The 84434-nt window shown below is 61.2% G+C and carries 49 protein-coding genes, 1 tRNA gene and 1 pseudogene; 18 read left to right on the plus strand and 33 right to left on the minus strand.

Features of this window, described 5'->3' with window-relative positions:
* A partial coding sequence (locus EHS19_RS00935; RefSeq protein WP_338325016.1) for a sugar-binding domain-containing protein occupies positions 1-1303 on the minus strand: 1303 nt, incomplete at its 3' end.
* Between the two features lie 541 nt (positions 1304-1844).
* Between EHS19_RS00935 and EHS19_RS00940 the strand changes: the two are divergent.
* Positions 1845-2708 (plus strand): annotated as a pseudogene (locus EHS19_RS00940) (DMT family transporter); the annotation flags it as partial.
* A 112-nt stretch (positions 2709-2820) separates the two neighbouring features.
* Here EHS19_RS00940 and EHS19_RS11235 read toward each other — a convergent pair.
* Both EHS19_RS11235 and EHS19_RS00950 read right to left on the minus strand, forming a co-directional pair.
* Entirely contained in the window at positions 2821-4125 is a 1305-nt protein-coding gene (locus EHS19_RS11235; RefSeq protein ID WP_241676994.1) for an alpha/beta hydrolase, read from the minus strand.
* 249 nt (positions 4126-4374) lie between these two features.
* Positions 4375-8601, minus strand: a complete 4227-nt coding sequence (locus tag EHS19_RS00950; protein WP_151915917.1) for a DUF5011 domain-containing protein — start codon at positions 8599-8601, stop codon at positions 4375-4377.
* Between the two features lie 1423 nt (positions 8602-10024).
* On the opposite strand from EHS19_RS00950, the gene EHS19_RS00955 reads away from it, so the two are divergent.
* Together EHS19_RS00955 and EHS19_RS00960 are read left to right on the plus strand one after the other, a co-directional pair.
* Positions 10025-11155: a LacI family DNA-binding transcriptional regulator gene (locus EHS19_RS00955; RefSeq protein ID WP_151915918.1), complete on the plus strand. Its 1131-nt coding sequence runs from the start codon at positions 10025-10027 to the stop codon at positions 11153-11155.
* A 99-nt stretch (positions 11156-11254) separates the two neighbouring features.
* Entirely contained in the window at positions 11255-12397 is a 1143-nt protein-coding gene (locus tag EHS19_RS00960) for a LacI family DNA-binding transcriptional regulator (protein WP_241677002.1), read from the plus strand.
* A 212-nt stretch (positions 12398-12609) separates the two neighbouring features.
* Here EHS19_RS00960 and EHS19_RS00965 read toward each other — a convergent pair whose 3' ends face one another.
* From EHS19_RS00965 to dnaA, 10 genes are all read right to left on the minus strand, one after another.
* The gene (locus EHS19_RS00965) at positions 12610-13908 is read right to left on the minus strand and encodes an ATP-binding protein (protein WP_151915920.1); all 1299 of its coding nucleotides are present in this window, start codon (positions 13906-13908) and stop codon (positions 12610-12612) included.
* A gap of 311 nt (positions 13909-14219) precedes the next feature.
* Positions 14220-17231 (minus strand): bacterial Ig-like domain-containing protein, encoded by a 3012-nt coding sequence (locus tag EHS19_RS00970; RefSeq protein WP_151915921.1) that lies wholly within the window; start codon positions 17229-17231, stop codon positions 14220-14222.
* A complete protein-coding gene (locus EHS19_RS00975) occupies positions 17228-21673 on the minus strand; it encodes a bacterial Ig-like domain-containing protein (protein WP_206666297.1) in 4446 nt (1481 codons plus the stop codon). The genes EHS19_RS00970 and EHS19_RS00975 overlap by 4 nt, the downstream gene beginning before the upstream one ends.
* A 1474-nt stretch (positions 21674-23147) precedes the next feature.
* Positions 23148-23663 (minus strand): DUF3566 domain-containing protein, encoded by a 516-nt coding sequence (locus tag EHS19_RS00980; RefSeq protein ID WP_151915922.1) that lies wholly within the window; start codon positions 23661-23663, stop codon positions 23148-23150.
* Positions 23664-23777: 114 nt separating this feature from the next.
* Positions 23778-26495: a DNA gyrase subunit A gene (gene gyrA / locus EHS19_RS00985; protein WP_151915923.1), complete on the minus strand. Its 2718-nt coding sequence runs from the start codon at positions 26493-26495 to the stop codon at positions 23778-23780.
* 230 nt (positions 26496-26725) lie between these two features.
* The gene (gene gyrB / locus EHS19_RS00990) at positions 26726-28915 is read right to left on the minus strand and encodes a DNA topoisomerase (ATP-hydrolyzing) subunit B (RefSeq protein ID WP_151915924.1); all 2190 of its coding nucleotides are present in this window, start codon (positions 28913-28915) and stop codon (positions 26726-26728) included.
* Between the two features lie 373 nt (positions 28916-29288).
* Entirely contained in the window at positions 29289-29780 is a 492-nt protein-coding gene (locus EHS19_RS00995) for a DciA family protein (protein ID WP_151915925.1), read from the minus strand.
* On the minus strand, positions 29777-31009 hold the full coding sequence (gene recF, locus EHS19_RS01000; protein WP_151915926.1) for a DNA replication/repair protein RecF: 1233 nt from the start codon (positions 31007-31009) through the stop codon (positions 29777-29779). Before recF ends, EHS19_RS00995 begins: the two co-directional genes overlap by 4 nt.
* 108 nt (positions 31010-31117) lie before the next feature.
* Complete coding sequence (gene dnaN, locus EHS19_RS01005) at positions 31118-32242, minus strand: DNA polymerase III subunit beta (protein ID WP_151915927.1); 1125 nt, start codon at positions 32240-32242, stop codon at positions 31118-31120.
* A 710-nt stretch (positions 32243-32952) separates the two neighbouring features.
* On the minus strand, positions 32953-34602 hold the full coding sequence (gene dnaA, locus EHS19_RS01010; RefSeq protein ID WP_421745032.1) for a chromosomal replication initiator protein DnaA: 1650 nt from the start codon (positions 34600-34602) through the stop codon (positions 32953-32955).
* A gap of 324 nt (positions 34603-34926) precedes the next feature.
* On the opposite strand from dnaA, the gene rpmH reads away from it, so the two are divergent.
* The 8 genes from rpmH (at position 34927) to EHS19_RS01050 (ending at position 41407) form a co-directional block, all read left to right on the plus strand.
* A complete protein-coding gene (gene rpmH / locus EHS19_RS01015) occupies positions 34927-35061 on the plus strand; it encodes a 50S ribosomal protein L34 (RefSeq protein WP_151915929.1) in 135 nt (44 codons plus the stop codon).
* A gap of 17 nt (positions 35062-35078) precedes the next feature.
* Positions 35079-35480 (plus strand): ribonuclease P protein component, encoded by a 402-nt coding sequence (gene rnpA / locus EHS19_RS01020; RefSeq protein WP_151915930.1) that lies wholly within the window; start codon positions 35079-35081, stop codon positions 35478-35480.
* Positions 35481-35493: 13 nt separating this feature from the next.
* A complete protein-coding gene (yidD, locus tag EHS19_RS01025) occupies positions 35494-35811 on the plus strand; it encodes a membrane protein insertion efficiency factor YidD (RefSeq protein ID WP_151915963.1) in 318 nt (105 codons plus the stop codon).
* Entirely contained in the window at positions 35804-36823 is a 1020-nt protein-coding gene (yidC, locus tag EHS19_RS01030) for a membrane protein insertase YidC (RefSeq protein ID WP_151915931.1), read from the plus strand. The genes yidD and yidC overlap by 8 nt, the downstream gene beginning before the upstream one ends.
* An 88-nt stretch (positions 36824-36911) precedes the next feature.
* On the plus strand, positions 36912-37472 hold the full coding sequence (locus EHS19_RS01035; RefSeq protein WP_151915932.1) for a Jag family protein: 561 nt from the start codon (positions 36912-36914) through the stop codon (positions 37470-37472).
* The gene (rsmG, locus tag EHS19_RS01040; RefSeq protein ID WP_151915933.1) at positions 37469-38164 is read left to right on the plus strand and encodes a 16S rRNA (guanine(527)-N(7))-methyltransferase RsmG; all 696 of its coding nucleotides are present in this window, start codon (positions 37469-37471) and stop codon (positions 38162-38164) included. The genes EHS19_RS01035 and rsmG overlap by 4 nt, the downstream gene beginning before the upstream one ends.
* A gap of 758 nt (positions 38165-38922) precedes the next feature.
* Complete coding sequence (locus EHS19_RS01045) at positions 38923-39909, plus strand: ParA family protein (RefSeq protein WP_241676995.1); 987 nt, start codon at positions 38923-38925, stop codon at positions 39907-39909.
* A 1-nt stretch (position 39910) separates the two neighbouring features.
* Positions 39911-41407, plus strand: a complete 1497-nt coding sequence (locus tag EHS19_RS01050) for a ParB/RepB/Spo0J family partition protein (protein ID WP_151915934.1) — start codon at positions 39911-39913, stop codon at positions 41405-41407.
* A 187-nt stretch (positions 41408-41594) separates the two neighbouring features.
* Here the strand turns inward: EHS19_RS01050 and EHS19_RS10625 are convergent, their stop codons facing one another.
* From EHS19_RS10625 to EHS19_RS01085, 8 genes are all read right to left on the minus strand, one after another.
* Positions 41595-41768, minus strand: coding sequence for an AbrB/MazE/SpoVT family DNA-binding domain-containing protein (locus EHS19_RS10625; RefSeq protein ID WP_175578224.1), 174 nt, complete (start codon positions 41766-41768; stop codon positions 41595-41597).
* A gap of 244 nt (positions 41769-42012) precedes the next feature.
* Positions 42013-43443 carry an MvaI/BcnI family restriction endonuclease gene (locus EHS19_RS01055; protein WP_151915935.1) on the minus strand — a complete coding sequence of 477 codons (1431 nt, stop codon included), beginning with the start codon at positions 43441-43443 and terminating at the stop codon, positions 42013-42015.
* Between the two features lie 60 nt (positions 43444-43503).
* Positions 43504-44802, minus strand: coding sequence for a DNA (cytosine-5-)-methyltransferase (dcm, locus tag EHS19_RS01060; protein ID WP_241676996.1), 1299 nt, complete (start codon positions 44800-44802; stop codon positions 43504-43506).
* A 327-nt stretch (positions 44803-45129) separates the two neighbouring features.
* Positions 45130-46221 (minus strand): thioredoxin-disulfide reductase, encoded by a 1092-nt coding sequence (gene trxB / locus EHS19_RS01065; RefSeq protein WP_151915937.1) that lies wholly within the window; start codon positions 46219-46221, stop codon positions 45130-45132.
* 76 nt (positions 46222-46297) lie between these two features.
* The gene (locus EHS19_RS01070; RefSeq protein ID WP_151915938.1) at positions 46298-47338 is read right to left on the minus strand and encodes a nucleoside hydrolase; all 1041 of its coding nucleotides are present in this window, start codon (positions 47336-47338) and stop codon (positions 46298-46300) included.
* 27 nt (positions 47339-47365) lie between these two features.
* Positions 47366-52180, minus strand: coding sequence for a murein biosynthesis integral membrane protein MurJ (locus EHS19_RS10975; protein ID WP_241676997.1), 4815 nt, complete (start codon positions 52178-52180; stop codon positions 47366-47368).
* Positions 52177-54846: a DUF6049 family protein gene (locus tag EHS19_RS01080; protein ID WP_151915939.1), complete on the minus strand. Its 2670-nt coding sequence runs from the start codon at positions 54844-54846 to the stop codon at positions 52177-52179. Before EHS19_RS01080 ends, EHS19_RS10975 begins: the two co-directional genes overlap by 4 nt.
* 1 nt (position 54847) lies before the next feature.
* Positions 54848-55528 carry an NUDIX hydrolase gene (locus EHS19_RS01085; RefSeq protein WP_175578225.1) on the minus strand — a complete coding sequence of 227 codons (681 nt, stop codon included), beginning with the start codon at positions 55526-55528 and terminating at the stop codon, positions 54848-54850.
* An 87-nt stretch (positions 55529-55615) separates the two neighbouring features.
* Between EHS19_RS01085 and EHS19_RS01090 the strand changes: the two genes are divergently transcribed.
* Positions 55616-57037: a CCA tRNA nucleotidyltransferase gene (locus tag EHS19_RS01090; RefSeq protein WP_151915940.1), complete on the plus strand. Its 1422-nt coding sequence runs from the start codon at positions 55616-55618 to the stop codon at positions 57035-57037.
* A gap of 165 nt (positions 57038-57202) precedes the next feature.
* Here EHS19_RS01090 and EHS19_RS01095 read toward each other — a convergent pair whose 3' ends face one another.
* From EHS19_RS01095 to EHS19_RS01130, 8 genes are all read right to left on the minus strand, one after another.
* The gene (locus EHS19_RS01095) at positions 57203-58141 is read right to left on the minus strand and encodes a hypothetical protein (protein ID WP_206666298.1); all 939 of its coding nucleotides are present in this window, start codon (positions 58139-58141) and stop codon (positions 57203-57205) included.
* A gap of 842 nt (positions 58142-58983) precedes the next feature.
* The gene (locus EHS19_RS01100) at positions 58984-59637 is read right to left on the minus strand and encodes a LytR C-terminal domain-containing protein (protein ID WP_151915942.1); all 654 of its coding nucleotides are present in this window, start codon (positions 59635-59637) and stop codon (positions 58984-58986) included.
* Positions 59638-59803: 166 nt separating this feature from the next.
* Positions 59804-60790: a 4-(cytidine 5'-diphospho)-2-C-methyl-D-erythritol kinase gene (locus tag EHS19_RS01105; protein ID WP_151915966.1), complete on the minus strand. Its 987-nt coding sequence runs from the start codon at positions 60788-60790 to the stop codon at positions 59804-59806.
* A 32-nt stretch (positions 60791-60822) separates the two neighbouring features.
* Positions 60823-61845: a 16S rRNA (adenine(1518)-N(6)/adenine(1519)-N(6))-dimethyltransferase RsmA gene (rsmA, locus tag EHS19_RS01110; RefSeq protein ID WP_151915943.1), complete on the minus strand. Its 1023-nt coding sequence runs from the start codon at positions 61843-61845 to the stop codon at positions 60823-60825.
* Between the two features lie 87 nt (positions 61846-61932).
* Positions 61933-63573 (minus strand): aggregation-promoting factor C-terminal-like domain-containing protein, encoded by a 1641-nt coding sequence (locus tag EHS19_RS01115; protein ID WP_151915944.1) that lies wholly within the window; start codon positions 63571-63573, stop codon positions 61933-61935.
* Positions 63574-64020: 447 nt separating this feature from the next.
* A tRNA-Thr gene (locus EHS19_RS01120) sits at positions 64021-64094 on the minus strand.
* 204 nt (positions 64095-64298) lie between these two features.
* Complete coding sequence (locus tag EHS19_RS01125; protein ID WP_151915945.1) at positions 64299-65273, minus strand: DsbA family protein; 975 nt, start codon at positions 65271-65273, stop codon at positions 64299-64301.
* Positions 65274-65388: 115 nt separating this feature from the next.
* Positions 65389-67662: a serine/threonine-protein kinase gene (locus tag EHS19_RS01130; protein ID WP_151915946.1), complete on the minus strand. Its 2274-nt coding sequence runs from the start codon at positions 67660-67662 to the stop codon at positions 65389-65391.
* 390 nt (positions 67663-68052) lie between these two features.
* Between EHS19_RS01130 and EHS19_RS01135 the strand changes: the two genes are divergently transcribed.
* Positions 68053-69180 (plus strand): ABC transporter ATP-binding protein, encoded by a 1128-nt coding sequence (locus EHS19_RS01135; RefSeq protein WP_151915947.1) that lies wholly within the window; start codon positions 68053-68055, stop codon positions 69178-69180.
* A 511-nt stretch (positions 69181-69691) separates the two neighbouring features.
* Entirely contained in the window at positions 69692-71149 is a 1458-nt protein-coding gene (locus EHS19_RS01140) for a DUF4032 domain-containing protein (protein ID WP_151915948.1), read from the plus strand.
* A gap of 813 nt (positions 71150-71962) precedes the next feature.
* On the opposite strand, the gene rlmB is transcribed toward EHS19_RS01140, so the two are convergent.
* Positions 71963-72958: a 23S rRNA (guanosine(2251)-2'-O)-methyltransferase RlmB gene (rlmB, locus tag EHS19_RS01145; RefSeq protein ID WP_151915949.1), complete on the minus strand. Its 996-nt coding sequence runs from the start codon at positions 72956-72958 to the stop codon at positions 71963-71965.
* A gap of 198 nt (positions 72959-73156) precedes the next feature.
* Between rlmB and EHS19_RS01150 the strand changes: the two genes are divergently transcribed.
* A complete protein-coding gene (locus EHS19_RS01150; RefSeq protein ID WP_151915950.1) occupies positions 73157-74371 on the plus strand; it encodes an acyltransferase domain-containing protein in 1215 nt (404 codons plus the stop codon).
* A 305-nt stretch (positions 74372-74676) separates the two neighbouring features.
* Entirely contained in the window at positions 74677-77670 is a 2994-nt protein-coding gene (locus EHS19_RS01155) for a cation-translocating P-type ATPase (protein ID WP_151915951.1), read from the plus strand.
* Between the two features lie 154 nt (positions 77671-77824).
* Here EHS19_RS01155 and EHS19_RS01160 read toward each other — a convergent pair whose 3' ends face one another.
* Entirely contained in the window at positions 77825-79216 is a 1392-nt protein-coding gene (locus EHS19_RS01160; protein ID WP_151915952.1) for a DUF4854 domain-containing protein, read from the minus strand.
* Between the two features lie 237 nt (positions 79217-79453).
* Positions 79454-80035 (minus strand): dCTP deaminase, encoded by a 582-nt coding sequence (gene dcd / locus EHS19_RS01165; RefSeq protein ID WP_151915953.1) that lies wholly within the window; start codon positions 80033-80035, stop codon positions 79454-79456.
* A 515-nt stretch (positions 80036-80550) separates the two neighbouring features.
* On the opposite strand from dcd, the gene EHS19_RS01170 reads away from it, so the two are divergent.
* Entirely contained in the window at positions 80551-81483 is a 933-nt protein-coding gene (locus EHS19_RS01170) for an alpha/beta hydrolase (RefSeq protein WP_151915954.1), read from the plus strand.
* A gap of 19 nt (positions 81484-81502) precedes the next feature.
* Here the strand turns inward: EHS19_RS01170 and EHS19_RS01175 are convergent, their stop codons facing one another.
* Positions 81503-83605 (minus strand): cation:proton antiporter, encoded by a 2103-nt coding sequence (locus EHS19_RS01175; protein ID WP_151915955.1) that lies wholly within the window; start codon positions 83603-83605, stop codon positions 81503-81505.
* A 228-nt stretch (positions 83606-83833) separates the two neighbouring features.
* Between EHS19_RS01175 and EHS19_RS01180 the strand changes: the two genes are divergently transcribed.
* Positions 83834-84346 carry a nucleoside deaminase gene (locus tag EHS19_RS01180; protein WP_151915956.1) on the plus strand — a complete coding sequence of 171 codons (513 nt, stop codon included), beginning with the start codon at positions 83834-83836 and terminating at the stop codon, positions 84344-84346.
* Positions 84347-84434: the final 88 nt, after the last annotated feature.

Here is an 84434-nt window from a genome sequence, read left to right on the forward strand (position 1 = left end):
CGGCATCAGTGGTGGCAGTCGCGACGGCGGTCGGGGCGGTTGTAGCGGCTGATTCGGCATCTGCGGCGGCGGACGCTGCCTGATCAAGCAGATCAGCGGCATCCTTGCGCGCACTCCACACCGTTCTGCCGTCGGCATCGGTGAGCGACGCCTCGATCAGCACCGACGAAGCAGCCGCAGCGGAATCGGTGGAATCCGCGAAATCGGAAGAATCGTCGGATTCCGTACCGCGTGCCGCAGCCGCAGCGGTGCCAGCAGTCGCGACCGCAGCCGCAGCCAGCGCGGCAACGTCACCAATGCCACGGATGGAAGCGGTCACATCAAGCAGGCCGGTTCCCTTGCTGGCGTCGAAATCAGGAGTGATGCGCAGATTCTCGACGTGCGCGACCGGCTGCGCGGCGAGTTCGACGGAACGGAAGATGCCGTGCAGACGCCAGAAATCCTGATCTTCCAGCCAACTAGCCGTCGTGTACTGCCAGCAGGCGACCGACAGCACATTGCGGCCGGGGCGCAGCGCGTCGGTCACGTCGAATTCGCTGGGCGTGAAGCTGTCCTCCGCATAGCCGACGAACCGGCCGTTGAGCCACACCGCGATGGCGGTAGCGGCACCATGGAAGGTCAGCGTGACGCGCGGACGGATTTGCGCTGCCGTGTCGGCGGTGGACGCGGCGTCCGACGTGGTGGCGGCAACCGCGCAGATCGCGGCGGCGACCTTGGCCGAGGGAGCGAACACGCGGCGGTACAGCGCCACATGATTGTGATCGTGCGGAATCTGAGGCGGGTTGAGCGTCTCGTGGCCGGACCACGGATACTGCTGGTTCACGTACTGATGAGGCAGCACGCCTTCGTTCTGCAGATTCGACGGGACTGGGATGCGGCGGAACGACACGGCTGCAAGCGCGGCGGATGCAGGCGTGGGCGACGCGGATGCGGGCGATGCGGATGCGGCATCAGCGGCACCAGCGACGGCAGCAGGAGAAGCGCAAGAAGCCGCACCGGCCGAAGCGAAGGCGCCGAGCGCTTCGCGGGCCGACTCGCCGTCAGCCAGATCGATCAGACCGACGTTCCATTCGCCGTCGAGGCTCTGGATGAGATCGGACGTTTCGCCCGACAGCGGTTCGTGATCAAAGAACCTGTGCTCGCTGTGGGCGGGCAGACGGTTGACCGCGAAGGTGCGCGGGTTCTCGGTCCACGCGATGATCTCGTTGATGCTCGGGTCGGCCGCCTGCGCCGAAGCTGGGGCGACCGGGGCGTGCGGCTCTTGGGCCGGTGCGGTGAATGCTTGTTCTGTCGTATGAGTCATTATTACTCGTCGTCCTTTCCTAGGTCGCGCCTCCGCGCGCAACCGCACGTTACTGGGGTAACGGCCCGCTTTCGGCCATTTGGCTGCTGCACCCTTGCGCCCGGTCCTGCTTCTCGCCTGCCTCGCCAAGGCCGCCTTAGTGCGTGTGACCGATTACAAGTCTGCCTATTTGCAAGTATATCAATATGCATGTCGCACGTCGCGCAACACGCGGACGAAACTCTAGGACCACACGCGGCGCACCCCGGGACCAGGGGCCGCTCGACATGCAGGGCTAATCCCATGATGCAGGGAATATCCCATCATGTAGGGAATACCCCATGATGCAGGGAACAGAAAACGGCTAAAATCCGCCATTTTCACACAAAACACACATACGCGATCCCTGCACCATGCGAAAATCCCTACACCATGGGCATTCGCCGCGCACGCCAGCCACCGCACACCAGCCAAGGCATACACTGGCTTCGTGAGCCAAACATCGACATCCCAACGAAGCGATCGCCATACCCGCCGCGTATCGCCGACAATCGGCCGCATCATGCTGCTCACGGTCGCGCTCGGATGGGGCTGCGGCTACACGTTCTCGGGATTCGTGCTCGACACGATGCCGCTGCAATGGATGATGGCGTTTCGTCTGTTTCCCGGCGCGATCTGCGTTGGCGCGATCGCGTTCCGCCGCATCCGCAGCATGCCGATCGGGCATGTGCTTGCGCCCGGCGTGCTGCTGGGGGTGTCGTATTGGATGGCGTATCTTGTGCAGATGACCGGCCTGCGCATGACCGCGCCCGGCCGCAACGCGTTCCTGACGGCCACGTATTGCGTGACGGTTCCGTTCATCGCATGGGCGCTGACGCGGCGGCGGCCGGGTACGCGCAACGTGGTCGCCGCGGCGGTGTGCCTGGTGGGCATTGGCTTCATTTCGCTGTCCGGCGGAGGTGTCGGCTCGGGCGCAGGCGCAGGCGTAGGCGGCGGCACGGCCAGCACGGTAGGCGCGGCGGGTTTGGTGAACGTCGGCGATCTGGTGTCGGTTGCGGGCGGCGTGCTGTTTGGGCTGAATATCGCGCTGACCGGCCTGCTGGCGCGAGATCATGACGCGATGGCGCTGACGTTCTACGAGTTTGTGAGCGCGGGCATCCTGTTTGTGATCGGCGCGATTCTTGTTGACGGGCCGATTCAGCCGGGCTGGTTCGCGCCGCGCACGGTTTGGTCGCTGCTGTATGTGATCGCGGTCTCCACGGTGATCGCGCAGGTGTTTCAGAACGTCGCGTTCGGTTCGGTGCCGACTTCGCAGGGGTCGCTGATCATGTGCTTGGAGAGCGTGTTCGGCGTGATCTGTTCGACCCTGATCACCGGCGAAGAGGTGACGCTGATGACAATGATCGGATTCGTGCTCGTGTTCGCTTCGCTGGTGCTCAGCGAGGTACGACTGCGGTCACGCGGCGCGGGTTTGGTCACAGGGAGCGGGGCGCGCCCTGTGACCACACCCGCTCCCTGTGACCGAACCGCGCCCAACATCACGCCGCGCCGGCCCCGGCCGCGACCGCGTCGAGCGCAGCGGCCATATGCCGCACCGGGATCGTGCGCCGCCACGCCATCAGCGACGCCCACGCGGTCACAATCCGGAAATACCGCCGTCGCGCCTCGGAGCGGGACAAGCTCAGATCGTGCAGACCACCGCGTATCGTCGCCAGCGTGACCACGTCGCCCACGTTGAGCGCGGCCTGCCGAATCGCCGTGACATCAAGCGCGGTATCGGCCTCGCGCATGGCTTCGTCCCAAGTGCCCTGCAGCATGGTCCGGTCCGACGTGCACACCAGCACCGGAATCTGGATGTCGAGCCGCTTCGACACCTCGTACTGCGCGTCGTAGATCGCCTGCATCCAGCCGGCTCGCGGCAGAAACAGGCTTGAATCAACCAGCGGATGCTCCAGATAATCCCAATCGCCGCCGGTCACGCGACGGATGCATCGCGAATAGAAGCCGGGATCGCGCATCGGCATCACGGTTTTGCCGCCGCCCAGCCGGAACACCTGCACCACCGGCGTTGAGAGGATGCGGAACATGCGGTTGCCTTGCAATTCCAGCCAAGGCGAGTTCAGCGCGGCCGCTTCCACATGATGCGGCATTTCGGAATTTATCCACAATACGGAACTGAGTCCACCTTGCGAATGGGCAATGAGCAGTATGCGCACATGCTCGCCGAGTTCGCGGACGATCTGATCGCGCAGCGCGTCGAGCTCGACCGCGTACTCGTGCAGATTCTCGATGTAGCCCGGCGTCTGCCCGTCGCGCAGCGAGCGGCCGAATTTGCGCAGATCGACCGCATAGAACGCGATACCCAGCGATTCCCAGTATTCCGAGGCATGTCGGCGGTAGAAGTAGTCGTTCCACCCGTGCACGTACATGATGGCGAGCGGATGGCCGCGCATCGCGTACCGCCAGCGGCGGAATCGCTCGGAAGCGGTGAGTTTTCGCGGATTCTTGCGCACGAACGTGGCGACCAGCTCACCTTCGTCGTCGTGGCCGATGTGGGCGGTGGCCTGCTGATAGCCGTCCATGACGCGGTCGTCGGTCCATTCGTCGACGGTTGGGCGTGCGGCATAGTGCGTGTGGAGGGAGTCGTTGGCGACGCGTGGGCGGGATTGCGGCTGCGGATTCGGCTGGGATTGCGGCTGCGGCGCTTGCTGGGAACGCGACTGCGGCGCAGACTGCTGCATGGTTTGCAACGCGGGCGACAGCGATGATTGCTGCACGGACTGCGGCGCCGACTGCGGCGTTTGCTGTGCATCTTGCTGCGGCGACTGGGCTGATCTGGCCATGACGACCTCCTTACTGCATCTAATGTACCCGCGCGCGCATGGATTGCGGCAGTGATTCTCCTGAGACGAAGCGGACGACGTGGTTTATGCGGCAGTTTTGGCGATGTTGCCGCAATACAGTGGCCGCACGCCCCGCTGACAACACGAAAACGCGGGTATGAACCCGTTGAGGGATTCATACCCGCGTCTGCAATCGATCACAGTTGCGATCGCGGCGAATCATCGCAAATCAGCGTGATTCAGCGTGATTCAGCGGCCGTTGGAGCGACGGCGAGCGACAGCCATCAGTCCGGCACCGCACACGACGGCCAGCGCCAGCACCCAAGCCAGCACGGAGACTTCGGAACCGGTGTTGGACAGCGTCGGCTTCTTGCTCGGCGTCACCGGGGTGGTCGGCGTCTTGCTCGGCGTCGTCGGGGTGGTCGGCGTCGGGGTCGGCGTCGTGGTGCCCTTCTTCTCGACGGTCACCTTGCGGGTGGCGGTCGCCGTGTTGCCGGCCGCATCCACAGCCGTGTAGGTCAGCGTGTACACGCCGGCCTTGTTGGTGTCGAGCTTGCCGGAAACCTTGATGGAAGCGGTCACATCGCCATCCACGGCATCCTTCGCGGACACGCCTGTCAGCGGGTCGAACGTGCCACCGAACGCAACCGTCGCATCGTCCAGACCAGAGAACACCGGAGCGGTCGTATCAGGATTGACGGTCACGTTGAACGTGGCGGTCTTGGTCGCATCGGACTTGAGCGCAACGGTGACGGTAACCTTGCCTACCGCAGCTGCGGCGAACGGCTTGGTCAGATCAACGTCGGCCTTCAGATCGTACTCACCGGAAGCAACCGGATCGGACTTGCTGCCGTCGGAGAACGTCTTGACGACCTCCAGACCAGCGGCATTGAACGTCTCGCCAACCGTGTACTCGACCTTGGTGGGCTGCTTGGCAACCACAGCGCCGGTCAGCACCACGGGCTCCGGCTTGACGGTCACCGTGCGAGTCGCGGTCGCCTTGTTGCCGGCAGCATCCGTGACCGTGTAGGTGAGCGTGTACTCGCCGGCCTTCTTGGTGTCGACAGTGCCCTCGACCTTAATGGAAGCGGTCACATCGCCATCCACAGCATCCTCGGCCTTCACGCCGGCCAGCGGATCGAACTTAGCACCGAACTCCACCGTCGCATCAACCACGCCGGAGAACACCGGAGCGGTCGTATCACGCTGAGCCGTGACGGTGAGCGTGAAGTCAACGCTGGACTTGGCGCCGTTCTTGTCGGTGAGTGTGACGGTCACCTTGTGGTCACCGGCCGGAATGCCCTCGGCGAACTCAAGGCGGTTCTCGTCGTTGTTCCACGTGATCTTGCCGTTGGCAGTGTCGCCGGTGAGCGCGATCTGGACCGGGTCAACGCCGGTGATCTCGAACACGTCGGAGTGCGCGGCGGTGTACTGCTCAATGCTCTGGGCGGTCGGGCCGGTGAGCTTGGTCGGGGAGACCGTGGTCACCTCAAGCGCGGGGGCCATGTCGGCGGTCGCGTTGTTGAGCTTGTTGGTCGTGGCACCTTCAGTGGAGACGAAGCGCACCTCGTAGCTGCCGGTGATGTTGAGCGCCAGAATCAGCTTGGTCTGCTTGGCGGCCTGGGCGGCGCGCACGAAGTCGCTCACATCCACGCGCACCTTGCGCCCATCGATCGCGTTGCCCTTGACCTGATCCTCGGAGCCTTCGGCGACGGTCACGTTGCCGACGGTGAAGTTCGCGGACTGGACGCTGTCGGCAGCTTCAGTGGAGACCTTCGGATGATTGTTCCACGTCATCTCGCTGATGGAGCAGCTGGTTGCCGCGCCGTTGTTGCCAGTGCAGCCTTCCAGAGTCTTGGTCGCCTTGAGGGCGATCTCGTCGGTGGCGGTGGCGGTACGACGGTGGCCCATGTAGGTGAGCACCAGGTTCGCGTCGTCATACTCGCCAAGCGTCTTCACCTTGCTCAGGTCGAGCTCGACGAACGCTTGCTTGGAGTCGCCGCTGGCGTTGCTCAGGCGGATGGTGCGCTGAGTGCTCGCGTTGACCTTCGCGTCACCGCTCCAGGATCCGTTGAATGTGTCGCCGGAGACCGCGCCCTCGACAGGAGCCGCGGACGAGCTGGAGGACTGGACGGTGATGGTCACTGTCTTGGCGACCGGATCGTAGTCGCCCTCCTGAGCGCCCTTGTCGGCGGCGGTGAACTTGACCTCGTAGGCCTTGTTCGCCTGCGCCTCGGTCGGCTTCCAGCTGAACGTTTGGGTCTTGTCGTCGTACTTGGCACCTTCCGGCAGCGTGGTCTTGTCGACCGCGACGACGACGGTGTCACCCTCATCTGCATCGGTGGCGGCAACCTTGAAGCTGGTCACGTTGTTGCTCTTGGCGATCAGGTTGTCCGCCTCGGGCGAGGTGAACGTGGGCAGCGTGTTCTCCTTGACCGGCTGGGTCTTGCCGTCGGCGTCGGTGTACGTGTAGGTCAGGTTCGTCACGTTGTTGACGGTGAGCTTGTTCTGGTTGGAGTACCGTACCTGCTTGCCGCCGATGTAGATGTCGTTCAGCGTGGCGTTCTCGATGTTGGTGATGTTCGAGCCTGCGTTCGCGTTGGAGAACCAGACGTTATCGACGGTCACGTTCTTGATGAGCGGATCCTTGCCGTTGATCGAGAAGTTCGTGCCGACGCGGGAGGTGTCGAACGAGGAGTTCCTGATGGTGAAGTCCTCGTACTGCGGGTACGTGCCGGTGTTGTTCTGCACGGTGATGCCTTTGCCGCCGCCCTGGAAGCTGATCGGGTTGAAGTTGTTGAACGTGTAGTTCTTCAGCTTGTGACCGAAAGTGCTGTGGCCGAGGCGGATGCCGTTGCCGCCCGCGTACGACCAGTTGACGGTGTTGTTGACGGTAACGTTTTCCGTGTCGTCGGTATCCCAGGCGAGGTTGTTGAGGTTGTGCATTTCGGAGTAGTGTTCGTAAGCCGCAGCCGCGTCAATCCATTCCTGGGTGCGTGGGCTGTCGCCATTCATACCGAAGCCCTTGATGTTGTCGGCATGGGTCGGCTCGAACTGGTTACCCGGGTTGTAGTGGCCGGAGGCGAACGCGTCGTCGTTGCCGAGCGTCATCACACCATTGATGGTGAGGTTCTTGCCGGACGCGAGGTCGGTGCCGTCAACCCACGGCTGACCATACGGGGTCAGGCCCTTGATGTTGTTGAACGTGACGTTCTCGGCGGTGTGCGTCTCGTAGTTCCACTGCTTGGAGTCGCGCATGTACGTGTCGTTGAACGTGATGTTCTGCGACTTGACGACCATCACGCCGCCCTGATGCTGGGAGCGGTAGGCGTCGTGGTTGTCCTGACGGTAGTTCTGCACGCCGTTGTTGTCGAACATGCCGCGGCCGGAGATCGTGATGTCCTTGGAGGACCAGATGCCGATGGCCGGCTCCATGGCCTCGCGGTTGGGCTGCACGTGGTTCTTGAGCAGCGCGCCCTCGTCCACATACACGTTGAGGTGCTTCGTGGTCCATCTGGCTATGTCGAGACCGCCGTAGATGTACGTGCCGTTCGGGAAGTACAGCGTGTTCAGCTTGTCGTTGCTCTTGATCTCGTCAAGTGCGGCCTGCAGCACATAGGTGTAGTCGTCGGCCGCGAGCGCACGCTCGTTCGGATACGTGACTTCTTTGGTACTCGCGGGTACGATCTTGCCGGCGTCGATCTTGGCATCCGCGGGGATCTGCGTCTTGCCTACGGTCTTGCCGGCCCACGGGCTGACGGTGGCCTTGACGAGGTTGGCCTGCTGGATTTCGGCGTTGGAATGGCTCTTGAACCAGTTCTTCGCGTATTCGGCGATGTTCAGCACGCCGGTCTTCTCGTTGATGCCGGAGCCGTCTGCTGCGGACGTCTTGTCGGGCACAGTGCCCTCACGCTCTTCGGGATCGTTGATGACCGCGAGGTACGGCTTGCCAGTCTTGTTGGTCGCATCGCCATTGACCATGACGATGGCCTCGTACAGGCTCTTCTCCATCTTGAAGGTGAGCGTGTTCGTTTCCTTGTCGACCGAGTAGGCGGTCGCCGGGTAGTAGCGCTGCGGGTAGATGTTGACGAAGCTGATCTCCTCGTTCGGCACGGTCACGGTGATGACTGGCGTGCGCGAATCTGACTTGAAGCGGGCGATATCAAAGTTGTGACCGTTCGCCGTGTACTGAACGGCTTCGACCTTCGTGCCGTTCGCGGTGACGTTGTACTTGGTGGAGGCGACATCGGGCGACGTCGTCGTGCCATTGCCGACACCAGTCGGCGCATAAGTGGTGACTGTACCGCTGTCAGTGAACGCGTTGTCAGCGGCAGATGCCGTCTGAACGCCCAGCGGCAGCATGGTCAGCGCCATCGCCGCGCTAGCGGCGGCCGCGACCACGGTGACCGCGAATTTGCCGAAGCGCTCACGCAGCGTTGCGACATTCGCGGTATTCGCATGTTGTGCGTACCCCATTGTTCTCCTTACCTTGGTTCCCAATACCCTTCGGCTCCTCGGCGACTGCCGTGCTCAGTCGTGCCGGCTGCGTTGAGTTGTCGCCGCAGCGGCATCCCTGAGGATGACGCGATGGGCCGTGGCCGGCGACCCTTGGCATCTCTGTCGCGGGCCGCGCGGCGGGTTGCGCGCCGATCGTCAAGGCCTCTGAGCGATGACGTTCTGCACACAACGTGTTGTGTAAGCGGTTACAGCTCACTATAGCGCATACTGTAAGCGGTTACAAATCAATTTTCGACGACGCGCCACAGCTCCCTTTCACGAAAAACTTGCGCTGACAAGCCGTTAGCGCAAGGAATTCTCGAGCTCAAGGGAAATCCCGAGAAAAACTTGCGCGGAGCAACCCGCAAGCGCAAGATCCTCTCGAAACAACCCCAAATCTCGAGAAAACCTTGCGCTGACAAGCCCGTTAGCGCAAGGAATTCTCAAGCTCAAGGGAAATCCCGAGAAAAACTTGCGCGGAGCAACCCGCAAGCGCAAGAGAAACTCAAAGCAAGCCCGTCGCTCCCGAAATCGGCCCAGCGAAGACACCCCAGCCCAACCACACACCACACAAACTGGCGAAGACTCCCGAAATCCACTTCACTGAGACGCCACATCACTGAGCACCTCCAAGACACGCCTCCAAGCGATCAAAAATCGGGAAAAGAACGGCGGCTTCCCGAATTTCGTTCACTGAATTTCGTTCACTGAGACCGGCTCAGCGATCGTTTTTCGGAATCCGGCCCATTGCTCCCGAATTTCGTTCACTGAGCAACTGTCAGCGATCGAAATTCGGGAGATCAACCACCGATTCCCGAATTTCGATCGCCAGCGAGGGTCGATATGCATCGGCACGCATCAACGACTCCCGCTCTCGCCCACATCGTGCGCATCGAACGTATGCCATACGCCCATCGTGTGCATCTAACGTATGCCATCAAAGGCATCGTGTACATGGAACGGATACGTAGAAACACAAAACGCGCGCTCCACGTACACCCTATGCACACGATCACGCAGACATACGCCCCATGCACACGATCAGCAACGCCTCACATACGTGCCATGCACACGATCAGCAACCCGACACGACCGAAAGAACCCATCGCATATCTAATACGTACGCTCTATGCACACAATGGTTTCGATGGGATAGGGCCCGGCATCCTCCGTCAACAGTCCAGTCACGGGTCCTTGCAGTCATGTTTCTAGTCTCCCATCAATGAGGTGAAACGCGGCACAAAAACCAGGCCACATCAACCCACCACAACTCAATGCGATCACATCCGCAGAAACAGCTGCGCGATATCATGGTTAACCGATATATCCGATCGATCATGCCCACTGCGTAGTGGAAGCAGATCAGCTGACCGACAACGCCGGCCGACGATAGAGGACCGATATGCCATCCACTTCACCGAGCACACCACCCGAGACCTCACACGACACACCGTCCTCCGGCACCGACAGCACCCAGCAGCCCGCCGAAGCAACCGCCCCTATCGTGACCATCTACGATGTCGCCAAGATCGCCGGCGTCTCCTACGCAACCGTGTCCCGCTATCTCAACGGTCACCCGAACGTCTCCAAGGCGAGCGCCGCGAAAATCGACGCCGCAGTCGCGAAAACCGGATTCGCCCCGAATTCGAGCGCGCGTTCGCTGGCCAAGCGCCGCACGCACATCGTCGCGCTCATCATCCATTACAACTCGAAGGACGTGTACAACGACCCGAACATCCTGAGTTTTCTGGACAGCGCGAACACGCGCGTCGCAGAGGAGGGCTGGCAGCTGGTCACACTGCTCGCGTCGAACGACGATGCGACCAGCAATATCGAGCAGCTCGTAGCGTCCGGATTCGCCGACGGCTACATCCTGTTCACGTTCGATTTCAACGACGCCCTGCTGCCGATCTTCGCCAAACGGCATCTTGCCGCGGCGATATCCGGCACCGGATACGACCGCAAGTCGATCTGCCCGTGCGTGGACGTCGACAACATCGGCGCGATGGCCGAGATGATTCGCTATGTGCTACGCGACGACAATCCGCCCGCCGACCGCAGGCGCACACGACCGGCGTACATCTCCGGTCCGCTTGACATGCCGGGCGCACCGGAACGATTCACCGCGTTCAACCGCGTCATCGCGGAACGGTTCGGCACTGAGTTTGAAGCGCCGGTCGCGTACAGTCCCAAATGGAGTCGCGATGGCGGCGCGCAGGCGATTCGGCAGTGGGCGAGCGACGGGACGATCAATCGCATCGACTGCATCATCGCAGCCAGCGACACCATTGCGGCGGGCGCGATCGACGAGCTGCATCGGCTTGGGCGCCGCGTCCCGGACGATATCGCCGTATCCGGATTCGACAACAGCGCTGCGGCGACCGCGTGTACACCGCAGATCACCACCGTCGATCAGCATATCGAGCGGCGCGGCGCGGTCATGGCCGATATCGTCATCCGGCAGATCAACGGAGAGCATGTGCCAGACCTGACGATGATGCCGACCGAGCTGATCGTGCGGCAGTCGGCATAGCGCGGCGTGCCGACGGCGCCACCGCCGCTTCGCAACGCCCCCTCTGCAAGACATGCGTGTAACCGGTTCAACACGCCCAATTACACCGTATGGCCTACGATAGATAGTATGTCAACGATGATGAGGAAAAAGCCCACGATTCGCGATGTCGCCCAGCTGGCTGGCGTGTCGTACGGCACGGTGTCGCGCTATCTCAACGGCGGCGAGCATGTTTCGCCCGACGCCGCCGAGCGTATCGCGCAGGCGATCAGCAAGGCGCAGTACACGCCGAACAACGCCGCGCGCACACTGGCACGGCAGCGCACGCATGCGGTGGCACTCATCATTCAGGTCGAATCAAACGAGACGATCGTACAGGCCAGTGTTTCCGCGGCAATGACGGGCGCGAATCAGGTGCTCGGCGACGCCGGATATCAGATGGTCACACTCATCGCCAATACGGAAAGCTCGACGGAGCGCATCCTGCGGCTGGTCGGCAGCGATTTCGCCGACGGATATCTGCTGTTCTCAATGAGCAATGACGACCAGTTTGCGGAATCATTCCGCAATGTGGGAGCGCCGGTGGTGCGGTCGGAGATCGGCGGCGATCTGCCGTATCCGGCTGTGGATTTCACCAACGAGCAGGGGCAGTACGACATCACGCGCTATCTGCTCGACAAGGGGCGTCGCCGGTTGCTGTACATCTGCGGCCCCGGCTACTCGCCGACCGCGCTCAACCGCTATGAGGGATTCAAGCGCGCGATGGGCGATCAATTCCGCGAAGGCGACGTGTATTTCGCGGACAGCTGGGAGATCGACAACGGCGAGATGGCTGTGGCTGAATTCGAGTCGCGATTCGTGCGGCCGGGGGCTGCTGCGGCTAGGGTTGCGGCTGGGGCCGACTCCGCTGATGCGGTTGCGGCTGATTCCGGCGCTGCCGGGGCTGGCGTGGATGCTGCCGTGGCTGGCGTTGCAGATGGGATTGATGGCGTGGTCTGCGCGAACGACGACATTGCGATGGGCGCGATTCGTCGACTGACGCATATGGGATACCGTGTGCCGGAGGACGTTTCCGTGACCGGTTTCGATGATTCGCCGATCGCGCTGCTGTCCGATCCGAAGCTGACGACGGTGCGTCAGGATTCGCAACTGCACGGCGAGACGATGGCGCGCCTGTTGCTTGACATCATGGATGGCAAGCCGTTGGGGGAGCGGCATACGGTGCTGCTGCCCACCACGATCATGCATCGCCGCAGCGCGTGACGCCGGCCACGTTCCAACTGGCCGACTGAGCCTGGTCAAAGGCCACCGAAGACAGCACTCACGACGTGGCCTTATCCGAACGCGCCTTCAATATGCCAGCAACCAGCAGCCAGCGCCGGCGACCAACACCGGCAGCACGCAGCCACCGGCACCACCCAGAACCCCGGCAACGACCGCATAAAGGAATCGGGCAAGGCCTCGCAAGAGGCCATTCACAGGAACATGGCCATGTATATGGGCATGACTTCGACTTTGTCACCAACCGTACCGAAATTGCCCGGAGCCAGTTTGATGCCGTGGACTACGCCATGCTTCTCGATCAGCGACTGCATGGACTTCGCCTTGCGGTTCTGCGAGGCCTTCACCTCCACGGCGGTCGCCTGACCCTCGTAACGGATGAAAAAGTCCATTTCCAGCGAATTGTTCCTCTCGTAGTAGTACAGAGGCTTGCCGTTTTTCGCGAACATGTCGCCGACGATGTTCTCATATACGGCACCCTTGTAGATGCCGAGATTCCCATTCAGGATGTCTTTCTGGGAACCCTCCTCCAGCATCGCGACCAACAGTCCCGTATCCCGCATATACACCTTGAACTTCGTATTGTCTGCGTTGCCTTCAAACGGCAATTCCGGTGCAGTGAGCTTATAGCAGAAATTGATGATGCCGGCGTCATACAGCCATTGCAGACTCCCACCATATTTGCGCGCACTCGATTTTGGCTCCACCACAGCGTAAGAGAATTTCTTGGAATCCCGTGCCAACTGCTTGGGAATAGACAGGAAGCACGCCCTTGCCCTTGCCTTCTCGCTGCCCACGGCGTATTTGGCGATGTCGTTGCCGTATTCGGCGAGAATGTCGCGCTGCACCTGAAGCACCTTTGAAAAGTCATTGGTGTCGACGAACCGCTGCACGGCCTCCGGCATGCCTCCGACGACGACATATTGCCTGAAAAGCCGCATCATACGTTCCTGCACGGCATCGGGAACCTGCTCGCGACGGTCGAAGAATCCTTTCAGGTATGCGACAACATCATCGCCCAGCCCCATACCCCATAGGAACTCCTTGAAATCCATCGAATGCATCGACATATGATCCACATATCCAACCGGAAACGATGAAACCTCCCGATATGCGATACCCAGCAATGAACCGCTGGCAATGACATCGGCCCGGCCGTCCATGGTCAGAAACTTCAACGAGGTGATGGCATCCGGGCAACTCTGTATCTCATCGAGAAACAGCAAAACTCGCCGCTCTGTGAAATCGACTCCCGGAAAGAACAGGGACAACTGAGCGAATATGGACGCGGCATCGCGCCCCCCGGAGAATATCGCCTTGTACTCAGGATGCTCTTCGAAATTCAGCGTGACGACCCGCTCATAGTGGGCTTCTCCGAAATGCTCGATGGCATACGTCTTACCCACCTGACGGGCACCTTGCACGATCAAACTCTTATGATGAGGATCCGCATTCCAGCGCGCAAGTTCGTCGTTAATCTTCCTCCTCAGCATTGCCGCCTCTTTCCGCGCTCACGTTCACGACGACCATCATCATAACAATATGCATATTTTTCCTATGAAAAAAATACATATCATGCACATTTTTCCCATGAATAAAATGCATACACGTAGCTTGACACGTAGTGTGACACGTAGCTTGACAATGGACGAGCAACAGAAAACAACGCCCACATAACGGAATCGGGGCGAGGCCCCCACAAGAGGAACCTCGCCCCGATCTCAATCAACCGGACTCAGCCAACCGGACTCAGCCGGAGCAGCAACCAGCCCCGGCCAGCCCGGCCGACTCGACCCGGCCGGCATCAGCCACGACGACGGCGGACCAGCGTCACAGCGGCACCGGCGGCCAACAGCAGCGCGGCCACACCGGCGACACCGGCAACCGAAGCACCCGTATCCGACAGGCCAGACTGCTTATTCGGCTTCTTGGCAGGCGTCGTCGGCGCCGGCTTCGGCGCAGGCGCAGGCTTCTTGCCTTCGTCGGCCTTCTTCGCCACGCTCACCGAGAACGTCGCCGGCTTGACCGCATCGGCAGCGGAACCGTTGAGCGTCACGGTGAAGGTGACCTTGCCCTCGGCCGCGAACGGCTTGGACAGGTCGACCACACCGCCGAACGCGTCCACCGCGGTCAACGTGTAGCCGGCAGCGTCGAGAGCCACCTCGGTGCCGTCATCCAGCACCTTGACGACCTTCAGACCAGCCGCGGCAAACGTCTCGCCGACCGTGTACTTGGTCTTCGTGGGCGCAGCCGCCACCTTGAGCGCGACGACCTTGTGTTCAGGCGCGGGCTTGCCACCGTCGGACTTCGCCTTGACGGTCAGCTCGAACGTGGCGGTCTTGGACGCGTCGGACTTGAGCGCCACGGTCACTGTGATCTTGCCAACCGCAGCATCGGCGAACGGCTTGGTCAGATCGACCACGGAACCATCGGCGGCAACCGCAGACAGCGAGTAGTCAGCGTCATCCACATCAGCCGAAGAGCCATCGGACAGCGTCTTGACGACCTTCAGACCAGCCGCGGCAAACGTCTCGCCAACCGTGTACTCGACCTTCGCCGGCGCAGCCGCAACCTTGATGCCGGTCGTCACGATCGGCTTCGCCTTGACGGTCAGCTCGAACGTGGCGATCTTGTCATCCACGTTCACGGTCACCGTAACGGTACCGATGGCGGCCTCAGCGAACGGCTTGGTCAGATCGATGACCTCGCCGGACTTGGCGACGGCGGTCAGTGTGTACTCGCTACCTGCGGCCGGCACCTTCGTGCCATCCGACATCACCTTCTCTACGGACAGGCCGTCAGCAGCGAACTTCTCGCCGACCTGGTACTCGGTCTTGCTGGGCTTGCCGGCGATTTCGATCGAGGCGAGCGTCACAGGCGCCTTCTCCACGGTCAGCTCGAACGTGGCGATCTTGGACGCATCGGACTTGAGCGCAACCGTCACCGTGACCTTGCCAACCGCAGCATCAGCAAACGGCTTGGCCAGATCAACCACGGAACCATCAGCGGCAACCGCAGACAGCGAGTAGTCGTCAGCGGTCAGCGGCACATCGATGCCGTTCGACTGCGTCTTGACGACCGACAGACCGTCGGCGGCGAACGTCTGGCCGACCGTGTACTTGACGGTGATCGGCTCGGCGGTCACCTTGATGCCGGTCGTCACGATCGGCTTGGCCTTGACGGTCACGTCGAACGTGGCGGTCTTGGACGCATCCGACTTGAGCGCCACCGTAACCGTAACGGAACCAACCGCAGCATCAGCAAACGGCTTGCTCAGATCCACCACGGAACCATCGGCGGCAACCGCAGACAGCGAGTAGTCAGCGGCATCCACATCAGCCGAAGTGCCATCGGACAGCGTCTTGACAACCTTCAGACCAGCCGCGGCAAACGTGTCGCCAACCGTGTACTCGGACTTCGCCGGCGCAGCCGCAACCTTGATGCCGGTCACAGTCGGCGCGGGCTTCGGGGCGATCGTCGTGTTGCCGAAGATCGCCGTGTAGTCGCCGCGGCCGTTGTTCGACACGGCGAACACGCCGACATCGAGCTTGTCGGCGGCGTCCTCGCCGAGCGTCGCCTTGCCGATCGACTTCCATTCGGCTTCGGTTCCGTTCACACCGGTTCCCGGCACCTGATAGAAGCCTTCGAGTTCGGTCTTGCTGTTGCGCACGAGCCTGATCGTCAGCGGAGTGTCCGTCGAGGTCGCCGCTTCGGCCACCTTGGCGGATTCCTTGTCGATGAAGCCGTTGTTGTCGGAATCGGTCTGGAAGAACGATCCGTTCAGTCCGGCGACGAGCAGCGCGTAGCCGTGAGCCTTGCCCTTGCCGTCCGCGCTCAGATCGTTGCGCACGATGATGCCGGCGCGCGGATCCTCGTTGTTGCCGGGCTGCGACGAGACGATGGTGGTCTGGATGGAACCGCCGACCTCGAGCTTGGCGGGCTGGTAGATCGTGGACAGGTTGTCCTTGTCGGTCCATGCGCCCGTGTTCGACTTGTCGGTGATGCGCAGCAGGTTCGTGCCATCGGCACCCTGTGCGAACGCGCTGGCGTTGCCCCAGCTCGTGGTCTTCCACGGGTCGGAGACAGCCGTGGAGCCTTCGGTGGTGCTGGAGAACGTCACGCGGTAGACGCGCGTCTTGGACTTGTCGGCCTTGCTGGTGACGGTGATGATCGCACGCTCGGTGTTCACATCGGTGGTCACGGTCACATCGTTCGCGTTGACGGCCTTCGCCTCGACAGTCGGGACCTTGCCCCACACGCCGGTGTCGACGGTGTAGCTCAGCGTGGTGCCGGCGAATCCGTCGATCGCCGTGCCGTTGACGGTGATCGATGCGAGGTTGAGCGGGTTGTCGACCGTCTCATCCCAGTAGTTCGCATCCCATCCGTCGCCGTAGGCGGTCGGATCCTGGGTCGCCGGGTTCTGCATCGTCAGTCGGCCGGTGGTCTTGTCGATCACGAGCGGCAGCCACACGTAGGTGGAGTCGGCCGCGCCCGCATGCCAACGGTCACCGATGTAGATGAACTTGCCGGGCTTGTACTCGAACACCGATGCGGACTGCGAGCCGAACGTGGAGCCGCGGGCGTCGCCCACGGACAGCAGGCCGTCGGCGCCTTCCGGCAGGTTCTGGAAGTTCGTGTTCTCGTACTTGTCGTCCGCTTCGATGCCGCGGATCCACGTGCCGAGGATCGAATCAGCCGTGTAGTACGTCTGCTTGTTCGGAGCCCAGCCGGTCGCGCCGGAAGCGATGATGTAGTACTTGCTTCCGGACTTGAACATGGCGGGCGCCTCAAGCATGCCGCGGTCCTTGACGATCACGAAGTCCTCGCCGGAGACCGGCGCGCCCGCCTTGCCATCGGCAGCGTGTACGGGTACTCGCCGGACTCGGAGTACTGCAGGTCAAGATCCTTGATGTTGGCCGCATCCTTCGTGGTCTTGACCACGTTGGTGTACTCGTCGTTCAGCTTGGCGATGTACAGCGTACGGTTCTCCTCGGAGGAGTAGATCACGTACGCGGTGCCGTCGGCATCCTGGAACACGGTCATGTCGCGAGAGCCACCGGGCACGGCAGCGCTGTGGCCTGTCTTGTAGTCCTCACGGTTGGGCAGACGGTACGCGCCGACCAGCTTGAACGGGCCGGTGGGGGAGTCGGAGACGGCCACGCCAGCCAGGGAGCGCGCGTAGTTGGACGTGGAGCTGATGGTCGGAGACCCGTCCGCATGCCACCACATCACGTACTTCTTGGTCTTGGCGTTGTACAGCACCTTCGGGCGTTCAAAGATCGCGCTCGCCGTGTCCTTGACGCCGTCGCCGTCCTCGTCGGTGGAGGTGTTGAGGTAGTAGGCGATCTTCTTGGCCTTGGCGGTGTCGAACGTGCCGTCGGACTTCTTCAGGCCGTACAGGTTGACGAAGTAGTCGTCGGTGAGCTCGTCATCGTAGTAGATGGAGCGCAGCGCGATGCCCTTGTCGACCCAGTTGAGGCCGTCCTCGGAACGGTAGACGTGCACGCCGTGCGAGTTGTAGTAGCCGGACGAACGATCCTCGCCGTACCAGTAGTACACGGTCTTGCCGTTCTCCTGGACGGGCACGACCTGGCCGCCGTGGGCCTGGATGTGGTGTCCGGTCGTGGCGGTGTCGGAATCCTTCGCATACCACAGCGGCTGGAAGTAATTCTTGTCAGCGGTTCCCGGGTCAGCGATCGCCTCGAACTTGGTGTAGGTGGGCACGTTGTCGGTCGCGGGCACGTTTTCGGCGGGCTTGACCGGCGTGTATCCCTCATCCTTGTCGGCCTGGATGATCTTCACCTCGGCGACCTTGACATACGGATACTCGTTCTCGTCGGACGGCTTGCTCGCGGTAAGGATCAGGCTGATGGCCTTGGTGGCCGGCAGCTTGCTCAGGTCGGCGACGGTCGCCTTGCTCTTGTCGGACTTCGGCGTGAACGTGATGTCGGTGTCGACCCACGTCTTGTCGTCGGTGCCAAGATACCGCACCTTGACGGAGGCCGGGGCCGCTTCGCCGGAGTTCTGATCGATGTAGAAGTACAGGTTGTCGAGCTTGTGCTTCTTGTCGAACGTCCAGTTCAGCCACGCGGGGTCGTCCGGCTTGTCCTGGCTGGCGTCCTTCCAGTTGGACCAGTTGGTCGACAGGTTGTTGTCGCAGGTGTAGCTCGCCTTGGAGGTGGACCACTTATCCTCGACATCGGACGCTGCAGCAGAGCTGCAGAACTTGTTCGCCAGATTGATCTCTTCCTTGACGGTCACGTCGAACGTGGCGGTCTTGTCGCCGTCGGCGTTGAGCTTGACGGTCACGGTGACGGTTCCGGCCTTGGTCGAGTCGAATCCCAGCAGCGTGTATTCGCTGGCGTCGAGCTTGCGGGTCTTGCCGTCGTTGAGCGTGGCGGTGACCTCAAGGCCGGCGGTTTCGAGCTCTTCGCCCGTCTTGTAGTCGGTCTTGGTCGGCTTCTTGGTGACGGCGATCGATTTGATGCCGGTCGCGGGGGTCGGCACTTCGGTCAGGGTCACGTTGTCGACGTAGGCAAAGGAGCCGTCCTTGAGGTCGTTCTGGGCGATGTTGAGCCACAGCGCGCTGTCGGCGGCGGCATCCCACGGGATGGTGACCGTGCCGGTCACGTACAGTTTCTCGCCGGCCTTGGCGGTCTTGCCGTCCACCGACACGGCAAGCAGCTGCGTGGCGTACTGGCTGAAGCTTCCGCCCGCGCCGGAGCCTTCCTTGCGGTACTTGATGGTCGCGGAAGCGGTCGACTCGTCGTCGGTGCTGTCGCCGGTGGTCAGCCAGAAGCCCAGCTGGTACGTCTTGCCGGGCGTGGCCGGGATGTTGCGCTGGTCGATCTGCGTGAAGCTCACGCCGCTCTGCTTGCCGAGCCTGGCGGCACGCTCGCCGGTGACGACCGCGTTCTCCTGGTTGAGGTCGGAGCGGTAGCGCTTGACGCGCGAGTCACCGTAGTTGTCACGGTTCTTCGAGTGGTCGCGGTTGGCCGGCGCCCACGGCGAGATGCCGTTCTTGGACTGGCCGGCCTTGCCGTTGTTGATGCTTTCGAACGAGCCGTCCCACAGCTGGTCGTACACGGTCTTGAGGCTGATGCCGGTGACGTCGCCGGTCTTGCCGGTGTTGGTCAGGGTCAGCTTGGACGAGTCGGACGAGGTGCGCACGAAGAGGGTCTTCTTGCCCGCGTCGCCGGACGTGGTCTGCGTGTAGCCGCGATCGTTGGCCACGGCGACGGCGAGCTGCGCGTCGCCGGACGTGGTGGCGGTGACTTCGATGGTCGAGTTGCCGGGCGCGTCGATGGTCGCGGACTTGCCTGCGGCCAGATCGGCGGCCTTGCCGGTTTCAGTGGTGGCGGCGCTCTGGAAGGCGCCGACCGCCGGGGCGGACCAGCCGGAGACGTTGACCTGCGTGCCATAGGTCTGCGTGGCGTGGCTGAAGCTGTGCGGGAAGTCGCGGGTCTTGAGCGCGTTATCACCGGTCAGGTGCGTGTTGGCAATGGCGAACGGGAAGTTGTCGGAGGCCATCGCACGGCCCTTGCCGGCCGCGTAATCGGTGGCCTTCGCGGCGTACAGGCTGCTCAGGTCGCCCTTGGCGACGGCGTCGAGGTCGATGCCGGTGGCAGCGAGGTAGTCGGCCAGTGCGACATGCGTGTTGCCGCCTGTGTCGGCCTTGGCCCACTTGGTCTTGTCGCCGCCCACGTACAGGTTGTTGCCGTAGTTGATCTGGAAGCCGTCGTCGTTGATCTTCTCTTTCTGGTCGGCCAGGTTGGTGCCGTCCTGCGCGATGAGCACGTTGTTGTTGTACGTGACGCCGCCGTTCTGCGCGTTGTTGGAGAACGTGACGTTGTCGCCCTTCGGCAGCACGACGGTGTTGTTGTACACGTTCATGTCGGTGATGCCGTCAAGCGTGATCGTGCGGCGCGTGTTGCTGGAGCCGCTGACCGGCTTGGCCGCGATGCCGTCGTTGACGGACAGGTTGTAGCGGAACGTGCCGCCGAGCGCGGTGCCGATCAGCTGGTCGCTGCCGTACCAGTCGGTGCAGGCGCACACGAGTGCGGAGCCGCCGGCGTTGTCATGGCTGTAGTTGTACTGGAACACGGTGTTGCGGGTGCCGTAGTCGAAGTCCCACGCAGTGCCGTCGTTGTTCCCGGAGAGCTTTTGCGTGTTGGTGACCTCGTTGTACTGGAACAGCGTGTTGTCGGCGTTCCAGTTCCAGATGCCCGCGTTGGAGCCCTGCCCGGAGACGCTTGCCGCGTTCTCCAGGTAGTTCTTCTCGACGACCGCGCCGTCGGCCATCTGGATGACGATGCCGTCGCCGCCGATCTTCTTGAGCGTGTTGCCGGCGATGTACAGATTCAGGTTCGGCGTCCAAGGGTACTGGTTGCGGGTCGAGCCGGTCACGCCGCACTCCCACCCCGCGTCCTCGCGGCAGCGGAAGTCGGACGACATGTTGATGCCGGAACGGTTCACGTTGGTGATCGTGTTGTTCACGATCTGCACGTCGTTGAACCACGAGCGGGTCTTGCGGGAGGTGTCCGCCTTGATGTCGCTCTGTTTCTTGTTGGCTCCGTCGACCGGGATGGAACGGCCGTAGTTCTCCAGCTGGATGGCCGCGGAGCCGCCCAGATCCTTCTGCTTCTCGCCGTAGATGTCATGCACGCTGTTGTTGCGGATGACGATGCCCTTGAGCTCGCCGGCGTTGTCGTTCTCCGCGGTGATGCCGCGGCGCATGTAATCGTAGTGGTTGTCCTCGGGATCCGTGTTGGTGATGTCGAGGTTCTGGACGGTGATGTATTCGCTGTTGCGCAGCAGCACCACGTCGGCCACGCCGTCGCCCGCGAGGATCGGGGCGGCGGCGTTCTTGTCGCCGTAGTCGCTGACGACGATCGGCGCCTCGGCGGTGCCGCGCACGTTCACCAGCCGCAGGGCGGCCTTCACGTTTGCCTTGCCGTTGATGGTCTGGTTCTCGCCGTTGCAGGTGGTGCCGCGCTTGAACAGGATCTGGTCGCCGGCCTTGAGCTTGGCGGTCTGCGCGTTCACCGCGGTGAACGAATTGAACGGCTTGGCTTCGCTACCGTCGCCGTTGGTCTCGGCAAGGCAGTCCACATGATATGCGGTGCCCGTGGCCGCGGGGGTTTCCGCGGCAGGTGACGTCACCGGCGCCGCGACCGCGGTCGGCGCGAGCAGAATGCCCGCCGACAGCAGGGTCGCGCCTGCGACGGCCCCTCCAAAGATGCGTCTGACAAGACTCATGTTGGCTCTTTCCTCGTTGAATGCCGTCGTCCTTCCTTAAACGGCGGCACCGGCCGGGATCGATGCCTGAGCCGACTGCGCTTTCTGGCGCTGGTGGCGAACCGCCGAGTCTCGTCGACGGATGGGTGCGTTGCCATTTGGTCGCTTATTCGACCATGATTCGACGCACTCATCGGTGCATGAACTCCTTGATGCGCCGATTCACCAATCATCACAGACACTTACCCCGTGACCGGTTACGAGCAATCGTAACCGACACGTAAACGGTCACACAATGCGGTTGCATTCGGCGTGTCGTAAGCGCTTACGGCATTGTTTCGCATTGGTGTTTGCGTTACCAAATACCCTGCTATCGCTGTCACGACATCACGCAAAGACGCCTCCTCCATTGACCACCACGCCACGGGCCGAAACCACTCAACCAATCACGAGACAGACCACTGGCGCCAAGCGACCGCTGCGAGAGCCAACGAACATAGAGACTGACGAACATACGTCATATGAGACTTCCGCTGTCTTCGTGGGTTGGATGGCGGGGCACAATGGTGGGGCACCAGTGTCCTGCGCCAGAAATTCGTTAACGAATTCACTACCCCTCAGCCCGCTTTGCGGGCCTGCTCGTCCTGCAAGCATGGTCGCGCTCCGCGCGCAGCATGCCTGCTCGCCGGTCGGCTCACACGTTGCCTACAAACAGCTCCGCTGTTTGCCTAACGGCAACGTCCTGACAAGGGGAGCCAACATTATAATCAACGAACTTCTGACGCAGGACACTAGGGAGGAACGAGAGAGACGCTGCTTCAGCGCAACCATGCCCCCAGACGACACACTGCTACAACACACTGCTATAGCGCAAGTGCTTTAGCGCAAGGATTTCTCGGGGAAAACGGCCATCTCGTAAAATCCTTGCGCAAAGAGGGCCGTTAGCACAAGGATTTCTCGGAAAGAAGGGGAACTTCGTAGAATCCTTGCGCCAAGACGCCACTAAGCGCAAGGATTCTACGAACTCAGGGCAAATCCCGAAAAATCCTTGCGCAAAGAAAGCGCAAGCAAGAAGCGCAAGCGAGTGCAAGAGAGAGGAAGCACGAGCGAGAGCAAGCGAGAAAGGTAGAGAAAGGCGCAGGAGGGGAGCCAGAGAAGGACACCAGAGCAGGGACACCACTTGGCGCAAGTTCCATGGTTCTTCCTGGTCGAAGAGCGTCCTGCCCGATGAGCGCTCTTCCCCTACTATCCCAGCGGCTCAACAACACGGCTCAACAACGAACCACCACCCACGATAACGACAGAAACGACAGAAACGACACTCATATACGACAATGGCGCATTGGTGCCAATGAGCAACCAATGCGCCATTGTGCTGCATCTGCCATGTCACCGGAGCTGATCAGCCGCCACTCATACAGCAGCCACTCATGTAGTCAGCACCACCGCCAGCCAACCAGCAACCAGCCAGCCGACAACCCCGACCGAAAGCCGATCAGTCGTCGCCGAGCGTGACGTGCAGACCGCCGACCAGCGAACTGACCACGTTGTACAGCAGCGCGCCGATCACCGCGAGCAGCGTCACCAGCACCACGCCGATGATCGACAGAATCGTCACCGCGGACAATACCGTCGACAGACTCAGCACGTTGCTCAGGTTGAAGGCGCTGCTGTCAAGGTTGACGGACGACATGAGGTTTGTCAGCTGACCGAACACGCCGACCGCGTCAAGCAGCACCCATACCAGCGCGGCGGCCACGATCTGGATGATCGCTCCGGCGATCGACAGCATGAAGGCGACCTTCGCGACCGACCACACCTGCACATGCGTGATCGACAGGTTCATGCGCCTCGCGCGCGGAACACCGCCACGCCGTGCCGGGCGAGACGACCGGGACGACGAAACCGTCGGCGGCACCTCGGACGAGGACGCGCCACCGAGACCGGTGCTCTGTGCCGAACGGGTCGTGCGCGGCATGCGGCCGGCCTCGCCATTAAGATTCTCGCTCATCGTTGCTCCTTGGTGCTCCTTGGTTGAGCCTGCGCCTCGGCTAGCTGATAGCTAGTCGATACTAGTCGCGAATACTAGTCGAATACTATCGAAGGCTATCAGCTACCCGTCCCGTCACTCGCCGTCGTCCGCGGGTTGTTCCGGGTTGTTTACATTCGCTCCCGCTTCGGCTGGTTCGGCTGATTCGGCAGCAGTGGCATCCGCAGCAGCCCCGGCCCCGCCATCACCAGCCGTCACCGCATCGTCGTCGTCCTTCTCCTCGTTGCGCGCGATGGAGATGATCTCGTCGCCCTTGTCGGGCTTGGCGAGCGTGACGCCCTGCGTGGTGCGGCCGGTGCGCTTGACCTCGGCTACGTCGGAGCGGATCACCTTGCCGGACTTCATGATCGCGAGCACCTGATCGTCCTCGGCGACCACGAGCGCGCCCACCAGCGAGCCGCGTCCCTCGACCAGCTGCACGGCCTTGACGCCAAAGCCGTTGCGGCCCTGGAGACGGTACTCGCCGATCGCGGTGCGCTTGGCGAAGCCCTCGTTGGTGACCACGAGCAGATCCTTGTCGGAGTCGGCGGGCACCACGTCCATCGCGAGCAGCTCGTCGCCGTTGCGGAACTTCATGCCCTGCACGCCGGCGGTCTGTCGGCCCATCGGGCGCAGCTGATCGTCGTCGGCCACGAACTTGAGACTCATGCCGAGCTTCGAGACGAGGACGATGTCGTCGTCCGCGTTGCACAGCGCGGCTCCGATCAGTTCGTCTGCCGCATCCCCGTTCTCGTCGGTCATCAGCCGCACCGCGATCAGTCCGCCCTGACGCGGTGAATCGTATTCGGCCAGCGCGGTCTTCTTGACCTTGCCGGTACGCGTCGCGAGCACCAGGTACTTGGCGACCTCGTAGTTCGGAATCGACAGCACGGTCTGAATGGCCTCGCCGGGCTGCAACTGCAGCAGATTCGCCACATGCTGGCCCTTGGAGTCACGCGACCCCTCGGGCAGCTCGTACGCCTTGATGCGGTACACGCGGCCCTTGTTCGTGAAGAACAGCAGCCAGTTGTGCGTGGACGTGAGGAAGAAGTGGTCCACCACGTCGTCCTCGCGCAGCTTGGCGCCCTTGATGCCCTTGCCGCCGCGGTGCTGCGCGCGGTATTCGTCGGCCTTGGTTCGCTTGATGAATCCGGAGTGCGTGACGGTGACGACCACGTTCTCCTCGGCGATCAGGTCCTCGACGTTCATTTCGCCGCTGAACGGCAGGATCTTGGTGCGCCGGTCGTCGCCGTACTTGGTGACGATCTCGTCGAGCTCGTCGCCGACGATCGCGCGCTGACGCTCCGGCTTGGCGAGGATGTCGGCATAGTCGGCAATCCTGCGCTGCAGCTCCTCATGTTCGTCGATGATCTTCTGACGCTCCATGTTGGCGAGTCGCACAAGCTGCATCGACAGAATCGCGTCGGCCTGCACCTGATCAATGTCAAGGAACTCCATGAGTCGCGGACGCGCATCCTCACGGCCCTGGCTGGATCGGATGAGGCGAATGACCTCGTCGATCGCATCCATGGCCTTGAGCAGACCCTGCAGGATGTGGTCGCGCTCCTCGGCCTCGCGCTTGAGATAGCGCGTACGCCGCTCGATGACCTCAAGCTGATGGCTCACCCAGTGGCGGATGAACGCGTCGAGCGAGAGCGTGCGCGGCACACCGTCGACCAGTGCGAGCATGTTCGCGCCGAACGTCTGCTGCAGCTGGGAGTGCTTGTACAGGTTGTTGAGCACGACCTTCGGCACGGCGTCGCGCTTGAGCACGAGCACGAGTCGCTGGCCGGTGCGGCCGGACGTCTCGTCGCGCATGTCGGCGATGCCCTGGATCTTGCCGTCGCGCACGCCTTCGCGGATCGACGCGGCCAGGCGGTCCGGGTTGACCTGATACGGCAGCTCGGTGACCACCAGGCACATGCGGCCCTTGATCTCCTCGGTGTTGACGACCGCGCGCATGGTGATCAGACCGCGGCCGGTGCGATACGCCTGCTCGATGCCCTTGTGGCCGAGAATCGTCGCGCCGGTGGGGAAGTCCGGCCCCTTGATGATGCCGATGAGCGCGTCGAGCAGCTCCTCGCGGGTCGCTTCGGGATGATCAAGCGCCCAGTGCACGCCCTGCGCCAGTTCGCGCATGTTGTGCGGCGGGATGTTGGTCGCCATGCCGACGGCGATGCCGGACGATCCGTTCGCCAGCAGATTCGGGAAGCGCGCAGGCAGCACGGTCGGCTCCTGCGTGCGGCCATCGTAGTTGGGCACGAAGTCGACGGTGTCCTTGTCGATGTCGCGCACCATCTCCATGGCGAGCGGCATCATGCGGCATTCCGTATAACGCATGGCTGCGGGCGGATCGTCGCCGGCCGAGCCGAAGTTGCCCTGACCGTCGACCAGCGTGTAGCGCATCGACCACGGCTGCGCCATGCGCACCAACGTGTCGTAGATCGCCGCGTCGCCGTGCGGATGGTAGTTGCCCATCACGTCGGCGACCGGTCGCGCGCACTTGGAATAGCCGCGATCCGGGCGGTATCCGCCGTCGTACATCGCGTACACGATGCGCCGGTGGACGGGCTTCATGCCGTCGCGCACGTCCGGAAGGGCGCGTTCGACGATGACGGAGATCGCGTAGTCGAGGTACGACTGACGCATCTCCTTCTGGATGTCCGTATGGGCCACGCGATGCTCGTCGAGGACCAGCTGTTCGCCGGCCTGCGGGCTCGTGGGCTCCATCGAGTGCTCTGCGCGCTCGTCGTTCTGCTCCGGCAGGTCATTGCCGGACTCGCCGGTGCCTCCGGTGCTGTTTTCGTCTGCCACTGATTATTCCTTTTGTGTTATTGAAAAGCTATTTCGAGGCTCCCCTTGTCAGGGGAGCTGGCTCGCGAAGCGAGACTGAGGGGTAGTCGCACCCTTGGAACGTTCCGAACGTATCGCTACCCCTCAGTCAGCTACGCTGACAGCTCCCCTGACAAGGGGAGCCAAGCATGGTGCTCATTTGACTAGCTTGCGGACAGCTTCCCTTGTCAGAGGCGCCGCGCGAGAAGTCCTTACGCGTCGATGAAGCGAACATCCTTCGCGTTGCGCTGGATGAACAGGCGGCGCGGCTCGACGTCGTCGCCCATGAGCATGGAGAACGTCTCGTCCGCGGCGGCCGCGTCCTCGATGTGGATCTGCTTGAGGATGCGCTTGGCGGGGTCCATGGTCGTCTCCCACAGCTCCTGGTAGGTCATCTCGCCCAGACCCTTGTAGCGCTGGATTCCCTCGCCCTTGGGCAGCTGGCGTCCAGCGGCGCGTCCGGCGGCGAGCTTCTCGTCGCGCTCCTTGTCGGTGTACACGTAGTCGTGATCGCCGCGCGTCCACTTGAGCCGGTACAGCGGCGGCATGGCCACGTACACGTATCCGGCGGTGATCATCGGGCGCATATAGCGGAAGAACAGCGTCAGATTCAGTGTGGCGATGTGCGCGCCGTCCACATCGGCATCGGCCATGATGATGACCTTGTGGTAGCGCACCTTGCTCACGTCGAAGTCCTCGCCGTAGCCACCGCCGACCGCCGTGATCAGCGATTCGATCGTGTCGGACTTCATCATGCGGTCGAGCGAGGCGCGCTCGGTGTTGAGGATCTTGCCTCGCAGCGGCAGAATCGCCTGCGTTTCCGGGTTGCGCCCCTGGATCGCGGAGCCGCCTGCCGAATCGCCCTCGACGATGAACAGCTCGCATTCCTCGGGATTGCTGGACTGGCAGTCCTTGAGCTTGTCGGGCATGCCGGCCGATTCGAAGATCGACTTGCGGCGCGTGTTCTCGCGGGCCTTCTTCGCGGCGATGCGCGCGCGCGACGCCTCGATGGCCTTCTGGATGATGTTCTTGGCCTCGCTGGGATGCGCGTCGAACCAGTCGCCGAGCTTGTCGGTCATCACGCGCTGCACGAAGGTCTTCGCCTCGGAGTTGCCGAGCTTGGTCTTGGTCTGGCCCTCGAACTGCGGCGTGGTGAGCTTGACGGACACGACCGCCGTCAGGCCTTCGCGCACGTCGTCGCCGGAGAGGTTGTCGTCCTTGTCCTTGAGGATGTTCTTCTCGCGCGCGTAGCGGTTCACCAGGCCGGTGAGCGCGGCGCGGAATCCCTCCTCGTGGGTGCCGCCCTCGGTCGTGGAGATCGTGTTCGCAAACGTGTGCACGGACTCGGAGTAGGCGGTCGTCCACTGCATGGCGATTTCGGCGGAGATGCCGATTTTGAGATCCTCCGCCTCGAAGTCGATCACATCGTCCTCGACCGGCGTCGCCTTGCGGGATTTGACCAGATAGTCGACGTAGTCCTTGATGCCGTTCTCATAGCGGTACGTGACGGTCTGGTGCTTCGGCTCGCCGTCGGCGTCGTCCGCACCGGCCACCTCGTCGCCGGCCATGTCCGGTTCGCGCAGGTCGGTCAGGCTGATCTTGAGACCACGGTTGAGGAACGCCATCTGCTGGAAGCGCGCACGCAGCGTCTCGAAGTCGTAGACGGTCGTTTCGAAGATCTTCGCGTCCGGCCAGAACGTCACGGACGTGCCGGTCGACTCGCCTTCGGCCATCGGCTCGCCCTTGGCGAGGCGCGCGGTCGGATGCTGGTCGATGTAGGTCTGCGTCCAGTGGAATCCCTGTCGGCGCACCTCGATGTCGACGCGCGTGGAGAGCGCGTTGACGACGGAGATGCCGACGCCGTGCAGACCGCCGGAGACCGCGTATCCGCCGCCGCCGAACTTGCCGCCGGCGTGCAGCTTGGTCATGACCGTTTCGACGCCGGAGACGCCTTCGCCCGGCACTTCGTCGACCGGGATGCCGCGGCCGTCGTCGACGACGCGGATGCCGTTGTCGGGAAGGATCGTGACCTCGATATGCGTGGCGTAGCCGGCCAGCGCCTCGTCGACCGAGTTGTCGACGATTTCGTAGACAAGATGATGCAGGCCGCGCGGACCGGTGGAGCCGATGTACATGCCCGGGCGGATGCGCACGGCCTCAAGGCCCTCAAGGACCTTCAAATCGCTGGCATCGTAGTGGTCGGGGGACATGCTTTCGTCGAGCTGCGCATCCACGAGATCATCGTTGTTGATCTGCTCGTTGACCTGGTCGAGTCTGGTCTGTCGATCGGCCGTGCCGGCCGCGGCCGATCCGTTTATGCTTTCAGTGGAATCACCAAGCGGGTCTGATTCTTCTGCCACAGGATTCCTTTCTGTTTTTTCTGCGGCTGTGAGGCCATTCATATGGGCCTTATGCCCTAGAAAGCCAATAAAGGCACCTTACAGCCGTTTACCTAGTGTGCACGTAAGTTTACTCAGATAACACGACACACCGCACAGCGACGAAATACAGCGGCTCACCGCCATATCGCCCTGCTGATGTCTTGTTGGGATTTTGCTGCTCCCGGCCAGCAGGTACGGCAATCTCAGCTTCCGCCGCAAGGCTTGCGACGCGAGGCAACGGACGCCGTTCGCGCCAATGGCATGTTGGTTGCCAATTGGCAACCAGTCAGAAAACCATGAATGGCGGTATATCAGGGATCCACGTTACACGAACAGCGCACGGATAGTTGCCAATTGGCAACCAACACGCCATTGCCGAAAACACGCCGGCCGGTTATCGCTGTCCGCCGCGATAGCCGCGATAGCCGCTGCGCTGATACCCGCTTTGCGGCCCGGTGACGCGAATCTCCTCGATGCTCAGTCCGGCCAGCCGCTCGCGGATCGTCGCGGTCAGCTGGGGAATCATATAGGTCAGCTGCGTGGCCCACACCGCGGATTCGGTGCGAATGGTCAGTATGCCGTCGCGGAATCCGGCGACGGTCGAATGCATGGCGATCGCCGGTCCGACCACCTGATCCCAATGGTTGCGCAGCTGGGCGAGCTTAAGTTGGGGAGTCCATCCTCCCCGGCCCGCGATTGCGCCGAGCACGCTGGCGAAGGCCGCCGGATCGCGGCCCGGCTTGCCGAAGTTCTCCCTTGCCTCGTCGCTTTTGCGCTGCCAGTCGGCCTTGCTCATGATTCCGTTGCGCGCCGCGAGACGCTCGTACACCTCGGCTGGCAGCTTGCGCTCGTCAAGATGCAGCAGGCTGGTGATCGGCGGAGTCATGATCGCGCCGCCTGTGCGGTCGATGCGGTCGGTGAAGTCGGTGCCGCAACAGAACCAGCCGCAGCAACCCCACCGGCCTCGGGATGCAGCCACGCCTGCTGAGCGGCGACCAGCGCGGCCACGTCGATCACCTCGGCGTGCCGGCGAACCGGCCCGTCCGGCACATCGGACGCGGACGCGACCGTGATCAGCACCTGATCCTGCTGGGCTGCGAACCGCAGGATCTGCTCGCGCCTGTTCGCGTCAAGCTGCGCGAACACATCATCGAGAATGACCAGCGGGCGCATGCCGTACAGCTCGCTTTCCAGCTCGTATTGCGCCATTCTCAGTGCCAGCGCCAGCGTCCACCTCTCGCCGTTGGACGCGAACTCGCGCGCCGGCATGCCGTCAAGCAGCAGCGTCACATCGTCGCGATGCGGACCGATGAGATTCTGCCCGCGCGCCACCTCTCCCGGGTAGATCCGCTGGAAATGGCTGCTGATCTGCGCTTCGGGAGCCTCCTGCTGCAACACCTCGTCAAACGACGGCTCATAGACCATGCCGGCCGTATCGCCTCCGGCAAGTTCGGCGTAGATCCGCGCGAATGGTCCTGCGAGACGCTGCGTCAACGCGATGCGGTCCCGCGTGAGCGCCACGCCCATCGCAATGAACTGTCCGGTCCACGCCTCAAGTCCGGCAAGCGCCGCCTGCGTGGCATCCGCACCGTCCTGTCTGCCGCCGAGCTGCTTGAGCAGCGCCGCGCGCTGGCGGGCGATCTTCGTGTAGTCCTGCAGCCGTCTGGCATACCCCGCGATCAGCAGCGCGCCCGCCTGATCAAGGAATCCTCGCCGCGCCGCCGGATCGCCCGACACCAGCCGCTGATCGTCCGGCGCGAACGACACCGACGGTATCTGCCCGATGATGTCGCGCAGATACCGGCTTGCTGAGCCGTTGACGCGGGCGCGGTTGGCTCCCTTGGCGCTGATCGTCGCCTCCAGAGTGACCGTGCCGCCCGCGCCCTCGCGTTCCACGTTGGCCCTGATCGTGGCCTTGGTCTCACCGCGTTTGACCAGCGGAAGCGACGACGACGTGCGATGGCTGCCGCCGGTCGAAAGCACTTCGACCGCTTCGACGAGGTTCGTCTTGCCCAGTCCGTTCGCGCCCTGGAGGATGGTCACGCCGGGCTTGAGATCAAGCACGCAGTGGTCCCAGGAACGGAAGTGGTCGAGCGCAAGACGGGAGATGTGCATGAGGTCGGTTCAGCTTTCGCGTTTCGTTGTTCGCGTTTCGTTTCGATTCCGCTGGTCGCATTGGATCGCGTTGGATGCGATGCGGCTTTGTCAGCTTTGTCGGCTTCGTCAGCTCTGGAAGCGCATCGGAACGAGCAGATAGCGGTAGTCCATCGACTCGTCCGAATCCGATTCCTGCTGCCCGTTGAATTCGACCGGCTTGACCGCCGTGGTCATCTTCATGCGGATGAACGGCTCCGCGATCGCGGACAGGCCTTCGATCAGGTAGTTCGGGTTGAATGCGACGGTGATGTCGTCGCCGTCCATGTCGATGTCGAGCGTCTCCTTGGCCTGCGCCTCGTCCGCGGCACCGGCCGACAGGGTCAGCTCCTGGCCGGAGAACGTCATGCGGATCGGCGCGTTGCGTTCCGCGACCAGTGCGACGCGCTTGATCGCACCGATCAGCTTCTGACGGTCGATGACCGCCTGGATCGGGTACTCGTCGGAGAACAGGCGATCCACCGCGGGGAATTCGCCGTCGATGAGCTGCGACGTGGAGACGCGACCCGCGTTCTCAAAGCCGAGAATGGTCTGCGATTCCTCGTCGTAGTCGATGACGACGTTCTGGCGTTCGTCGACCGAGCGCGCGATGTCGCGAAGCAGCGCGCCGCCCACCAGTGTGGTGGTCTTGTTGTCGGGATTCTGCGGGGTCCAGGTGAATGTGGTGCGGGCAAGACGGAAACGGTCGGTCGAGGTCATGGTGACCTTGTCGCCGTCGAATTCGATGCGGATGCCGGTCAGCACCGGGCGGTTCGCTTCGTGGGAGACCGCGACGCCGGCCTGATTGACGGCCTGGGCGAAGGTCTGCGCATCGACTTGGCCGAGCTTCGCCGGCACGACGGGAAGATCGGGGTATTCCGCGTCGGGCATCAGCTGCAGCGTGAACGTCGACTTGCCGGAGGTGATAGTCAGCGTCGAATCGGTGGTCGTCAAATACGCCTTCTCACTGGGCAGGCTTTTGGTGATGTCGGCGAGCAGTTTACCGAGCACCAGCACGGTTCCGGGTTCGTCGATGCCCGCTTCGATCTGATCGCGCGCGGAGAGTTCGAAGTTGAATGCCGAGAGTCGAAGGGATCCTTCCGATGCCTCCAAGCGGATGCCTGCGAGTATCGGATTGGCCGGATTGCTTTTGATGATGCGCGTCGTCCAGGCGACCGAGTCGGCGAGGGAGGCGGAATTGACTTCGACTTTCATGGGTCCTGCTTTCGTAGCTGTTGAGTGATGCTGTGCTGAGTTTCATTTTGCCACGTCGCATTCGCCGGAGCGAACGGATTTGGAAGGCGGCGCGTTATGACGATGATGATCTTAGAAAGTACGTAAGTAACCGTAGTAATAAGCGCTGTGGATATGTGGATAATGCCCGGAATCGCTTTATCCACTGGACTTTATGTGGATAACCGCCTGTGGATAGTTTCCTGAATTTCTGTGGATAACTCAGTCGGTTTTCCACAGCAAATTGCTCGTTGTTGAGTTGTCCACATTCGACGCCGAGTAGTCCACGAGTTATACACCTTCAGAATATGGCTTATCCACGGGTTTTCCGCAGGGTTTGCCCACAATTGTGAATAAGCATGTGGATAACTTTTTTCAGGACTATCCACAGCATCGGCGTGTCGCCGCCTCGTTGTTGTGCGCAAACTACGTTCCTGATTTACCCACAATGCGCTGATCAAGGAGCGAGGCAGCGTCGGTGCCGATCAAGCGTCACCGGTAGCCAGGCGGCGCGTGATGCGCTATGCAGGTCGTTGCAATGACTTCGGCATATGCAACACATACCGAAGATTCCTATGGAAGCGGGCATGCAAACGTACGACACCAGCTCACTGAGGATGCTGACATTCACGGCATATGCAGGCTGGTTATACTGGCTTTTGAGCGTTGGCCTTCCTTTCCGGCCTTCCGGGCTACTTGCCGCCCGAGGAATGCTGTTTGAGCCGCAGCGTCAGCTCCATCACGTAGTTGTAGATCTCCTGCTTCTGCTGCATCTCGCCGCTGATGCGCGCATAGGCGTGCATGACGGTCGTATGGTCGCGCCCGCCGAACACCTCGCCGATCGCGACCAGGCTCATGCTCGTCATCTCGCGCGACAGATACATCGCCACCTGCCTGGCAAGAGAGACGTTCTTCGTGCGCCCCTTGCCCACCAGATCGTCGAACGTCAGATGGAAGTACTTCGCCACCTGGCTGATGATGTCCGTCGGCTTGATCTCGATGTCCGTCGTGAAGAAGTCCTGCAGCGTCTGCTCGGCCAGCGTCCGCGTCACCGGCTGGCTGCTCAGCGACGCGACCGCGGTCACGCGCGTCAGCGCGCCCTCCAGCTCCCTGATGTTCTCGGTGAAGCGTTCCGCGATCAGATCAAGGACATCGTTGGGAATGTTGCTGTGGTTCATCGACGACATCATGCGAAGAATCGCGATGCGCGTCTCCAAGTCCGGCGGCTTGACGTCGACCGGAAGGCCGGACTCGAATCGCGAGATCAGACGCGCCTCGAAGCCCTTGAGGTTCTTCGGCGGCACGTCGGATGCGATGACGATGCGCTTGTTGGCCTGATACAGCGTGTTGAACGTGTGGAAGAACTGCTCGAGCGTCGCATCCTTGCCGCCAAGGAACTGGATGTCGTCGATCAGCAGCACGTCGACTTCGCGGTATCGACGGTTGAATTCGGCGATCTGCCCCTGACTCTGGTTCGGATTCTGCAGCGCCTCGATGAACTCGTTCGTGAACTCCTCGCTGGTCACGTAGCGCACCTTCAGCGTCGGGTCCTTGACCAGCGCGTAGTTGCCGATCGCGTTGAGAAGATGCGTTTTGCCCAGACCGGAGCCGCCGTAGATACACAGCGGATTGAAGTCTCGTCCCGAGCCCTCGGCCACCGCCAGCGCCACGGTTCGGGCGAAGCGGTTGGAATCCCCGGGGACGAACGTGTCGAACGTGGCGTTCTTGTTCAGATGCGTTTCCGGATCGCGCGCGACCTGCTGCCGGTTGCCGGTGAACTGCGGCGTCGGCATCGTCGTCTGCTGCAATGGCTGAGGCTTCGGCTTCGGCGTTGCAGCGACGTTCGGTTGCGCCGATCTGCCGGTCGAATCGCTACGCCGTTGCGATCGCTGCGGCGCCGGATTCGACGGCACCGGCGGTCGCTGCGGCATCGGCGGCATCACTGGGCGGTAGGATTCCTGCCCGAGATCGGCTACCGTCGGCGCATTGCGTATGTCGAACTGGCTTTGCGTATAGGTCGGACGCGGCTTCGGCGCCGGCGTCGCGGCCTCGGTTTCCTGCGGCGTCGTTTCGGTGCGGGGCACGATCTTGAACGCGGGGAACATGGCGATTCCCGATGCGATGTTCAGCGCCTGCAGCAACGCGTCGTTGAGTTCGTTCTGCATCGCCTGCTGAGTCGCCATGTTGTTCACGCACAGCACGATGGTGGTGCCGAACACGGCTTCGGGGACCACGCCCTCAAGCCAGCCCTTGTCTCGGGCGGTCAACGATGAATTGTGCTTGAGCAGGGCGAGGGCATCGCCCCAGATGCGGGTCGCCTGCGCGGTCGGGTCATGTGACATGTCAGCCATCGGCCCTCCTCACAGTCACTACGTCTAAAAAGTACAACAGCTAATATTTACTCCGTTTTCGAGAAGTTATCCACAGGCTTGCGTGTTGCAATTGCTGAAATGTGAATAACATCGGTGTAATTTGTGGATAACTTTCCCATTGTTTTCGGCACTATTGCAACGATTTTCGCATGTTTTCGCAGGGTTTTCGCATGTCCGGCATATGGAAACTCGGTCCGCGTGTTGACTTGTGGGTAGGGGTGAGAGTATTTTGGTATAGCTTATGACTCATGAGGAGCCATGCGTCCGCATGGCTGAAAACCGGGAGCGTTACCTATGAAGAGGACATTCCAGCCGAACAACCGCCGTCGTCACATGAAGCATGGCTTCCGCCTGCGCATGCGCACTCGTTCCGGCCGTGCGACCATCAACCGTCGCCGCGCCAAGGGCCGCAAGGTTCTGTCCGCCTGATTCAATCGGCGAAAGACGTGAAACGGCTCACTAGTCACCGTGATTTCGTCACAGTGCTTAAACGTCGCCATAAGGTGAGTGCCAATGACATCGTCGTGCACTATTTGGTGCGCGACGATGCTTTGGTATCAGGGCGGTCTTCCTCATCCTTTCAGCCTGAGGATCGCCGTCTTGGACTGGCCGTATCCAAGTCGGTCGGCAAGGCAGTCACCAGAAACGCCGTGAAGCGCCGTTTCCGTGTCATCGCAAGGCAATATGAGGCGCAGCTTCCGCTTGGATGCGATATCGTGCTCCGAGCGAAGCCCAGTGCCGCCATTGCGGATTTTCAATCATTGGATCGTCAAGTCGATCACCTCTTTCGCTCGGTGAACCGTAAGGTCAGCAAAGCGTTAGAGGACGGCAAGTCCACCGAGGCGTAATTCCATGGCGATCATGATGGTTCGCAACGGGATGATTCGAGCCATACGCTGGTATCAGCGAACCATCTCTGCGAACAACCCGCCATGTTGCCGCTATTATCCAACCTGTTCACGATATGCAATCGAGGCCCTGCAGCGGTATGGGGCATTTCGAGGTGGGCTTCTGGCCCTCCTTCGGCTGTTGCGCTGTCGGCCCTGGAGTAGAGGCGGCATCGACGATGTGCCGCAGCGTTTCTCATTGTTTTATCGTTTTTCCTGGTCGAAGGCCCACGAGGAACCTCGGCTGACACCACTGGCCGTAGATGAAGGAGATGGCCCAAGCGATGTATAACTCTGATAACTTCCTGCTTGACAGCGGCTTCTGGGGGTGGCTCTATAAGCTGCTCACCCCGGTCGAATGGCTGATGACGCAGATCATGGCGCTGTTCCACCGTCTTCTGACGCTGCTTGGCATGTCGCCCATCGGTCTGTCGTGGGTGCTGTCGATCATCTTCCTGGTGCTTGTGGTGCACGCCTGCATTCTGCCGATCTATATCCGGCAGATGAAGTCGATGCGCAAGATGCAGGCGCTACAGCCCAAGATGCAGCACATCCAGAACAAGTACAAGGGCAAGAAGGATCAGGCCAGCAAAGAGGCTTTGAGCCGTGAGATGATGAAGCTGTATCAGGACAATCACGCGAATCCCGCCGGTTCGTGTCTGCCAATGCTGATTCAGGGTCCTGTGTTCATGTGCATGTTCTATGTGCTTTCGGCCATTCCGTATATCGCTCGCGGCAAGCGCGCCGCGCTTGGTGCGTTTGATGTAGAAACCGCCAAGCAGTTCGCCCAGACCAAGGTGTTTGGCATCGTCTCCGTCACTGATACGTTCGGTACGGCACAGGTCGGCGGACAGGTCGTCATCGGTGTCTTCGTGATTCTCATGTGCGCCTGCATGTGGTTCATGCAGTTCAACAACATGCGTAAGAACATGCCCAAGGCCTCCATGCAGGGTTCTGCATACACCATGCAGAAGGTGATGACTTGGGGTATGCCGCTCATGTACGTGTTCTCCGGCGCGATCATGCCGTTCGCCGTGCTGGTGTACTGGCTGACCAACAATGTGTGTAACCTGCTGCGCTCCATGTGGCAGGTGTACGCGTTCCCGACGCCTGGTTCTCCCGCCGCCGAGGAGAAGAAGGAACGTGACCATCGCCATGAGAACGAGCGTCGAGCCAAGGCTGGTCTTCCCTCTCTCGAAGAGGAGAAACTTCAGAAGGCGCGCGAGGATGCGGAGCGCAAGAGCTCCGAGGGCTATCAGCGTTCGCAGCCTCAACGGAAAAACCGGCGTTCCCCTAGGAAGTAGTCGTTCTGCCTGCGGACATGTGTTGTGCGTGTCCGCAGGCTCTTGTTTTAGACTTGTATCAAATCTCGCGTGATAAGGAGTAGTTGACATGGCGCAGGATGAAGACAAGACGATCGATCAGCTCAACGAGGAAGCTGACATTGCTGCCGATTACCTGGAGGGCTTGCTTGACATCGCCGACTACGATGGTGACATCGAGATGGGGGTGCGCAACAATCGTGCAATGGTGCAGATCGTCGCCGATGATGATACCGACATCAAACATCTGATCGGCCGCAATGGCGAAGTCGTTGACGCTCTCCAGCAGTTGACTCGCCTTGCTGTTCAGCAGAAGACCGGCGAGCGATCGCATCTTATTGTTGACGTTGATGGCTTCCTCAAGCGCAAACGCCAGCAATTGCGTGATATCGCGCTTGATGCTGTCGATGAGGTCAAGGAGACTGGCGAGCCTGTCGATCTCAAACCCATGAACTCGTTCGAGCGTAAGGTCGTTCACGATGTCGTGCGCGAGGAGGGCTTCAAGTCGCGCTCTCATGGTGAGGAGCCCAAGCGCTACGTCACTGTGTATATGCGCAATGTTGATGATGCCGCCGATGCTGATGATTCGGATGATCTTGGTGGCTTTGTTGAAGGGGATATTGAGTCGTGATTGATGATGTTTCACGTGAAACACCTCAAGATGAGCTTGAGGGGTCTCACGTTGTACGTGATGTGCTTGGCGATGCCTTTGATAAGCTCAATGTGTTTCACGTGAAACTTCGTAACGAGGGTGAACCTCGTGGCCTAATCGGTCCTCGCGATGTTTCCATTATCTGGGAACGTCACATTCTCAATTCTGCCGCCGTGGTTCCTTTTATCGTTGAGGCGACGAAAGGGCAGCGTTTCAAGACGGTTGCCGATGTTGGTAGCGGTGGTGGATTCCCCGGATTGGTTGCTGCCGCATGTCTTCCTGATCATCACTTTACGTTGATCGAGCCGATGGAACGGCGAGTGGAATGGCTCGACGAATGTGTTCATGAGATGGAGCTCGACAACGTGGAGATTGTGCGCGCTCGGTCCGAGGAAGTGATTGCTCGGCTGCGCAAAAACCGTGATCTTCATCCTTACGCTGTAGTGACGTGTCGTGCGGTTGCGCCGTTGACCAAACTCAGTGGATGGACGTTGCCGTTGTTGAAGCCCAATGGTCGTCTAGTTGCTTTAAAAGGACGTTCCGCACAGGCGGAGATCGACAAGGCTGCGAAAGAGATCGCCAAGCGTGGGGGAGTCAATCCTCGTGTTGTTGAAGCTGCTGTCGGCGAAGGACTTGAACCTACGCACGTTGTGTTGATTGATAAACGTTGATCGATTGCTCTAAGATCAGTCGGTATATTGTTGTTGTTATCGTCTGCTTTTGCTGACATATCCGCTAGTGTTCTCCGTCAGCACTTCGTTGATCATATTGTTGGCTCCCCTTGTCAGGACGTTGCCGTTATGCAAACAGCAGAGCTGTTTGTAGGCAACGTGCGAGCCGACCGGCGAGCAGGCTTGCTGCGCGCGCAGCGCGTCCGTGATTGGCCCGGCTAAGTGGGACTGAGGTGTAATGAATCCGTCAACATATTTCTGATGTGGGATGCTAGTGTGCCGCGTCAGAAGTTCTTTGATCATATTCTTGGCTCCCCTTGTAAGGGGAGCTGGCACGCGAAGCGGGACTGAGGGGTAGTGAATTCGTCAATGAATTTCTGACGCAGGATGCTAGTTCATCATTCCATGATTGAGTATCTGATATTTGTGCGCGGTTTGATGATTGTACGACTGACATTTATTGATTTGTGGATATCTGAATCATACAAGATGTTTCCTCTATGTTGTTCTGTTACATCGTATTGAGTTATCCACATTTTTGCCCCTCTTGCACAGCTTTCCACAATCTGTTTGGTCGGAAACCTGTAATCGTTGAAAAGTCTTGAAACGATTGAGTTTTCGAGCCCTTTATCAGTCGTTTTACGTCTTTTGTTGACATACGCTATCCACAGTTAATCACACCATTGTGGATAACTGTGTGCGCAACTCTCATGTCCATATCCACGATGAAACTGGACATATTGTATAAAGGAGGAACCGTGACAGATTCCGGCACTCAGCGTTCGACAAAAGACACTTTCGTCGAATCCGCCGCACAAACCATCAAACGTATTTTCGGCTCATCCGATTCGCCACTCGGTGCTGAGATAGCGGAAGCAACTTCTCGGTTGAATAAAATCGATCATGCTGTTTACCCGAAACCTTCCGACACTCGTCTCATCGCTGTGGCAAATCAGAAGGGTGGTGTTGGTAAGACCACTACTACTGTCAATATTGCTGCTGCTTTGGCTCTTGCCGGTCTCCATGTTCTTGTCATTGACATGGATCCTCAGGGTAATGCATCAACTGCTCTTGGTATCAAACATAATTCAGGAGAACCTTCTGTTTACGATGTACTAGAAGGCCGACTTAGCATTGACGACGTCAAACAGGTCTGTCCTGATTTCGATCACCTTGAAGTAGTTCCCGCTTCAATTGACCTGAGCGGTGCCGAACTCGAACTTGCTGATGAACCTAATCGTAGCGAGCTTCTTCATAACGCTGTTATCAGTTTCCTTGAACAGCATCAGGGTGATTATGATTATGTGCTTATTGATTGTCCTCCTAGCCTTGGCTTGTTGGTCATCAATTCCATGTGTGCTGTCAATGAAGTGCTGATTCCTATTCAGGCTGAATACTATGCGCTTGAAGGTCTAGGCCAACTCATTAATACGATTGGTTTGGTCCAGAATCACTATAATTCTGATCTTCTTGTTTCAACCATGTTGGTTACGATGTTCGATAAACGAACGCTGCTAAGTAAGGAAGTCTATACTGAAGTCAAGGAACATTATCCTGATATTGTTCTTGACACGACAATTCCGCGTACTGTGAAGATTGCTGAAGCTCCCAGCTTCGGACAGACTGTTATTGCCTATGACGGTCACGGTATGGGTGCTATTGCGTATCGAGAGGCGGCTCTTGAAATTGCGCGTCGCTCGGAACAGGTCATCAAGGAACTTGCAACGAAGCGAGGGGAGAACTGACATGGCATCTAAGTCTCGACTTGGGAAGGGCCTTGGTGCATTGTTCCCCGCATTACCAGGGGAGAATGCACCCCAGAAGTCACAGCGCAATGCCGCTTCTGTTGATGATAATTCCAATTCAGATCAGATTGTTTCACGTGAAACATCTAAGTCTGCAAGCGCTCAACAGAAGACGAATCAGACTCCTGAGCTTCCTGATCGTGTTGATGTTCCACGTGAAACAATCGATAAGGCCGATAACTCTCAAGGCTCGGAATCTGTTCCAGATAAGCAGGTTGAAGCCGCAACGAAGATTTCTGCTACACATGGCAAGGCATCTTCGTCTCGACCTCGTCGAGCGTCGATGCCTATGCTGAATGATATTGTTCAGCATCCAAGCGATGTGTTCTTTGGTGAGATGAATGCAGTTGTTTCCAATACGGATAGCATGACTGTCAACTCCTCTGATACGGGAAATACGCAGGATTCACATGTTTCACGTGAAACAAATCCAGAAACGGATGATCTCAAACCTGTATACGGTGGGTATCTCGCTGAGATTGACATCGATGCCATTGGGCCTAATGCTCATCAGCCTCGTACGATTTTTGATGAAGATGAGCTGAATGAACTTGCCGCTTCAATCAAAGAAGTCGGTATTCTTCAGCCAATCGTTGTTCGTAAACGACCGTTGAGTCAGATTCAGGCTCTAAAGATCCAGCATGCCGCTGATTCAATGGGTGCGGCATCGCGAAAGACCGAATCTCAGGATGTTTCACGTGAAACACAGTCAGAGCAATCCAGTAGCGATGTTTCACATGAAACGCATCATGTCATCGGTGATACAAATAGCGAATATGAACTGATCATGGGTGAGCGGCGATGGCGTGCCGCGCGCCTAGCTGGGTTGAAGGCGATTCCGGCGATCGTCAAAACCACGGCTGATGACGATATGCTGCGTGATGCGCTGCTTGAGAACCTTCATCGTGTGGCGCTGAATCCATTGGAAGAAGCTGCTGCCTATCAGCAGATGATCGATGAATTCGGTCTGACTCAGGCGGAACTCTCAAAGTCGGTGTCGAAATCTCGCCCGCAGATAGCCAATATGCTTCGTTTGCTGAACCTTCCTCCATCGGTGCAGAAGAAGGTTGCCGCCGGAGTGCTGTCAGCCGGTCATGCACGAGCGTTGCTAGCATTGAGCGATGAGCAGGTTATGGATGATCTGGCTAAGCGAATCATTGCTGAGGGATTGTCCGTACGCAGTACTGAGGAGATTGTGGCGTTGAAGATCGCGCAGGGGGAGCAGCCCAAGAAGGTGCGAGCCAACAAGAACAATCCATGGTCGAATTCGCCGATTCAAAGGAATCTCGAAAACCACTTCGACACGAAAGTGTCGATTAAGGGTTCACAGCAGCATGGAAGAATCGAGATCGTATTCTCTTCACCCGAAGACATGGATCGCATCCTCTCCATGTTGATTCCTGATTCCCAGAAGCCGAACACCGATTCCTGGGTGTGACATTGTGATGTTGTCCTACACGTCGCCTATGCAGTGGTAAGGCTCGCATAGGCGACGTGGTAATGCATACACAACAGAACCAAGTAAATCAGCGTAGATTTACCATTCATTGTTGCTTTCCGTGGTGATGTACCCCATCATCGCAACCCATCATTGCAATACAGTGTGACGTGATTAGCCAGCGATGCTAATCATTCGTTGATTGAGATGACTGATTTCGAATAGGGGTAAGAAACAAGCATCCCTGTTCAACACGTGCATCTAATTCATCGCCTACATGTAGGCCGACTTGAGCAATCAATTCGTCTGGCAAAGGAACAACGTAATCATCGCCCCAACGCGTCAGTGTCATGATATACATCAGCACCCCCTTGGAGCTGAAATATTGAAGAAAATAGTGTACTGCGTCGGAAGTTCGTTGATTATGTTGTTAGCTCCCCTTGTCAGGGGGAGCTGGACCGCGAAGCGGGACTGAGGGGTAGCGAATTCGTCAACGAACTTCTGACGCGGCATAATAGTATGTGCAAGGAGATGAAATCAGTTAACTGTCATACCGTAGTTGTAGATCATATGAAATGGCAATTACGAAAACACAATGACTGACCTCATACGCGATCTTCGTTGTTGTGGTAGTTACGGATGTCGACTTCGCGAACTTCCTGATAGATCGCCGCAATGTCTTTGATGTCAATACGGAACTGGCTGCGGGCCTTCGGCTTCCATTTGCCGTTCACAATGGTTGCCTTGTCACCAGGATCATAAACGGCTATGCCATCTTTAACGGCTTGAAGGAAGAGGCCGAAGCTGGTGGAAACACCTAAGGTGACGAGTGGGCCGAACTCGACTACAGTGCTGGTCTCTTTGCCTTCGCGAAGATAAGGAACATATGCAGCGCGATTATGCTTGCGCTGCCAGTGGCCAAGCAATTTCAGGAACGACCATCCGGCGGCAAGGTTCTTTGTACCCTTCTCGTAGAGAGCGATCATGCCATTGGGGTCGAAGTGTTTAGCGTCGGTGAATCCTTCCAAGACCAGTTCAAGTTTTGCGCTAGGCTTGTCTTCACCTTCGCTCTGGATGTCGCCGGAGGTGAAGTAGTAGCTGGTGGGGTTGCCTTCATCGTCCCTCGTGTACGCATGCCCGTATTTGAACACGAAGTCCACGGTGGACAGTCTACCGGTTGATGGCATGTCAGGCTGTGGGGTGAAAAGCGTGACCTTGTGGCTGTAACGGCGTTCCAATGATTTCTGCTTGATGGCCTTGAGCTCCCAGACATCAAAGTCCGGACCGGGGATGGCGTTCTCGCCCACACCCAATTCCGCTTCCAAGGTCAGGCCCGGAGCATTGGGCGCAATGTACGGCTTAACGACGACACCGTCGTTGCTAAGCCTCCAAGGAGTGATCTTACGACCAATAATGTTTGCCAACGCATGTTCAAGCACAGAGAACTCGTCATGTTGCTTTGTGCTCTTGTAAATGATCGGGCAAAGATGACCAGTCTCAAATGTTTCCATGCCAAGCACGTACTGTGCAGCCGGCGAGGATGCACCGACGACAAGTGCGACTACATGGGTGACTTTGCCAGTGGTGTTCTTCACAGGGCCGAGAAACAGGCAGCGGTTTTCTTCGTGTCCGCGTCTGGTTTCGCTCAATAGTTCGTTCGGAGCCTCTTTACATCCGCGCAGGAATCCGGAGAAACGGACTTCGGGGTACTGAGGGTAGTAGCAGAGTTTAGCGTCAGGAGCTTCAAACTGACCGCTAGGTGTAACCCATTGCCATGTCACGGGAATTTGGATGACTGGGCTGCCTGCCTTCTTCTTTTGGGATTTGGCTGGTGTGTACGACGGCTCGCCTAATGGCAGAAACGACAAATCGGATGGATCATTTGCTAGCCAAATCTGTTGCTTGCTGTTGTGATTTCGTAACAGTCGTTTGACCCAGATGCTACTGGCGCCGGCGTTTGTGAGCAGGTCGTGGACTTGGCTGATGTCTGCCTCGTCGTACCATTGGAGGGCTTTATTGGAAGAGAACTCGCACATGAATCAACGATACCGAAGCCCGAGGGACAATAATTGAGCCAGAGCAGGGCAGCAACAAAATCAGTCAGTTCCAGCCCCGGCGATGGCGAGTTGCCGAACCTTCTGAATCTCGTCCACAGACACTGAATCATCCGGGAGCATGCCTTGATCGCCTTCAGCCATAACCTTGAGAATGTGTGGGCGCATGATGCGCGCTACCTCCGCAATGGCTGGCACAACCACGCTATTGCCGAACTGCCGGTAAGCCTGCGTATCCGACACAGGTATACGAAAATCGTCTGGATAACCCATGAGACGGGCACATTCTCGTGGGGTAAGTCTGCGGGGGCGTTCATCACCCTGAGCGACAAGAATCTCGCTGCCATCTTTGTGATAACGAGCAGACAGGGTGCGCGAAACCATGTCTGGAGTAACTAGGCCATATCCGAAACCGTGCCCTAGTGCTTCGTGTTTCTTCTTATAGTCCTGCAGATACTGCCACAGGCGTGGGGAGAGCGTGTACTTGTCCTGTACCTTCTGGTGCTCGAAGTCGAAATACTTGTCGCCGTCCCACGGAAGATAAGGCTCGGTGCCGTCGGTTTTGTGGAGGATGTCGGCGAGCACCGGATGGTGGTCGGGGAACTTCAGGTCGTCCCATGTGAAGGCGGTTTTGGAACGGAATCCGACGATGTAAATACGCTCACGATGCTGGGGGACAAAGTGCTGGCCGTCCACGACCTTCCAGTGCACCTCGTATCCGAGCTCGTTCTGCAATGCATCAAGAATGACCTTGAAGGTACGGCCCCGGTCATGGCTGGTGAGGTTCTTCACATTCTCCAAAAGGAACGCGGCTGGTCTTTTGGCGGCAATGATACGCGCTACGTCGAAGAACAGCGTGCCCTGTGTCTTGTCGCGGAACCCGGTCTCGCGTCCGAGGCTGCGTTTCTTAGATACGCCAGCTAGGCTGAACGGCTGGCATGGGAATCCGGCTAGTACAACGTCACAGGCGGGGATATCGTCCGCATCAACCTGTGTGATGTCACCGGCCATGTTCTCGGCGAATCCGTAGTTGGTCCTATAAGTGCGTGTGGAAAACTCGTTCCACTCCGAGGAGAACACAGCATGGCCACCGGCTGCTGCGAAGCCTCGACGAATACCGCCGATGCCCGCGAAAAGGTCGATGGTTCGGAAGTCCGTGCCGGTCTCATGCGTGGTACCGTAGTACAGCTCTTTCAGTGCGGGAATATACGCAGGTTTGCACTGCGCCTTACCCGACTCCCAGCGCTCCACCGTGGAGGTGGACAGACCAAGAGACTCGGCCAGTTGGCGTCGGGTCATGCTCTCGCGGAGCTTAGTGATAAGCTCATTGGCGTCATCCATGGTGCGTTGGGGAATCGGATTACTCATAGGGAGGAATATACATCATAATGATGACAAAAATTCCCAGAGATAAGGTAGCCGTAAATCAGGATACGGTATGGCTGCTGAAAATGTCCATCCAATGCCAGTGTGGATAGATAAGGAATGCAGGAAACGAAAGTAACAGTGCAGAATAAACAGCATGCGGCAATGGCGGATGGTTGCTGATTGGCAACCAACCTGCCATTGCCGCAATCGATGTAGTGACTGTGGTTTTGTGCTATGCTACGCCATGATATGCGGACGCAATGCGACGCGAAGCGCCGATCAGCAACAGATCAGCCACGATCAGGCATGATCGCCGGTTAGCCAGGCCTGGGCGTCGAGGGCGGCGCGGCAGCCCATGCCGGCGGCGCTGATCGCCTGACGGTACGTGTCATCAACCACATCACCAGCGGCGAACACTCCGGCGACCGATGTTCGCGTCGAAGCGCCGTCAACCACGATGTAGCCATGCGAATCCAATGTCAACGCTCCACCAAGAAACTCGGTGACTGGCGTGTGTCCGATCGCCACGAATACGCCATTGACATCCAACGCGCTCGTTGCACCGGAAACCGTATCGCGCACGGTGATCGACGTAACGCCAGAATCATCGCCGTGAATCTCATCAACAACCGCATTCGTGAGCAGACGAATCTTGCTGTTCTCCTTCGCGCGTTCCACCATGATCTGCGACGCGCGGAACGAGTCACGACGATGAATCAGCGTCACCGATGAGCCGAAGCGAGCAAGGAACAGTGCCTCCTCGAAAGCACTGTCGCCACCGCCGACGACCACAATCGGTTTGTCGCGGAAGAAGAAGCCATCGCAGGTGGCGCAATAGGAAACACCATTACCGGAGAACTCCTGCTCGCCGGGCACACCAAGCTTACGGAACGACGAGCCGGTCGTCACAACAACAGCACGCGCGCGATATGTTTCACCGCCATCGGTCGTCAGCGTCTTGACCGCAGCGTCGGAAAAATCAACCGACGTGACATCGTCATATTCGATCTGCGTGCCGAACTTCTCCGCCTGCTCGCGCATCGCATCCATCAATGCCGGGCCCATAATGCCATCAGGAAAACCGGGGAAATTCTCGACTTCAGTGGTGTTCACCAGCTGCCCGCCAGGCGTGAGCGCACCGGCGAGCATCAGCGGCTTGTAGCCGGCGCGCGCCAAATAGATCGCCGCCGTGTACCCAGCAGGACCGGAACCAATAATGATCACATCGTGAACAGTTTCGTCCGTATGATGAGCAATTGCGGAAACGGCAGCAGAAGTCGCCGAGCCATCATGCGCAGCCGAATCGGCGTGCAGCGCAATGCCAGTCGCCCCCAGCGACAGGGCACCGCTGTTGCCGCCAGCATTGAGTTTGAGAAGATTCAAATCAGTCATGACACCACTGTATCGGGTACGCCGCCAAACCGCGAGATTTCGCCCACAGCCACCGACCAGTAGCCACCAAACCCCGTCAGTGCTTGGCAGCAAGCGCGGTGATGCGCGTCATGAATCGATCAAGGAACCGCTCGACATTCACCCTGACAGCAACCCGCGTCGTCGTCACCGGATCGGTGAGCCGAGCGCGATCGCCGATCGTGCGACCACGGAATGCGCCATCGAGATCGACCTTGAGGTTCACGCCCAGCGTAGTCACCAGCGTCGGGTCGAGCGCGGCAGCAACGGCAAGCGGATCATGCAATCCGCAGCCCTTCACCTCGGGCTGATGAGCCAGATAATAGTCGATGTAGTAATCGGTCATGTCAGCAAGAAAATCGCCGGCGGCGGTGTGCAACGCACGCCACTGGGCAGTACCGGAACGCGTCAGCGCGGTGCGATGCGTCACGTCCAATCCGATCATCGTGGTGCGCGCCCCGCAGCGGAACACGTAGTCAGCAGCTTCAGGGTCTTGGCTGATGTTCGCTTCGGCACCAGGCGACACATTGCCAGGCACCGTCAGCGCGCCACCCATCAACGTGATGTGCGCACCCGAATCGATCACATCGGGAGCCTTGCGCAGCACGGTCGCAATCGTGGTCAGCGAACCGGTCGGCACGATCGTGAGCCGGTCCCCATACGAGCGCATCGCGTCAATCAGGAAATCCACAGCAGAACCGGCTGGTTCGGCAGCGCGCGGCGAATCAGGCAGCTCGGCGCCACCCAAGCCGTTCTCTCCGTGCACGGCGACCGACCCAGCGGAGGGAGTCCACGGGCCGAACTTGGCGGCATCGTAGGCCCACGGGTGATCGACGCCCGGATACACGGGCACGTCGTCGCGACCGAACGCATGCAGCACGGCCAGCGAATTGCGCACGCCCAGCGGCACCGCAACATTGCCGAATGTGCCGGTGATGGCGATCAGGTCGGCGGCATCGCTTGGCGCAGCGGCGCTGCCGGAATCGTCGGACATGCTGTCGGCATCGTTCGGCGCGGCGGCGCTGCCCAGCGCATAGGCGATCGCCAGCGCGTCGTCGATGCCGGTATCGAGATCAAGAATCAGTTTGCGATCAGCCATGCTATGCTCCCCGCGATGATGGTTTGGTCAGAACACCTGCACCGACTGAATATACAGCTGGTTGTTCGGCAGACTGTCGATCGGCACCCAGATGATGATGTCCTGCGTCTTGGAAACCTTGTCGAACTTGACCTCGGTGGTGCCGCCCTCCTTGAACGTGAACTGCGCCACCTCGTCGCCCTTGGTCGGGTCGCCGGTCGTGTTCGTGCGCACATAGGCCTTGCCGCCCGACGTGGTGATCTTGACGACCAGTCGATACGCCTCCTCGGACCTCGCAAGGCGAATGTAGTAGGCGTAGCCCTGCTGACCGCCCGGATTCGTCTGGAAGCTCTGGCTGGCTATCTGCAGTGGTGTGGTGTTGTCATGCTTCGGATCGGGCGTCTTTTCGGCGTTCTTGTCGGATTCGGCGGCCTGCTTCTTCGCCGCATCCTCCTTGGCCTGCTGCTCGGCCTGCTGTTCGGCGACGGAATCCTTGGCGGTGCCGCTGCCGAACGGCACGTTGTTGAGATCCTCGCTCGGCCACTCCTTGTTTTCAGAATTGCCGCCGATGCCGAATCCGGGGATTTCGCCGTTGAGACCGCGCACAGCGAGGAATCCGGCGCCGATGATGACCACCAGACCGATCACCACGGCGATGATCTTGGTGGGCATCTTGCCGAACAGCGGCTCGTTGGCGACGATTTCGTCCTCTTCAAACACCTTGGTGCGGCTTGGCGTGCTGCTGTTCGGTGTGAAGCTGGGCGGAATCGGCTGCGCGGTCTCCGCATCGAGGATCGGCGGAATGATCTGCGTCTGCTCGGCCTGCGGATGAGGTTGGCTGGCTGAAGCGTTGGCAGCGTTGGTCGCATGGTTCGCATTGGCGGCTGCACTGACTGCGGCGTTGGTTGCTGGAATCACGCCCGAACCCGCCTGCTGATGGGCGGCGCGGGCATCGGCATTGCCGCCGTTGCCCGCATTGCCGCCGTTGGAGAATACCGAACGCGCCGACCTCGGCGATGCACCCGTATTCGGTACGCTGCCCGCTCCACTCGCCGCAGCGCCGGCACCGACTGCTCCGGCACCGACTGCGCCGGCAAAACCGGCGGCTGCGGGCGGGAAACTCGACGGTATTGCGTTCGATCCGCGCACCGACGACACGTCAAGTGCGATCGTTGACGTATTCGGTCCGGCGATCTGGTGGGAACCGGTGTCGAATGCGGCGAACAGGTCGCCGGTCGACGAATCGGTTTCGTCGAAATAATGCCCGATCTGCGTCTGTTCAAAGCCCGGATACGGGGAGTAGCCGTTCTTGCCGGCATCCGAGCCGAACTCACCTGAGCCGAGCTTCGCCAAACCGGCATCGGCGACATCACCGGCACCGGTATGCGGCTTGATCGCCGCATCAATGCGATTCTTGCCGCCGCGCCACGACTTGAGCGTGCCGCCGGATGCCAGCCCGGACAGCATCTGCGAGCCGGCCAGCGTCGCCTCCGGATCGATGCCGCGCAAAGCGGCACCGGCAATCCCAGCGCCCGCCGCAGCACCGGCAGCACCGCCGACACCTGCCCCAGCGCGCGAGCCGGCACCCCCGGCACTCCCGGTACCCCCGGCAAGCGCGGCATCCGCAAGATCGATGTCGTTGAACCCGATCACCGGAACATCAGCGGCCGTGACCACGCTGCTGGGCACTTCGTGAACATTGTTCGGATCGGTCTGACGCAGCGCGACCGAGGCGATGGAGCATTCCCCGGCGACGCCAGGAAGCGCGATGTCATGCTCATGCAGTTGGTTCAGCGGCGTCCACGAGCCGAGCAGCGCCGTGAACTCCACCAGCGATGTCATGGGGATGTCCGTGTCGGATTCGTCGCGGCGCAAGCCTAGGCCACGCTTGCAGATCACGCGCAGATCGGCCGGAACATCATCGAGACGACTCAGATCAAACTTGGTGTCACCGGTCACGGGCTCGCGCGTGATCATCGCATACAGCAGGGCGGCCAGCTGGCGAATCGTGATCTCCTCGGGCGACAGCGTCGCAAAATCCTGGCCGCCGCAACGCGCCACGGCCTGAGCCACCACGTCGTCAAGCATCGGATCAAGCACCGCATCCGCAAGCTGCACGCCGGCGACGCTGATGCGCACCGTATCGGCATTCAGCTCGTCGTGGCGCAGCCCCTCGCCGAACAGGTGAACCACCGCGTCATGCGTCTCGCCGAGAATGGAGCGCATCGCGTCGAAGCTGAGCGTGCGCCCCGCGGCACCCTTGAAATACTGGGAAAGCGACAGACCGGCATCGAGCTGGGTGACCACGATCTCCACGCCTGCCGCGTGCTGGAGCTGCAGAACCTGCGTGAAGCGGGCATCGCGCGACAAGGCCAGCGCGGATGCGGTCGAGCTGATCTTCGCCGCAACGCTCACATCCTTGATGATGAACAGCTGGCAGTCGCGCGACAGCACGCGATCGTTCGCCTTCCACGCCTCCAATCCGGGGGTTGCGCGCAACGGTGACACAAGCGTGTAACGGTTGATGACGGTATCTCCCAGCTGAGGCTTCATGGTTTCGACTCCGTGGTGCTGTGGTTGTGGCTGAATTGGTTGTGGATTCGGTTGTGCTTGTGGCGCTGTCTGCGGCTTTTGCTGCTGGGGCAGCGGTTGTTGCGGCAGCGGCTGCAGCTGTGATTTCGCCGCCGACCGCGGCTGCTGCTGCGGAAGCGACGATGGTTGTAGAATCGGCGATTGCGCCGGTTCCGAAGGATGCGATGCGTCTGTCATTCTAACGATGGGCATGGCCGAAACCGCCGCCTGCGCCGCCTGTTTCGCGGCCGACTGCGCAGCCGCTTGTGCAGCTTGCGTGGCCGCTTGTGCAGCAGACTGGGGGAGCGACAGCGCAAGCGAATGTGCGGTGGCGGTCAATCCCAGCGCTTCGGCGCCACGCGAGGCGACGGTACGGCCCAGACGCGCAGCCGATTCCGGTGCGGTCGGCAGCAGCGGAAGCTCGGACAGCACCGGAGCGCGTTCCGTCAGCTCCGGCTGCGAACTGATGACTCGCGGCATGGTCCGCTGCGATTGCTCGCCTGGCTCGGATACGCTGTCGGCTGCTGCAAGAACGTCGGCTGCGTCTCCCGCATCGGGCGCAGTCTCCACCGGATTGTCGACCGTCTTCTCGCCGCGACCAAGCCGCTGGCGAACCATACGGATCACCACCATCAGCTCATACGAACGCAACGCCCACAGTACGCCTACGTACACGCCAGCCAGAACGATCGTCAGCAGTATGCAGGCCAGAACGGATTGCAGCCATCCCATCATGCCATTGCCGCCATCGGTGAGAATGCCAAGCATGCGGTAGATGATCGGGCGCACGGCCAGACCGACCACCAGCGCCGCGACGGCAGCCGCCAACGCCTTGCCGCACGACACGGCAAGCCGGCGCAATCCCAGATGTCCATCAAACCGACGACGAATCAGAATCACCAGCATCGGGAATCCCACCAGATAGCCGATCGTGCCCGAAGCGCCGAACAGCATCACCCAATCCGTCGGTGACGCGAACCTGATCGCCGCCACCAGAAAACCGACATGTACCGTGTCATACAGCAGTGTGAACCGGAACGGGTTGCGGCCATCCTCAAAAGCGTAGAACGTGCGCTGAATGACCAGATACGCACTCGCCAGCGGCAGTGAAATGCCCTGGGCCATCAGCGGACCGGAGATGAGCACGGCTTCGTGCACGCTGACCGAAGGCAGCAATGCGAGCGTGATCGGCACCGGCATCACCACGAATGCGACCGAGAAGAAGGTCATGATGACAAACAGATTGCGCAGCGACTGGTTGAGCACTGTGCGCGCACTATCGAGGTCATGGTCGGCGATCGCGGCGGAAATACGCGGAAACAGCGCCGTCGCCACCGATACGGCGATCAGCGAATACGGCAGCAGATACAAGGTGAGGGCGTTCTGGTAGGTGGCGTTGCCGGCCACCAGCGACTGATCGATGCCGAACGCCGCGAATGCGCGATCCGGAGCGCTGGTGGTGATGCGCGTGGCGATGATGTTCGCCAGCTGATCGATGATCACCAAACCGATGCTCCAGCCGGCCACCGATCCCATCGACCGCAATCCGATGCCGCTGATACCAAGCCGAAAACGGTAGCGGATGCCGCAGCGCATAAGCGGCAGAAACAGAATCAGCGCCTGAAACGCCACGCCCAGCGTCCACGTGCCGGCGGTCAGCGTGATCTTGTCAGGCGTCCAGAAATCAAGCGGTTGCTCGTTCGCCTTGCCGAACAGCAGAATGAACGCGGTGAAGCCGGCGCAGCTGATGATATTCGCGCCCACCGAACTCCACGCGTACATGCCGAAATGGTCCTTGGCGGCCAGAATCTGGCCGAGCAGCGTGTACAGACCGTAGAAGAACACCTGCGGTATGCACCACAGCGTGAATGCGTTCGTCAACGCGGTCATGTTCGCGTCGCCGTCGACATACAGTGTGGTGAGCAGCGGCGTGGCCACGGCCATGAGCAACGTGATGCCCAGCAGCGAGAGAATCACCAGCGTGATCAGCTTGTTGAGCCGATCCTCGGCATCATGCTCCTTGAGCGTGCGCACGATCTGCGGCACGAGCACCGCGTTGAAGATGCCGCCGGAAATGAGCGCGAACACCGCCTGCGGAATCATCGCGCCCGCCTGATAGGCGTTGGCGGCCAGACCCGTGGTGCCAAGAGCCGCCGCGAGCAGAATCGTGCGCACCTGCCCGGTGACGCGCGACGCAGCCGTTCCAGCGGCCATGATCAGCGAATTGCGGCCTACTGAAGAGCTGGAAGAACTGGAAGAGCCGGAAGAACCTGAAGAACCTGAAGAACTCATTCGTCGGGATCCTTTACGCGGTGGAACTGCCGCCACAGGCCGAGCGCGCCCAGCGCGATGGCGAACACGATGATGAAATAGCCGCTCATGTCGCTGATCTGCAGTGAGCTGGCAATGGTGGTGGAGCGGGTCGCGCCGAACGATTCGCCGTCACGATCCAGCAAGGCGAGCGTGGCCGTGGTTCTGCCCGATGTCGTGACGCGAATGTCGAACGTGATCTGCGTTTCGCCGCCCGGAGGCACGACCGCTTCGTTGATGCGCGACGTGACGATCTCCATCGAATCGGTCTGCGACGACACCTCCACATGCACGGGGAAGGGGAGCGCGTTGCTGACCGTCACCGGCATCTTCGCGGTTTCGGTGACCACGTTGATTGATTCGGACGGTGTGATCGCCACCGCGCCGAGCAGCTTGTCGCAAAGCGTGCGCGCGCCGGATTGCATGGTCCGCATGGTCGCCGTCGTGCCGGACAGCGCGTGCATGGCGAAGGTGTGGTGCGCTTCGAACAGCTGGCTCGTCCATTGCGAAGCCGCCTGCTTCATTGATTGGTTCGGCGGCGGGTTCTGCGCGTTGCTGTTGGCGCTGTTGGCGTTGTTGCTGGTGCCGTTGGCGTTGTCGCCGGTGCCGTGGTTTGCGCTGGAATCGCCGCCATCGACCGTCGCATCGGCCAGAATCGACGTGGAGAATCGACGGATGTCCTTCAGGCTGCCGGCAAGCGAACTCAGCGTGGAGCGCAGCGTTTCGCGCTGATCGTCGCTCAGCTGCGATTCCTCCGGCACGATCTGCAATGCCGCATTCGCGGTGAGCGACGGCTTTTCGGCGAGCAGAGTCTTGAGATCGGTGGTGTCGAGCCATGTCGCCTGTTCGATGGCGTTCATCAGAGCCTCGGCGTCGTCCGGCGTGGTGTCCACGTCGAAGCAGACGAGCAGATTGCGCTGCAGATACGGCTGCTCCATCTGATAGAACGCGCTTTGCGCCATGAAGCGCGCGAGACGCCCGCCCGCGCTGTTCTCGGCGTCGGCGGTTTTTGCGGTGGCGTTTCCCTGAGCCAGCTGACTCAGCTCGCGCTGCTCGGCGAGCACGGTCACATCGCCGGCATCGGTCGGAACCACGATCTTGCCGGTGTGCACGGTGGAATCGTCGCTGGTGTCGAAGTCATGCGCGGCGATCACCGTACTGTAGCCCTGCCGCCGCGCCTCGGTGAGTGCGTCCAACGTCCAATCCTGCGCTCCCTGCCACGCATACGCGCCGGTTTGCGCGTCCGTGTCGCCGAGTGCGTTGCGATATTCGGTGAGCGCGGAGTCGGACGACCAGTCGTTGGAGGAGACGCCCGCTTTGACGAACCGTCCGGCCATGTCGCTGGCCGCGTAGGTGGTGATGTCGAAGTTCGCCGGCTGCATGATGCCGCTCACGCGCGGCAATGCGGCGGATTGTGCGGCCGACTGCGCGGCGGATTGCTGCTTCGCGTCGTCGGATTGGCTGCTGGTGCCGTTTTGGCTGTTTTGGTCGCTCTGCTGGTTTGCATCGGATGTGCCGCTGTTGTTGGCGGGGGTGTTGCTGTTGCTGTTGTCGCCGCTGGTACTGGCTGCGCTCAGTGCGCTCAGATAGGTGGGATCGGCGATGACCTGCAATGCGCTATGACGGTCGATCAGACGGTCGATGGCGCTGTCCAGCTTGGCATGATCGCCCAGTCCGACCACATCGTCGGGATTGCTGCTGTTGCCGGAGACCAGTTGGGTGAGGGCGTTCTGATCGACGGTCCACGAATCGCTGGTCAGCGGCATCGCGACGGTGATGTTGAGCGCCGGCGTATTCATCGTGGTCAGGCCGGCGGACGATCGCGTCAGGAACGTATGGGCGAGGGCGGTGACGGGATTCGCGCCGTCGCCGTTGGGTGCGGCTGCGTTGGGCGCACCAGTGTTGGGTGCGGCTGCGTTGGGATCAGGGGCCGGATTGCCGGTCGTGCCGTCATTCGTCCCGTCGCCGCCATCGTCGCCGCTGCCGCTGCCACCGTCCGCTACGTATTCCAGCAGCAGCGGTTTCGGCCCCCACGTCACGATCGATTTGAGCAGATCGTTCTTCGAGGAGACGCTGATCGTCACGCTCGTGCCGGTTTGCGCAGGCAGCGCCGAAACCGTGGTCGACCCAAGCTGATTGGGCACGGCAATCGGCACCTCGCCCTGCGCCCACTGCTGAATGTCGGATCGCGACACGAATGCATAGTAGATGTTGGTGTACAGGCGAAGCGTGCCGCGCGGCAGCGTCGTCTTGCCATTGTTCGTCACCGTTGCCTTGATGCGGTATCCGGAGGTGTCGCTGACCACCGGCGTGGCGCTGTCGATGCTGATGGTGACGGTGCGTTTTGCCGCCGTGTCATCGGAACCGGAGGTTTCGCCGGCCCCGTTGGTTCCGGTGCCGTCGCTGCCATCGGATTCGTCGGATTCGTCGGCCGAGGCGACCTGCGATCCCAGCATCGACATGATCGGCGATGCCCAACGGCCGACTGCGCCAGTTGGTGCCATGCACAGCATAATCGCAATGAGCGAACTGAATAAGGCGAGCAGAAGCGCCCGGATTCGACGCGCCATGCGGAACCGGCGGCCCGAGCCATCGCCGATGGCGCTGCCGCGGCCGCCGCCGTCGCCTCGTGTTTCGGATGGGTTCACGTCATGCCTGCCTATTCAGTTTCCTCGCATACAACCATGCGATCTTGCGTTCGTTCGGATAGCTGAGAACGTCGTCCAGATCGTTGAAATCGACCCAGATCGCCTCCTCGGCCTCGTGGTCGGGATCGCCTTCGACGGTCAGCTCGCCGCCGATTCGCCGCAAAGCGAAATGATGCACGAGTTTATGGACACGCTGGCTGGTTCCGGTGAACCAATAGTCGATCGTGGCGATCGACTCGACCACCTCGCCGAGAATGCCGGTCTCCTCGTGGACCTCGCGAACGGCGGTCTGCTGCGGTGTCTCGCCCTTTTCGATGTGCCCCTTCGGCAGGCACCATTCGAGATGTCCGCTGCGCGAATGACGTGCGATGATGGCCACTCGCCCATGCTCGTCGAAGATCAGACCACCGGCGGAGTATTCGCGGACCACTGGAAGCTCCTGCGCGTCCAGCGAAGCGAAGGTGGATGGCGTGTCGGAGGCTCGTCGACGCGGCATCATCGCGGGCGTGGGGGTGCCGGGCGGCAGCGCCTCCTCGGGTTGCTCGGCTGACGGGATGACGCCGCGGTTCGCCGGTTGCGGGCCTCCGGTGGAATACATGAGTTCATCGGGCGCCAACGGGTCCAGGGCATGCTTGTTCGACGCATGGAGGAGCATGCGTGCAAGGTCCGCTGGCGTAATCATGTATTCCACCTTACTCAACTCTTGTGCAGGTGGGGTAACGGTATGCTGTATTGCATACATGGAATTAGGTGTTGTGAAAGGGTATGAGTGAGTTTTGCAGTCTGGCCTGAGGCCATCGAATTGGGGCGGATGTTCGCCGCTGAGGGTTATGAGCTCGCGTTGGTAGGGGGGCCGGTACGCGATCTGCTCCTTCACCGTCAGTCTCATGATTTGGATTTCTGCTCATCGGCGCGTCCTGAGCAGTTCGAGCCGATTCTTCGCCGATGGGGCCACGACGGATTCTGGGACATGGGCCGCAAGTTCGGCACGCTCGGCGCGATGCGTCGTCGGCCGGACGGCACCGAGGTCAAGGTCGAGGTGACCACGTACCGTTCGGACACCTATGATCCCGATTCACGCAAGCCGGAGGTCAACTACGGCGACAGTCTGGAAGGCGATCTTTCGCGGCGTGACTTCACCGTCAACGCGATGGCGCTTCGCGTGCCGGATCTTGAGTTCGTGGACCCATTCGGCGGCGCGAACGATCTCGCCAAAGGCGTGTTGCGCACGCCGGTCGATCCTCGCCAGTCCTTCGACGACGACCCGCTGCGCATGATGCGCGCGGTGCGTTTCGTGGCGCAGCTTGGCTTCAGCATTGCGCCCGAGACCGCCGAGGCGTTGTCCGACATGGTGGACCGCATCGAGATCGTTTCCGCCGAGCGCGTGCGCGACGAGCTGACCAAGATGCTGCTGTCGGACCGTCCGCGCGCCGGGGTCGAGGCGCTGGTCGAATCCGGGCTGGCGCGCATCGTGCTGCCCGAGATTCCGGCGCTTGAGCTGGAGATCGACGAATACCACCGTCATAAGGACGTGTTCGAACATACGATGATCGTGCTTGATCGGGCGGTCGCATTGGAGACCGGTGACGACGGTCCGGTGCCGCGTCCCGACCTGACGCTGCGTCTGGCCGCGCTCATGCATGATGTCGGCAAGCCGCGCACGCGCAAGTTCGAGGCGGGCGGCAAGGTGAGCTTCCATCATCATGATGCGGTCGGTGCGAAGATGACGCGCAAGCGGCTCAAGGCGCTGCGATTCGATCATCATGTGGTCGAGGATGTCAGCGAACTGGTCAACCTGCATCTGCGGTTCCACGGCTATGTGGACGAGCCGTGGACCGATTCGGCTGTGCGGCGCTATGTCAAGGATTCCGGGCATCTGTACGAGCGTCTGAACCGTCTGACGCGCGCCGATGCGACCACGCAGAACAAGCGCAAGGCCGCGGTCTTCGCCTCGGCGATGGACGAGATGGAGCAGCGCGTGCGCGAGCTCAAGGAGAAGGAGGACTTCGACGCGATTCGCCCCGATCTCGACGGCAACGAGATCATGGCGCTGCTTGGCTTGGAGCCCGGGCCGATGGTCGGCCGCGCGTACCGGCACATGCTCGATTATCGACTTGACAACGGTCCGGTCGATCACGATACCGCCGTCGCCGAGCTCACCTCCTGGTACGCCGCGCAGCAGGCCGCATAAGCGGTTGCGGTTGCGGCGCGGGTTGCGGGTTGCGGGTTGCGGGGTGCGCGTGCGGTGCGTGTTGCGGAGGTGCGCGCATAGGTCAACGCCTTGAGACGTCTGCGCCGGGGCTGTGCATGACCGCACGTAGCGCGCGCATGCATGCGATGGGCGCGTCACTTCGCGTCATTTCAAATCCTGCGCGCACGGAAAGAACGTGAATTGTGCTCCTCGCTGCATCAGATAACGTGCCACGAGGAACGCGAATTCGGCTTGTCTGCTTTCCGATCCGAGGTTGCCGGCGGTTGCGATGATGACGATCCATCCGCGTGAGCGAATTCGTTCCCGCTTGTACTGATCGCGCCTCCATTGCTGCTTGTCGGTGCGGTGGTGATCGCCGTCATATTCGATGGCGACCTTGTATTGCGGCCAGGCGATGTCCAAAGTCATTGGAACGCCGGAATCGAAGAATTCACCAGGAACCTCGTAGCCTGTTGCCGGCAAGGGCACCCCATGCCGATTGATGGATATGCGCAGCCGTGATTCCATCGGCGAACCTACGCGTGACCGCATGTAGGTCAACGCCTTGAGACATCTGCGCCGCCCGTTGAAACCGCTGATTCGTCTGACGTATTTCGTCAGCGGTCGATACACATAGCGTCGCTTGGCGTTGGCGACGATCGCATCCCCCAGAACGATGAGCTCTTCCAATGACAGTTGCGCTGACATCTGCGCCCAGACATGCGATGGGTGCAGCGCCAGAATCGACCGGTTGATTTGGACGAATGCCTGAGGATCGTCGCTCGCGAACCTCCAGACATGGGGTTGGACGCCGCCGTCGTATCGGCCGATGCGGTCATTGGTTGTCGTCGATACGGTATGAAGCACGTCGTTGCTGATCGTCGGGCACGATGGTGGCGGTATCTCCAGCAGCGCGAGTGCCGTGGTCATGCAGAACGCGACCTGCTCATTGCTGTTGGCTGCCAGTCGCGAGCAGCGTTCCATCATTTGCTGCCGCTGCTGCGCCAGCGTTTCATACAAGGTGGGTGCATGCGCATTGCCGTGGGTATTGTCGGGCTGGGCGATGGTCGGGTATTGTTCTAATGCATTGATTGTGGTATCCATGTGCCGACCATAGCGTATCGATCTTCCGCTCGCATCCGACCTGCCGAAAAATGTGGATATGTGGATAACTGCCCTCTTATTATCTGTATTTGCAGCGGAAATTATCAGATTATATTCAGATAATGGCAAGGTTTGGTTTGATGCGATGCGGCACGCAGGTATGCCGGGATCCGCCTGATCGGTGTTGTGCTTGCGGGAGGGGCATCTGTGCGTCGCGGATACCGTGCGGCACCGTTCTCGGGTTGCACGCGGGTGTACGCGGGTTGCACGCGGGCGTACGCGGGTTGCACGCGGGTTGCTGATGCGGCATGCCGGTCGCGCGTTCACGTTATATGCCTCAGTTGCGTTGATGCTGGGCTGATGCTGGATTGCCGACCTGCGTTTACAGCCACGCGATGAAAAATCGCCCTGTTTTTGCGTCGCGTGGCTGTGGTGTCAGCCACGCGATCGTTTGTGATCGGTCACAATTCGTCGCGTGGCTGTGAAATAGGGTGATTTGGATGTGTGTGACCGGTTACGTGGCTTCGTGCTGTTTTATGCGCAGCCACGCGATGAAAAATCGGCCTGTTTTTGCGTCGCGTGGCTGTGGTCGGTGGCGGTGGTGCCGGTCCAGCTGGGTTGGTCGGCGCGGCTGATTGCGGCTGATGCCGGGCGCGCTGGTTTCCTGGACGCGGGGGCGCGATCGCGCGGGGCGAGTGCATCCGCTCGGGTGATTTTCGGGTGGTTTTATTTGCTTCGTAACTGCGTTTTAGTGGAGTGATTCCTCAAAAACGTTGGAATTCCGCCAAAATTTTATTTGCCTGGTATTTGCTTCCGTGCGTTCAGTTCCTACTTGACTGTTCCTACTTGACTTCGGTATGCGCGATCGCCTTCGGCAGGTTCTTCATCGAATCGGCGGCCACGCAGCCCTCGAAGCTGTTGATGTTCGATCCGGTCGCCGCCACCTGCTTCTTGTCGCGCAGATCGTCGAACGAATCGCCGAGCACCACGTCGATGAGCTTGTCGGTGCGATCATCCATGACCATGACCGCATCGGTGAACTGCTCGTTGAGCGTATACGCCTCACTGATCGTGTTCTTGCCGAAATAGATCGTCGTACGGCTCGTCTGCGCGTCGATCTCGTTGCCTTTGCTGTCGACCGGAGCATAGTTGCCGGTCTGCGGATTGGGGAATTCGCGATTCTGCAGCGCTGCGGCCACGGCCTTGGCGAAACCGACATGATCGGTGCCGTTGAGCACGCGCACGTTGATGGTCTTCACATCCACGTACTTCGCCGGATTGCCGTTCTTGTCCTTTGGCGCGCAAGGCACGGTCTGCCCGTAGTTCGGCTGCTCTGCGGCGGTATTGGCCCGCCCGAGCCCGAACAGGTGACTGTAGAACATCAGCGCGATGATGAAGGCCACAACCAGCAGCGCGCATGCCAATGCGAGCACCGTGCGCTGACGCCGCGCCACGTAGGCCCGCCGCGCCTGTCGTTCATCGTATCGATTCGTCATAGCAGTCCCTTATCGAAATTCGATCCGCCGAGCCAACCCGGTCGATTGTACGATTGTGCATCAACACTATCGTCACAGCGTGACCGCCTGCCCGGGCGGTCCGTGACCACCCACGCTGCGCCCGCCTGGACAGTCCGTGCCCGCCTAGACGGGCACGGACGCGGCGCTAGGCCACGTCCGTCTGCTGCGTCACATGAATGGACGGGTACGCCGGCGCATCCGTCATGATGATGCGATCCACCGCCCGCCGAGCCGACCAATCCTGCGCAATCCGCCGCGCGACCGCCGCGTTCGGGGCAAACGCCACCACCGACGGGCCGGACCCCGAAACGAACGCATGCGACGCGCCGGCCATGCGGGCCACGGCAATGGCCTCGCCGCTGCGCGGATGCAGATCCACGGCAGCCCGCTGCAAATGATTATCATCACCATCACCCGCGCCGATCTCATCGAATCGCGCGTATACCTTCGGTGTGCTCAATTCCGCCGAATACGCGCCGATCAGCGCCCGACCATGCCAGCCGGCTGCTCGCAACGCGCGTTCGCGCTCGCAACCGGGCTCCAGCGACTCGATCCGTTCGCCGAATCCCGTGCCATGCGCGTAGCCGCCGGTCAGGCAGAACGGCATGTCCGCGCCCAACGACGCCGCGATGCGCGCCAGCCGCGACACCGGCCAGTTCAGTCCCCACAGCGTATTGACGGCGAGCAGCGTACCGGCGGCATCCGCGGAGCCGCCCGCCAAGCCGGCAGCGACCGGAATGCGCTTGTCGATGCGAATGCTCACATCCGGTTCGCGGCCGCACTCCTCGGCCAGCGCAAACAGCGCCAACACCGCGTGATTGCGCCGCATGTCGCTGCCCGACGACGCGAGATTGCCCAAATGCGCGCCGGTGAGATCGAGCGAGAAGCCGGAGCCGGGGGCCTTTGTCGCAACGGTGATCGTGTCGTACACGCCGAGTGCGCAATAGGTGGTGTCGAGCTCGTGCCGCCCGCCCCATTCGGCGCGCTTGTGGCCGACGTGCAGCGTGAGATTGGTTTTCGCTGGGACGTTCACCGACACGCTGACGGGGATCGCCGCCGTCGCGTTTGGCGCGGCTGTGGTGGTTGCTGTACTGCTGGGCGCTGTGCTGGGCGCTGCGGTTGCATCAGCCATGATCGCGCCTGCCGAGATGAGTGATGCGGTCATCATGCCTCCTTCCCGTTTGCTGCGGAGCCGTTTGCTGAGGGCGCGTTTTCCGCGGTCTGCCCCGCCGCGGTCTGCCCGCCGATCGCGGCGGCCAGCGCGGCGAATTCGGTGACGCGCAGCGTTTCGCCACGCCGGGTCGGATCGATATGCGCCTGCGCAAACGCTGCTTCGGACACGGCCGGGGTCGGCGGCGTCGCGCGACGAAGCGCCGCATGCAGGGTTTTGCGCCGCTGGCTGAATGCGGCATCGATGAGTCGGAACGTGGTCTCGCGATCCGCGCCGCCGCTCACGTCAAGCTGCTCCTGCGGCGTGTACCGGTCGAATCGCACGAGTGCGGAATCCACGTTCGGCGCGGGCCAGAATACGTTGCGACCGATGTTGCCGATTCGCTTCGCCCGCCCGTACCAGGCGAGCTTGACGCTTGGCGTGCCATAGATCTTGCTGCCCGGCTCCGCGGCGAGACGGTCGGCGACCTCCTTCTGCACCATGACGAGGAACGATTGCAGGTTGTCGAAACGCTCCAGCAGGGTCAGAATGATCGGTGTCGCCACGTTATACGGCAGGTTCGCGACCAGCGTGAACGGCTCTCCGTCGTCGAAGCCCGGCGTATTGTCCGGCCTTGCGGTGAGCGCGTCGCGATTGACGACGGTGAGTCGTCCGGCTGCGGTCGGCATGAATTCGGCGACGGTGCGCGGCAGTCGTTCGGCTAGCAGGGGGTCGATTTCGACGGCGGTCATCGTCGCTCCGGTCTCCAGAATCGCCAACGTCAGCGAGCCGAGACCCGGCCCGACCTCCATCACATGCGTGTCGGCGTGCACGTCGGCTTCCCGCACGATTCGGCGCACGGTTCCCGGGTCGATCACGAAATTCTGCCCGAATTTCTTGGTGGGTGTGATGCCGGCATCCGCGGCGATGCGGCGAATGTCGGCCGCGCCCAGCAAATGCTCGGTCGGCTGCTCGGCTGGTTGTGAGGCATCTGTGGATTGCGTGTGCCTGATCGTGGGTTGTTGGCTGTCGTTCATGATTCACCGTGTGCTGCTGTGTGGCTGTCTGCTATCTGGTTGCCGTCTGTTTGCTGTCTGGATTGCGGCGTTGCGCGCGTCCGCCGATCAGTACCATCCGACCGCCTCGGAATGCGCCCATGCCTTCGACGGGCTTCCGTAGCGCTGTGCGATGTACCACAGCCCCCAGTCGATCTGCACGGCTGCATCGTCACGCCAATTTGCGCCGAATTGCGCCATTTTGTCACCGGGAAGCGACTGCGGTATGCCGTATGCGCCCGAGTATGGGTTTTCCGCATACCACAGCCATTGCGATTCTCGCGTCCACAATTTGACGAGCTTATCCCAGTCGTCGCCGGTCCAGCCGCGCTGTGCCGCAGCGCCGGCCGCATAGGCTTTGGCTTGGGCGACGGTTGCGTGCCAGAGTCGGCCGGATGCCGATGAGCCGCTGTTTCCGCTGTTGGAGTTGCCGCCCGAGTTGCCGTTTCCTGAATTCCCGGTATTCCCTGAATTGCCGGTATTGTTGCCGTTTCCAGAGTTGCCGTTGCTGCCGTTGCCGCCGTTGCCGCCACTATTGCCGCCATTGCTGGTGCCGGAGTTGTTGTTGGGCTTTTGCGTCGTGCCGGATGATCCGTTCGACCCATTGCCCGGCTTGGTTTCGCTGCCGGTACCTGAGTTGCCGGTACCGGAGTTGCCGGAATTCGAGCCGTTCGCTTGGTCGTCGCCTCCGTTCGCGGCATTCCCTCCGGAATTGGCGCTGCCGTTGTCGGCGCTATTCGAGTTGCCGCCCTGATCGCCGCCCTGATCGCCGCTGTCGGTGGAGCCGCCATCGCCGCTGTTTGCGCCATTGTTGCCGCCGCTGCCGCCGTCGTCGGTATCGTCGGGATCGGCGACCTGCTCAGGGCCCACCGCCACGATCGTATCCAACGCCATCGTGGTGACCGTTTCGGATGCGAGCGTTTCGCTCTCAGCCTTGCCGTCGGCGTAGGTGACGTTGTACACCTGCGTCTTCACGCCGTCGCGCCCTTCCTGCCGAATCACCGATTCGCCGGGCTTGAGCGACGGGTCGATGATGGTCTGCGTGCCGTGCGCGATCGTTACCGTCCGCGTCTCCTGACCGTGGGTGATGCGCTGCACGCGCAGTATCGTCTTCGAGCCGTCCTTTTCGACGCCGACGCGATCCTCTTTGCCGAGCGTGATGCCCTTTGCGTCGAGAATCGATGCTGCGGGCAGTTTGCCGTTATCCACCACCGAGCTTTTGCCGTCGGCGATGACGGTGACCGGTCCGTTCGCATTGATGACAAGGCCGCCGGTGAGTCGGTTGTACACGTTGCCGATGTCCACGGTGATCTTTGCCGCGTCATGCTCGTTGGCGTTGAAGAAGCCGAGCAGCTGGTCGGCGCTGGTGGCGACCGTCCAGAACGGTACTTCGGTGCCGTCGATCACGATCGTGGTCTGGTATGCGCTGCGCACGGTGACGACCGCATGATTGGTGAGCTGACCGCCGGATGTGGATTGCACCAGATCGTGGCTGCGCACGTTGACGTGCTGTTCCTCCAGCAGTCGATCAACCGACATCGCGTAGGTCGAAACCGTCCGTGTTTCGCCGTTGATGCTCAACGCCACGGTCTTTCGTGCGGTGAACGCGAATGTGGCGCTGGAGGCGACCACCAGCGCGGCCGCGCACGCAGCGACTCGGATGCGTCGCAGCGTGACGAATCGTTGCGGTGTCCAACGGCGGCGAGCCATAGGCGGCCTCTTTTCTGGGTATCGATGCCGGTTCTACGGGTGGTTCTACGGGTGTTCTACGGCTTGCATTGTATCGGTACTTTGCGCCTGCGGTAGACAGAATCGCCTAGCGTGACCCATTTCCCCACAAATGCGCGCGATCACTGCGCGTCGGTGCGCGTAACCTGACCATGCACTATAAGCGCATCGTAAATCCTAGCCGAGATAGCACGCCATACGCACATCATATAAAATATAAAAGAAAGAGAAAGGGGGCGGGAGAGAAGGGGATGTTCCCGCCCCCTTGGCAGAGCTTCGGTTGGGGTATGCTCTGCCCACCTGCCAGAAGCCGAGAAATTGGGGGAAGGCTCCTGGACTTCACTTACACATGTTACGTTCAATTATTGCGGGGCACTCGTAGCCCCGGCCTTTAGGTTAGCACCAGTATAACCTAATCCTCGTACTTCGAGCCTCCTGTCGGGATCGAACCGACGACCTGCCGCTTACAAGGCGGCCGCTCTGGCCATCTGAGCTAAGGAGGCGTGTTCGCGCACGGCTGACACCGCGCACAGGAACGAAACAAGCATACCAGCACATCGCGAATGGTCAATTCCCGTGTGTGCTGGTATGCCTGTTTTCTGCTATGCGGCTGCGAATCGCCGACAGATCCCGTCGAATCCATCGAATCCCAGTGCGCGATGCAAGCGAGTCGCCAGCGAATCCCTGCGAATCGCCGGCGAGACGGCTCACTCGCCGGTCATCAGCGAAATCGGCTCCTTGTCGGCTCCGATCGACGGCAGCTTGCCAGCCACGCCCACGTTGGCGGAATCAAGACCGATCGACTCCAGGAAGCCGTCGGGGATGGTCTGCTTGGTGGTGGCCAGCTGGTTCATATCCCAACGCGTGCCGTTGATGACCACGGTCGGCGTGGTGAAGGCGCCCTTGTACGAGCCCGAGGTGTTGAGCAGCTCGGTGCGACGCGGCACGTAGTCGTTGATCGCGTTGAGCCAGTCCTGGTACTCGCGGCCGAACGCCTTGCTGGCGACGTCCTCGCTCACGCCGGCCTTGACGGCCTGCTCCTTGAGCTTGTCGTCGCTGACCGACTTGTAGTCGCTGCCCTCGGCCGGCTGGAAGTCCTCCTTGTACAGGTTGGTGACGAAGTCGAGCAGATGGTTCGGATCGTCGTCATGATCGGCGATGTACAACGCGGCACCGGCTGCACGGCTGGAGTATTCGTCGGTGGACTGCCCATCCATGAACGAGAGGAAATGCAGATCGAGATTGATCTGCCCGGCATTCATCATCTTGATGAGCGTGGCGTCGAGCGAACGGTTCAGATTGCCGCATCCGGGGCACATGAAGTCCATGTAGACGCCGATGGTCGGAACGTTGTCCACCTTCTTGCCGTAGCCGTCCTTCGACATGAGCACGCCGCCCTTGTCGTCGGCGCGCGTCGGCTTGGTCTTCACGGCCTGGACCTGCGCGTAGGCGTCCTCGGCGGTGGTGTTCGCATCCTTGATGCTCTGGCTGACGGACCTCCAGATCGTCACGCCGATGACCGCCACCAGCGCCACGACAATGGCGACCACGACTGCGCCGATGATCGTCTGCTGTTTGCGTTCCCTCGCTGCCTGTTCCGCCGCGGCCTTGGCGGCGGCCTCTTCCGCCGCCCTGCGCGTGGCGCGCGTGTTGCGGTTGGGGTTGTTCTTGTTTGATGCCATCGAATTCGTTCCTTTTCCCTTACTGTCTACGTTTTCGCAATGATAGCGGAGAACGCGGTATTTCAGTTCGCACCGAGCTTACTTTTGAGTGAATTCACTCCGTCTGTCATTCGGATCACATCAGCGGCTGCCAGTCGATGCCGTTGCCGGTCGCCGCCATCGTGATGCCGGCGATCATCACCGCCGCCCACACGATCAGCATCGCGATGTCGCGTATCGACAGATGCGCCCCGCCGGTCGCGTCCAACGGCTGCGCGGTGCGCGGCGCATCAAGCGATGCCCCGGTGCGCAGCGCACCCATGCCGAACTGTGCCGCGGACGGCGGAAACAGCAGCATCGCGGCCAGCCAGCCCACGCCGCAGCCTATCGCACAGCCAATGCCGCATCCCGACGACGGCGAACCGGCGGGCAGCGGAATCGCCATGCCGCCAACCGTCGCATTCGTAGTCGGCAAACCGGCCAACAGTGTTGCGAGAATGATGATCAGCGTCATCAAACCGGCCATCAGCACGCCTCGCGCTGCCGCCTGACCAAGCGCGCGAGCCAGCCGCAATGGCAGCGATCCCAACGACAACAGCAGATCCGATGCCTTGCGACCGCCGCCACGCCGCCATTCACGCCTCAACTGCGGCTCGACGCCATAGCCCACCGCACTCAGCACCCAGACCAGCATGGTCGCGATGATCAGTGCAATGATCGGCATATTTGAGGCCAATGCGGCGATTGGCAGCGATGCCAGCAACGTCGGTGCCACGCCGCCGTGCCGTATGCGCGCGCGGGCGGCGTCAACCGGATGCGGCGCGTATGGGTTGGGCGCGTATTGGCTTGGTTCGTATTGGTCGGGCGCGTACTGGGTTGGCGCATGCTGCGGCGGTGCGTATTGGGTGGCCGGCGTGGGCGGCTGGACGGGCGCTGTCTGGCGGGCGGGAGCCACTACGGTGGGTGCCGCCGGAGTCAGCGTTGCTTCGGTGGGCGCCTGCCGGGCGAGAAACGCGGGCACGTTCCCTCCGCCCTCCGAGGCGACGCGTGGCTGCATTGCGACCGTCGCCGGTGTGGACATCATCGTGGTCTGCTGCGGCATGATGGCATCGCTCGACGCCGGCGTTTGCGTCGCTGCCACTACCGCTGTCGGTACCGACGATGCTGCCGATACCGCCGCTGCTGGCGCCAAGTCGGATGCCGGATATGCGATCGTTCGCGGTTCGGCGCTGTCTTGCGGATATGCGCTGACCGCAACGGTGCCGACGGCATCGTCGGGAACATCGTTGGCGGCACCGCCCACGGTATCGCCTACAACATCAGTGCGCGGCTCGCTGCGCCACAGCGACCTCGGATTGTCGAGGTCGGGTTCGTCAAAAGGGCGCATCACCCCGGTGCGGTCATCTGCCGTTGCATTCGCTGGATTCGCTGGTATCGCCGGTGCCGCCGGCGTAGCTGGTATCGCCGGCGCCGCCGAGGTGCCGGGCTTGGGCGGAATCGGCGGTGCGAGAATGCCGCCGTTGTCGTTGTCATTCCCGCTGTTTGCGTTATCGCTGCCATCATTCCATGCAAATGGATTCAATGCATCCACGGCGATCGCATGCAGCAGCTGCTCCGGCGAGCAGCGCCGCCGTCGATCGGGATCAAGCGCGGCGCGAAACGCGGCCATCGTTCGTGCAGGCAGCCCAGCCAGATGGGCGTTGCCGCTCGCCGCGCGCTCCAGAACCGCCATCATCGGCTTCGTGCCGAACACCGGCGTGCCGGTCGCCGCGAACGCGAGCACCGACGCGACCGACCACCAATCGGTCGTCTCATCCGACTCGGCTCCCTCGATGATCTCCGGCGCAATGAAGCCCGGCGTGCCCATCACCAGACCGGTACGCGTCACATGGCTCTCGCCCTCGCCCATGGCAATGCCGAAATCCACCAGAACCGGTCCCGAGGCCGAAACCATCACATTCGTCGGCTTGATGTCGCGATGCACGATGCCGGCCGCATGCACCGCCCGCACCGCCTCGATGAGCTTGCGGGCGAGACGCTCCAGATCATCGCCCACATAGCGGCCGTTCGCCGCCACGTCCTCGCGCAGATTGCGCCCCTCGATCAGCTCGGTTACGATGAACGCCAGCGAATCGTCCAACTCCATGTCGACGATCGCGCACACGCCCGGATGATTCACCTTCTTCAGCGCCATCGCCTCACGACGCAGACGCTCGCGTGCGGTGACCTGCTGATCGTCCGGCTCGCCCTCGGCAAGCGAATCGCGCAGTATCTTCATCGCGTACTGCTGCCCGCCATCGTCGCGCACGCGCCATACCGAACCCATCGCGCCGGAACCGAGACGCGACATCAGCGTGTAGCCGCCCACAACCTCCCCGGGCTCAAGATTCAACGCAGTCACATCGCTCATAGCCCTTAGTGTAGCGCCAAAGCAGCGCCGCGCGCGGGGTGTGGCAGAGCGCCTGGCAGGGCGTGGGGCGAAGAGCCGGGCGAAGGCGTGTGAATTGCATCACAAAACCGCCAAAACCGCCCGCTGCAACGCCATGTGACGCCATATGGCGCCATATGAAACGCCGAGAGCGAAAACGGCGATTGGCAGTGGTGAGGTCGCCGTGTATAGTGTTGCAAAGATTCAGCGGAAACGAACCCGCGGAGTCGGCAAAAAAGTAAACGCTGTGGTTTGCAAGGAGCTGCGGTCCGTATTGGTGCGGGCGGCGGCGCGGCGCCGGTCATGGCAACCGAAGTAATCCCTTTACTACGGATCGTGAGACACGTACCTGTCTCTGAAAGGATGAATATCATGGCAGAAGTTGTTTTCGACCATGTCACTCGTATCTACCCGGGCAACGACAAGCCGTCGGTGGATGATCTGAATCTGGATATCAAGGACGGCGAGTTCCTGGTGCTGGTCGGCCCCTCCGGCTGCGGTAAGTCCACCACGCTGCGCATGCTCGCTGGCCTGGAAGAGGTCAACAAGGGCCGCATCCTCATCGGTGGCAAGGATGTCACCACGATGCAGCCGAAGGACCGCGACATCGCCATGGTCTTCCAGAACTACGCGCTGTACCCGCACATGACCGTCGCCGACAACATGGGCTTCGCCCTGAAGATCGCCGGCACCCCGAAGGAGGAGATCCGCAAGCGCGTCGAGAAGGCCGCTCAGATCCTCGACCTGACCGAGTACCTGGACCGCAAGCCGAAGGCTCTGTCCGGCGGCCAGCGTCAGCGTGTCGCCATGGGCCGTGCAATCGTCCGTCAGCCGAAGGTCTTCCTCATGGATGAGCCGCTGTCGAACCTCGACGCCAAGCTCCGTGTCCAGACCCGTACCCAGATCGCCGCTCTGCAGCGTCAGCTGGGTGTCACCACCCTGTACGTGACCCACGATCAGACCGAGGCTCTGACGATGGGCGATCGCATTGCCGTCATCAAGCTCGGCATCCTGCAGCAGGTCGGCGCTCCGACCGAGCTGTACGATCGTCCGGCCAACGTCTTCGTCGCCGGCTTCATCGGCTCCCCGTCGATGAACCTGAACACCCACCCGGTGGTCAACGGCAAGGCGAAGATCGGCGAGGACACCGTGGATCTGCCGGCCGAGGCCGTCAACAAGCTCACCCCGGAGGACGGCGGCAAGATCGTCGTCGGCTTCCGTCCCGAGGATGCCTCGCTGGCCGCCTCCGACGATCCGAACGCCTTCTCGCTGAAGGTCGTCAACGTCGAGGATCTGGGCTCCGACGGCTACATCTACGGCAACATCATCACCGATGGTTCCGCCGCTGAGGCCTCGCAGGTCATGTCCGACCAGAACAAGCTCACCACGATTCGTGTGAACCCGCGCGTGCTTCCGAAGATCGGTGCGGTCGTCAAGATCAAGATCGATCCGTCCAAGATGCACCTGTTCGCTCCGTCGACCGAGCTGCGTCTCAACTAGTAGATACTTGGCGGAGCTGCTGTTGTGTTGCGGCTCCGCCAACCATGTGATTCGGTTTCTTCCTCTCTTTTAGCCGAATCGCGAAAGGCCTCGCATAGCTGCGGGGCCTTTTGTTTTTATACGCGGCCTCCGATCCTCGGCTAAGCCTCGGCTAAGCCGATGGCCTGTCTTGTAATTGGCTGAGTGGTGCTGGTCCGCGAAGCGGGGCCGGGGCGGGGGAGCGAGCCATTGGTGTTTGCTGCACTGGCGTATTGGTTGCCAATTGGCAACCATCGGCCAAGTATGGATCGTTGATATACCGCCGTTTATGGTTTTCTGGTTGGTTGCCAATCGGCAACCAACATGCCAGTGCCCTGAACGGTGCCCATTGCCCTGCGCCGATGGACCCGCGACGGAAGATCGTTGACTGTGTTCCGCAGCTCCTGTCACCCGCCGGGCGGTGGTCGCTCGTGAGGGCGGAGGGCGGTTCGTAACCTGCTGTTTTTCTTGGTTGTTGGTAGCATCTGTTGATATGGAAGTTACTGAGATGCCAAAGATGGACCCGCGCGCGCTACAGGCCACCTCGGTGAAGGTGGAGGACGAATCGCCGCTCAACCCCGAGCCGCAGGCGCTGCGGATCACCGCCGCAAGCTCGAATCCCAAGATGTTCACGCTGCCGTGGGAGAAGCCGCTCGCCACTTGGCCGACCGAACTGCTCGCCAACCTTCCGCGAGGCATCTCCCGACATGTGGTGCGTTTCGTGCACGTCGGCGACGAAGTGTACGCGATGAAGGAGATCACCAGGCAGGTCGCCGAACGCGAGTATGAGCTGCTGCGGCGGCTGCAGAAGCTGGAGCTGCCCACGGTCACGCCCATTGCCGTGGTGACCGGTCGGCATACCCGGGATGGTGAGCCGCTGGAATCGATTCTGGTGACCAGGCATCTCAAATTCTCGCTGCCGTATCGTGCGCTGTTCGCCCGCAATCTGCGTGCCGACACGGCTGAGCGACTGATCGATGCGCTTGCCGTGCTGCTGGTGCGGCTGCATCTGGCCGGCTTCTACTGGGGTGATGTGTCGCTGTCGAACGTGCTGTTTTTGCGTGATGCTGACGCGTTCTCCGCGTTCCTGGTCGATGCCGAGACCGGTGATCTGCATGTGAACCTGACCGAAGGCCAGCGTGAATACGATATCGATCTGGCGCGCACGAACATTATCGGCGAGCTTATGGATCTGGCTTCCGGTCGGCTGCTACCCAGCGATGTGGATGAGATCGAAGTGGGCAACCGACTGGTGGAGCGCTATCACTCGCTGTGGAGCGCGCTGACCGATACCGACAAGTTCGGCCCGGACGAGATGTGGAAGATCGAGAAGCGCGTCAACAAGCTCAATGAACTGGGCTTTGACGTTGACGAGCTGGAGATGAAAACCGCCGAGGATGGCAAGCGCGTGCTGGTGCGCCCGCGCGTGGTCGATGCAGGATATGCGTCGCGCAAGCTGCTGCGGCTTACCGGCCTGGATGTGCAGGAGAATCAGGCTCGTCGGCTTTTGAACGATCTGGATGCCTACCGTGCTTCGACGTGGCGTGAGGGCGAGGATCTGGAGATCGTGGCGACCGATTGGATGCGTGAGGTCTATGAGCCGACGGTGCGCATGATTCCGCGCGAATACCGTTCGCAGATCGAGCCGGCGCAGTTCTTCCACGAGGTGCTTGACCACCGTTGGTTCCTTGCGGAGAAGGCCGGGCATGATGTGCCGATGGCCGAAGCCGTGGCGAGCTACATCGATCAGGTGCTGCCGAACTACAAGCTGGATTCCAAGGCCGTTGCGGAATTGAACGCCGAAGCGGATGCCGGCGTGGTCGATGACGAGGCCACGTTCAACACCTACAACAATGGCGTGTTCGACGAGGACGGCAATCCCGCTCATCTCAAGGACGATGACGACTACAACCCCGACGACGATCCCGACGCGGCGGTGTGGAGCCACTAATACCCCTGTCATCATGCCACTGTCATTCTGAGAGGAGTCCGCAGGGCGGGGTCGAAGGCTCTCATGTGTTGCCATTGCGCAGGCTGAGGTCCTTCGACTCGCTGCGCTCGCTCAGAATGACGTTGAAAGCGTGGCGCTCGCTCAGAATCACGCAGCTGTTTATTCGAGGCTGTCGGTCGCCATGTTCCTTCCTAAGCCACACTTATCGTAATAAGTGTGGCTTAGGAAGGAACATGGCGATGGATAACGATGGACGAATCAGAGACTTCTGCTGTTTTCGTGGGTTCGATGGTTTGGCACTGGAGAGAGGCGCGAGAGGGGCGCTGCTTTAGCGCCTTTCTTAGCGCAAGGATTTCTCGGGGAAAACGGCCATCTCGTAAAATCCTTGCGCAAAGAGGGCCGTTAGCGCAAGGATTTCTCGCAAAGAAGGGGAACTTCGTAGAATCCTTGCGCTGGGACAAGGCTTAGCGCAAAGATTCTACGAGCTCAAGGAGGATTCCGAAAAATCCTAGCGCAAAGCAAGTGCAAGCGAGTGTGTTGCCAGCCATGCAATCGTTTGTGATCGGTCACAATTGATCGCATGGATATAAGATGCGTTGAAAACCGCGCACGTGACGTGTTTTGACCGGTTACATGGGGATGCCTGGCGACGTGTCTGGTGCGGCTTGTAGCCACGCGATGAAAAATCGGCCTGTTTTTTCATCGCGTGGCTGTGTCAGGGTCTGTGTCAGGGCCCTGTGCCAGTGTCCTGTGCGCGATCAGCGCAACCAGCGCACAATCCAAGCGGCCATCCCAGGCGACCAATCCAGGCGATTACGCCTTCGCGCCGGCTTCGCGACGGGCGCGCGCCACCGCATACAGACTGATGCCGGCGGCAACCGAAGCGTTCAGCGACTCGACCATGCTGGAAATCGGAATGCCCGCGATCGAATCACATGCCTCGCGAACCAGACGACTTAGCCCGCTGCCTTCGGAACCGAGCACCACCACCAGCGGATCGGTTTCGAATCCGGTTTCGCCGACCAGCTTGTCGCCGCCGCCGTCGAGACCGACCACGTAGTAGCCGCGTTCCTTCATGCCCTCGATCGCCTTGGTCAGATTCACGACGCGCGCGACCGGCATATGCGCCGCAGCGCCTGCGGACACCTTCCACGCGGCCGCCGTCACCGAGGCGGAGCGACGCTCCGGCAGAATAACGCCGTTGGCGCCGAACGCGGCCGCCGAGCGGATCACCGCGCCGAGGTTCTGCGGATCGGTCACGCCATCCAAAGCGATGAACAGTGGTCGCGCCGCAATACGAGCCGCGGCGGACGATGCCGCTTCCATGGCCGCGGCCTTCTTCTCCGCGCGCTCCACCAGATCGTGCAGCGACGAATACTGATACGGATCGACCTTGAGAATCACGCCCTGATGGTTGCCGGAGCGCGCGATGCGATCCATCTCCAAGCGGTCCGCCTCAAGCATGTGCAGCCCGTTGGCGCCGGCGATCTTCACGATTTCGCGGGTGCGATCGTCGTGCTCGATGCGCGAAAGAATGTACAGCGTGGTGGCGGGAACGCCGACGCGCAGCGCTTCGAGCACCGAATTGCGGCCGAACACCAGATCGGTGGTGTCGGCTGATGCGAACTTGTCCGCGCGACGCCGCGCCGCCAGACGCGGATCCGAACGCATGCGCCGTTCGGCGGCCTGCTTTGCCGCGTGCGCCTTGTGATACACGCGATCCTCGGCCTTGGGCGTCGGCCCGCGGCCCCTCAGCTTATTGCGATGCTTGCCACCCGACCCCTTGGTCGGTCCTTTTTTCATAACCATAGGTGCCATTGTCCCAGACCCCCAACCCAAATCCGCGCGCATCCGCAAATCCCCGCCGCCCCGCCGCTACGCCGACTCGCCGTGCAGGCGTGCATTTGCACCATATATGAGGCATGTCAGCCGCTGTTGTCTCAGGCCGCAACGTATCATGGACGAAGGTGCAAACGAAGACGTTGGCACATGGCAGGGGGTTGGAAGATGAGTGGCATCAGCAGTAGCAGTGGCGGTTTTACGATAGACGGCGTATATGTCAACGACGGTAATGACAACGATTTCGCTTTGTGCGCACGCTATTTCGGCATGACGCGCGATTTCTACGAGCAGGCGCGCATTGCGCTTGACTGGCTGCGTGGCGATATGCTCGGCGGGGCGATGCTCGACGAGGCCCGCACCATGGTGATTCGCGATCGGGACGCGCGTTCCGCGGCCGAGCAGTGCGCCCGCATCCGGTCGTATATGCTGGTGTTCCAGCCGGGCGCGGTTGACATGGCGCTGGCTGCGGTCATGGTCGAGTGCCTTCCGTATTCCGTCAAGCGCATGCTTGCCGCCGGGGTGCAGGATGACGTGGTCGAGGCGACGCTGCGCGATTTCTCCATATGGGCGCAGGTGTATCGGCAGCGGTACGGCCGCGACGGCATCGGCGAGACCGAATGGAATCTGCTGTCGCTGACTGGCCGGATTCTGCGGTTCGGTCGGTTGCAGTACGAAACGAAGGTGTTCACCGACCCGTATGTCGTGTATCGCGATCTGGTCAGCGACGCGTTGACGATTCTTGCGCTCGGCGGCCAGCATGAGGGTGCTGATGGTAGGCCGGCCGCGGATTGCGTGCATGGTTCGGCGGATTGCGCGCATGGTTCGGCTGTGGCAGCCGATTCGGCTGATTCGGCTGATTCGGCTGGGTTCGTGACCCGTCTGGAATCGCTCGACGGCGTGGTGACCGGCAATCGGGTCGATCCCGTTCGCGGCGTTGTCACGCGCGATCCAGTGCGGATCGATCTGCATGATGTCGAACTGCTGCTGGCGCCGGGAATGACGGTGACTGGCATTCATATTCCCGCAGACGGCCCGTTGGATGACGATGAAGTCACGCAATCGCTTGCTGAGGCTTCCCGTCGACTCGGTCGGCTCGGCAGAGGAACCGTTGTGGGCGTATGCGACAGCTGGCTGATGGATGCCGCCTTGGAGCGGTTCTGCCCGGCCGACGGCAATATCGTGCGGTTTATGCGGCGATTCCTGCGCTATCCGATCCATGCCGCCCATCCGATGATCATTGAGCGCGTGTTCGGCTGGGGCGCCGATTCGCTCGCCATCGACGAATTGCCGGAGCGCAGCAGTCTGCAGCGTCGGCTGAAGGCGTATCTTGCCGAAGGCGGACACGTGCAGGATGCCGGCGGCCTGATTATTATGGGATGATTCCTGTGATGCTGCTCCTGTGATTGGTGATTGCGAGGATGATTCCTCGGATTGCTGATTGCTGATTATTGGTTGCTGATTGTTGATAACGCCTGTTTGTTGGCGAATCGTGAAAACCGGACGACATGCCCACGCGTGTCCGTGGCGCGTCACAGGGGTTATGAAATAATGTCATCGTACGCATCTGACGCGTTTGCGTCCGGTGCCCATAACCGCGCAGTCTTGCCGCGGCCGACCGGGGGAGGGGACGAACTCGCGACGCTGCGAGGGCTGACTACTCCGCGGCTATACCAAGGAGAATCATCATGGTTGATCGTACGAAGGATCAATCCAAGGCGTCCACGATGAGTGAGGATGCCGTTTCAGAGGAAGTGCGCGCCCAGCAGGCGCTGCTGAAGGATGCCGACCCGTCGCTGACCGATGCGGCCGAGGTCGCCAAGGCGCTGAACGTCGATACCGCCACCGGCCTGACCGCCGCCGAGGCGAAGCGTCGTCTGGAGAAGTTCGGCCCCAATGAGCTGGCCAGCGCGCCGCCGGTGCCGAAGTGGAAGAAGTTCCTGGCGCAGTTCCAGGACCCGCTCGTCTATCTGCTGCTCGTCGCCACCGCGATCTCGGTGGTCGCATGGTTCATCGAACGCGCCAACACGCCGGGGGCCGGCGAGCCGGTGCCGTTCGACGCTCTGGTGATCGTGCTCATTCTGATCGTCAACGCCGTGCTCGGCTACATTCAGGAGGCCCGCGCCGAACAGGCCGTGGCCGCGCTCGCGCAGATGACCGCGCCGCAGACCGCGGTGCTGCGTGACGGCAAAGTCATGCATATCAACACCACCGAGGTCGTGCCGGGCGATATCGTCGTACTCGGCGAAGGCGACACGGTTTCGGCGGACGGCCGCCTGTTCGCCGCCGCGTCGCTGCGCATCGCCGAGGCGAGCCTGACCGGCGAATCGGTGCCGGTCGGCAAGAAGCCCGAGACACTCGCCGAAGCCAAGGCGCTGGGCGATCGGTCCAACATGATCTTCAACGGCACGTCCGTCACGCAGGGCACCGGCCGTGCGATCGTCACCGGCACCGGCATGAACACGCAGGTCGGCAAGATCGCCGACATGCTCGCCGCCACCGACGACGAAGCCACGCCGCTACAGAAGGAAATGGCTCACGTTTCCAAGATCCTCGGCCTCGCCGTGTGTATTATCGCCGTGGTTGTGCTTGCGGCACTCGCCATCACGCAGGGCTTCCACTCCGTGCACGACATCATCGATTCGCTGCTGCTGGCCGTTTCGCTGGCCGTCGCCGCCGTGCCGGAGGGCCTGGCCGCAATCCTGACCGTGGTGCTCGCGCTTGGCGTGCAGCGCATGGCCAAGCACAACGCGATCGTCAAGAAGCTGTCCTCCGTCGAAACGCTTGGCTCCGCATCCGTGATCTGCTCCGACAAGACCGGTACGCTCACGCGCAACGAGATGACCGTCGAGCGTGTGGTCACGCCGTCCGGCGAGGTTCAGATCACCGGCACCGGCTACGCGCCGGAAGGCCGCATGGTCATGGTCGGCGCGGCTGACGGCGATCTTGCCGTTCCCGTCGACGTCTCCACTGAAGTGATGGCGACGCTGGGTGCCGGCACGCTTGCCAATGACGGCGATCTTCGTCAGGAAGGCGGAAAGTGGACCGCAATCGGCGATCCGACCGAGGTTTCGCTGATCGTCGCCGCCCGCAAGGTGCACGCCGATCGCAAGTATGCGAACTTCGAGCGCGTGGCCGAGGTTCCGTTCACCTCCGAGCGCAAGCGCATGGCGATCGTCGCCAAGGACAACGCCGACGCCGGCAACCTGACCGTCTTCGCCAAGGGCGCTCCCGACGTGCTGCTCAGCTACTGCACGCGCATCGCCGTCGGCGGCGCGGTCCGTCCGCTCACCGAAGGCGACCGTCAGACGATTCTGGCGACCGTCGAAAAGCTGTCCAGCGAAGCCTACCGTACCTTGGGTCAGGCCTATCGTCCGCTGGGTGTGTCCTCGCTGGCCGCAGTGCCGGGCATCAAGGCGAACGCCGCCGGACAGGTGACCGATATCGCCGAACAGTCCGATACGATCGAATCCGACCTGATCTGGGCCGGCATGGTCGGCATCATCGATCCGCCGCGCACCGAAGTGCGTGACTCGGTCGCCGAAGCGCATCGCGCCGGCATCCGCACGGTCATGATCACCGGCGACCACCCGCTGACCGCCGCGCGCATCGCCACCGATCTGGGCATCATCGACAAGGGCGGCAAGGCCCTTACCGGCGACCAGCTCGACGCATTGGCCGCGCAGGGCGACGACGCATTCGACAAGGCGACCTCCGAAGTGTCCGTCTACGCGCGCGTCGCTCCCGAGCACAAGCTCAAGATCGTCGAATCGCTGCAGCGCCAGGGCAACATCGCCGCCATGACCGGCGACGGCGTCAACGACGCCCCGGCCGTCAAATCCGCCGACATCGGCGTGGCGATGGGCATCACCGGCACCGAGGTCACGAAGGAATCCGCGAAGATGATTCTCGCGGACGACAACTTCTCCACCATCGTCGCCGCTGTGCGCGAAGGCCGCGTGATCTTCGACAACATTCGCAAGTTCCTGCGCTACCTGCTGAGTTCCAACGTGGGCGAGGTGTTCACCGTGTTCGGCGGCGTCATGCTCGCAGGTGTGCTCGGCATCACCCAGCCTGGCTCTGCAGGCGTCACCGTGCCGCTGCTCGCCACGCAGTTGTTGTGGATCAACCTGCTCACCGATGCCGCGCCGGCGCTCGCGATGGGTGTCGACCCGCAGACCGACGATGTGATGGCTCGCAGGCCGCGTCGCCTGACCGACCGCGTGATCGACAAGGACATGTGGGTTGACATCGCGTTCATCGGTCTGATCATGGCCGCCGTGACGCTGATCGGCATGGATATGCACCTCGCCGGCGGCCTGTTCACCGACCGTTCCGTCGACGCGCTCGGCCACGATGCGCAAATGGTGGAGGCCCGCACGATGGGCTTCACGATCCTCGTGTTCGCGCAGCTGTTCAACGCGATCGCCTCGCGTTCGGCCCGCCAGTCGGCGTTCGTTGGCCTGTTCTCGAACAAGTGGCTGTGGGGTGCGATCGGCATTTCGATTCTGCTTCAGGTCGTGGTGATCTATGTGCCGTTCCTCAACGAGGCCTTCGGCACGACGCCGCTTGACTTCACGGCGTGGATCGAGTGCATCTGCCTTGCGGCCGTGGTGCTCGTCGCCTCCGAGATCTACAAGGCGATCATGCGCGCGGTTGACAGCCGCAAGCAGCTCGCCTAAAGCAGCTCGCCTGAGATAGCACCATAAACTGAACATAAGAATTCCCGGGACGGAAGCATTTCCGTACCGGGAATTCTGTTCCTTGCTGTAACCGACTTTCCTTGCTGTAACCGAACTCAGGTTTGGCAGTTCAGCTGCTGCGATTCAGTGTCTGTCAGTCGTTTGACGAGTCAGACGAATTTGACGAATCCGACGACGAGCCCCACGGGTCGGAGCTGAACGGGTTCGACGAATCGTCGGACGACGAATCCGACGTGTCCGCATCGGCGGGAGTGTACGTCGTGTCCGTCACCGTCTTGCCGCTTTCCGTGACCATGTGCAGGCGGATCTTCGCGCCGGACTTCGTCGCGACCAGACGATCCAGAGTCTTCGCAAGTGTGCCGTACATGCGCTTGATGCTGGAGCTGTTGTAGACATCATCCATCGAATCGGACGCATAGGAGTCGGGAACGGTCATGTTCATCACGAGCGTGTCACCATCCGCCTCCACGCTCATCTTCATGCCGGAGGTGCCGGATTCACCCATCTGCGATTCAAGCTCTTGCTTGACTTCCGGCGACTTCACATACTCCTCCATCGACGAGTACATCTTGCCGCTGGAGTTGTTCGAGCTGTTGCTGTTGTCGGATTTGTTGTTGGAGTTGCTGTCGGAATCCGAACCGCCATTGTTGGAATTGTTGGAATTGCCGCCGTTGTTCTTGTTCGTCGTCTGCGACTGGGTGGTGGAGTTCTTCGCCTCGTCCTTGCCCTTGTTGTTGGCGACGAGATACCAGGTCACGCCGGCGATGATCGCGATCACCGCCACGATCGCCACCACAATGGCCACGATCTTGCCGGTGTTGCTCTTCTGCGGCTGCTGTGCAAACGGTGCGCCACCGTATTGCGGCCCCTGCGGCCCCTGCGGACCGTACCCCTGCGGTCCTTGCGGGCCATACGGCGGATTCGGCTCTCCGCCGAACGCAGGCTGCCCATATGCCGCCCCATTGGGCGCATTCTGGCCCTGCGGCCCGTTGAACGACATCTGCGGATCGAGTACCGTTGACTGGTCTGGCGCGCCATACGCGGACGCTCCTGCCGCTCCTGCCGCTTCCGCAGCTCCCGCTGCTCCCGGCGCGACAGGCGCAGCCCCGCCCTGCGCGTAGGAAGAGTACGGCTGCCCGGGCTGATATTCCGCGTTCGGCCCGTTCTGCCCGAATTCCGGACCGTTGCCGTATGCGTTGTTCTGATTGTCGAACTGGTATCCGTCGTTACCGGTCGGCTGGTTGGGCTGCGGCCACGACTGTGTGGGCAGCGCCTGCGTCGGCATGGTTTCCGTGGGCGGCATCGACTGAACGGGGAGCGCCTGCGTCGGCGCGGTTCCCGGTTGGAATTCCTGCGGTCCTGCGTAGGGGTTCTGCTGCGGATACTGTTGGTTGGGTGCGGGCTGCTGCGCGTACGGCTGAGCATATCCGCCGCCGTTCGGCTGCTGTGGATACTGCTGATACTGATTCGGGTCGTAGGGCTGTTGTCCGGACGGTGGCGTGGGCTGGTATTCGTTGTTGGACATGAAATTCCCCTTCGCGATTTCTCATTTGCATAATCCTCATTGAATTATTACGAATATGATAGCGCTCCGCCTTGCGCGCTGTCTATTGAACAACTCGTATATGATTGCGCGACCGTATGCAACCCTGGTCACAGGGAGCGCCCCGCTCCTTGTGACCACCCTGCAAAACCCTTGATTTATCAACATTTATAATACATCGGTCACAGGGCGCGGGCGCTCCCTGTGACCGAAGGCCGGTCAGTCGTTGACGTCGGCCTTGTAGAAGTTGATGTACGAGCGGCTGGGGGTGGGGCCACGCTGACCCTGATAGTGCGAGCCGGTGCCTTTGGAGCCATATGGGTGTTCGGCCGGGGAGCTCAGCTGGAAGAAGCACATCTGACCGATCTTCATGCCGGGCCACAGCTTGACCGGCAGCGTCGACACGTTGCTCAGCTCAAGGGTGATGTGCCCTTCAAAGCCGGGGTCGATGAATCCGGCCGTCGAATGCGTGAGGATGCCAAGCCGGCCGAGCGAGCTTTTGCCTTCGAGCCGTGCGGCGATCGTGGCGTCGAGTTTGACGTACTCCCACGTTGAGCCGAGCGCGAATTCGCCCGGATGCAGAATCCACGGCTCGTCGGACTTCACCTCGAACTGTTCGGTGAGCGCACCTTGGTTTTCCGCCGGGTCCACATAGGTGTAGGCGTGGTTGTTGAACAGGCGGAAGAAGCGGTCCAGACGCACGTCGATTGAGGCGGGCTGCACCATTTCCGGGGTCCAGGGATCGAGCGAGATATGGCCGTCGGCCTTGGCGGCGAGGATATCGCGATCGGACAGCAGCATGACTTCTCCTTGGTGTCGGTGGCGGACGCTGGCCATGATTGTGCACTATGCTCTGCAACCGTAGCCATTTCCATACTGTATTCCAGCCTACCGTCGCGCGACGAAACTCCAGTCACGTGGCGTGCCCCGCTCCCCGTGGCCGAACCCGCTCCCCGTGGCTGAACCCGCTCCCTGTGACCGCCCGGAATGACCCGAGCTGGGGATCGTTCAGATGTGGACCGCTCGGACTCACAGAGTATTTTCAGAAAACGTCAGTGTTGTGCCAAGAAACCGGTGGTTTCATAATAACTGTCAGCTGGAGCTGAACAGGAACCGCAGCTGGTTCCCGAAAACTGAACCCCTTTCTTCTTCTCTCTCCTTTCTCTGCCCCGGCGGTCACCCCGCCGGGGTTTCTTTTTCGCTTCCTCCCAGCAGCGCCGCGCACGCCGCTATTCGTCCCGCAGTCGTGCAGCCGCGCAGTCCCGCAGTTCGGGAAACGTCGCTCCCATAGCGCGGCGTCAACGTATAGTGAGCGCATGGATGCAGCAGCGAGCGCTTATTATCCCGGCGAGTTTCCCGGCGATGCCTCTGGCGATCTTCCCGCGCGCGAACGGCAGGGCCGCATCGAAACCAGCCCAGACGCCGGTCGTATCCGCCACGTCCGCTATTCGCGCGGCGGCGGCGCGGTCGCCCCGACGCATCCGCTGTTCCTCTGTCTGCACGGCTGGGGAGCGAACGAGGACGACATGGCCGATATCATGCGCTATATCGCGCCTTATAACGACTTCGTCTCGCTGCGTGCCCCCTACGAACTGCCAACCGCGTCGGCGCGATCGTCGGTGGATTCGTCGGCGGCTGCGCAATCGTCGGTGGAGCCGCAATCGCCTGCGGCCGCCGCCTCCAGTGCAGCCCATGCTGCCGTCACCGCAGCCAGCGCCGCCCCCGCTGCCGATGCCGGCGCTGCGTCGTCGCTGCCATACCGCCATCGGCAAGCGTTCAGTTGGTTTACGGCACGCCAGCCGTTCGGCGACGATCTCGACCGCGAGGCGTTCCGCGCGGCATCGGCCATCAATGACTGGGTGGCTGCCAATATTCCGGCCGATCGTGCCGTGGTGCCGCTCGGCTTCGCGCAGGGCGCCGCGCTGGCCGTCCACCTGCTACGCATCAATCCGCAGCGATATCGCGCGGCCGTCGCCTTGTCCGGATTCATTGCGCCGGGCGGCGTCACGGGTACCGCTCCGGCTGATGATCGACTGGACCAATACGATATTCCGGTGTTTTTCGCCTATGGCCGCAACGATGCGGTGATTCCGAAGTACGAGCTGTTCGCTGCGGCGGCATGGCTTGAAGAGCATACCTGGCTCACTTCCAAGGGATACCGCACGCTGGACCATGCGGTGAGCATGGAGGAGTTCGCCGATCTGCGCGATTGGCTGCTGACGAACGACATCTCCTCCGGTCTGCTCTGATCGCGCCCGGGCCAGCGCGCTACAGGCTGCTATCCGCGTCCACGCTCATCACGTACACGTTGCGCCGCAGCGTTCGCGCCTGCGCCCTGGTGATGTCGCCCGCCTCGACCATATCCTGGATGATGCCGAGCTCGATCGCGTAGCTTTCGCGCTTCGCGGTTTCCGCCTGTTCGATCGCCTTCGCGCTGACTCCCATGTTCGGTCGCGCTCGCAGCGCCGCTTCGGCCCGTCGATAGTCGAGCAGCAGCGCCGAGCAGTGCTCGGTGTTGTAGGCGCTGCGTCCCATCTCCTCGTACAGGCGGTCGATGACGTGCTCGATCGCGCCCAGCTGCACGATACGCATATGCGCGAAGATCTCGTCGTCGCTGACCAGCGGCGTGGTGCGTCGAAGCTTGCTCCAAGCGCGCCTCGCCAACGTCATCACGCGTCGCTGCAGCGCTCGCGAACGTCCGCGAATCTGCCAGAGCGCGCCACCGGAGTTGCGTTCAACGCTGATGTGGCGCAGCGAGTTCATGATCTGGTCGAGCAGTCGCTCGCACGCCTCGATCTCCAGTCCTCGCTCGGTCGCGGCACCGTCCGCCGCGCCGGCATTCGCCGTCTGCGCTACTCGCTGCTTGCTGGCTGCAAGACGCTGCTTGACATAGTCCTTCTCCCAGCCGAGCGCGTCGATCTGCAGCTGCGCGTAGCCCTGCGGATCGAGTTCGCCGGTACGCTGCTTGAGCCGCGTGATGCGCTTGGTATACGAGTCGATCACCATGAGCAGCGCACGACGGTTGTCCGGGGTGACTCGTCCGGTGAGCTCCTCCACGGTTCGTCGCAGCACCTCGATGGTGATCTCATTGATCTCCTGCGATGCGTCGCCATTGCGATTGGGTGCGATCAGCGGCAGCATGAAGTTGGCGAGCAGCAGCGTCACGATGATGACGCCGGCGGCGATGAAGATCAGCTCGTCGCGCATCGGGAACATTTCGCCGCTCGCCACAAAATAGGGGATGGTGAACATCAGCGACAGCGTGATGGTGCCTTTCGGCCCGCCGAAGGTCATGACCGCTGCCGAACGGATGCGGCTGGCGCTCATCGGCCGACGCATCCGCGTGGCTTCGTCGCGCACCAGTCGCAGCATCGCATACACCCACACAAATCGCATCGCCACCACGACCAGCGACACCAGCGCAATGGCTCCGATCAGCATCGCGTTATCCACGGTCGGGTCCTGCCAACTGGCGCCCATCGCATCCGGCAGCAGCATGCCCAGCAGAATGAACACGGAACCGTTGAGCGTGAACGAAAGCACCCCCCATACGCTGGTCGACACAATGTTCGTCCGCGCCACGTTCGGGCCGATCCCTGTGCGGTCGAATCGCATGAACAAGCCGGCGGCGACCACCGCGAGTATGCCGGAGACATGACCGAGGTCCTCCGCCGCAAGATACAGCAGAAACGGCAGAAACAGCTCCATGAGGATGCGCGTGGTGGTCGTCTCCCAGCCGAACGAGCGAATCGTCTCAAACAGCCAGTTGGCGACGAGCCCGATCATCAGGCCGAACAGCGCGCCGCCGACGAAACTCGTCACCAGTTCGTTCGCCGCCTCGCCGACCTCGAAACGGCCGGTCACCGCCGCCGCGATCGCGAACTGGAATCCGACGATGCCGGAAGCGTCGTTGAACAGCGACTCGCCTTTGAGCACACCCAGCTGCCGCTGTGTCAGCGACGCCTCGCGGCCCAGCGAGCTGACCGCCACGGCATCGGTCGGCCCAAGCGCGGCGCCCAAGGCAAGCGCCGCGGCCAGCGAGATCGTCGGCCAGAGCGCGTGCAGCGCCGCTCCCACGGCGATCATCGTGGCGATTGCCAGACCGATCGCCAGCGACAGCGAGATCTTCAGTGTGCGCAGCAGCGCGCTTTTGTCGATCTCATGCGCCTCCAAATACAGCAGCGGAGCGATGAACAGCACCATGAACAGTTCAGGGCTGAGCGTCACCTCGGGAAAGAACGGCAGCTGGGATGCGATCGCGCCGAGCACGATCTGCACCAGCGGCGTGGATACCTTGGGGATGAAACGACTGATGAACGAGGAGAGCACCACGGCGGCGATGATGCACAGAATCAGTTGGAAAATCGCCATGATGCTCCTGCTTCCCTCGTTGTTCTGCTCCCCGACGCCAACAGACTACCATCGATGCGGTGCCGCGCCGTAACGATTGGCGAACATTTGCAGCAATGGTCGGCGGATTACGTGCGCGGCGGATTGCCGGGCTGGTTGGCGGGCGCTGTGCCGGGTGCTGTGCCGAGCGCAGCGTCGGGTGCGGTGTTGGGCGAGGTGCCAAGCGAATCGTCGCGTAGACTGACAGACATGAGTGATGACGAAGCGATGCGGCGCGCGTTGGCGCTCGCGGCCGAAGCGGCTGCCGATGGTGAGGTCCCGGTGGGAGCGGTCGTACTGGATGCTTCCGGCATGGTGGTGGGCGAGGGCTGCAACGCGCGCGGCCGGGTTGTCGGTGCGCGCGTGCCCGCTGCTGCCGCCGCCGTTGTGCGCGAAGCCGAGGCTGATCCGGTGGCTGATCCGCTCGCCCACGCCGAGGTGGTGGCGATGCGTGCGGCTGCGCATCGGCTTGGCGGCTGGAATCTCGCCGATTGCACGCTGATCGTCACGTTGGAGCCGTGCCCGATGTGTGCCGGCGCATGCGTGCAGACCCACATCGGACGCATCGTGTTCGGCGCATGGGATGCCAAGCTCGGTGCCTGCGGCTCGGTGTGGGACATTCCCCGCGATCCGCATATCGGCCATGTTCCCGAGGTGGTCGGCGGCGTGCGCGAAGCGGACTGCGCGCGGCTGCTCGCTGAGTTTTTCGCCGCTCGACGCTAGTCGGGCGGGTGCTATGCGGCACTTGTGAGTGAGATTCTTTGGTTTTTTTGGGGGGGGGGCTCGTGACTGCTGAAAACGTCTATCTGAA

This window comes from Bifidobacterium jacchi (genome assembly GCF_009078285.1).
GTDB classification, from domain to species: Bacteria; Actinomycetota; Actinomycetes; order Actinomycetales; family Bifidobacteriaceae; genus Bifidobacterium; species Bifidobacterium jacchi.

What these genes read in the sequence shown, in the direction of transcription:
- EHS19_RS11235 (WP_241676994.1), bottom strand. Translation starts at nt 4,125, where the DNA reads ATGGCCAGATCAGCCCAGTCGCCGCAGCAAGATGCACAGCAAACGCCG.
- EHS19_RS00950 (WP_151915917.1), bottom strand. Translation starts at nt 8,601, where the DNA reads ATGGGGTACGCACAACATGCGAATACCGCGAATGTCGCAACGCTGCGT.
- EHS19_RS00955 (WP_151915918.1), top strand. Translation starts at nt 10,025, where the DNA reads ATGCCATCCACTTCACCGAGCACACCACCCGAGACCTCACACGACACA.
- EHS19_RS00965 (WP_151915920.1), bottom strand. Translation starts at nt 13,908, where the DNA reads ATGCTGAGGAGGAAGATTAACGACGAACTTGCGCGCTGGAATGCGGAT.
- EHS19_RS00975 (WP_206666297.1), bottom strand. Translation starts at nt 21,673, where the DNA reads ATGAGTCTTGTCAGACGCATCTTTGGAGGGGCCGTCGCAGGCGCGACC.
- EHS19_RS00980 (WP_151915922.1), bottom strand. Translation starts at nt 23,663, where the DNA reads ATGAGCGAGAATCTTAATGGCGAGGCCGGCCGCATGCCGCGCACGACC.
- gyrB (WP_151915924.1), bottom strand. Translation starts at nt 28,915, where the DNA reads ATGAATGGCCTCACAGCCGCAGAAAAAACAGAAAGGAATCCTGTGGCA.
- EHS19_RS00995 (WP_151915925.1), bottom strand. Translation starts at nt 29,780, where the DNA reads ATGACTCCGCCGATCACCAGCCTGCTGCATCTTGACGAGCGCAAGCTG.
- recF (WP_151915926.1), bottom strand. Translation starts at nt 31,009, where the DNA reads ATGCACATCTCCCGTCTTGCGCTCGACCACTTCCGTTCCTGGGACCAC.
- dnaN (WP_151915927.1), bottom strand. Translation starts at nt 32,242, where the DNA reads ATGAAAGTCGAAGTCAATTCCGCCTCCCTCGCCGACTCGGTCGCCTGG.
- dnaA (WP_421745032.1), bottom strand. Translation starts at nt 34,602, where the DNA reads ATGTCACATGACCCGACCGCGCAGGCGACCCGCATCTGGGGCGATGCC.
- rpmH (WP_151915929.1), top strand. Translation starts at nt 34,927, where the DNA reads ATGAAGAGGACATTCCAGCCGAACAACCGCCGTCGTCACATGAAGCAT.
- yidD (WP_151915963.1), top strand. Translation starts at nt 35,494, where the DNA reads ATGATGGTTCGCAACGGGATGATTCGAGCCATACGCTGGTATCAGCGA.
- yidC (WP_151915931.1), top strand. Translation starts at nt 35,804, where the DNA reads ATGTATAACTCTGATAACTTCCTGCTTGACAGCGGCTTCTGGGGGTGG.
- EHS19_RS01035 (WP_151915932.1), top strand. Translation starts at nt 36,912, where the DNA reads ATGGCGCAGGATGAAGACAAGACGATCGATCAGCTCAACGAGGAAGCT.
- EHS19_RS01050 (WP_151915934.1), top strand. Translation starts at nt 39,911, where the DNA reads ATGGCATCTAAGTCTCGACTTGGGAAGGGCCTTGGTGCATTGTTCCCC.
- EHS19_RS10625 (WP_175578224.1), bottom strand. Translation starts at nt 41,768, where the DNA reads ATGTATATCATGACACTGACGCGTTGGGGCGATGATTACGTTGTTCCT.
- EHS19_RS01055 (WP_151915935.1), bottom strand. Translation starts at nt 43,443, where the DNA reads ATGTGCGAGTTCTCTTCCAATAAAGCCCTCCAATGGTACGACGAGGCA.
- dcm (WP_241676996.1), bottom strand. Translation starts at nt 44,802, where the DNA reads ATGGATGACGCCAATGAGCTTATCACTAAGCTCCGCGAGAGCATGACC.
- trxB (WP_151915937.1), bottom strand. Translation starts at nt 46,221, where the DNA reads ATGACTGATTTGAATCTTCTCAAACTCAATGCTGGCGGCAACAGCGGT.
- EHS19_RS01070 (WP_151915938.1), bottom strand. Translation starts at nt 47,338, where the DNA reads ATGGCTGATCGCAAACTGATTCTTGATCTCGATACCGGCATCGACGAC.
- EHS19_RS10975 (WP_241676997.1), bottom strand. Translation starts at nt 52,180, where the DNA reads ATGAGTTCTTCAGGTTCTTCAGGTTCTTCCGGCTCTTCCAGTTCTTCC.
- EHS19_RS01085 (WP_175578225.1), bottom strand. Translation starts at nt 55,528, where the DNA reads ATGATTACGCCAGCGGACCTTGCACGCATGCTCCTCCATGCGTCGAAC.
- EHS19_RS01095 (WP_206666298.1), bottom strand. Translation starts at nt 58,141, where the DNA reads ATGGATACCACAATCAATGCATTAGAACAATACCCGACCATCGCCCAG.
- EHS19_RS01100 (WP_151915942.1), bottom strand. Translation starts at nt 59,637, where the DNA reads ATGACGAATCGATACGATGAACGACAGGCGCGGCGGGCCTACGTGGCG.
- EHS19_RS01105 (WP_151915966.1), bottom strand. Translation starts at nt 60,790, where the DNA reads ATGGCTGATGCAACCGCAGCGCCCAGCACAGCGCCCAGCAGTACAGCA.
- rsmA (WP_151915943.1), bottom strand. Translation starts at nt 61,845, where the DNA reads ATGAACGACAGCCAACAACCCACGATCAGGCACACGCAATCCACAGAT.
- EHS19_RS01115 (WP_151915944.1), bottom strand. Translation starts at nt 63,573, where the DNA reads ATGGCTCGCCGCCGTTGGACACCGCAACGATTCGTCACGCTGCGACGC.
- EHS19_RS01125 (WP_151915945.1), bottom strand. Translation starts at nt 65,273, where the DNA reads ATGGCATCAAACAAGAACAACCCCAACCGCAACACGCGCGCCACGCGC.
- EHS19_RS01130 (WP_151915946.1), bottom strand. Translation starts at nt 67,662, where the DNA reads ATGAGCGATGTGACTGCGTTGAATCTTGAGCCCGGGGAGGTTGTGGGC.
- EHS19_RS01135 (WP_151915947.1), top strand. Translation starts at nt 68,053, where the DNA reads ATGGCAGAAGTTGTTTTCGACCATGTCACTCGTATCTACCCGGGCAAC.
- EHS19_RS01140 (WP_151915948.1), top strand. Translation starts at nt 69,692, where the DNA reads ATGGAAGTTACTGAGATGCCAAAGATGGACCCGCGCGCGCTACAGGCC.
- rlmB (WP_151915949.1), bottom strand. Translation starts at nt 72,958, where the DNA reads ATGGTTATGAAAAAAGGACCGACCAAGGGGTCGGGTGGCAAGCATCGC.
- EHS19_RS01150 (WP_151915950.1), top strand. Translation starts at nt 73,157, where the DNA reads ATGAGTGGCATCAGCAGTAGCAGTGGCGGTTTTACGATAGACGGCGTA.
- EHS19_RS01155 (WP_151915951.1), top strand. Translation starts at nt 74,677, where the DNA reads ATGGTTGATCGTACGAAGGATCAATCCAAGGCGTCCACGATGAGTGAG.
- EHS19_RS01160 (WP_151915952.1), bottom strand. Translation starts at nt 79,216, where the DNA reads ATGTCCAACAACGAATACCAGCCCACGCCACCGTCCGGACAACAGCCC.
- dcd (WP_151915953.1), bottom strand. Translation starts at nt 80,035, where the DNA reads ATGCTGCTGTCCGATCGCGATATCCTCGCCGCCAAGGCCGACGGCCAT.
- EHS19_RS01170 (WP_151915954.1), top strand. Translation starts at nt 80,551, where the DNA reads ATGGATGCAGCAGCGAGCGCTTATTATCCCGGCGAGTTTCCCGGCGAT.
- EHS19_RS01175 (WP_151915955.1), bottom strand. Translation starts at nt 83,605, where the DNA reads ATGGCGATTTTCCAACTGATTCTGTGCATCATCGCCGCCGTGGTGCTC.
- EHS19_RS01180 (WP_151915956.1), top strand. Translation starts at nt 83,834, where the DNA reads ATGAGTGATGACGAAGCGATGCGGCGCGCGTTGGCGCTCGCGGCCGAA.